This window comes from Rhodoferax saidenbachensis (assembly GCF_001955715.1).
Lineage (GTDB): Bacteria > Pseudomonadota > Gammaproteobacteria > Burkholderiales > Burkholderiaceae_C > Allorhodoferax > Allorhodoferax saidenbachensis.
Map to the genome: position 1 here is coordinate 1,982,303 of NZ_CP019239.1, position 113,766 is coordinate 2,096,068.

General features: G+C 60.9%; 105 protein-coding genes and 2 tRNA genes (2 of these 107 only partly in view). 68 read left to right on the plus strand and 39 right to left on the minus strand.

Annotated elements, in window-relative coordinates:
- The 3 genes in view from RS694_RS09480 to RS694_RS09490 are tightly spaced (at most 12 nt apart) and all read right to left on the minus strand, a layout consistent with a single transcriptional unit that may run on beyond the window.
- Window positions 1–1,071, minus strand: the 5' portion of a protein-coding gene (locus RS694_RS09480) for a TRAP transporter large permease subunit (protein WP_029707549.1). It extends 393 nt beyond the left edge of the window; only the first 1,071 of its 1,464 coding nucleotides appear in the window; its start codon is at window positions 1,069–1,071; the stop codon falls past the left edge of the window.
- Window positions 1,068–1,517 (minus strand): hypothetical protein, encoded by a 450-nt coding sequence (locus RS694_RS09485; RefSeq protein ID WP_051391865.1) that lies wholly within the window; start codon window positions 1,515–1,517, stop codon window positions 1,068–1,070. The genes RS694_RS09480 and RS694_RS09485 overlap by 4 nt, the downstream gene beginning before the upstream one ends.
- A 12-nt stretch (window positions 1,518–1,529) precedes the next feature.
- On the minus strand, window positions 1,530–2,021 hold the full coding sequence (locus RS694_RS09490) for a heme-degrading domain-containing protein (protein ID WP_029707547.1): 492 nt from the start codon (window positions 2,019–2,021) through the stop codon (window positions 1,530–1,532).
- Window positions 2,022–2,141: 120 nt separating this feature from the next.
- Between RS694_RS09490 and RS694_RS09495 the strand changes: the two genes are divergently transcribed.
- Complete coding sequence (locus RS694_RS09495; RefSeq protein WP_029707546.1) at window positions 2,142–3,032, plus strand: ketopantoate reductase family protein; 891 nt, start codon at window positions 2,142–2,144, stop codon at window positions 3,030–3,032.
- A gap of 241 nt (window positions 3,033–3,273) precedes the next feature.
- On the opposite strand, the gene RS694_RS09500 is transcribed toward RS694_RS09495, so the two are convergent.
- Window positions 3,274–3,723 carry a MarR family winged helix-turn-helix transcriptional regulator gene (locus tag RS694_RS09500; protein ID WP_276324430.1) on the minus strand — a complete coding sequence of 150 codons (450 nt, stop codon included), beginning with the start codon at window positions 3,721–3,723 and terminating at the stop codon, window positions 3,274–3,276.
- Window positions 3,724–3,906: 183 nt separating this feature from the next.
- Between RS694_RS09500 and RS694_RS09505 the strand changes: the two genes are divergently transcribed.
- Window positions 3,907–4,836, plus strand: coding sequence for a Bug family tripartite tricarboxylate transporter substrate binding protein (locus RS694_RS09505; protein ID WP_244898415.1), 930 nt, complete (start codon window positions 3,907–3,909; stop codon window positions 4,834–4,836).
- A gap of 10 nt (window positions 4,837–4,846) precedes the next feature.
- On the plus strand, window positions 4,847–6,184 hold the full coding sequence (locus tag RS694_RS09510; protein WP_029707543.1) for a sulfatase family protein: 1,338 nt from the start codon (window positions 4,847–4,849) through the stop codon (window positions 6,182–6,184).
- 79 nt (window positions 6,185–6,263) lie between these two features.
- Here RS694_RS09510 and RS694_RS09515 read toward each other — a convergent pair whose 3' ends face one another.
- Together RS694_RS09515 and RS694_RS09520 are read right to left on the minus strand one after the other, a co-directional pair.
- The gene (locus RS694_RS09515; protein ID WP_029707542.1) at window positions 6,264–6,737 is read right to left on the minus strand and encodes an EVE domain-containing protein; all 474 of its coding nucleotides are present in this window, start codon (window positions 6,735–6,737) and stop codon (window positions 6,264–6,266) included.
- A 15-nt stretch (window positions 6,738–6,752) separates the two neighbouring features.
- On the minus strand, window positions 6,753–7,376 hold the full coding sequence (locus RS694_RS09520) for a hypothetical protein (protein WP_029707541.1): 624 nt from the start codon (window positions 7,374–7,376) through the stop codon (window positions 6,753–6,755).
- A gap of 214 nt (window positions 7,377–7,590) precedes the next feature.
- On the opposite strand from RS694_RS09520, the gene RS694_RS09525 reads away from it, so the two are divergent.
- From RS694_RS09525 to RS694_RS09535, 3 genes are all read left to right on the plus strand, one after another.
- Window positions 7,591–8,556, plus strand: coding sequence for a dipeptidase (locus tag RS694_RS09525; RefSeq protein WP_276324429.1), 966 nt, complete (start codon window positions 7,591–7,593; stop codon window positions 8,554–8,556).
- A gap of 75 nt (window positions 8,557–8,631) precedes the next feature.
- Window positions 8,632–8,949, plus strand: a complete 318-nt coding sequence (locus RS694_RS09530; RefSeq protein WP_029707538.1) for a type II toxin-antitoxin system PrlF family antitoxin — start codon at window positions 8,632–8,634, stop codon at window positions 8,947–8,949.
- Window positions 8,946–9,413 (plus strand): type II toxin-antitoxin system YhaV family toxin, encoded by a 468-nt coding sequence (locus tag RS694_RS09535; RefSeq protein ID WP_029707537.1) that lies wholly within the window; start codon window positions 8,946–8,948, stop codon window positions 9,411–9,413. The genes RS694_RS09530 and RS694_RS09535 overlap by 4 nt, the downstream gene beginning before the upstream one ends.
- A gap of 115 nt (window positions 9,414–9,528) precedes the next feature.
- Here RS694_RS09535 and RS694_RS09540 read toward each other — a convergent pair whose 3' ends face one another.
- Complete coding sequence (locus tag RS694_RS09540) at window positions 9,529–10,347, minus strand: helix-turn-helix domain-containing protein (protein WP_051391863.1); 819 nt, start codon at window positions 10,345–10,347, stop codon at window positions 9,529–9,531.
- Window positions 10,348–10,545: 198 nt separating this feature from the next.
- Here RS694_RS09540 and RS694_RS09545 point away from each other — a divergent pair, with 198 nt between their 5' ends.
- Window positions 10,546–11,358 (plus strand): autotransporter outer membrane beta-barrel domain-containing protein, encoded by an 813-nt coding sequence (locus RS694_RS09545; protein WP_029707534.1) that lies wholly within the window; start codon window positions 10,546–10,548, stop codon window positions 11,356–11,358.
- Window positions 11,359–11,382: 24 nt separating this feature from the next.
- Window positions 11,383–12,123: a YgdI/YgdR family lipoprotein gene (locus tag RS694_RS20470; protein WP_152528815.1), complete on the plus strand. Its 741-nt coding sequence runs from the start codon at window positions 11,383–11,385 to the stop codon at window positions 12,121–12,123.
- 212 nt (window positions 12,124–12,335) lie between these two features.
- Here RS694_RS20470 and RS694_RS09550 read toward each other — a convergent pair whose 3' ends face one another.
- The 3 genes from RS694_RS09550 to RS694_RS09560 form a co-directional block, all read right to left on the minus strand.
- Window positions 12,336–13,622, minus strand: coding sequence for an amidohydrolase family protein (locus RS694_RS09550; RefSeq protein ID WP_029707532.1), 1,287 nt, complete (start codon window positions 13,620–13,622; stop codon window positions 12,336–12,338).
- A gap of 83 nt (window positions 13,623–13,705) precedes the next feature.
- On the minus strand, window positions 13,706–14,359 hold the full coding sequence (upp, locus tag RS694_RS09555; RefSeq protein ID WP_029707531.1) for a uracil phosphoribosyltransferase: 654 nt from the start codon (window positions 14,357–14,359) through the stop codon (window positions 13,706–13,708).
- Between the two features lie 109 nt (window positions 14,360–14,468).
- Window positions 14,469–16,061 (minus strand): helicase HerA-like domain-containing protein, encoded by a 1,593-nt coding sequence (locus RS694_RS09560; protein WP_029707530.1) that lies wholly within the window; start codon window positions 16,059–16,061, stop codon window positions 14,469–14,471.
- A gap of 58 nt (window positions 16,062–16,119) precedes the next feature.
- Here RS694_RS09560 and RS694_RS09565 point away from each other — a divergent pair, with 58 nt between their 5' ends.
- The 12 genes from RS694_RS09565 (at window position 16,120) to RS694_RS09620 (ending at window position 26,383) form a co-directional block, all read left to right on the plus strand.
- Entirely contained in the window at window positions 16,120–16,839 is a 720-nt protein-coding gene (locus RS694_RS09565) for a YebC/PmpR family DNA-binding transcriptional regulator (protein ID WP_029707529.1), read from the plus strand.
- Window positions 16,840–16,890: 51 nt separating this feature from the next.
- Window positions 16,891–18,183, plus strand: a complete 1,293-nt coding sequence (gene purD / locus RS694_RS09570; protein WP_029707528.1) for a phosphoribosylamine--glycine ligase — start codon at window positions 16,891–16,893, stop codon at window positions 18,181–18,183.
- A gap of 29 nt (window positions 18,184–18,212) precedes the next feature.
- A complete protein-coding gene (locus RS694_RS09575) occupies window positions 18,213–18,830 on the plus strand; it encodes a 1-acyl-sn-glycerol-3-phosphate acyltransferase (RefSeq protein ID WP_029707526.1) in 618 nt (205 codons plus the stop codon).
- Window positions 18,831–18,837: 7 nt separating this feature from the next.
- Complete coding sequence (hemF, locus tag RS694_RS09580; RefSeq protein ID WP_029707525.1) at window positions 18,838–19,764, plus strand: oxygen-dependent coproporphyrinogen oxidase; 927 nt, start codon at window positions 18,838–18,840, stop codon at window positions 19,762–19,764.
- The gene (nadD, locus tag RS694_RS09585; protein ID WP_029707524.1) at window positions 19,761–20,378 is read left to right on the plus strand and encodes a nicotinate (nicotinamide) nucleotide adenylyltransferase; all 618 of its coding nucleotides are present in this window, start codon (window positions 19,761–19,763) and stop codon (window positions 20,376–20,378) included. Before hemF ends, nadD begins: the two co-directional genes overlap by 4 nt.
- Window positions 20,378–21,067, plus strand: coding sequence for a ribosome silencing factor (gene rsfS, locus RS694_RS09590; RefSeq protein ID WP_029707523.1), 690 nt, complete (start codon window positions 20,378–20,380; stop codon window positions 21,065–21,067). Before nadD ends, rsfS begins: the two co-directional genes overlap by 1 nt.
- 6 nt (window positions 21,068–21,073) lie before the next feature.
- Window positions 21,074–21,541 (plus strand): 23S rRNA (pseudouridine(1915)-N(3))-methyltransferase RlmH, encoded by a 468-nt coding sequence (rlmH, locus tag RS694_RS09595; RefSeq protein ID WP_029707522.1) that lies wholly within the window; start codon window positions 21,074–21,076, stop codon window positions 21,539–21,541.
- Window positions 21,542–21,546: 5 nt separating this feature from the next.
- A complete protein-coding gene (locus tag RS694_RS09600) occupies window positions 21,547–22,149 on the plus strand; it encodes a Maf family protein (protein WP_029707520.1) in 603 nt (200 codons plus the stop codon).
- Between the two features lie 5 nt (window positions 22,150–22,154).
- Window positions 22,155–23,630 carry a ribonuclease G gene (rng, locus tag RS694_RS09605; protein ID WP_029707519.1) on the plus strand — a complete coding sequence of 492 codons (1,476 nt, stop codon included), beginning with the start codon at window positions 22,155–22,157 and terminating at the stop codon, window positions 23,628–23,630.
- Between the two features lie 9 nt (window positions 23,631–23,639).
- Entirely contained in the window at window positions 23,640–24,785 is a 1,146-nt protein-coding gene (locus RS694_RS09610; RefSeq protein ID WP_051391862.1) for a glycosyltransferase family 4 protein, read from the plus strand.
- 156 nt (window positions 24,786–24,941) lie between these two features.
- Window positions 24,942–25,547 (plus strand): polysaccharide deacetylase family protein, encoded by a 606-nt coding sequence (locus RS694_RS09615; protein ID WP_241463991.1) that lies wholly within the window; start codon window positions 24,942–24,944, stop codon window positions 25,545–25,547.
- On the plus strand, window positions 25,544–26,383 hold the full coding sequence (locus RS694_RS09620; protein WP_029707516.1) for a hypothetical protein: 840 nt from the start codon (window positions 25,544–25,546) through the stop codon (window positions 26,381–26,383). Before RS694_RS09615 ends, RS694_RS09620 begins: the two co-directional genes overlap by 4 nt.
- Before the next feature lie 63 nt (window positions 26,384–26,446).
- Here RS694_RS09620 and msbA read toward each other — a convergent pair whose 3' ends face one another.
- Genes msbA through RS694_RS09635 form a run of 3 tightly spaced genes read right to left on the minus strand, consistent with a single transcriptional unit; the run spans window position 26,447 to window position 30,172 of the window.
- Window positions 26,447–28,186, minus strand: a complete 1,740-nt coding sequence (gene msbA / locus RS694_RS09625) for a lipid A export permease/ATP-binding protein MsbA (protein WP_029707515.1) — start codon at window positions 28,184–28,186, stop codon at window positions 26,447–26,449.
- The gene (locus RS694_RS09630; RefSeq protein ID WP_076069540.1) at window positions 28,176–29,378 is read right to left on the minus strand and encodes an O-antigen ligase family protein; all 1,203 of its coding nucleotides are present in this window, start codon (window positions 29,376–29,378) and stop codon (window positions 28,176–28,178) included. The genes msbA and RS694_RS09630 overlap by 11 nt, the downstream gene beginning before the upstream one ends.
- The gene (locus tag RS694_RS09635; protein ID WP_029707513.1) at window positions 29,375–30,172 is read right to left on the minus strand and encodes a glycosyltransferase family 2 protein; all 798 of its coding nucleotides are present in this window, start codon (window positions 30,170–30,172) and stop codon (window positions 29,375–29,377) included. The genes RS694_RS09630 and RS694_RS09635 overlap by 4 nt, the downstream gene beginning before the upstream one ends.
- Before the next feature lie 112 nt (window positions 30,173–30,284).
- Here RS694_RS09635 and RS694_RS09640 point away from each other — a divergent pair, with 112 nt between their 5' ends.
- The 7 genes from RS694_RS09640 to RS694_RS09670 all read left to right on the plus strand — a co-directional run bounded on the left by RS694_RS09640 (window position 30,285) and on the right by RS694_RS09670 (window position 34,793).
- Window positions 30,285–31,139 (plus strand): glycosyltransferase family 2 protein, encoded by an 855-nt coding sequence (locus RS694_RS09640; protein WP_029707512.1) that lies wholly within the window; start codon window positions 30,285–30,287, stop codon window positions 31,137–31,139.
- A gap of 9 nt (window positions 31,140–31,148) precedes the next feature.
- On the plus strand, window positions 31,149–32,411 hold the full coding sequence (gene tolB, locus RS694_RS09645; protein WP_029707511.1) for a Tol-Pal system beta propeller repeat protein TolB: 1,263 nt from the start codon (window positions 31,149–31,151) through the stop codon (window positions 32,409–32,411).
- 29 nt (window positions 32,412–32,440) lie between these two features.
- The gene (gene pal / locus RS694_RS09650) at window positions 32,441–32,977 is read left to right on the plus strand and encodes a peptidoglycan-associated lipoprotein Pal (protein WP_029707510.1); all 537 of its coding nucleotides are present in this window, start codon (window positions 32,441–32,443) and stop codon (window positions 32,975–32,977) included.
- A gap of 5 nt (window positions 32,978–32,982) precedes the next feature.
- Complete coding sequence (gene ybgF, locus RS694_RS09655) at window positions 32,983–33,762, plus strand: tol-pal system protein YbgF (protein ID WP_029707509.1); 780 nt, start codon at window positions 32,983–32,985, stop codon at window positions 33,760–33,762.
- A gap of 23 nt (window positions 33,763–33,785) precedes the next feature.
- On the plus strand, window positions 33,786–34,577 hold the full coding sequence (locus tag RS694_RS09660; RefSeq protein WP_081708616.1) for a tRNA threonylcarbamoyladenosine dehydratase: 792 nt from the start codon (window positions 33,786–33,788) through the stop codon (window positions 34,575–34,577).
- Between the two features lie 52 nt (window positions 34,578–34,629).
- Window positions 34,630–34,705: transfer RNA gene (locus RS694_RS09665), tRNA-Lys, on the plus strand.
- Between the two features lie 12 nt (window positions 34,706–34,717).
- Window positions 34,718–34,793 (plus strand) — tRNA-Lys (locus tag RS694_RS09670).
- A gap of 62 nt (window positions 34,794–34,855) precedes the next feature.
- Here RS694_RS09670 and RS694_RS09675 read toward each other — a convergent pair.
- The 6 genes from RS694_RS09675 to dapC form a co-directional block, all read right to left on the minus strand.
- A complete protein-coding gene (locus RS694_RS09675) occupies window positions 34,856–36,799 on the minus strand; it encodes an ABC-F family ATP-binding cassette domain-containing protein (protein WP_029707505.1) in 1,944 nt (647 codons plus the stop codon).
- 355 nt (window positions 36,800–37,154) lie between these two features.
- Window positions 37,155–38,045 (minus strand): 50S ribosomal protein L3 N(5)-glutamine methyltransferase, encoded by an 891-nt coding sequence (prmB, locus tag RS694_RS09680; protein WP_029707503.1) that lies wholly within the window; start codon window positions 38,043–38,045, stop codon window positions 37,155–37,157.
- On the minus strand, window positions 38,042–39,256 hold the full coding sequence (dapE, locus tag RS694_RS09685) for a succinyl-diaminopimelate desuccinylase (RefSeq protein ID WP_029707502.1): 1,215 nt from the start codon (window positions 39,254–39,256) through the stop codon (window positions 38,042–38,044). Before dapE ends, prmB begins: the two co-directional genes overlap by 4 nt.
- Window positions 39,256–40,416: a PilT/PilU family type 4a pilus ATPase gene (locus RS694_RS09690; RefSeq protein ID WP_029707501.1), complete on the minus strand. Its 1,161-nt coding sequence runs from the start codon at window positions 40,414–40,416 to the stop codon at window positions 39,256–39,258. Before RS694_RS09690 ends, dapE begins: the two co-directional genes overlap by 1 nt.
- A 48-nt stretch (window positions 40,417–40,464) precedes the next feature.
- The gene (dapD, locus tag RS694_RS09695; RefSeq protein ID WP_029707500.1) at window positions 40,465–41,289 is read right to left on the minus strand and encodes a 2,3,4,5-tetrahydropyridine-2,6-dicarboxylate N-succinyltransferase; all 825 of its coding nucleotides are present in this window, start codon (window positions 41,287–41,289) and stop codon (window positions 40,465–40,467) included.
- A gap of 32 nt (window positions 41,290–41,321) precedes the next feature.
- Entirely contained in the window at window positions 41,322–42,521 is a 1,200-nt protein-coding gene (gene dapC, locus RS694_RS09700) for a succinyldiaminopimelate transaminase (RefSeq protein ID WP_029707499.1), read from the minus strand.
- A 157-nt stretch (window positions 42,522–42,678) separates the two neighbouring features.
- Between dapC and smc the strand changes: the two genes are divergently transcribed.
- From smc to ligA, 3 genes are read left to right on the plus strand one after another with little or no spacing between them, the layout of a single operon-like run.
- Window positions 42,679–46,194 carry a chromosome segregation protein SMC gene (gene smc / locus RS694_RS09705; RefSeq protein WP_029707498.1) on the plus strand — a complete coding sequence of 1,172 codons (3,516 nt, stop codon included), beginning with the start codon at window positions 42,679–42,681 and terminating at the stop codon, window positions 46,192–46,194.
- Window positions 46,195–46,196: 2 nt separating this feature from the next.
- Window positions 46,197–47,237 (plus strand): cell division protein ZipA C-terminal FtsZ-binding domain-containing protein, encoded by a 1,041-nt coding sequence (locus RS694_RS09710; protein ID WP_029707497.1) that lies wholly within the window; start codon window positions 46,197–46,199, stop codon window positions 47,235–47,237.
- A gap of 19 nt (window positions 47,238–47,256) precedes the next feature.
- Window positions 47,257–49,410 (plus strand): NAD-dependent DNA ligase LigA, encoded by a 2,154-nt coding sequence (ligA, locus tag RS694_RS09715; protein ID WP_029707496.1) that lies wholly within the window; start codon window positions 47,257–47,259, stop codon window positions 49,408–49,410.
- A 20-nt stretch (window positions 49,411–49,430) separates the two neighbouring features.
- On the opposite strand, the gene RS694_RS09720 is transcribed toward ligA, so the two are convergent.
- The gene (locus tag RS694_RS09720) at window positions 49,431–49,859 is read right to left on the minus strand and encodes a YbaN family protein (RefSeq protein WP_051391860.1); all 429 of its coding nucleotides are present in this window, start codon (window positions 49,857–49,859) and stop codon (window positions 49,431–49,433) included.
- Window positions 49,860–49,895: 36 nt separating this feature from the next.
- Here RS694_RS09720 and def point away from each other — a divergent pair, with 36 nt between their 5' ends.
- Window positions 49,896–50,435: a peptide deformylase gene (def, locus tag RS694_RS09725; protein ID WP_029707494.1), complete on the plus strand. Its 540-nt coding sequence runs from the start codon at window positions 49,896–49,898 to the stop codon at window positions 50,433–50,435.
- A gap of 82 nt (window positions 50,436–50,517) precedes the next feature.
- Window positions 50,518–51,069: a DUF1003 domain-containing protein gene (locus RS694_RS09730; RefSeq protein WP_029707493.1), complete on the plus strand. Its 552-nt coding sequence runs from the start codon at window positions 50,518–50,520 to the stop codon at window positions 51,067–51,069.
- A gap of 135 nt (window positions 51,070–51,204) precedes the next feature.
- Here RS694_RS09730 and RS694_RS09735 read toward each other — a convergent pair whose 3' ends face one another.
- Complete coding sequence (locus tag RS694_RS09735) at window positions 51,205–53,802, minus strand: [protein-PII] uridylyltransferase (RefSeq protein ID WP_029707492.1); 2,598 nt, start codon at window positions 53,800–53,802, stop codon at window positions 51,205–51,207.
- A gap of 5 nt (window positions 53,803–53,807) precedes the next feature.
- Window positions 53,808–54,632 carry a type I methionyl aminopeptidase gene (gene map, locus RS694_RS09740; RefSeq protein WP_029707491.1) on the minus strand — a complete coding sequence of 275 codons (825 nt, stop codon included), beginning with the start codon at window positions 54,630–54,632 and terminating at the stop codon, window positions 53,808–53,810.
- A 112-nt stretch (window positions 54,633–54,744) separates the two neighbouring features.
- Between map and RS694_RS09745 the strand changes: the two genes are divergently transcribed.
- The 5 genes from RS694_RS09745 (at window position 54,745) to RS694_RS09765 (ending at window position 62,842) form a co-directional block, all read left to right on the plus strand.
- Complete coding sequence (locus RS694_RS09745; protein ID WP_029707490.1) at window positions 54,745–56,151, plus strand: 3-oxoacyl-ACP reductase; 1,407 nt, start codon at window positions 54,745–54,747, stop codon at window positions 56,149–56,151.
- A 29-nt stretch (window positions 56,152–56,180) separates the two neighbouring features.
- Window positions 56,181–57,470 (plus strand): acetyl-CoA C-acetyltransferase, encoded by a 1,290-nt coding sequence (locus RS694_RS09750; protein ID WP_029707489.1) that lies wholly within the window; start codon window positions 56,181–56,183, stop codon window positions 57,468–57,470.
- 271 nt (window positions 57,471–57,741) lie between these two features.
- Window positions 57,742–61,848 carry a phosphoribosylformylglycinamidine synthase gene (purL, locus tag RS694_RS09755; protein WP_029707487.1) on the plus strand — a complete coding sequence of 1,369 codons (4,107 nt, stop codon included), beginning with the start codon at window positions 57,742–57,744 and terminating at the stop codon, window positions 61,846–61,848.
- Window positions 61,806–62,048 (plus strand): hypothetical protein, encoded by a 243-nt coding sequence (locus tag RS694_RS09760; RefSeq protein ID WP_241463989.1) that lies wholly within the window; start codon window positions 61,806–61,808, stop codon window positions 62,046–62,048. Before purL ends, RS694_RS09760 begins: the two co-directional genes overlap by 43 nt.
- A 155-nt stretch (window positions 62,049–62,203) precedes the next feature.
- Window positions 62,204–62,842 (plus strand): NAD(P)H-dependent oxidoreductase, encoded by a 639-nt coding sequence (locus tag RS694_RS09765; protein ID WP_029707484.1) that lies wholly within the window; start codon window positions 62,204–62,206, stop codon window positions 62,840–62,842.
- 10 nt (window positions 62,843–62,852) lie between these two features.
- Here the strand turns inward: RS694_RS09765 and RS694_RS09770 are convergent, their stop codons facing one another.
- A complete protein-coding gene (locus RS694_RS09770; protein WP_029707481.1) occupies window positions 62,853–63,344 on the minus strand; it encodes a Crp/Fnr family transcriptional regulator in 492 nt (163 codons plus the stop codon).
- A 143-nt stretch (window positions 63,345–63,487) separates the two neighbouring features.
- Between RS694_RS09770 and RS694_RS09775 the strand changes: the two genes are divergently transcribed.
- Window positions 63,488–64,696 carry an MFS transporter gene (locus RS694_RS09775; RefSeq protein ID WP_161631562.1) on the plus strand — a complete coding sequence of 403 codons (1,209 nt, stop codon included), beginning with the start codon at window positions 63,488–63,490 and terminating at the stop codon, window positions 64,694–64,696.
- Between the two features lie 45 nt (window positions 64,697–64,741).
- On the opposite strand, the gene RS694_RS09780 is transcribed toward RS694_RS09775, so the two are convergent.
- From RS694_RS09780 to RS694_RS09800, 5 genes are read right to left on the minus strand one after another with little or no spacing between them, the layout of a single operon-like run.
- Window positions 64,742–65,521, minus strand: coding sequence for a peptidylprolyl isomerase (locus RS694_RS09780; RefSeq protein ID WP_029707478.1), 780 nt, complete (start codon window positions 65,519–65,521; stop codon window positions 64,742–64,744).
- Window positions 65,518–65,835 (minus strand): BolA family protein, encoded by a 318-nt coding sequence (locus RS694_RS09785; RefSeq protein WP_051391857.1) that lies wholly within the window; start codon window positions 65,833–65,835, stop codon window positions 65,518–65,520. The genes RS694_RS09780 and RS694_RS09785 overlap by 4 nt, the downstream gene beginning before the upstream one ends.
- Window positions 65,832–66,386 carry a septation protein A gene (locus tag RS694_RS09790; protein WP_029707476.1) on the minus strand — a complete coding sequence of 185 codons (555 nt, stop codon included), beginning with the start codon at window positions 66,384–66,386 and terminating at the stop codon, window positions 65,832–65,834. The genes RS694_RS09785 and RS694_RS09790 overlap by 4 nt, the downstream gene beginning before the upstream one ends.
- Window positions 66,387–66,424: 38 nt before the next feature.
- A complete protein-coding gene (gene msrB / locus RS694_RS09795; protein ID WP_029707475.1) occupies window positions 66,425–66,832 on the minus strand; it encodes a peptide-methionine (R)-S-oxide reductase MsrB in 408 nt (135 codons plus the stop codon).
- A gap of 36 nt (window positions 66,833–66,868) precedes the next feature.
- Complete coding sequence (locus tag RS694_RS09800) at window positions 66,869–68,353, minus strand: protein adenylyltransferase SelO (protein WP_029707474.1); 1,485 nt, start codon at window positions 68,351–68,353, stop codon at window positions 66,869–66,871.
- Between the two features lie 103 nt (window positions 68,354–68,456).
- On the opposite strand from RS694_RS09800, the gene RS694_RS09805 reads away from it, so the two are divergent.
- The 11 genes from RS694_RS09805 (at window position 68,457) to RS694_RS09855 (ending at window position 83,578) form a co-directional block, all read left to right on the plus strand.
- A complete protein-coding gene (locus tag RS694_RS09805) occupies window positions 68,457–70,085 on the plus strand; it encodes a 3-(methylthio)propionyl-CoA ligase (RefSeq protein WP_029707473.1) in 1,629 nt (542 codons plus the stop codon).
- 140 nt (window positions 70,086–70,225) lie between these two features.
- Window positions 70,226–71,461, plus strand: coding sequence for a branched-chain amino acid ABC transporter substrate-binding protein (locus tag RS694_RS09810; RefSeq protein ID WP_029707472.1), 1,236 nt, complete (start codon window positions 70,226–70,228; stop codon window positions 71,459–71,461).
- Window positions 71,462–71,635: 174 nt separating this feature from the next.
- On the plus strand, window positions 71,636–72,670 hold the full coding sequence (locus tag RS694_RS09815) for a branched-chain amino acid ABC transporter permease (RefSeq protein ID WP_029707471.1): 1,035 nt from the start codon (window positions 71,636–71,638) through the stop codon (window positions 72,668–72,670).
- A 6-nt stretch (window positions 72,671–72,676) separates the two neighbouring features.
- On the plus strand, window positions 72,677–73,981 hold the full coding sequence (locus RS694_RS09820) for a branched-chain amino acid ABC transporter permease (RefSeq protein ID WP_029707469.1): 1,305 nt from the start codon (window positions 72,677–72,679) through the stop codon (window positions 73,979–73,981).
- Window positions 73,978–74,772 (plus strand): ABC transporter ATP-binding protein, encoded by a 795-nt coding sequence (locus tag RS694_RS09825; protein ID WP_029707467.1) that lies wholly within the window; start codon window positions 73,978–73,980, stop codon window positions 74,770–74,772. Before RS694_RS09820 ends, RS694_RS09825 begins: the two co-directional genes overlap by 4 nt.
- A complete protein-coding gene (locus RS694_RS09830; RefSeq protein ID WP_029707464.1) occupies window positions 74,772–75,467 on the plus strand; it encodes an ABC transporter ATP-binding protein in 696 nt (231 codons plus the stop codon). Before RS694_RS09825 ends, RS694_RS09830 begins: the two co-directional genes overlap by 1 nt.
- Before the next feature lie 403 nt (window positions 75,468–75,870).
- The gene (locus RS694_RS09835; protein WP_029707462.1) at window positions 75,871–77,970 is read left to right on the plus strand and encodes a 3-hydroxyacyl-CoA dehydrogenase NAD-binding domain-containing protein; all 2,100 of its coding nucleotides are present in this window, start codon (window positions 75,871–75,873) and stop codon (window positions 77,968–77,970) included.
- Between the two features lie 9 nt (window positions 77,971–77,979).
- Complete coding sequence (locus RS694_RS09840; RefSeq protein ID WP_029707461.1) at window positions 77,980–79,473, plus strand: M20 family peptidase; 1,494 nt, start codon at window positions 77,980–77,982, stop codon at window positions 79,471–79,473.
- A gap of 22 nt (window positions 79,474–79,495) precedes the next feature.
- Window positions 79,496–80,671, plus strand: a complete 1,176-nt coding sequence (locus RS694_RS09845; protein WP_029707459.1) for an acetyl-CoA C-acyltransferase — start codon at window positions 79,496–79,498, stop codon at window positions 80,669–80,671.
- 181 nt (window positions 80,672–80,852) lie between these two features.
- Window positions 80,853–82,154, plus strand: a complete 1,302-nt coding sequence (creD, locus tag RS694_RS09850; protein ID WP_161631561.1) for a cell envelope integrity protein CreD — start codon at window positions 80,853–80,855, stop codon at window positions 82,152–82,154.
- Window positions 82,155–82,342: 188 nt separating this feature from the next.
- Entirely contained in the window at window positions 82,343–83,578 is a 1,236-nt protein-coding gene (locus RS694_RS09855; RefSeq protein WP_029707456.1) for an MFS transporter, read from the plus strand.
- Between the two features lie 30 nt (window positions 83,579–83,608).
- Here the strand turns inward: RS694_RS09855 and RS694_RS09860 are convergent, their stop codons facing one another.
- Window positions 83,609–83,971 (minus strand): BON domain-containing protein, encoded by a 363-nt coding sequence (locus tag RS694_RS09860; protein ID WP_029707454.1) that lies wholly within the window; start codon window positions 83,969–83,971, stop codon window positions 83,609–83,611.
- Window positions 83,972–84,185: 214 nt separating this feature from the next.
- Between RS694_RS09860 and RS694_RS09865 the strand changes: the two genes are divergently transcribed.
- The 11 genes from RS694_RS09865 to RS694_RS09915 all read left to right on the plus strand — a co-directional run bounded on the left by RS694_RS09865 (window position 84,186) and on the right by RS694_RS09915 (window position 95,218).
- A complete protein-coding gene (locus RS694_RS09865) occupies window positions 84,186–86,018 on the plus strand; it encodes an acyl-CoA dehydrogenase (RefSeq protein WP_029707453.1) in 1,833 nt (610 codons plus the stop codon).
- Window positions 86,018–86,248: a hypothetical protein gene (locus tag RS694_RS09870; protein ID WP_029707452.1), complete on the plus strand. Its 231-nt coding sequence runs from the start codon at window positions 86,018–86,020 to the stop codon at window positions 86,246–86,248. The genes RS694_RS09865 and RS694_RS09870 overlap by 1 nt, the downstream gene beginning before the upstream one ends.
- Window positions 86,249–86,327: 79 nt before the next feature.
- Window positions 86,328–87,152, plus strand: coding sequence for an SDR family oxidoreductase (locus tag RS694_RS09875; RefSeq protein ID WP_029707451.1), 825 nt, complete (start codon window positions 86,328–86,330; stop codon window positions 87,150–87,152).
- The gene (locus RS694_RS09880) at window positions 87,145–87,621 is read left to right on the plus strand and encodes a PaaI family thioesterase (RefSeq protein WP_051391855.1); all 477 of its coding nucleotides are present in this window, start codon (window positions 87,145–87,147) and stop codon (window positions 87,619–87,621) included. The genes RS694_RS09875 and RS694_RS09880 overlap by 8 nt, the downstream gene beginning before the upstream one ends.
- Window positions 87,622–87,701: 80 nt before the next feature.
- The gene (locus tag RS694_RS09885) at window positions 87,702–88,718 is read left to right on the plus strand and encodes an NADP-dependent oxidoreductase (protein ID WP_029707449.1); all 1,017 of its coding nucleotides are present in this window, start codon (window positions 87,702–87,704) and stop codon (window positions 88,716–88,718) included.
- Between the two features lie 143 nt (window positions 88,719–88,861).
- Entirely contained in the window at window positions 88,862–90,601 is a 1,740-nt protein-coding gene (locus tag RS694_RS09890; protein ID WP_029707448.1) for an acyl-CoA dehydrogenase family protein, read from the plus strand.
- A 96-nt stretch (window positions 90,602–90,697) separates the two neighbouring features.
- Window positions 90,698–91,663: a glutathione S-transferase family protein gene (locus tag RS694_RS09895; protein WP_076069543.1), complete on the plus strand. Its 966-nt coding sequence runs from the start codon at window positions 90,698–90,700 to the stop codon at window positions 91,661–91,663.
- Window positions 91,660–92,157 carry a GNAT family N-acetyltransferase gene (locus tag RS694_RS09900; RefSeq protein WP_241464203.1) on the plus strand — a complete coding sequence of 166 codons (498 nt, stop codon included), beginning with the start codon at window positions 91,660–91,662 and terminating at the stop codon, window positions 92,155–92,157. Before RS694_RS09895 ends, RS694_RS09900 begins: the two co-directional genes overlap by 4 nt.
- Window positions 92,158–92,184: 27 nt before the next feature.
- Window positions 92,185–93,090, plus strand: a complete 906-nt coding sequence (locus RS694_RS09905; protein ID WP_029709586.1) for an SDR family oxidoreductase — start codon at window positions 92,185–92,187, stop codon at window positions 93,088–93,090.
- Window positions 93,091–93,214: 124 nt separating this feature from the next.
- Entirely contained in the window at window positions 93,215–93,385 is a 171-nt protein-coding gene (locus tag RS694_RS20600; protein ID WP_169731134.1) for a hypothetical protein, read from the plus strand.
- A 153-nt stretch (window positions 93,386–93,538) separates the two neighbouring features.
- Window positions 93,539–95,218: an AMP-binding protein gene (locus RS694_RS09915; RefSeq protein ID WP_029709585.1), complete on the plus strand. Its 1,680-nt coding sequence runs from the start codon at window positions 93,539–93,541 to the stop codon at window positions 95,216–95,218.
- 12 nt (window positions 95,219–95,230) lie between these two features.
- Here the strand turns inward: RS694_RS09915 and RS694_RS09920 are convergent, their stop codons facing one another.
- The 8 genes from RS694_RS09920 to RS694_RS09955 form a co-directional block, all read right to left on the minus strand.
- The gene (locus RS694_RS09920; RefSeq protein ID WP_029709584.1) at window positions 95,231–96,184 is read right to left on the minus strand and encodes a histone deacetylase family protein; all 954 of its coding nucleotides are present in this window, start codon (window positions 96,182–96,184) and stop codon (window positions 95,231–95,233) included.
- Window positions 96,185–96,228: 44 nt separating this feature from the next.
- Window positions 96,229–96,993 carry a substrate-binding periplasmic protein gene (locus tag RS694_RS09925; protein ID WP_081708726.1) on the minus strand — a complete coding sequence of 255 codons (765 nt, stop codon included), beginning with the start codon at window positions 96,991–96,993 and terminating at the stop codon, window positions 96,229–96,231.
- Between the two features lie 56 nt (window positions 96,994–97,049).
- Window positions 97,050–98,282: a methyltransferase gene (locus RS694_RS09930; protein ID WP_051392138.1), complete on the minus strand. Its 1,233-nt coding sequence runs from the start codon at window positions 98,280–98,282 to the stop codon at window positions 97,050–97,052.
- Window positions 98,283–98,311: 29 nt separating this feature from the next.
- Window positions 98,312–99,676: a glutathione-disulfide reductase gene (gene gorA, locus RS694_RS09935; protein ID WP_029709581.1), complete on the minus strand. Its 1,365-nt coding sequence runs from the start codon at window positions 99,674–99,676 to the stop codon at window positions 98,312–98,314.
- An 8-nt stretch (window positions 99,677–99,684) separates the two neighbouring features.
- Window positions 99,685–100,383 carry a dienelactone hydrolase family protein gene (locus RS694_RS09940; protein WP_029709580.1) on the minus strand — a complete coding sequence of 233 codons (699 nt, stop codon included), beginning with the start codon at window positions 100,381–100,383 and terminating at the stop codon, window positions 99,685–99,687.
- 259 nt (window positions 100,384–100,642) lie between these two features.
- Window positions 100,643–101,488 carry a 2OG-Fe(II) oxygenase family protein gene (locus tag RS694_RS09945; RefSeq protein WP_029709579.1) on the minus strand — a complete coding sequence of 282 codons (846 nt, stop codon included), beginning with the start codon at window positions 101,486–101,488 and terminating at the stop codon, window positions 100,643–100,645.
- A 29-nt stretch (window positions 101,489–101,517) separates the two neighbouring features.
- Complete coding sequence (locus RS694_RS09950; protein ID WP_029709578.1) at window positions 101,518–102,510, minus strand: nucleoside hydrolase; 993 nt, start codon at window positions 102,508–102,510, stop codon at window positions 101,518–101,520.
- A gap of 24 nt (window positions 102,511–102,534) precedes the next feature.
- Window positions 102,535–103,470, minus strand: a complete 936-nt coding sequence (locus tag RS694_RS09955; protein ID WP_037248507.1) for a ribokinase — start codon at window positions 103,468–103,470, stop codon at window positions 102,535–102,537.
- A 386-nt stretch (window positions 103,471–103,856) separates the two neighbouring features.
- Here RS694_RS09955 and RS694_RS09960 point away from each other — a divergent pair, with 386 nt between their 5' ends.
- The 7 genes from RS694_RS09960 (at window position 103,857) to RS694_RS09990 (ending at window position 111,375) form a co-directional block, all read left to right on the plus strand.
- Entirely contained in the window at window positions 103,857–104,801 is a 945-nt protein-coding gene (locus tag RS694_RS09960; protein WP_037248504.1) for a PfkB family carbohydrate kinase, read from the plus strand.
- Window positions 104,802–104,820: 19 nt separating this feature from the next.
- Window positions 104,821–105,747 (plus strand): pseudouridine-5'-phosphate glycosidase, encoded by a 927-nt coding sequence (locus RS694_RS09965; RefSeq protein ID WP_029709575.1) that lies wholly within the window; start codon window positions 104,821–104,823, stop codon window positions 105,745–105,747.
- 155 nt (window positions 105,748–105,902) lie between these two features.
- Window positions 105,903–106,883 (plus strand): BMP family lipoprotein, encoded by a 981-nt coding sequence (locus RS694_RS09970; RefSeq protein ID WP_051392133.1) that lies wholly within the window; start codon window positions 105,903–105,905, stop codon window positions 106,881–106,883.
- 111 nt (window positions 106,884–106,994) lie between these two features.
- Window positions 106,995–108,548: an ABC transporter ATP-binding protein gene (locus RS694_RS09975; RefSeq protein WP_338050616.1), complete on the plus strand. Its 1,554-nt coding sequence runs from the start codon at window positions 106,995–106,997 to the stop codon at window positions 108,546–108,548.
- The gene (locus tag RS694_RS09980) at window positions 108,545–109,675 is read left to right on the plus strand and encodes an ABC transporter permease (RefSeq protein ID WP_029709572.1); all 1,131 of its coding nucleotides are present in this window, start codon (window positions 108,545–108,547) and stop codon (window positions 109,673–109,675) included. The genes RS694_RS09975 and RS694_RS09980 overlap by 4 nt, the downstream gene beginning before the upstream one ends.
- Window positions 109,668–110,636: an ABC transporter permease gene (locus RS694_RS09985; RefSeq protein ID WP_029709571.1), complete on the plus strand. Its 969-nt coding sequence runs from the start codon at window positions 109,668–109,670 to the stop codon at window positions 110,634–110,636. Before RS694_RS09980 ends, RS694_RS09985 begins: the two co-directional genes overlap by 8 nt.
- Window position 110,637: 1 nt before the next feature.
- A complete protein-coding gene (locus tag RS694_RS09990) occupies window positions 110,638–111,375 on the plus strand; it encodes a DNA-binding transcriptional response regulator (protein ID WP_029709570.1) in 738 nt (245 codons plus the stop codon).
- Here the strand turns inward: RS694_RS09990 and mnmC1 are convergent.
- Together mnmC1 and RS694_RS10000 are read right to left on the minus strand one after the other, a co-directional pair.
- On the minus strand, window positions 111,335–113,110 hold the full coding sequence (mnmC1, locus tag RS694_RS09995) for an FAD-dependent 5-carboxymethylaminomethyl-2-thiouridine(34) oxidoreductase MnmC1 (protein WP_051392130.1): 1,776 nt from the start codon (window positions 113,108–113,110) through the stop codon (window positions 111,335–111,337). The two genes, RS694_RS09990 and mnmC1, sit on opposite strands and share 41 nt — an antisense overlap.
- Before the next feature lie 20 nt (window positions 113,111–113,130).
- A complete protein-coding gene (locus RS694_RS10000; RefSeq protein ID WP_029709568.1) occupies window positions 113,131–113,403 on the minus strand; it encodes an oxidative damage protection protein in 273 nt (90 codons plus the stop codon).
- Window positions 113,404–113,547: 144 nt separating this feature from the next.
- On the opposite strand from RS694_RS10000, the gene RS694_RS10005 reads away from it, so the two are divergent.
- Window positions 113,548–113,766: the start of a disulfide bond formation protein B gene (locus RS694_RS10005; protein WP_029709567.1), read on the plus strand. 309 nt of this gene lie beyond the right edge of the window; 219 of the gene's 528 nt are visible here — the first part of the coding sequence; the start codon lies at window positions 113,548–113,550; the stop codon falls past the right edge of the window.

A 113,766-nucleotide genomic window follows, 5' to 3' on the forward strand; every position in this document is an offset into this window, starting at 1 on the left:
GGCACACAGTGCCACCCCCAGCAGCACAGCCGCCGCAGTGGCCTGCAGTGGCCAGGGTGAGGCCAGAATGTGGGTTGCCAACCACTGATCGGTTCCCCAGAGCCGGAACACCAGGCTGAAGGTATTGGCCCCCAGCAACAGGGCAAACAGCGCGCCACTGAGCTCCATGGTTTCCTGCAAGGCGGTTTGCCATTGATCCACCGTCATGGCGCGCGCCAGTGCCGCCCACAGCAGCAACACCATGGCGCCGGTAGCGGCAGCTTCCACCGCGTAGAGCTTGCCAGTGAACACCGATGCCAGCAGCGCGATCACTCCGACGATGGCCAGCGCACCCGCCCATCCCTGCCGGGCCGTGAGTGTGGTGGTGGCTGGGGCGCTGACCGGTGTGCCGCTTGGCTTGCGCCCTTGCCACCAGGCCACGCCAAACCACAATACCAATACCGCCATGGCCGGCAGCAGTGCCGCCAGAAAAACGTCCTGCGTATTGATGATGCGCTGTACTACGTGGTAGCCGGGCAGGTTGCTGGCCTCGGTGTGGGCGCGCAGCATGGCGTCGCCCAGCAGGATCAGCACCAGCGAAGGCGGCACCACCACGCCAATCGTGGCCGAGGCACTGACCAGCGCCATGGCGCGCGCGGTAGCCAGCCCGCGCAACCGCGGTGCAACCAGCCGCGATAGCAGCGACGCGCTGGAGGCCACCGATCCATTCATGGGCGCAATCAGTGCGCCTACGCCCAGAGCCGCCAGGGCCCCGCTGGCCGGGGTACGCCGCAATAGGCGTTGTAGCAGCGCGTACACCGCATCGGCCACATGCAGGCGCTGCAGCAGCACCCCCATCAGCACGTACAGCGGCAGCGCCTGCAGCAGGTCATGTTCCAGCAAGCCCATGGTGCGCACGCCCACGGCCGCCAGCACATGGGCGTCCATGCCACCCAGCAAGCAGCCTGCGGCGGCAAACAGGCTCGCGCAGGCAATCAACAAGGCCCATACGGGAAGCCCGGTGGCCAGAATCAGGACGGCCAGCACCACGAGCATGGCCAGGCCCATGAAAGGGGCGAGCCCAGTGCTCATGCCGAAGGCGCGGCGCGGCGCATCAGCTGCACCACGCTTTGCCAGAGAGCCAATGCGGCTAGCAGCACCAAGGCCCAACGCAGCAGAAAGTAACCCGGGGTGAAGGTCTCGGGAAATTTCTCCATCTGGGTCAGCGAAGCCCACGCTTGCGGAACGCCCACCCACAACAGGAATACGGCCCAGGGTGCAACGCACAGCAGAGTCGCCCACGCTTTCCAGCGGGGCCCATGCGTGGTGTCCGTCGTACTGCCATGGGCTGCCAAATGGGTTCCCGCCACGGTGGCTGCAGACACTGCTACTGCAGCGTAGATTGCAAAGACGACCTGCCCCCAGTCATTGGCCAGACGTGCATGGGCCTGCACCAGGTCGCGCAGGGGCCATTGCACCCATAGCAGGAAAGCCAGGGGGAGTGCCAGGACACTGGTGCAAAGAACAATGCGGCGCATGGTGTTTGCAGCTCAGTCCAGCGCCACTTCGGCCAGCGGAACGCCGCACAACTCTGCCAGCGCCTGCACCACCATGCCGTGGTCTTCGCGCTGCGGAATTCCGGACACGGTCGCAACCCCGACCACGCCCACACCCCGTACACGGATCGGAAAACTGCCGCCGTGGCTCGCGTAGTCCCGCAGCGGCAGGCCCTGTTTGGCTTCCAGCGAGGTGTTCTCGGCTTCCAGCTTCAGGCCCACGGCGTAGGAGCTGGTGTGCAGCAGTTCCACCGTGTTGCGCTTGCGCCGTGCCCAGTCGGCATTGCCAGGGCCGGTGCCCGGCATGGCGTAAAAAAACACCGTCTCTTTCGCCAGCCGGATCTCGATGGTCAGTGCCACACGGCGTGCTTCACTCAGCTCCTTGATCAGCGTGCCCAGCGCCCAGGCGGTGCTCTGGTCAAAGGTGTGGAACTGCAGGCGTTCTTCCTGGTGGGCCAGGCGTTCGAGGTCGGTGGTGCTGGTCATGGCAGTGGGGGCTGGAAATGGTGTTTGCGAGTGTAGGGGAAGGTGCCCCTGCCTAGAATGGTACGTCCCTAACCCACCTTGCGAGTTCACATGACCCCTGCAGTGCCTGCCAAACCATCTTTGAAAGTCGCCGTTATGGGCGCAGGCGCCGTGGGTTGTTATTACGGCGGCATGCTGGCCCGCGCCGGCCACACCGTCACGCTGATCGCCCGGCCCACACATGTGCAGGCGATTGCGGCGAATGGCCTGCGCATGGAGACAAAAACCTTTGACGAACAAGTGCGCCTGGCGGCAAGCAGCGAGGCCAGCGCCGTGCGGGGCACCGACCTGGTGCTGTTCTGCGTCAAGTCCACCGACACCGAAGCTGCTGGCGCACAAATCCTGCCGCATCTGGCGCCCGACACGCTGGTGCTGTGCCTGCAAAACGGCGTGGACAACGCCGAGCGCCTGCAGGCCGTTCTGACTAACCATACCGTGGCGGCCGCCGTGGTCTATGTGGCGACCGAGATGGCCGGCCCCGGCCATGTGAAGCACCACGGGCGTGGCGACCTGGTGGTCGAACCGTCTGCCGCCGCCGTGGCCCCAGCGCTGGTGGCCGCTGCGGTGCCCACCGTGGTGTCGGATAACGTGCGCGGCGCGCTGTGGCTCAAGCTGATTCTTAACTGCGCCTACAACGCGGTGTCCGCCATCACCCAGTTGCCCTACGGCAAGACCGCGATAGGCGAGGGTGTGCAGGACCTGATGCGCGACGTGGTTAATGAATGCCTGGCGGTGGCAAAGGCCGAAGGTGTGCAGGTGGCAGGCGACGTAAACGCCGCCATTCGCATGATCTTTGACACCATGCCCGGACAGTTTTCCTCCACCGCGCAAGACCTGGCGCGTGGCAAGAAAAGCGAGATCGATTACCTCAACGGCCTGGTGGTACGCCGCGGCCAAGCGCGGGGCATTGCCACACCGGCGAATCGCGTCTTGTGGTCGCTGGTGAAGCTGCTGGAGAGCAAGCAGGGGTAGGCAACCTTGCGCAAAAATATGCCCCGTTCGGGCTGAGCTTGTCGAAGCCCTCTGCACTTTCTTGATTGGTAAGGGCTGCGTTTCGACAAGCTCAACACGAACGGAATGCACCGGCAGAGTCCACTGGGATCGCTGAATTTGCTATCTATTCAGTAGCTGCTTGCGCAATCCCCATGAGGGCTAGAGGCCTATTTTCCTTAAAAATGAGCCGCGCCGACGCATGGCACGGTGTGCACAGCCGCTAGTTGCGACCACCCAGACGCCGTTGGGACTTTGGCAGATCATCCAGCCAGGCGGGATCATCCGCCCTTTGTTGCAGCAGCGACAAAATAGTATCCAACTGCTCCAGTTGGGAGTCCGACAGCACAGTGAGCAGGGTGCGGTTGATATCAATCACCTTCGGGAACACTTGCTGGTACACCAGCGTACCTTTCTCCGTCAGTGCAATGAGAACCCTGCGCCGGTCATTCGGTTTTGGCGTGCGAGAGACCAAGCCTTTTGTTTGCAGGCGTCCCAGTGTTTTGGACACGAGCCCCCACTCCAGTTGGGCAGCCTGTGCCAGGTCGGATGAAGACATGGCTCCATATTGCGCAAGCACGAGCAAGAGACGCCATTCACGTCGCGTAACGCCATGGCCGCCTTCGCAGATACGTACAACGGGCGCTCCGGCAGTGGCATGCAAGCGGGCCACTCTGTAAAGGAACAGATCTTCAATGCCTACTGGGGACAAATAGTGGGATGTCGGCAAGGGTTTACCCGATCAGCAATTGATTAGAACAAGTAATTCGTGGCACACTAGCATGCGGCATCTGCAATCTGCAAAGGAATAGACATGACGACCTCTCTAGCAACATGGGCCAGGCAGTTTGTGGCTGTGGCATCCATTGTGAGTGCTTCGCTCGCTTCAGCCCAAAGCTGGCCCGACAAAGTCATCAAAATTATTGTTCCCCTGCCTCCAGGTGGACCTAGCGACATCGTATTGCGCTCGGCCATGGAGAAGATGCAGCCGATTTTGAAGCAGCCTTTGGTGCTTGAAAACAAGCCCGGCGCGAACGGCAATCTCGGTGCTGCTGAGGTAGCGCGTGCCACGCCCGATGGCTACACCTGGCTATGGACCACCGACACGACGATCACGGTGAACCCCCACGTGTACGAGAAGATGCAGTTCAAGGTGACCGATCTGGAGCCCGTCATCCGGGCCAGTTCATTCAGCCAGATACTGGTGTGCAACCCCAATGTGGGGGTAAAAACTTTGACCGATTTGGTCCGAAAAGCCAAAGAGAAGGAGTTAAGTTATGCCTCTGGTGGTCCGGGCTCTCCAGGGCATTTGACGACGGAGCTTCTCAAGGCAACGGCGGGCATCCAAATGCTGCATGTTCCTTACAAGGGCCCCGCGCCTGCCATGCAAGACATGCTGGGCGGACAGGTGGAGTGCGGCTTTCTTGCAGGGCCGACCGTGTTGCCGCACGTGCGCGCAGGCCGCTTGACCGCACTGGCCATTTCGGGTTCAAAGCGTTCCCTGTTGTTGCCCGAAGTGCCGACCGTGGCCGAGTCAGGTTACCCCGGATTTGATGCAACTTTTTCGCTGCTATTGTTTGCCCCGAAAGGGACACCTGCAGCGACGGTGCAAAGCATGCAGTCAGCCATGGTGGCAGCACTCAAAACACCCGACCTCATTGAGAAACTGCGGCTGAGTGACCAGGAAGTAATCGCCAGCAGCGGTGCTGAGGCTGCACAGCGCCTTGCAGCAGATTCCAAAAAATGGGGCGACGTTGCCCGCCGGATCAAGCTCGTACTTGAATAAAGAACGACGCATGACCATGGATATAAAACGCCCCAACATCATCTTCATCGTGGCCGATGACCTGGGGTTTGCAGACCTGGGTTGTTATGGCGGACGCGATGCGCAATTTGGTCCTGTGTCGCCCGTACTGGACGAATTGGCGGCGGCAGGATTGCGGTTTACGCAAGGCTATTCCAACTCGCCGGTGTGCTCACCGACACGCTTTGCGCTGATGACGGCACGTTATCAATACCGCTTGCGCGGGGCAGCAGAAGAACCCATCAATGGACGCAGCAAAGGCAGCACACTCCTGGGCCTGTCGCCGGACCATCCCACCCTTCCATCGCAACTGCGGGCTGCGGGTTATCACACGGCGCTTATCGGGAAATGGCATCTGGGCTATCCCCCACATTTCAGTCCCTTGCGGTCTGGCTACGAAGAATTTTTCGGCCCCATGTCCGGTGGTGTGGACTATTTCTCCCATGCGGGGACCAATGGGCAACACGACCTGTATTGCGGCGAAGAGGAAAAAATGGAGGTGGGTTACCTGACCGACCTGCTGTCCCAACGCGCAGTAGACTATGTGCAGCGCATGGCTCCAACAGCATCGCAAGACAAACCGTTCTTCCTGAGTCTGCACTACACAGCGCCGCATTGGCCATGGGAAACACGGGAAGACCACGCACTCGTAGCCGACATAAAAAGCAACCTGTTTCATTTGGATGGCGGCAATATCCATACCTACCAACGCATGATCCACCACATGGACGAAGGTATTGGCTGGATCGTCAACGCGCTGAAAGAGACCGGCCAGCTCGACAACACCTTGATCGTTTTCACCAGCGACAACGGTGGCGAACGGTTTAGCGACAGCTGGCCATTGGTGGGGGGCAAGATGGATTTAACCGAGGGCGGAATACGCGTCCCCTGGATTGCCCATTGGCCGGTGGCTGTTCCTGCAGGAACCGTGACGACGCAGCAGTGCATGACGATGGACTGGTCGGCGACCCTGCTGGAATTGGGCGGCGCCGTCATGCCATCAGGCTACGCGCCAGATGGCGTATCGCTGGCCCGCGTATTGCGAAACCCCGCGGCAAACTTCAGCACGGCCTTGTACTGGCGCATGAACCACCGCGGTCAACGTGCCCTGCGTGAGGGTGACTGGAAATATTTGCGGGTGGACGGCAATGACTACCTTTTCAACATTCCCGCCGATGAGCGGGAGCGCGCCAACCTTGCAAAAAAGCAGCCAGACCGCCTTGCGAACATGCGCAACCAATGGGAAGACTGGAATGCAACGATGCCACCCATCCCCGAAGACGCGACCGTGAGCCTAGGTTATTCGGCCAAGGATATGCCACAACGCTGAGTCCTGCACGTTGACAATAGGCGCTATCAGAAAAATAGCTGCCTGCGCATATTCCACGAGGGCTTGAGGCCTTTTCGGCTTACAAATCCGGGCAGTCCAGCCGCTGCAGGATGGTGCGCCAGTGCTCGGGTTCCACCGGGGTGATGGACAGGCGGTTGCCTTTTTTCAGCACGATCAGGTCTACCAGTGCCGCATCGGCGCGCAGCTCGGGCAGGGTGAGGTTGCGCGTCTTGCGCACCACTTGCACATCCACCAGGATCCAGCGCGGCGCCTCGGGTTTACTGGCCGCGTCGAAGTAGGGCGATTGGGCGTCGAACTGCGTGGGGTCGGTATAGGCGCCAGACGCCACGCGCGCAATGCCCACGATGCCCGGCTCCGCACAACTGGAGTGGTAAAACAACACGCCGTCACCCACCTGCATGCCATCGCGCATGAAGTTGCGGGCCTGGTAGTTGCGCACGCCGGTCCAGGGCACGGTGGCCTGCGGCATAGCGAGTACATCGTCGACAGACGCTTCGGCGGGTTCGGCTTTCATGAGCCAGTAGTTGCGCATACTGCTGCCCAATGCTCAGGTGGCCGCACGGCCGGTGACCCGGCCCCAAAGTTTTTTGACCAGCGAGGGCTCGGGCACTGCATCCACTGTGCTGCGGGCTTCGATGTCCAGGCGCTCTTGCGGCGTGGACGGCACCTTGATCATGCGGCCCAGCGCCAACTGGCGCCGCAGCCGGCGCAGCAGCAGTTCGGCGGCGGGGTCGGTCTTGCATTTTTCAATGAATGCGGGTGTGAGTTTGAAGTCCACACACTCCAGATGCACCGTGGTGCCCGCTGCCACGCGGGCGATGGCCACGCGCACGCCGTCCATGCCATAGACCTTGGGCCAGGCAATCATGTGCAGGTTCAGCGTGTTGGGCGTGTAACCGGTGTAGTCCACCTCCTGCTCACGCAATTGCACGTCGCCATGGAATTTGAACTTCAGTGTCACCTCGGGCTCGGCGGTGTAGTGCAGCTTCAGGTCGCGGTTGAGGCTGAAGTTGGCGCAGCCATCTGCATCGTTGCTCCAGATGTAGCCGGTGCGGGCGATATTGAGCGCGGCCTGTGCGCTGGTCAGGTGGTAGATGGTGCGTAGCCGCTCCTGGGCTTCTGCTTCCAACTGGGTGAAGCGGACTCTGCGTTTTTGTTCGAGGTCTAGCATGGTGTGTGTCCGGGGAAACTGGCTGTTGCGAGGGCTAGTAGGTGTAGCAGAAAGTGAGTGCCGTTGCCTCCATGGCTTGGCAACAAACTGTAAATTCCGGGGCCCCGCGTGGGGTGCGTCAAAATCCCGTGGCGCGGTTCGGGAAATATATACCGATTGCCTGTGCGCGCAATAGCCATCTCACAGCCCACCCGAAGACGACAAGGACGCCATTTTGTACTGGGAATCCCATATCTGCCTGCCCCTGCACCCGCAAGCCAGCTTTGCACCGCTGGACCGCATGCGTGCGCTGGGGCTCAACTATGTGTCCATCAACATCGGTATGGACATGAACCCGCTATCGCAGATCATGCCCATCATCGCCAGCTTCCGCGCGCGTTTAGGCGCAGAGCCCGACAAGTACCGCCTGGTCAGCAGCGTGCAGCAGATCGAAGACGCCAAAGTCGCCGGCGTGCTGGCCGTGGGTTTTGACCTGGAAGGCGCCATTCCGCTGATGGAACAGCCTGCCATGGTGGGCTTGCTCTCCACGCTGGGCGTGCGCCAGATCCACCTGGCCTACAACCGCAACAACAGCGTGGCCGACGGCTGCCATGACGAAAGCCGGGGCCTCACGCCGCTGGGCCACCGCATCGTGCGCGCCATCAACGAGGCCGGCGTCATCATGGACTGCTCGCACACCGGGCGCCGCTGCAGCCTGGACATCATGGCCGCGTCCACCAAGCCCGTGGTCTTTAGCCACGCCAACCCGCAAGGCATGGTGGACCACGGCCGCAACATCACCGACGAACAAATCCGCGCCTGTGCCGCCACCGGTGGCGTGGTCGGTATCTCGGGCGTATCGGCCTTCCTGGGTGTGGACACCCCACGCGCAGCGGACATCGCTCGCCACGCCGCCTACGTGGCCAACCTGGTGGGCGCGCAACACGTGGGCATAGGCATGGACAACAGCTTCCCCGAAGACCATCTGGACGAAACGCCCCCGGGCGGCATGGACATGGACTACTGGTGGCCCAAAAGTGCAGGCTACGACCGCGCCATCATGACCATGAACTACGTGCCCGTGGAAGACTGGGCCGAGTTGCCTGCGGCGTTGGCGGCCGAAGGGTTTGGTGCGGAGGAGGTGGCGGGGGTGATGGGTGGGAATATGGCGCGGGTGGCGCGGGAGACTTGGGGTGGTTAATGCATTTAAATTGCAATGGCAATGCAATTGCATTACCATTGCTGATGCAAATCTATTTTGAACCGGAGTGCTACCATGGAAGTCGAATCCACCCTGACTGAACGCTACCAAACCACGGTGCCCGAGACGGTGCGCCGTGCCTTGCGCTTGGGCAAACGCGACAAGATCCACTACAGCATTCGTCCCAGTGGGGAAGTGGTGCTCACAAGAGCCTCCAACTCCGATGCTGCCGATCCTGCTTTGGGCGCGTTCCTGGGTTTTCTGGCGCAAGACATTGCGCAGCACCCGGAACGTCTGCAGGCCGTGGATGCCAGCTTGGTCAAGCGGGTTCAAAAACTGACCGCAAGTGTTGAATTGGATTTGAACGCTGCGCTGTCGGCCGACGATGAATGAGTGGCAAGTCCACTGCGCCTTGGGTCGTTAACGGTTGGTCGGTATTCGCCCATCCGCTTTTCCTGGACCAGCTTGAAGCTCTGACGCGTCAGGTCGAGGCCCTCAAGGCCAAAGACCCCAAGGGCTATGTCAAGAAGAACGCTGCCAAGCGTCTGGCGGCGATTCACAAGCTGGCGTTTGAAGTCATTCCGCAAGACCCTACGCGGCCAGAGTACCGGCAGGGCGGTACCTTGGGCGACGAATACAAACACTGGTTTCGCGCCAAGTTTTTCCAGCAATACCGCCTGTTTTTTCGCTACCACCTGCAAGCCAGGATCATTGTGCTGGCCTGGGTGAATGACGAAGACACCAAGCGCGCCTATGAAAGCAGCGATGACGCTTACCGAGTGTTTCGCAAGATGCTGGAGAGTGGGCATCCGCCGGATGACTGGGATGTGTTGGTGAGGCAGGCAAGGGATGACTGATTTTTGCGATAGCAGTTGCTATACCTTTAGTAGCTGCTTGCGCAATATCCGCGAGGGCTAGCGCTTGAACTGCAGCGCCTCCACCGGATCACGCGTTTGCAGCAGGATGCCCCAGTCATTTTTGGGCGGGCATGCCAACACGCGTAATCTGCACACTTTCCGTCAGCGCGATGCCCTTGCCAAAAACCGATCGCAGCACCAACTCGCAGCCATGGCGTTTGAGCTTTTGTCGCAGGCGGCTGAGTGTTACATCGATACGCTCGTAGTCGTTTGATTCGACACCAGGAAACATCCGGGCAAAGAGAACATCCTTGCCTACGACGCCGCCTTCGGCTTCGGTCAGACTGGCTAGCAGGTGCAGTTCATTGGCGGTGAGTGCGATGGGTTTTGCGTGTGCTGACTTGAGCTGGGCGCTTGTTACATCCAGCGTCCAGCGGGCTGCCAGTTTGGGCGTGTTGTTCTGGGCCATGCGTTTCCACATGACATCAATGGCCTTGCGCTCGCGTTGCAGCGCGTCGCTCAGTTGCATCTCGATAGTGATGCGATGCGTGATGTTGCTGGCCACCCAGAGCACGGCGTCTTCGCCATCCATCAAAAAGTCCAGCGCCTGCACGCGCCCTTCGAACCAGATGACATGGGCGGGGCCTTTCTCGTCAAGCCCCAACACATCGTTGCCGGACAGGCCGTATTCAACGATGTGCAAGCCGCCCGCATCCAGCGTCTTGGCAATCTCGCCCAAAAACCAGGTGGCCTTTTCCGGCTTGAGGACGTCAAACAGGTTTTTGCCGACCAGGCCGCTGCCATCGTGGTAGTAGCGTGCATCGGTACCGCCATACACCGCCGCATAACGGCCGTTTCGGGTCAGGATGAAGACGGGATCTGGAAAAGCGGCAAGGATGGTTTCCAGGTGTTGGGTATGCAGATGCAGAGACATGGACGCGGTTTTTTTTCCGGAAAAATATTCTGCACATTTGCAATGAATGCAAGAATTGTAAGTGGATGTGTACCGCGTATTTCCCTAGAATTCGGACTGAATTTTTACAGCGCGCAGGCAAATTTCGACTTTTGCAGGCCCCATGCCCCGCGATGCAAGGGCATGGCCCCAACCAGGTCGCCCCTAGAGAGAAATTAAATGAACAAATACGCGCCCTGCGCGCTATTCATAGCGGTGGCCAGCCTGAGTGCCACGGCTGCCGAGAACGAGCCCAACCTGAAGATGACCATGAGCTTGGGCCTGCAGGCCCGGGAGGTGGAGGTGTCCAATCCGGTTTCGCCGTACAAGAACAGCGGCACCTCCGGCACCGCCTCGGTGTCCGCGCAATTGAACCCGGTCACCTCGCTGGCGCTGACCCTGTCGTACAGCCTGGACCAGGCCAAGTCGAATGACCAGCAGACCCAGGGCACCATCCGTGCGCAAACGGGTGCGGTGTCTGTCACCCGGTATATCGGCTCCGGCCGCTTCGTCAGTGGCTCGCTCAGTTATGGCACCAATGCGCTGGAAAGCCAAGCCTCCGGGGTCGGTTACAAGACCAGCGCGGATGCGCTGGCGGCCGGTGTCGGCATTACCCAAATGATCCCCCTGAGCCGGAGCCTGACCAGTTCGATCGGGCTGAGTTATGCGCGGGTGGTGAACAACATCGATAGTTACAGCAACAGCGCAGGCACGCGTGTGGATGGGCAGGTGCTGGCCTCAGACATGCTCTCTCTGGCGGGTGGCTTGCAATGGAGCCTGGGCCGTTGGTCGCCCAGCCTGAGCCTGAGCGTAAGTCGCCCATCGGCCAGCTTTTCTTTGGCCAATAGCGACCAGTCCCCAATGGGTTTTGGCGCTGGCCTCGGGTACACGTTGGCGAAGGACAGGAGGCTTAACTTCTCCTACGGTACCTCCGTTGGGCAGAGCGACGTCAGGGACAGCAACCTGGGCGTCAATCTCTCGTTCCCGTTCTGATCCGGATTACTTGGACATATCTTCATGAAACTGAAATTTAAACTCCCCTCCTGGTTGGGGTTGGCACTGATTGCTGTATTGGCCGCAGGGTTGACCGGATGCGCCACCAGTACGGAGTACACCTACAAATACACCGATGCCGAAGGGAAAGAAATTACAAAAACATACACAGAGAATCGTCAGGAATTCTTGAGCCAGGATGATTTTTATTCATTCTCCGAAGCGACCGGTACAGTTCTCGCACCCCTGCCCTTGGGTGCGACTGTGACGTTCAGCGGGGAGGTAAAGACGCGCAATCCTGTAGGGCAGTTCTCACTGATAGTTCTAGCAGGGCTTGGGGCGGAAGCGCTTTGCAGGGAAAACGGTACCCCCCTAAAATCTACGAAAGACCCGTCCTATAGCCTAGCTGACTGTCCGGCTTACTACAGCTATTATGCAACCGCCGTCGACGAACTGAACAAGCCTTCCTACTCCACAACATGCCCCTCTTCCTGTAATGACCCAAGGCAAAGCCCGGCTCTTGTGATGGGCAAATACCGGGTTTCATGCCAATGCGTGAGTCCGACACCGCCAAGTTGCGGCGATTCTGCAGCTCTCAGCGCGCGCAATGCGGATGGCACACCGGTTTGGGACACCTGCACGCCTGTGGAGCTTCCACCCACTACGGTGCAAGCCCCTGCGAACGATCCGCTGTTGAAGCTGATGATGGGCGACGGGTCATGCAAGCGGGTGTATTCATTGCTTCTGCACAGGTATGTGTGCTAGTAGCAGGGGCTTTGCATTCCCCGTGATGACCCTTGTGCATTGAGGCGTTGCGCCACAGCAGCAATACAAAAGCCGGCCGAGCCGGCTTTTGTCATTTTCCGGCCACCTCAGTGCCTCAGCGTGCAATGCACTGGCAGGGCCCTGCGCAGAGAGGTTTGTGTTTTGCTATTTTTTCAATAGCTGGTTGCGCAATACCTGAAAGGGCTGCAGGCCTATTTGGCATGTAAAAAAGAGGTTTGCCCCGGCCGCCCGGGCAAAGACAGCTGGGCCGTCCGCGCGGGCGTTTCCGCCAACAACTTCCCCCGCTTGAACACCTTCAACCGCGTCGCCTTCAGCCGCAGTGCCTCCACCGGATCACGCGCCTGCAGCAGCACAAAGTCGGCAAAACAACCCTTCTCGATGCCGTAGCCCTGCAGTTGCAGGATGCGCGCGGGGTTGGTGGTGATGGCGTCGAAGCACTGGCGCATGGCTTTTTGGCTGGTCATCTGGGCCACGTGCAGGCCCATGCTGGCGACGTCCAGCATGTCGGCACAGCCCAAGGAGTACCAGGGGTCCATCATGTCGTCCTGGCCGAAGGCGACGGTCAGGCCGGCGGCCATGAGTTCGGGCACGCGGGTCAGGCCGCGGCGCTTGGGGTAGGTGTCGTGGCGGCCCTGCAGCGTGATGTTGACGCACGGATTGCTTGCCACATGCACCTGCGCCTCGACCATCAGCCCCATGAGTTTGGTGACGTAGTAGTTGTCCATGCTGTGCATGGAGGTGAGGTGGGAGCCGGTCACGCGGCCATGCAGGCCCAGGCGCTGGGTTTCGTAGGCCAGAGACTCGATGTGGCGTGAGTGCGGGTCGTCGCTCTCGTCGCAGTGCATATCCACCAGCTTGCCGCGCTCGGCGGCAATTTCACAGAGCAGCTTCACGCTGGCCGCACCGTCCGCCATGGTGCGCTCAAAGTGGGGAATGCCGCCCACCACATCCACACCCAGGTCCAGCGCGCGTTTCAGGCTCTCGGCGCCGCCCTTGGTGCGCAGCACGCCGTCTTGTGGGAAGGCGACCAGTTGCAGGTCGATATAGGGCGCGACCTTTTTCTTGACCTCCAGCAGCGCTTCCACGGCCAGCAGGCGCGGGTCGCTGGTGTCCACATGGCTGCGGATGGCCAGCAGGCCCTGGGCCACGGCCCAGTCGCAATAAGTCAGCGCGCGTTCGATCACGGCGTCGGCGGTCAGGCTGGGCTTCAACTCACCCCACAGCGCAATGCCTTCCAGGAGCGTGCCGCTCTCGTTGACACGTGGCATGCCGTAGGTCAGCGTGCCATCCATATGGAAGTGCACATCCACAAACGGCGGGCTCAGCAGCAGGCCACCGGCGTCCACTGTCTCCGCCGCCGGAGCGGCGGCGGGCGTGAGACCCTGCGTCACCTCGGTGATGCGGCCGCCTTGCACGGCGACCGACATGTTGGTGCGGCCGTCGGGCAGGGTGGCGTTGTGAACGAGCAGGTCTAACATGGTTCAACTTCCTGAAAACGCTATGGTATTCATAGCTGCTTGCGCACTATCCACGGGGGCTAAAGGCCCATTTTGCTTGAAATTTACTGGGTGCCGAAGATACGGTCACCGGCGTCGCCCAGGCCCGGCATGATGTAGCCGTGGTCGTTCAGCCCGCGGTCGATGGCGGCGGTGAACACGCGCACATCGGGGTGTTCCTTGTACAGGGTGTTGATGCCTTCAGGGCAGGTCAGCAGGCACAGGAACTTGATCGATTTGGGCTTGCAGGCCTTCAGGCGGGTGACCGCAGCCGCGGCCGAGTTGCCGGTAGCCAGCATGGGGTCGACGATCACCACGTCGCGCTCTTCCATGTTGCTGGGCATCTTGAAGTAGTACTCCACGGCCTGCAGGGTCTTGGGGTCGCGGTACAGGCCCACGTGGCCCACGCGGGCGCCGGGCACCACGCTCAGCACGCCGTCCAGAATGCCGTTGCCGGCGCGCAGCACACTGGCAAACACCAGCTTTTTGCCGTCAATGACCTTGCCGGTGGTCTTTTCCAGCGGGGTCTCGATTTCCAGGTCCTGCAGCGGCATGTCGCGGCAGACTTCGTAAATCATCAGGCCAGCCAGCTCGTTGAGCAGGCGGCGGAAGCTGCTGGTGCTGGCTTCCTTCTTGCGCATCAGCGTGAGCTTGTGCTGCACCAGCGGGTGGTCGATCAGCGTGACGTTGGCACGGGCTGCGGGGTTGATAGTGACCATGTTGTTATTCCTTCTTTTGAATGGGCGTGAATGCTGATTATTGGATTGTCCGTTCGCCCTGAGCAGGTCGTTGTGGCTTCGACAGGCTCAGCCCGAACGGGGTATGGGGTTAGCGGCGTGATCCACCCAGGATGCTGCCCAGCACGCCGCGGATGATCTGGCGGCCTACTTCGCGGCCGATGGAGCTGGCGGCGCTCTTGATCATTTGCTCACCCACGCTGGCGCGCGAGCGGCGGGCGCCGCCGCCCAGCATGTCGCCAATGCTGTCCAGAATGCCGCCACCGCTGGGCGCAGGTGTTGCGGTCGGCGTGGGGGCCGATCCCCGCCGAGATGCGCGCGGCGCGGCAGTGTCTGCAGCGGGAAAGTCGTCTTCTACCGGTTGGGCGTGGCCCATATTGGTCTGGGTGCGGCCCTTGAGCTTCTCGAACGCAGACTCGCGGTCCACGGCTTTCTCATACACACCGGCAACGATGGATTCACTGAGCAGCGTCTTGCGTTGTTCCGGCTTGATGGGGCCAATCTGGCTGGCCGGGGGTAGCACAAACACACGTTCGGTCAGGCAGGGGCGGCCTTTTTCGTCCATCAGACTGACCAGCGCCTCGCCCACACCCAGCTCGGTGATGGCGGTGGCCACATCCAGGCCGGGGTTGGCGCGCATGGTGTCAGCGGCACTTTTGACCGCCTTTTGGTCGCGTGGCGTGAAGGCGCGCAATGCGTGCTGCACACGGTTGCCCAACTGGGCCAGCACGCTGTCGGGAATGTCCAGTGGGTTTTGCGTGACGAAGAACACGCCCACGCCTTTGGAGCGCACCAGGCGCACGACCAGCTCGATGCGTTCGATCAGCACCTTGGGCGCGTCGGCAAACAGCAAATGGGCTTCGTCAAAGAAGAACACCAGTTTGGGTTTGTCCAAGTCACCCACCTCGGGCAGGGCCTCGAACAGCTCGGACAGCATCCACAGCAGGAAGGTGGCATAGAGCCGGGGCGACTGCATGAGCTTGTCGGCCGCCAGGATGTTGACCACACCCTTGCCGCTGCCGTCGGTCTGCATGAAGTCGGCAATATTGAGCATGGGCTCGCCAAAGAACTGGTCGCCCCCTTGCTCTTCGATCTGCATGAGGCCGCGCTGGATGGCGCCAATGCTGGCGGCGCTGATGTTGCCGTACTCGGTGGTGTAGTGGCTGGCGTTCTCGCCCACGTCCTGGCACATGGCGCGCAGGTCTTTCATGTCCAAGAGGAGCAGGCCGTCGTCGTCGGCAATCTTGAACACCAGTTGCAGCACGCCGGCCTGGGTTTCGTTGAGGTTCAGCATGCGGGCCAGCAAGAGCGGGCCCAGGTCGCTCACGGTGGCACGCACCGGGTGGCCCTGCTGGCCAAACACATCCCACAGCGTGGTGGGGAAGGCGGAAAACGCGGGTTCTTCAATGCCGCGTTCCATGAGAATCTTGCCCAGCTTCTCGCCCAATGCACCTTTTTGGGAGATACCGGTCAGGTCGCCCTTCACGTCGGCCATGAACACGGGCACGCCGATGCTGGAAAAGCCTTCGGCCAGGGTTTGCAGGGTGATGGTTTTACCGGTGCCGGTGGCGCCGGTGATGAGTCCATGGCGGTTGGCCTTGTCGGGCCGCAAAAAGCAGCGGACGGTGGAGTTGCCGGTGCCGTGTTGGGCAATCAGGATGCCCTCGTCTTGGATGGAAGCCATGGATGTCCCAAAAAGTACAATCGAGAGAGTAGCGTAACGAATTTTTGAAGGATTTCGCGTGGCAGGACACAGCAAATGGGCCAATATTCAGCACCGCAAGGGGCGCCAGGACGAGAAGCGAGGCAAGATCTGGACCCGCATCGTCCGTGAAATCACGGTCGCTGCCCGCCAGGGTGGGGGCGACCCGGCCATGAATCCGCGCCTGCGCCTGGCCATCGACAAGGCCAAGGCCGCCAATATGCCGGCCGACCGCGTGAAATACAACGTGGACAAAGCCACCGGCTCGCTGGACGGCATCAGCTACGAAGAAATCCGTTACGAAGGCTACGGCTTCGGCGGTGCGGCCATCATCATCGACACCATGACGGACAACAAGGTCCGCACCGTGGCCGAAGTGCGCCATGCTTTCAGCAAGAATGGCGGCAATATGGGCACCGAAGGCTCGGTGGCGTTTCAGTTCAAACACTGCGGTCAGTTCATCTTTGCGCCCGGTACCAGCGAAGACAAGGTCATGGAAGTGGCCCTGGAGGCTGGCGCCGAAGACGTTGTGACGGACGACGATGGCGCCATTGAGGTGCTGACGGCCTACGCCGACTTTGAAGCCGTGAAGGCGGCGCTGGACGCGGCGGGCCTGATCGCCGAAGTAGCGGGCGTGACCATGCGCGCTGACAACACGATTGAGCTCAGCGGTGAAGACGCCGAGCGCATGCAAAAGCTGCTGGACGTCCTGGAAGACCTGGACGACGCACAAGAGATTTACCACAACGCCGCTCTTTGAGCACTTGGCGGGACAGATGTTTAACGCTGTCCCCAAATGATTAGGAACCTTATGAATATTCTCGTCGTTGGCGGCGGTGGCCGCGAACATGCCCTGGCCTGGAAGATTGCCCAGTCACCCAAGGTGCAAATGGTCTATGTGGCGCCGGGCAACGGTGGCACGGCGGTGGATGCGCGCCTGAAGAACATCCCCATCACCGACGTGGTGGCGCTGCGCGAATGGGCGCAGGAGAACAAGATCGGCCTGACCGTGGTCGGCCCCGAAGTGCCGCTGGCGGCCGGTGTGGTGGATGAGTTCCGCGCTCACGGCTTGCGCATCTTTGGCCCGACCAAGGCCGCGGCACAGCTGGAAAGCTCCAAGGCGTTCAGCAAAGCGTTTATGCGTCGCCATGGCATTCCCACGGCGGAGTACGCCACGTTCTCTGACCCCGTCGCGGCCCACGCTTATGTGAGCAAGATGGGCGCGCCCACGGTGGTCAAGGCCGATGGTCTGGCTGCGGGCAAGGGCGTGGTGGTGGCCATGACCGAGGCTGAGGCGCACGAAGCGATTGACTTCATGCTGGTCGACAACACGCTGGGCGTGGCACACAACGACGGCGGCGCACGTGTCGTCATCGAAGAGTTTCTGGAAGGCGAAGAAGCCAGCTTCATCGTCATGGTGGATGGCAAAAACGTGCTGCCACTGGCCACCAGCCAGGACCACAAGCGCCTGGAAACTGGCGACCTGGGCCCCAACACGGGCGGCATGGGCGCGTATTCGCCCGCGCCCGTGGTCACCCCGGACATCCACGCCAAGGCCATGCGCGAGATCATTCTGCCCACGGTCAAGGGCATGGAGGCCGACGGCATCCCGTTCAGTGGGTTTCTCTATGCGGGCCTGATGATTGGCAAAGACGGAAGCGTCAAGACGCTGGAGTTCAACTGCCGCATGGGCGACCCTGAGACGCAGCCCATCATGATGCGCCTCAAAACCGATCTGGTGGACGTGTTGATGGCCGCCACAGAACCCGGCCCGCATGGCAAGCTGGACGAGATCGAGCTGCAATGGGACCGCCGCACCGCGCTGGGCGTGGTGCTGGCCGCACCGGGCTACCCGCTCAATCCACGCAAGGGTGACGCCATCACCGGCATTCCGGCGGACAGCGAAGACGCCGCCGTATTCCACGCCGGGACAACCCTGGCCGATGGCACGCTGCGCACCTCCGGTGGCCGCGTGTTGTGTGTGACAGTGCTGGCGGACAGCGTGCGCCAGGCGCAGCAACGCGCCTACCAGGTGACACAAGGCATCCACTTTGATGGCATGCAGTACCGCACGGATATTGGTTACCGCGCCATCAAGGCTTGAGTTTTTTGCTTTCGGGGACGGGTGGAGAGATGACAGGCTCGGATTTTGAGAAGCCTTATGCGGTGCAGGTGCCGGGCAGCGCATTGGCGCGCTGGGTGCTTGCGCGCTTTGGCTGGCAGGTGCAGTTTGAGGGGCTGCCTGCGCTGCAGGGTGTGATGGCGGTGTACCCGCACACCAGCAACTGGGACTTTGTGGTGCTGATTCTGGCCAAGTGGTCGGCGGGCGTGCAATTGCGCTTTTGGGGCAAAGACACGCTGTTTCGCATTCCGCTGTTCGGGCGCTGGCTGCGCTTGGTGGGGGGTGTGCCGGTAATACGCAACGCGCCGCGTGGCGTGGTGGGGCAGGCGGTGGATACCCTGGCGCAGGCCAAGGCCAACCAGCAGTTCTTTTGGCTGGGCCTGGCGCCCGAAGGGACACGCAAACCGGGTGCCGGCTGGCGCAGCGGCTTCTACCAGTCAGCGCTGCAGGCGGGTGTGCCGCTGGGTCTGGTGAGCCTGGACTATGGCCGCAGGCTGGTCAACGCCACGCATTTTTTGAAGCTCTCGGGTGACCTGCAAGCCGATTTCGCCCGCATTGCAGCCATCATGGACGGTGTGTGCGGCCATACGCCGGCCAATGCAGCGCCTGTGCGTTTACTGGAAAAATAAGGAGCCTATGTCTGAAGCCTCTCCCGCCAGCACCCTGGGTGTGCGCAACTACCTGCTGGGTCTGCAAGAGCGCATTACCAGCGCCATCGCAGCCGTGGACGGCGGCAGCTTCCTGAGCGACGCCTGGGAAAAGGCGCCTGGCGAGCCGCTGCAGGGCAATGGCATCACCAAGATTCTGGAGGGTGGCGCCGTGTTTGAGCGCGCGGGGTGCGGCTTTTCGCATGTGCGCGGGCCCAAGCTGCCGCCCAGCGCCACGCAGCACCGCCCGGAGTTGGCCGGTGCACCGTTTGAGGCCATGGGTGTTTCTCTGGTGTTTCACCCGCGCAACCCCTATGTGCCTACGGTGCACATGAATGTGCGCATGCTCGCGTCACGCAACCCGCAGGGCGAGGAAGTGTGTTGGTTTGGCGGGGGCATGGATCTGACGCCTATCTACGGTTTTGAAGACGACGCGCGGCACTTCCACCAGACCTGCAAGGATGCGTTGGAGCCCTTTGGTGACGACAAATACCCGCGTTTCAAGACCTGGTGTGACGACTACTTTTTTTTGAAGCACCGCAACGAGCCGCGTGGCGTGGGCGGTATCTTTTTTGACGACTTTTCGGAATTGGGCTTTGAGCGCAGTCTGGCGATGCTGCAGTCAGTGGGCGATGCGTTCCTGGCGGCCTATCTGCCTATCGTGGAGCTGCGCAAGGAGATGGCTTACACCCAACGCGAGCGCGATTTTCAGCTCTACCGCCGGGGTCGTTATGTGGAATTCAACTTGGTCTGGGACCGGGGCACGCACTTCGGCCTGCAATCGGGCGGGCGTACCGAGTCCATCCTGTTGTCCATGCCGCCGCATGCCACCTGGGCCTACCAGTCGGTGCCGGAAGCTGGCTCTGCCGAGGCCGCGTTGTACAGCCAGTTTCTGGTGCGACGGGACTGGCAGTGAGCTCTTTGGCGAATCAGCCCAGAAACATTGGCGTGTTCGGCGGCTCGTTTGACCCGCCACACCGCGGTCACGTGGCGCTGGCCGAGGCGGCGATTGCACAGTTGCAATTGGATGCCCTGCACATCATTCCCACAGGCGAGGCGTGGCACAAAGCGCGCACGCTCACACCTGCAAACCACCGCCTGGCGATGGCCCAACTGGCCTTTGCCGATGTGGCACGTGTGGTGGTGGATGAGCGCGAAATCCGCCGCACCGGCCCCAGTTACACCGTGGACACTTTGCATGAGCTGCAGCAGGAAAACCCGGGTGCGCGCCTGTACCTGCTGATCGGCGAAGACCAGGCCCGGGCGCTCACGACCTGGATGCGCTGGGAGGAGATCGTCCAGCTTGCTATAATTTGTGTAGCTGCTCGCGCAGATTCTGCCGGTTCTGGAGGGTTATTTAATGCCCCATCCCAGCCCGGTTTCCCGGTTCAGCGGCTGGATATGCCGCCCGTTCCGGTCAGCGCGACGGATATTCGCCAGCGTATTGCTGCGCACCAGAGCGCAACACCTCTGGTTTTTGAATCCGTTGCGCGTTATATTGACCTCCATCACCTCTACCAGACCGCCTGATGACTACATCTACCGTTGCCAAAAAAGATACCCAGAAACTCCAACGTGCCATCGTCGACGGCCTGGAAGACGTCAAAGCCCAGGACATTGTGGTGTTCGACACCGAACACCTTTCCGCCCTGTTTGAACGCGTGATCATTGCCTCCGGCACCAGCAACCGCCAGACCAAGGCGCTGGCCGCCAGCGTGCGCGATGCCGTGCGCGACGCCGGTTTCCCCAAGCCCCGTGTCGAGGGTGAGGCCAATGGTGAGTGGATCATCGTGGACTGCGCGCAGGCCGTAGTGCACATATTCCAACCCAATTTCCGCCAGTACTACCACCTGGAAGAGCTGTGGGGCGAGAAGCCCGTGCGTCTGAAATTGGGCTCTGCCAAGCCCGAAATGCGCCAGGCTGAGAAGCCTGTTGTTGCCAAGACCCCTGCCAAGAAGGTGCCTGAACCCAGCATGCGCCGTTCCAGCGCGGCCAAGAAGGGTGTGGAAGAAGCATTCCCCTCCAAAGCCGCACTGCGGAAAGCCGCTGGCAAGGCTGCTCCAGCCAAGAAGGCTCCCGCAAAGCGCGCAGCCCCCAAGGCGCCAGCCGTTAAAACTGCAGCCAAGACCCTGGTGGTGAACGCGCCAGTGAAGACGGTTGCCAAAACTGCAGCGGCCAAGCGCGCGGCTACCAAGAAACCCGCTGCCCGCAGAGTCTGATAGCCCGTGAGGCTGCTGATTGTTGCGGTGGGCCAGAAAGTCCCGGACTGGGCCCAGACCGCGTGGGACGACTACGCCAAGCGCTTCCCGCATGAGCTCAAGGTCGAACTCAAGACGGTGAAAACCGAGCCACGCGGCTCCAAGACTGTGGACCAGCTCTATGCGGCGGAGCGCAAGCGCATAGAAGAGGCCATCCCGAAGGGCACCCGTATCGTCGCGCTGGATGAGCGCGGTACCAACCTGCGCACCACGGCGCTGGCCGAGCGGCTCACGGAATGGCAGCTGGGCGGTGGTGATGTGGCGTTGGTCATCGGCGGCCCGGACGGGCTGGATCCGGAGTTTCGCCAGGCTGCGCATGAGCGCATCCGTCTGTCCGACCTGACGCTGCCGCACGCCATGGTGCGCGTGTTATTGATCGAACAGCTTTACCGCGCCTGGTCCATCAACGCCAACCATCCCTACCATCGCGAGTGACTGTGATACCCGACTTCATTTATTTGGCATCGCAAAGCCCGCGTCGCCGTGAGCTGTTGACGCAAATGGGCATCTCGCACCAGTTGCTGCTGCCTACACCTGACGAAGATGCCGAAGCGCTGGAAGTGGTGTTGCCGCAGGAGGTGCCCAAGGACTATGTGCAGCGCGTTACTGCTCTTAAATTGATAGCTGCTCGAGCACGTCTGGAAAGGGCTGGAGGCCAAAAGGCACCGATATTGTGTGCGGATACCACCGTGGCGCTCGACCAGGCCATTCTGGGTAAGCCGGAAGATGCGAACGACGCCAAACGCATGTTGCGTGCGCTGTCGGGCCGCTCGCACCGCGTTTTCACCGCCATTGCGATTGGCTGGAGCGCACAGACCGTGCAGGCTTGCAGTGAGTCACAAGTCACATTTGCCGAACTGAGCGATGCAGCAATCGACACCTACGTGGCCAGCGGTGAGCCCATGGGCAAGGCCGGCGCGTACGCGGTGCAGGGCAGGGCGGCGGCGTTCATATCGCACATCAGCGGTTCGTACTCTGGCATCATGGGCCTGCCGCTCTTCGAGACGGCACAATTGCTCCAAGAGCTCCAGAATTCGCGCTAGACACGATGCAACAAGACATTCTGATCAACTGGTCCCCGCAGGAAACCCGCGTCGCCATCGTCGAGCATGGCGCCGTGCAGGAGCTGCATGTGGAGCGCACGCTGGAACGCGGGCTGGTGGGCAATGTTTACCTGGGCAAGGTGGCGCGTGTGTTGCCCGGCATGCAGTCGGCGTTTATTGACATTGGTCTGGAGCGCGCCGCTTTTCTCCACGTGGCCGATGTGTGGCATCCGCCGCTGGAAGGCGAGTCGCTGACCGCATCACGCAATGCGCAGGTGCAGATCCCCATCGAGAAGCAAATTTTTGAAGGCCAGGCCCTGATGGTGCAGGTCATCAAGGACCCGATTGGCACCAAGGGCGCGCGCCTGTCCACGCAGATCAGCATTGCCGGGCGCCTGCTGGTGTTTCTGCCGCAAGACGACCACATTGGTGTCTCGCAAAAGATTCCACCGGCACAGCGCGACGAGCTGCGCAACCGCCTGCAAGCATTGTCTGGCCCGCATGGTGGTGGTTTCATTTTGCGCACCAATGGCGAAGACGCGTCGGATACCGAATTGGGCGATGACATTGGCTACTTGCGCAAGGCCTGGGCACGCATCAAGGACGCGTCCGTGCGTCTGCCTCCACAAAGCCTGTTGCACCAGGACTTGAGCCTGTTGCAGCGTGTGCTGCGCGATCTGGTGGGCGAGGGCACCCAAACCATCCGCGTAGATTCGCGTGAGCAGTTTGACGCGTTGAAGGCCTTTGGCGCCGAGTTCATGCCGATGGCGGCCGAGAAGCTGCAGCACTACAAGGGTGAGCGGCCGATTTTTGACCTGTACTCCATCGACGAAGAAATTGCCAAGGCATTGGCGCGCCGGGTGGAGCTCAAGTCCGGTGGTTACCTGATCGTCGACCAGACGGAGGCACTGACCACGGTGGACGTGAATACGGGTGGTTTTGTGGGTGCGCGTAATTTTGACGACACCATTTTCAAGACCAACCTGGAAGCCGCGCAGGCGATTGCGCGCCAACTGCGCCTGCGCAACCTGGGCGGCATCATCATCGTGGACTTCATCGACATGGCGCGTGAAGACCACCGCGACGCCGTGTTGGGCGAATTCAAGAAACAACTCGCACGCGACCGCGTAAAAACCATGGCCGGTACCTTCTCGCAACTGGGCCTGGTCGAGATGACGCGCAAGCGCACGCGCGAATCGCTGGCGCACATGCTGTGCGAGCCGTGCGCCGCCTGCGAAGGCAAAGGCATCGTCAAGACCGCGCGCAGCGTGACCTACGACATCTTCCGCGAGATCCTGCGCGAAGCGCGCCAGTTCAACCCGCGCGAGTTCCGCGTAGTGGCATCGCCCAAAGTGATCGAACTATTCCTCGACGAAGAAAGCCAACACCTGGCAGGCCTGTCCGAATTCATCGGCAAACCGGTTTCGCTGCAAAGTGAAGCGGCGATGGGGCAGGAACAGTACGACATTGTGTTGTTGTGATGGTGGCGCGTGACTGAACGTTTGCGGATCGCCGTATTGAGCCGGAACTTTGCCACCACGGGAGGTGGCGCAGAGCGCTATTCGATTGCTCTGGTGGAAGAACTGGCGGCGCGCCATGAGGTGCATGTGTTTGCGCAGACGATTGCGCACGACTTTCCGGGCATAAGCTACCACCGCATTCCCATGCCGCTGCAGCGGCCGCGCTGGATCAACCAGATCTACTTTGCCTGGAAAACTTGGCGTGCCACGCGCACGGGTTTTGACATCGTGCATTCGCATGAAAACACCTGGCATGGCAACGTGCAGACCGTGCATGTATTGCCGATCAAGCACAACCTGCTTGTCGGGCGCGCCGGTTGGCGACGCATGCTGCGGTGGATGAAGGTGATGACCAGCCCACGTTTGTTAACTTATCTGGGGCTGGAAGCAGCACGGTATCGTCCCCGTACCGGGTTGCGCGTGGTGTTGACTTCTCGAACACTCATGGATGTGATGCGGGTGACTTACCCCGAAGCCAGCCCCATGATGCACATTATTGCGCCTGGTGTGAACGAGATAGAAGGGCGCGTATCCCCTAAAGTCCAGGTTAGTGCTCGTCAGGGTCTAGGGTTGCCGTTAGAAGGCCCCTTGTTTCTTTTTGTGGGGAACGATTTTTACAAAAAAGGGCTGCCTACACTGCTCAAAGCAATGGCGCGGCTGCCCACGCAGGTGCACCTAGCGGTAGTAGGGAATTCGGCCCATATGCAAGCGATGCAAGCTTTGTCCACTCCGTTGGATGGGCGCGTGTATTTTTTAGGATCACTGTCTGAAATGGGTGAGGTCTACCGTGCCGCGGATGTGTTGGTGCATCCGACGCAGGAAGACACGTATGCCATGGTAGTGTTGGAGGCCATGGCACATGGCTTGCCGGTGGTGGTCAGCAGCCAAAAGTATTGCGGCATTGCAGCGGAATTGTGTGATGGTTCCGAAGCAATGCTGCTGCAAGATCCGAAGGATTCTGAGGAGCTTGCGAATACCTTGCGCCTGATTCTGAACAACCCTGCGCTCAATCAATCCCTGTCGGAGAATGGATGGGCGTTTGCCCAACGGCAAACATGGGCTTCGGTGGCTAAAGCGTATGAGCGCATTTTTAAAGAGACAATTCCTAGCGGATAAAGGCTTATGGGGCAATCGCACATACCAATATTGATGTACCACCAAACAGAGGAAGCGCCGCCGAAAGGGGCCCCCATGCGTGGTTTGGTGGTTGCACCTGAGACATTGAGGCGTCATATGGGTGCTTTGGCCCGGTTGGGTTATCGGGGCCTATCCATGAGCGGTCTGGAGCCCTATTTGCGTGGTGAAAAGCGGGGGAAAGTGTTTGGCATTACCTTTGACGATGGATATGAAAATAACCTTATCCACGCGCTGCCTGTCTTGACGCACTTTGGGTTTTCGTCCACTTGTTATGTGGTCGCAGGGATGGTGGGACAAACAAATCGCTGGGATGCTGAAAAGGGTATTGCGCAGATTCCTCTGATGGATGCCGAACAACTGCAGTCCTGGGTAAATGCGGGGCAAGAGGTAGGCTCTCACACAGTTTCACATGCCATGCTGGCAACGCTAAACGCGGAACAGCAAGCTGCAGAAATCCAGCAGTCCAAGGTAATGCTGGAGTCCATGGTGCAACAACCTGGAGGGGTACGACATTTTTGCTATCCCTATGGTTCTTTGAACGAAGCTTCTGTCACTGCAGTGCGTACAGCGGGTTATGCAACGGCGACCACAACCGAACGTGGACGTGTAGTGTTGAATGGCGCGCTGGATGTTCTGCGCTTGCCCCGTGTTCTGGTAAGTCGTACAACAGCATGGCCGCAACTGGTATGGAAATGTATGACAGCATATGAGGACGAGCGCAGTTCGAGATACGCAAAATGACGTCTACCCAGCTGCAACACAGAAACATTGCCATTGCGTTTTATGGAATCACACGCTCTCTGAAATACACCGTTGAAAGCATCCGGAAGCAGATTCTTGAACCAGCTCGTCAGGTTGGTAGCGTGCAGGTTTACTGCCACTTTTTCAAGCAATACTCCATCAACAATCCCCGTACCGGTGAGATCGGGGAACTGGACGTCGATGAATGGCAACTTCTTCAACCAGACGTTGCGCAAATTGAGGAGGTGGACACCGAAACGGAAAACCGCTATTTGGTAGATTTGCTACCGTACGGAAATGCTTGGGAAGATGATGGGCAGTCACTGCGCAATATTTTGCGGCAGTTGATTTCCTTGGAGCGCGTGACGCAAATGATCCATCAGGCGGGTGCTGCGGACATCGTCGTCTTTTTACGTGCCGACATGCTTTACCACGACAAATTTCCGTTTGCGGACTGGGTGTCTATGGTCCAACACAATACGGTAATGGTGCCTTACTGGCAATGGAGTGGAGGGTTGAACGACCGGTTCGCAGTCTGCGGGGCATCGGCATTTGTTCGCTACGGTTCACGTATTAAAAATGCTGAGCGCTATTGCGCAAGCATGAACAAGCCTCTGCACAGTGAACGGTTGCTCATGTTCACCATGATGCGCAGCCCTCTTCAACTTGCAACCATGTCCATGGGGGCCACGCGGGTAAGGAGCGATGGGGGACATGCCAAAGAAAGTTTTTCTCGGGTGAAGTTTGCAAAACGTGTGGATGGTTTTTTGCGTTGCAATTTGTACACCCGCTGCATTGCCTTGAGGAACTACATTGCAACCGTTTTTTCGGGATAGATACCCTTCATAGCGAGAAGCCTAGTTAGTTCGCAGCTATGCCGTACTCGTGCCTCAGGCCTTCTATTGAAGACCTAATGCATACAACCGCGCATATTGCCCCTCTTTGGCCAAAAGTTCCTGGTGTGTTCCCACCTCTACAACGTTCCCCGCGTTGAGAACCGCAATTCGATGGGCATGTTGCACGGTTGACAGGCGGTGGGCTATGACAATCGTAGTACGGTCACGCATCAAACGCTCCAGCGCCTCTTGCACAGATTTTTCAGATTCAGTATCCAAAGCTGAAGTCGCCTCATCCAAAATCAGGATAGGGGCATCTTTGTAGAGTGCCCTAGCGATAGCCAGCCGCTGACGTTGCCCTCCGGACAATTGCATTGCGTTGTGTCCGACCAGAGTCTCTGCCTTGAGAGGGAGGGCCTCTACATAGTCCATCAAGTTGGCAGCAGCAAGGCAAGCTTGCACCTTAGCTAAGTCAAACTCTTGGCCCAGTGCTACATTGGCTGCGATGGTGTCGTTGAGAAGCGCTACGTGCTGGCTGACCAGCGAGAAATGACTACGCAGATTGTGCAGGCTCCATTCACAAAGGGCCACTCCGTCCAGCAGGATATCGCCGGATGATGGTTCAATAAAGCGTGGAAGCAAGTTGGCCAAAGTGGTTTTGCCTGAACCAGAGGATCCCACCAAGGCTACCGTCTCCCCTGGCTGTATGTCCAGAGTGATGGCGTTCAATGCCTTTGCGTCCGAGTCGGTATAGGTGACGCTTACGTTTTTCAATTGGATAAGACCAGCGACTGAGTTTTGTTGGTGCTCGCCTCCGGATTCGTCTGGCGTGTGCTCAATCAAATGAATGCCGCGTTCAATTGCCGCCATGCCGCGTGTTATCTGATTAGCAACTTCAGACAGATGTTTGACGGGGGCTATCAGCATCAACATGGCAGTCACAAAAGCTGCAAAGCTGCCCACCGTCGTGGCATTCGAAGTACTTTGAGTCAGCGCTACCGTAATGACTGCCGCAAGTGCAATAGAAGATAACAACTGGGTTAACGGTGTCATGGCCGCTGACGCCGCCGTGGATTTCATAAAAATTCGGTTTAACGTATTGCCCAACCCTTCAAATCGCTTGAATTGGGAGTCCTGCGCAGCATAGAGGCGGATATCTCGGTGAGCGAGAACATTTTCTTCAATGACATAGGCCATCTGGTCGGTGGCCGTTTGCCCTTGCTTGACGATGCGATAGAGGCGGGCTGTCAGTATTTTCATGACCAGGGTGACGGTCGGAAACAAGCAAGCAATGATAAGAGTGAGTTTCCAATTGAGGTAGAAAAGGTATCCCACCAGTGCCAGTACCGTCATGGAGTCCCTCGCGACAGTCAATGTTGCATGCACCAACAACATCGACCCGTTCTGCACCTCGTATACAAGGGTGTTAGAAAGCGAACTTGCGGATTCATTTCTGAACAAGGACAAATCAGCTTGCAAAACCTTGGTAAACATCTGCTTGCGAATACGCAGAACACCAAGGTTGGCAATTTTGGCTAAGGACATCAGCGCAATGAAGTTGGAAATGCCCCGAACACCGAAAAGTGCGACGATGGTTAGTGGAACGATCCATAACGCAATACTGTTTTGTTGAAATCCATTGTCCAGAAGAGGTTGTAGCAGGGCCGGTATCAAAGGCTCTGTCAGCGAGAGCAGGATAGTAAAGGTTACGGCTGACAACCAGTATTTTCGGGGGGTGCTGAAATAGGGCCACAGTCGAAGCATTCGGGCCATTTGCGAGGGTTGAGTGGCTTCAGTGCTCATGATGATTCTTTGTGTTGCCGTATGCCAGCAGGAGCCCTAATGAAATGCAAAGAAAATCTCCAATCAGATCATCGTAGAGAACTGAGTTAAAAAGGCCGGTGATTACTATGCAGACCACGACCGACTGCATTGCACGTGTCGAAGGCTCTAGAAATCTCCGGGCATCCCACACCAGTGCACCCAATAGTCCAAGCAAGCATGCAAGCCCGGGCATGCCGAGTTCAACCGCCCAAAGCAAATACTCTTGGTGCGGGTTGCTGGAATTGCCTGATCCAAAAACCTGATTTGCATTGGAACCTTCAAAGCTTTTGACTGTCAGCGTCCAACTGCCAGTTCCATGTCCCTGTATTGGTGACGCTGCAATACCTTGCAGCGAACGGTGCCAAGCATTAAGTCTCCAACCAGAGGAAGAGGCAATGTCATGTTTTGCGCCATAGTTCAGGGTTTCAGCTAGGGCACGGTCTACTCCGTTCTGAACTTTCCCAGAAGTGCCGTACAAAAATACACCTAAGACCACAGGCAAGACAATCGCTGTGAAAAGTCTAATTTTGCGTGGTAAAGCCCAGTAGGCTGCCATTGCGATCATGGCAAATACCAGTAGGTAGCCCGTTCGACCAGGCAACAGCACCACGGCATCGCCCAAGAAAAGCACGGCAAGTAAAACGCCTACCCATCGGGGCCAAAGACGCTCATCCTTCAAATGCCATGCCAACGCTCCGGCGACGGCAAACATCAGAGACTGATCTATATAACTCTCGGCAAAGACGACATATTCCGAATGACCAAGTTGTACCCAGGGTGGGGTCAGTCCAAGTGCCATGGATAAAGAGCACAGCAGCACAAACGTTTGGCCTGCCATCCACACCTTGATCAGCGTGCCCGCCATGGACGCATTGCTCACCATGTAGCAGATGAGGACAATCATCAACAGTTTTGCGTGTTTGACAAATGCGGTAAGTGCAAAATCCATGGGCGCAGAAGTCCACAGGAGCCCCAGAGCGAATAGGAGCACCGACAGAATGACGAATCTGGCAGACCACAAGTGACCGAGGTGGTGGGGAATGGAATGGCCCCGCACCAGGGAAAGGGTCAGGCGTCCCCCTCCCGCTAAAAAAAGAGCAACTTTCGCCAGACTCATCCAAGCCATGGGAAGACTTGCAGCCAATGCAACAAATCCGAGAAACCCTGTCATGAGCGATCGCTTGTTTTATTCTCGAATTGAGGGGCTTGCCACGCCTGTCCATTTTGACTTTCGATGGCCTTTACATAGCGATAGAACGTGCCCTCGAAATTTCCCAGCGCAATGACAAAACCCGCCCATCCATCCAGAAAACCCAGCTTGAATAAATAGTGCTTCCAGAAAGCCCACTTGGCGTGCAGCAGTGCAGTCCACATGGAGATTTTTTTGTGTTTGATCTTTTCCGCTCCCAGTGAGGAATAGCGGTTGGCCTTGTGCATGACTTCGGCCATGTTCTTGAATGGGAACTGCCAGATCGCGTTTTGCATGTGCCCCAACGGTTTGTCCGTGAGCAACTCATAGCCCTCATGCACAGGTTTCAGGTCATAACGCATGGCATTTTTGCGAAACAACTGGGGCTGCCGGTAGTTGGGGTACCAGCCGGAATGCTTGATCCAGCGCCCCATGAAGTAGTTACGTCTCGGTGTCCAGTAGACATCCAGCGCATTGCTGTTGCCAACGATGGATTGAATCTCTGCAGCTACTTCAGGCGTGCAGCGCTCATCTGCATCCAGACTAAAGATCCATTCATGTGAGCATGCGGCAATCGCTTGGTTGCGCAATTCACCAAATCCAGTAAAAGCAACTTGCACAACTTTCGCACCGAGCCCGGTCGCGATGTCTGCCGTGCCATCTGTGCTCCATGAGTCCACCACAATCACTTCGTCAGCCCAGCGCACGCTCTCAATGGTGGCGCGTACTTTCTCGGCTTCGTTGTAGGCAATGATGTAGACGGAAATGGGGGTCATCGGTGGTGATACCATCAAAAGGGACACAACACACAGGCTGTGAAGCAAGACTACAGACCGTTGAACTTCTTGTAACAAATCACGTCATGCAGGCCTTGTAGTCTAGTTCAAAATGAAGCATTCCGATCTGATTTCCCTGGTGGTTACCACCTACAACCGCAGTGATGCCCTGCTCGCCGTATTGGGTGGGCTGGCTCAGCAGTCTGATACCGGATTTGAGGTGATCATTGCAGACGACGGATCCACTGTGCTACACCAGCAAGCTGTGTTGAACTCCGAAGTTGCGAAGCGATTGAAAATTGCCCATGTCTGGCATCCCGATGTCGGTTTCACGGCATCCCGTGTGCGCAACCGTGGTGTATCGGTTTCCGGTGGTTCTTACATCGTTTTTCTGGATGGCGATTGTGTTCCGGAGACGGACTTCGTGAGCGAACACCGGCGCCTGAGGCAAGAACGTTGTTTCGTGAATGGCAGCCGTGTCATGCTGTCCTCCGGTTGGACGCAAGAAATTCTGGCCAATGACATCGGTGTACCGGGGCAATCCATCGGTTTTTGGTTGAAACACAGGTTGCAAGGTCACGCCAGCAAATTGACAGGGCTTGTGCGATTGCCTGATTTTGCTGCACGCTGCAACGCGAACTTCTCCTGGAAGGGCATTCGCAGTTGCAATATGGGTGTTTGGCGTTCGGACTTTGTGCGTGTGAATGGCTTTGACGAGTCTTTCGTCGGCTGGGGGCATGAGGATGCCGACTTTGTTTTGCGCCTGCACAACGCAGGAGTGATTCGAAAGAACGGGTTCTGTTCTACAGAGGTTTACCACCTATGGCACCGTGAATCCAGCAGGGCGCAAGAGTCCAGAAATGCAGATCGGGTCCGCGAGCGGCAACACACATTGCAGGTATTGCCTGCAGAAGGTTATAGCGAGAGCGTGGGTGGCAAAGATATGGTTATTACGAGACTGGGATAATCGGAAACAATGAACAAGTTACTTATTGGCTTTTTGATAGGACTCTTCAATTTGAGCGCCTCGGCGCAATTCAGGGTGGAGGTTTCTGGTGTGGGGCTCACCCAGATTCCTATTGCTGTTGCGGCGTTTCGCGGAGATGCGTCTTCACCCCAAAAAATGGGGGGTATTGTCTTGGCCGATCTGGAGCGCAGTGGCCAGTTTCGCGGGATAGATGTCGCTGGTGCCGTACTGGATGAAACAGCACGCCCGGACATCGGCGTCTGGCGGCAAAAAAGCGCAGATGCGCTGGTAACCGGTAGTGTCACCCGCCTGGCGGACGGTCGTTATGACGTGCGTGTGCGCTTGTGGGATGTGGTGCGCAATGTGGACCTGGGCGGAGAGAGCCATGCGGTCGTTGCCGGTGATCTGCGTCTGGCTGCTCACCGTGTGGCCGATTTTGTCTATGAAAAGCTCACAGGTGACAAGGGCATTTTTTCTACGCGTATTGCCTACGTCACGAAGAACGGGTCCAGTTTCAACTTGTGGGTGGCTGATGCCGACGGAGAGAATGCACAAAGTGCCCTCAACAGTCCCGAACCCATCATTTCACCGTCGTGGGCACCCAATGGGACGCAACTGGCTTATGTGTCTTTCGAGTCGCGCAAACCCGTGGTGTATGTCCATGATGTGGCTTCCGGAAAACGCCGTTTGGTGGCCAATTTCAGGGGGTCCAACAGTGCGCCCGCTTGGTCTCCTGATGGCAGAACACTGGCCTTGACACTGACCCGCGATGGGGGTTCGCAGTTGTACCTGATGGATGCGAACGGTGGCGAGCCCAGGCGCCTGGCCCAGTCCAGCTCCATTGATACGGAGCCCACCTTCACGGCCGACGGAAAAACAATCTACTTCGTGAGTGACCGGGGTGGTTCGCCACAGATTTATCGTGTGCCCGTTTCTGGTGGAAATCCGGAACGGGTCACTTTTAATGGAACTTACAATATTTCACCATCTCTAAGCCCGGATGGGCGGTGGTTAGCCTACATTTCGCGCGTAAGCGGTGCTTTCCGGTTGCATGTCCAGGATCTTTCCTCGGGCGCCAGCAATGCCTTGACAGACACCAGCGCAGATGAAAACCCCAGCTTCTCGCCCAACAGTCGGCTCATTATTTACGCGACCCAGCAGCAGGGGCGTGAGGCATTGATGACCAGTACGCTGGACGGAAAAATCAAGGCGCGTTTGGCTGGGCAGAATGGTGATATCCGGGAGCCCGATTGGGGCCCGGTACAAAAATAGTTTTTTAATTCATTAGCAAGGAGTTTGAGATGAATCGATTGGTATGGGCAACTGCTGTCACTGTTCTGTTGAGTGCTTGCGGGTCGTCCGTCAAGTTGGACAATGTTCCCGTGGAAGACAAATCGGGAGCCGCCGTGTCGGGGCAGGGTGCCAATTCGGCAGGCAGCGCAGGTGTGGGGAATAGCAATGTTGCGACGGTGGACCTTGGTAAGTCAGACCAGGATGCGGCCATGCGCGCTTCTACACGACTGGTTTACTTTGATTACGACAGCTTCACCATTCGCCCTGAGTTCCAGTCGGTGATTGAGGCCCACGCCCGTTTTATCCGCGCTGACAAGGCACGCAAAGTTGTGATTGAAGGCCATACGGACGAACGTGGTGGCCGCGAATACAACCTGGCATTGGGTCAAAAGCGCTCGGAAGCCGTGCGCAAGGCGCTGAACCTTCTGGGTGTAGCAGACGGTCAGGTCGAAGCCGTGAGTTTCGGCAAAGAGAAGCCCGCTGTCATTGGCAACTCTGAAGCGGCAATGGAAAAGAACCGCCGCGCTGAAATCGTTTATCGGTGATACGCATGAAGAGCTTCTCTGTGGCGCAAGTGTTACGTTGCATTCCGCTGGCCTTGGCGCTGGCGGGAGCTGTGCAGGCCCACGCCGGATTGTTCGACGATGAAGAGGCACGCCGCGCCATTCTGGAACTGCGGCAGAAAGACCTGGATGGCGAACAAAAGTTGACCGAAGAAATACGCCGGTCCACCGAAGAAGCCGCGCAGTTACGCCGCAGCCTGATTGACCTGCAAAACCAGTTGGAGACCTTGCGGGCTGAGCTGGCCAAGCTGCGTGGTCAGGACGAGCAACTGGGCCGTGATGTGGCGGAGATGCAGCGACGCCAAAAAGATGGATCCCAAAGCCTGGAAGATCGCTTGCGCAAGCTGGAGCCATCACGCGAAACGCTGGACGGGCGAGAGTTCCTGGCCGAACCGGGTGAGAAGCGTGATTTCGAATCGGCGTTTGCCATCTTTCGCAAGGGAGAATTTGCCACTGCACAAACGGCCTTTGTGGATTTTCTGAACCGTTATCCACAGACCGGTTATCGCCCCTCTGCTTTGTTCTGGCTGGGCAATGCCCAGTATGCGACCAAAGACTACAAGGACGCGCTGGCCAATTTCCGCGCATTGGTTGCGTCTTCGGCGGGGCATGTCAGGGTGCCTGAGGCTGTGTTGGCGATTGCCAATTGCCAGTTGGAACTCAAAGACAACCGTGGTGCACGCAAAACGCTGGAAGACCTGGTAGCGAATTACCCAGGGTCTGAAGCAGCGGCGGCTGGCAAAGAGCGCCTGGCCCGCCTTAAATAAAGTACGCAGCGGTGTTGTCTCCGGTGCCAGACCTTTCGCTCGCTGCGGACGATGCAGACTTGGCGCGCAGGTTCTCCGGGCTGGATCGCCTCTATGGATTAACCCCGGCGCACGCAGTGCGCTTGGCGCATGTCGCGGTGGTGGGCATCGGCGGCGTAGGTTCCTGGGCTGCAGAGGCCTTGGCCCGTAGCGGGGTAGGGCACCTCACACTGATCGATATGGACCATGTGGCCGAGTCCAACATCAATCGGCAGGTTCACGCACTGACGCCTACCGTTGGCATGGCCAAGATTGACGCCATGCGGGAGCGTATTGCACTGATCAACCCGCAATGCAAAGTGCACTGCATAGACGCCTTTGTAGAGCCCGATAACTGGCCCGCCATCCTGCCTGCAGGTGTGGATGCGGTCATCGATGCCTGCGATCAGGTCAAGGTGAAGACGGCCATGGCCGATTGGGCCCGCCGCAACAAGGCCGTGTTTATTTCAGTGGGGGCTGCAGGCGGTAAGCGGCATGCCCATAAGGTCGACATTGCCGACCTGAGCGAGACCACGCATGACCCGCTGTTGGCGCAAGTACGCTACCGGCTGCGCAAGGAATATGGAGCCCCAAAGGATGGAAAGAAGATGGGGGTGGCCTGTGTTTTCAGCCGGGAAGCGGTACAGCCTGCGGATGCATCTTGTGCCGTTCAGGGTGACAACTCACTCAATTGCCACGGTTATGGATCACTGGTTACGGTGACCGCCACCTTTGGTTTGTGTGCTGCTGGGTGGGTGATGGACAGAATTTCCCAAAGCAAGCCCGAAGAGAGATAAAAAAACGATATAATTTGAGGCTTCGCGGTAAGCAACGCAAGTGCTTCCCGTTGGGACCATAGCTCAGTTGGTAGAGCAGCGGACTTTTAATCCGTTTGTCGTGGGTTCGACCCCCGCTGGTCCCACCAAGAGATTAACCAGGGATCTTAGCTCAGCTGGTAGAGCAGCGGACTCTTAATCCGTAGGTCGAGAGTTCGAATCTCTCAGATCCCACCAATCAGAAAAGGGCCTAGTCATTTGACTAGGCCCTTTTTCTTTGGGCCATGGCAAGAAGGGCCTTAGCCCTCAATCGCGCTGGTCAGTTCTAGCCAGCGCTCTTCCAGTGTCTTCAGCTCATCGCCCACTTTTTTCAGGCTCTTGCCAAGCTCGGCAATTTCCTGCGGGTGGGTGTTGGTGCCCAGCTTGCCTTCGAGTGCCGCGCCTTCGCCGTTGAGCACTTCCATGCGGGCCTCGACCTGCTGCAGTTCCTTCTTGGCCTTCTTCACTGCGTCGGACACGACAACAGGAGCGGCTGCTTTGGCGGCAGCGGCCTTGGCTTCTTGCTTGGCAGCCTTGCTTTGTTCTTCCTTGGCCAGTTCGCGCTGGCGCTTGGCTTCGTCTAGCAGGTATTTCTGGTAATCGTCCAGATCGCCGTCAAACGGCTCCACGCCGCCGCGTGACACCATCCAGAATTCGTCACACACGGCGCGCAACAGCGCGCGGTCGTGGCTGACCAGCATCACCGTGCCTTCAAACTCATTCAACGCCATGGACAGCGCTTCGCGGGTTGCCAAATCCAGGTGGTTGGTAGGCTCATCGAGCAGCAACAGGTTAGGCCGCTGCCAGACGATCATGCACAACACCAGACGGGCCTTTTCGCCGCCGCTCATGCTGCCCACGGCCTGCTTGACCATGTCGCCGCTGAAGTTGAAAGTGCCCAGGAAACTGCGCAAGTCCTGCTCACGCGTGGCCTGGTTGCTGAGCTTGCCCTGCACGGTCAATTCCTTGACCAGGCGGATCATGTGTTCCAGCGGCGTGTCGGCTGGGCGCAGCACGTCCAGCTCCTGCTGGGCAAAGTAGCCAATGTTCAGGCCCTTGCCTTCAGTCACATCTCCGCCCAGCGGCGCCAGATCGCGTGCCACGGTTTTCACCAGTGTCGATTTTCCCTGGCCGTTGGCGCCCAGAATGCCGATGCGCTGCCCAGCCAGCACCGACTTGTTGACGTTGCGCACAATGGTGGTGGGCGGTGTGCCTTCGGGTGCATCTGCTGGTGGCGGGTAACCAAAGCTGACCCCGCTCATAGAGAGCATCGGATTGGGCAGGTTGGCCGGTTCCTTGAATTCGAAGGTGAAATCGGCTTCAGACAGTAGCGGTGCGATCTTCTCCATCCGGTCCAGCGCCTTGACGCGGCTTTGGGCCTGCTTGGCCTTGCTGGCCTTGGCCTTGAAGCGGGCGATGAACTTTTGCAGGTGGGCAATCTTGTCTTGCTGCTTGCTGAAGGCTGTTTGCTGCAGCGCCATCTGCTCGGCACGCATGTCTTCGAATTTGCTGTAGTTGCCGCCGTAGCGCACCAACTTGCCCGCATCGATATGCAGTGTGACGTTGGTCACGGCGTCCAGAAATTCACGGTCATGGCTGATAACGACCATGGTGCCTTCGTACTTCTTGAGCCAGGCTTCCAGCCAAACCAGGGCGTCCAAATCCAAGTGGTTGGTGGGTTCGTCCAGCAGCAGTAGGTCGCTGGGGCACATCAGCGCGCGCGCCAATTGCAGGCGCATGCGCCAGCCGCCGGAGAAGCTGTTTACGGGGTTGTCCAACTCGGATGTCTTGAAGCCCAAACCGAGAATCAGGGCCTGCGCCCGCGACGCCGCGTCGTATTCGCCTGCATCGTGCAAGCCGGTGTAGGCGTGGGCCATACGGTCATAGTCATCGGTGGCCTCGGCAGCGGTCACTTCCTCGCGGGCGGTCAGCAGCACGGTGTCGCCTTCGACCACAAACTCCGTGGCGCTTTGGTCCGTCTCCGGCATGTCCTGGGCGACCTGGCCCATGCGCCACTGGGTCGGGATGTAGTACTCGCCTGCGTCTTCGTGCAGATTGCCGTTGAGCAGCGCAAACAGCGAAGACTTGCCCGCGCCATTGCGGCCTACCAGGCCGACTTTTTCGCCGGGGTTGAGGGTGACGGAAGCGCCCTCCAGAAGCACCTTGGCGCTGCGGCGCAGGGTGACGTTTTTCAAAGTAATCATTTTTTCAGCTCAGTTATTGATTCATTCAGGCGTTTCAGGCCTGGGGGTTGGCAAGGGCTGGTAGATGGGGTATCCGTTCTACGGCACATCTCGCGGGCGAACGCTTTAGGTTCGCCGTGTTTACTTCGTCCACGCCTTGGTGGGCATTCCGCTTCGGTCGAACTCGCCAGCAACTGCTAGGCACTCAACCTTTGAGTGCTAGGTTCTGATTTGCAAGAGAAGAACCTGTTCGCAGCAGCAGTGTTGGGGTGCGGACCAAAGTGAGGTAAAGGAGGAGCCCGTAGGGCGGGGGACACGAACGGCGGCCAGTACCCCAATGCTGCTGCGAGCCCAGCACAAAAGCCCAAACCAGGCGCTAAAGCAGCAGGGCTTCCTTGGCCACCAACAACACCTGATCTTCGCCAGCACTTGTATCCAGCCAGATCACTTCCAATTCGGGAAACGCAGCCTCAAAGAACGCGCGTTCGTTCCCAATTTCCAGCACCAACACCGCGCCGGGCGCCATGTGCCGCGGTGCTTGTTGCAACAGCACGCGAATAAAGTCCATGCCATCGCTGCCGCCGGACTGGTTGCCGCTCAGAGCAATCGCGGGTTCGGCCTTGTATTCAGCAGGCAATTCGGCCATGCTTTTCGCATTGACATAGGGCGGGTTGCACAGGATCAGGTCGTACGGGCCGGGCAGGGCAGAAAGCCCGTCGGATTCGACCAGTCGAATGCGCTCACCCAGAGCATGTTTGTCCACATTGATGCGCGCCACAGCCAGCGCATCGGCGGAAATGTCGGCCGCATCCACCGTCACATCGGGGAAGACCATGGCCGCAATGACGGCCAGGCTGCCATTGCCGGTGCACAGGTCCAGTACCTTGTGGGTCGATTCACGCAGAAAGTAGTCGATGCCGCCGTCCACCAGAAGTTCGGCAATCAGCGAACGCGGCACGATCACGCGTTCGTCCACATAAAAGGCCACGCCCTGCAGCCAGGCCTCTTGCGTAAGGTAAGCGGCGGGCTTGCGGGTGCTGATGCGTGCTTCCAAAAGTGTAGCTGCTCGCGCACTTTCCACGGGGGCTACGGGCCTTTTTGACTCTGAATCCGGGCCGTCGTCCAGTGGCGTATCGAGCGGCAGACCCATGCTCCACAGTACCAGCCAAGCGGCCTCGTCAAAAGCATTGGTGGTGCCGTGGCCAAAGGACACGCCGGCCTGCGTGAGGCGGGCCGCGCTGGATTCAATCAATTCCCGTAGTGTCATGCGCGGGCCTGACGTTCCTGCAGGTCCAGGTTTTCCAGCACACGGCGGTAGATGTTCTTCAGTGGTTCGATGTCGGCCACGGCCACGTGCTCGTCGATCTTGTGGATGGTGGCGTTGGGCGGGCCCAGCTCGATCACCTGCGGGCAAATTTGTGCGATGAAACGGCCGTCGCTGGTGCCGCCTGTGGTGGACAACTGGGTCTCCATGCCGGTCTCGGCGCGGATGGCGTCGCGCACGGCGTCCACCAGCGGGCCGGGCGTGGTCAGGAAGGGCAGGCCGCTGATGGTCCACGTCAAGTCGTACTGCAGCTCGTGTTTTTCGAGCACGGCCGCTACGCGCTGTTGCAGGGACTCGGGCGTGGACTCGGTCGAGAAGCGGAAGTTGAAGTCGATCACCACCGCACCGGGGATCACATTGCTGGCCCCTGTGCCGCCATGGATGTTGCTGACCTGCCAAGTGGTAGGCGGGAAGAAGGCATTGCCCTTGTCCCATTCCATGCCCACCAGATCCGCCAGTGCCGGGGCCATCTTATGGATCGGGTTGGTTGCCAGGTGCGGGTAGGCGATATGGCCTTGCACGCCCTTGACGGTGAGTTTGCCATTCATGGACCCGCGGCGGCCGTTCTTGACCATGTCGCCGGTGCGTTCCACCGAGGTGGGCTCGCCGACGATGCAGAAGTCCAGCGTCTCGCCACGCGCCTGCAGTGTCTTGCAGACCACCGCGGTGCCGTCCACGGCCGGGCCTTCTTCGTCGCTGGTCAGCAGCAAGGCGATGTTGAGCGCCGGGTTGGGGTTAGCGGCGAGGAATTCTTCGATGGACACCACAAACGCGGCCAGCGAAGTCTTCATGTCGCTGGCGCCGCGGCCATAGAGTTTGCCGTCGCGGTGGCTTGGCGAAAACGGCGCGCTGCCCCATTCGTTCAAGGGGCCGGTGGGCACCACATCGGTATGGCCGGCAAACACCAGGGTCTTTAGCGGCGCTGCATGTGCTATGAATTTGCTAGCTGCTTGCGCACTGTCCACGGGGGCTGCAGCCCGTTTTGCCCATAAATTTTGGACGCGGAAGTCCTCGGGGCCACTGGTGATGGTCTCGCAGACAAAGCCCAGCGGAGCCAGCCGGGCGGCGATGATGTCCTGGCAACCGGCGTCCAGGGGCGTGACGGATGCGCGTGTGATCAGTTCTTCGGCAAGGCGTAGGGTGGCACCGGTCATCAATGCTTTACATCCAGGGTAATTTCGGTGAACGAGGCTTCTTCGTCTTCCTCCGCAGCGGCCGTGGGGGCGGCGGCCTTGGTGAAGTCGTTTTGCATGCGCCACATCAGGTTGGTGGGCGAATCGGCGTGGGCCAGGCCTTCCTTGCGGTCGACGATGCCGTCCACGATCAGGCGCGCGATGTCGCCTTCAAAGGACTGCGAACCTTCGGCCATGGATTTTTCCATGGCTTCCTTGACGGCGGAGAAGTCGCCTTTTTCGATCAGCTCGGATATCAGTTTGGTGTTGAGCATGACCTCGACGGCTGGCGTGCGCGAGCCGTTGACAGTGCGCAGCAGGCGTTGCGACACGATGGCTTTGGTGGCGGCGGCCAGGTCACCCAGCATGGTCTGGCGTACTTCCACGGGGTAGAAGCTCAGGATACGGTTGAGCGCCTGGTAGCTGTTGTTGGCGTGCATGGTGGCCAGGCACAGGTGGCCCGACTGCGCGTAGGCAAGGGCTGCCGACATGGTTTCGCGGTCGCGGATTTCGCCGATCAGGATCACGTCGGGCGCCTGGCGCAGTGCGTTTTTGAGTGCCACCTGCAACGAGGCGGTGTCGGTGCCGATCTCGCGCTGGTTGACCACCGACTTCTTGTTCTTGAACAGGAATTCAATCGGGTCTTCGATGGTCAGGATGTGGCCCGAGACGTTTTCGTTGCGGTAGTCCATCATCGACGCCAGCGTGGTGCTCTTGCCGGCACCGGTGGCGCCCACCATCAGGAGCAGGCCGCGCTTTTCCATGATCAGGTCGCCCAGCATCATGGGCACCGACAGCTCGGACAGTTTGGGCACATCCACCGCAATGAAGCGGATCACTGCGGCAATACTGCCGCGCTGGCGCATGGCGCTAACCCGGAAACGCCCCACACCGGCCAGCGGGAAGCCCATGTTGAGCTCGCCCTCACGTTCCATCTCTGCAATTTTCTCGGGCGGCAACACTTCGGCCAGCAGGTTCTTGGGCGCGTCGGCGGGTAAGAGCTGCGTGTTGATGGGCACACACTGGCCGTTGATCTTGATCAGCGCGGGTGAATGCGCCGACAGGTAAACGTCGGACGCCTTCTTTTCACTCATCAAGCGCAGGATGCGCTCCATCGTGCCGGAAGTAGTGGTTGCAGCCATGGCTCAGCCCCTCGTTGAAGTGTTGGTCGCGTGAATCAGTCGCGTGGATTAATCACGCAACAGGTCGTTCAAGCTGGTGGTCGAACGGGTCTTGGCATCCACCTTCTTGACGATGATCGCGGCATACATGCTGTACTTGCCATCGCCCTTGGGAAGGCTGCCGCTCACTACCACCGAGCCAGCCGGCACGCGGCCATAGCTCACGGTGTCGGTTGCACGGTCGTAAATGGGGGTGCTTTGGCCGATGTACACGCCCATGGAGATCACCGAGTTTTCTTCCACGATCACGCCTTCGACCACTTCGGAGCGCGCGCCGATGAAGCAGTTGTCTTCAATGATGGTCGGGCCGGCCTGCATGGGTTCCAGCACCCCGCCAATGCCCACGCCGCCGGACAGGTGCACATGCTTGCCGATTTGCGCGCAGGAGCCCACGGTGGCCCAGGTGTCTACCATGGTGCCTTCGTCCACGTAGGAGCCGATATTGCAGTAAGACGGCATCAGGATCACGCCCTTGCCCTGGAAGCTGCCGCGGCGCGCCACAGCAGGGGGAACCACACGCACACCCGTGGCCTTGAGCGCTTCAGCGCTCATGCCGGCGAACTTGGTGGGCACCTTGTCATAAAAGCCCAGGTCGCCGGACTGGATGATTTCGTTGTCTTTCAAGCGGAAGGAGAGCAGCACGGCTTTCTTGATCCACTGGTGGGTGGTCCATTGGCCCATGGCCTCACGGGTGGCCACGCGCAGGCTGCCGGTATCGAGTTCGTTCAGCACATGCTCCACCGATTCGCGCACTTCCTTGCTGGCCGAGGCGACGGAGATGTTGGCGCGGTCTTCCCACGCGGCTTCAATGGTTTGCTGGAGTTGTTGGCTCATGGAGTCGTTCTTCTTAAAACAGAGGTAGGAAATCAGCGGGATTGGACAAACTGGACGATGCGCTGGGCGGCTTCCACACATTCGGCGGTTTCGGCCACCAGCGCCATGCGGATGCGCCCGGCGCCAGGGTTGCTGCCCTGGGCTTCACGCGCCAGGTAACTGCCCGGCAGTACCGTCACATTGTAGTGAGCCAGCAGGTCGCGGGCGAAATCGGTGTCACTGCCGGGCACCTTGGCCCACAGGTAAAAACCGGCGTCGGGCAGGGCCACGTCCAGCACGGCGGACAACATGGGTGTGACCTGGGCAAATTTGGCGCGGTACTTCGCACGGTTGTCCACCACGTGGGCTTCGTCATTCCAGGCGGCAACACTGGCGGTCTGCACCACCATGCTCATGGCGCTGCCGTGGTAGGTGCGGTACAGCAGGAACTGCTTGATGAGTTTTGCATCGCCGGCGCAAAAACCACTACGCATGCCCGGCACATTGCTGCGTTTGGACAGGCTGGTGAAGGCCACCAGGTTCTTGAAGTCACTGCGGCCCAGCTTGGCCGCTGCCTCCAGGCCTCCCAAGGGCGGTTCATCGCGGAAGTAGATCTCGCTGTAACACTCGTCCGACGCAATCACAAAGCCGTACTTATCGCTGAGCGCAAACAACTTGGCCCATTCGTCCAGCGGCATCACCGCGCCGGCGGGGTTGCCGGGCGAACAGACAAACAGCAGTTGCGTATTCGCCCAGACGTCCGCCGGCACGCTGTCCCAGTCTTGCGCGAAGTTGCGTGCCGGGTCAGACGGCACAAAGTACGGCTGCGCACCCGACAGCAGCGCCGCGCCTTCGTAGATTTGGTAGAACGGGTTGGGGCACACCACCTGCACGCCGCCCTTGCTGGGGTCAATCACCGTCTGCGCAAATGCAAACAGTGCTTCGCGTGACCCATTGATCGGCAATACCTGGGTTGCCACATCCAGCGCCAGACCGTAGCGGCGTTGCAGCCACTGGGTGATGGAGGTGCGCAGGGTGATGTCACCCGCCGTGGCCGGATAGACCGACAGGCCGCCGTCTGCGGACTGAATGGCGTTGCAATAGGCATCCTTGATCAGTTGCGGTGTAGGGTGGCGCGGCTCGCCAATGCCCAGGCTGATGGGGCGGTAGGCGGGGTTGGGGGTGACAGAGGCAAACAACTGCCGCAGGCGCTCAAAGGGATAGGCCTGCAATAGAGACAAATGGGGATTCATGGCAGCGATTATCCCTGAGCGACTGCCGGACTTGGGGCAGGCGGAGCGACTGCGGGGGGCGACAGGTCGGCACGGTATCATTGCAGCCTATGCATGCCTTGTGGTGATGCACAAAACCCAATGAAATCAACCGCTTAAGCGATAGCATCTTCCTTCCGTGCGTCTCAATTCCATCAAGTTATCCGGGTTCAAGTCCTTCGCCGAACCGACCAATTTCCTGCTGCCTGGCCAGTTGGTCGGCGTGGTGGGGCCAAACGGTTGCGGAAAATCCAACATCATGGATGCGGTGCGCTGGGTGCTGGGCGAGAGCAAGGCCAGCGAGTTGCGTGGCGAGTCCATGCAGGACGTGATCTTCAACGGCACCACTACCCGCAAGCCGGCCAGCCGCTCCAGCGTGGAGCTGGTGTTCGACAACGCCGACCACCGCGCCGGTGGCCAGTGGGGTCAGTTTGGTGAAATCGCCGTCAAACGCGTGTTGACCCGTGACGGCACCAGCAGCTACTTCATCAACAACCAGCCCGTGCGCCGCCGCGATGTGCAGGACGTGTTCCTGGGCACCGGCCTGGGCCCCCGCGCCTACGCCATCATTGGCCAGGGCACCATCAGCCGCATCATCGAGTCCAAGCCCGAAGAGTTGCGCCTGTTCCTCGAAGAAGCTGCCGGTGTTTCCAAATACAAGGAACGCCGCCGCGAGACCGAAAACCGCCTCTCCGATACGCGCGAAAACCTGACCCGGGTGGACGACATCCTGCGCGAACTCAACGCGAATCTGGAAAAGCTGGAAAAGCAGGCGGAGGTGGCCGCCAAGTACAACGCCCTGCAATCCGACGTCACGCTCAAACAGCACCAGCAGTGGTTCCTCAAGCGCGCCGAAGCGCAAGCAGATCAGACCAAGGTACAGACCGAAGGGCTGGCCGCCGTCAACGCGCTGGAAAGCCGCATGGCCGATCTGCGCCATATCGAAGCCGACCTCGAAACCGTGCGCCAGGCGCATTACGCCGCAGGCGACCAGGTCAACCAGGCCCAGGGCCTGTTGTACGAGGCCAGCACCGATGTGGGCCGCCTGGAAGCCGAGATCCGTTTTGTCGTGGAAGGCCGCCAGCGTGTCGAACAGCGGCTTGTCACGTTGAAAGAACAGGTCAGCCAGTGGGCCACACGCAGCGATGATGCGCAGGCCGAAATCGAACGCCTGGCCGAACTGGCCGCCTTGGGCGAAGAACAAACCGAATTGCTGGCTGCGCAGGTTGAAGAACAGGCCCTGCAACTGCCGGACCTCGAAGAAGCCGTGGGCAAGGCCCAAACCGCCGCCAACGACCAGCGCGGTGCCGTCATGCAGGTGCAGCAGCAGATCCAGGTGCTGGCCGCTGATCAACGCAATATTGAAGAACAGTCGCGCCAGTTGACCACCCGCCGCGAGCGCCTGGACACCGACCGCAACGCTCTGGCTTCTCCCGATCTGGCCCGTTTGCAAAACCTGCAGGAGCAGTTGGAAGCGGCGCAGGAGGCCGCCCAGGTGGCCGAAGCCCGCCTGCACGAGCTGCAGGAGTCCGTGCCGCAACTCGACGAAGCCCGCCGCGAACAACAACAGACAGTCAACACCGAATCCGCCAAGCAGGCCGACTTGTCGGCCCGCATGGAAGCCCTGAAGGCGCTGCAGGAAAAGGTCAAGACCGATGGCAAGCTGCAGCCTTGGTTGGCCAAGCACGGGCTGGACAACCTGCAAGGCCTGTGGAGCCGGATCCACATTGAACAGGGTTGGGAAAACGCGCTGGAAGGCGCGCTACGCGAGCGCCTGGGTGCGCTGGAAGTGTCCCGCCTGGAGATGGTGCGCGCCTTTGCCAATGACGCACCGCCCGCCAAGCTGGCCTTTTTCTCACCGCCTTCGGCCTCAGCGCCTGAGCGCAGTGCCACCTTGCCGCGCCTGGCCGATCTGCTGCGCATCAACGATGCAGGCCAAAAGGCGGTATTGACCGACTGGCTGCAAGGCTGCTTTACCGCCAACAGTTTTGAAGACGCGCTCAGCGCACGCGACAAGCTGCAGGCCGGTGAAAGCATTTATGTGAAGTCCGGTCACGTGGTCACGGCGCACAGCGTGAGTTTTTACGCGCAGGATTCCGAGCAGGCTGGCCTGCTGGCTCGCGCACAGGAAATTGAAAACTTGGAAAAGCAGCTGCGCGCCCAGGTGCTGATTGCCGACGAATCCCGCATTGGCTTGGCCCGTGCCGAATCCGCCTATGCCGACAGCGCGCAGCGTCTGGTGACGGCGAGGCGCGAAGCGGCCGAAACACAAAGCCGCAGCCATGAGTTGCAGGTTGAAACCCTGCGCCTGTCGCAACTGGCAGAACAAACCCGTGCCCGCAGCGCACAGATCGAATCCGACATTGCCGAGATCGAAGCCCAGCTCGAAGAGTTGCAAGAGCGCCGTGCCACCGCTGAAGGCCAGTTTGAATCGCTGGACATGCAACTGGCCGACAGCCAGGAGCGCCACGCCCAGCTCGACGAACGTGTGATCGATGCCCAGCGCAAATTGGTGCAGTGCCGTGAGCAGCAGCGCACGCTGGAACGCCAGGCGCAAGAAGCCACCTTTGCCCAGCGCAGCCTGCAGGCGCGCAATGCCGAGCTGTCTCGCGCCATTGAAACCGCTAGCCAGCAAACCGCGACCATCCACGCCGAAGAACAGCGCGCCCAGGAAGAACTGGCGCGCCTGACCGATGCCGCGGCCCAGGCTGGCCTGCAAAACGCGCTGGCGCTAAAGCTGGAGCGTGAACAGGCGCTGGGTGCCAAACGCAGCGAATACGACGACCTGACCGCCAAGCTGCGCGCCAGCGACGAACGCCGCATGCAACTGGAGCGCGAGCTGGACCCGCTGCGTTCGCGCATCACCGAATTCCAGCTCAAGGAACAGGCCGCGCGCCTGGGCTTTGAGCAGTACGAGCAGCAGTTGCAGGACGCGCAGGCAGACCTGGCCGCCATTGAGCAAAGCATCAAGGACGGCAACGTGCGCCTCACCGGCATGCAAAGCGAAATCGACCGCCTGCACCGCGAAATTGCCGCGCTGGGTGCCGTCAATCTTGCCGCCCTGGACGAGTTGACCGCCGCACGCGAGCGCAAGCAGTTCCTCGACCTGCAAAACGCCGACCTGACCGCCGCCATGAATACGCTGGAAGACGCTATCCGCAAGATCGACGCCGAAACGCGCGAGCTGCTGTCGGGCACCTTCAAGCAGGTCAACGACCATTTCGGCCGCATGTTCCCCGAGCTGTTTGGCGGTGGCAATGCGCGCCTGGTCATCACCGGTGACGAAATTCTGGACTCCGGCGTGCAGGTGATTGCCCAGCCGCCCGGCAAGAAAAACCAGACCATTCACCTGCTGTCCGGTGGCGAAAAAGCACTCACCGCGATTGCGTTGGTGTTTGCCATCTTCCAGTTGAACCCTGCGCCGTTCTGTTTGCTGGACGAGGTGGACGCGCCGCTGGACGACGCCAACACCGAGCGCTACGCCAAGCTGGTCTCCAGCATGAGCAAGAGCACGCAGTTCCTGTTCATCAGCCACAACAAGATCGCCATGGAAATGGCAGAGCAGTTGATCGGCGTGACCATGCAGGAGCAAGGCGTTTCGCGCATCGTGGCCGTGGACATGGAGTCTGCTGTCACCCTGGCGGAGCTTGCCTGACCATGAGTAATCTACAGATCGGATTGGCGGTAGCCGGTGGCCTGGTGCTGGCGGCGGTGGTCGCCCATGGCGCCTGGACCTCGCGAAAAAACGCGCCACGCCAGGCGTTGCCCGACTCGTCACCTGCGGACCTGCAGGCCGAAGGCCAGGAACCGGCGCTGACCGATTTCAACTTTGACGCCAAACCGTTCAACTTGCCGCCCGCGCCACGCCGCCCGGTGATGGACTCGTTGATCGACGTGATCGCCACCGTGGCGTTGGACAGCACGGTGACGGCCGTGTCCGGCGAAGCGGCGCTGGCAGCCATGCCGGCCACGCGCCGTGCAGGCAGCAAGCCCTTCGCGGTGGAAGGCTATAACCTGGGCACCCTGGTGTGGGAGAGCCCCGCGGCAGGCCAGCGTTACGGTGGTTTCCAGGCCGGTGTGCAGCTTGCCAACCGCACCGGTGCACTCAACGAAATCGAGTATTCCGAATTTGTCGTCAAGACCCAGGCGTTTGCTGACGCCATCAGCGCCACGCCCGAGTTTCCGGAAATGCTGGACGAAGTGGCCCGTGCTCGTGAGCTGGACCAGTTTGCCAGTGCACACGATGCGCAACTGGGCTTTTGCATCCGTGCCCGCAACGCGTCGTGGAGCCCCGGTTATGTGCAGCAGAACGCGGCGCGCCTGGGCTTTGTGGCAGGTGCCATTCCCGGGCGTATGGTGTTGCCCTCCAGCATGGACGGCCTGCCGCCCCTGCTGGTGCTGAGTTTTGATTCCCAGGCTGCTTTGGCCGAAGACCCCGCGCAGAGCGCCATCCGCGAGCTGGCCCTGCATCTGGATGTGGCGCAGGTGGACCGGGCCGAGCGGCCCTTTGAGCGCATGCGCGAAGCGGCTGGCGCCCTGGCCAGTGCCATGGAAGGTGTTGTCACCGATGACAACGGCCAGCCCCTGGCGTCGCAGACCATGGACGTCATCGGCACGGAGCTGCAAGGCCTGTACGACACGCTGGAACAGCGTGACCTGGCCGCCGGTTCTCCGCTGGCGCGCCGCCTGTTTTCCTGATTTCTTTTAAGCCCCGGCCATGGCCACAATGGATTTGTTTGCCGAGCCGCCCTCGGACGAGGAGCGCTTGGCCGCTTTGCGCGCACAACTGCACCATCATGCCCACCAGTACTACGTGCTGGACGCGCCAGTGCTGCCGGACGCCGAATATGACAAGCTGTTCCAGGAGCTGCAGGCGCTGGAGGCGGCCCACCCCGAATGGGTGACACCCGATTCGCCGACCCAGCGCGTGGGTGGCAAACCGCTGGATGCTTTTGCCACGGTGCGCCATGTGGTGCCCATGCTCAGCATCCGCACCGAGACAGACACCGAATCCACCGGCGCAGAAGCCTTTGATGCCCGGGTGCGCAAGGAACTGGAACTGACAGAAACGGCTCCGCCCGTGGAATACGTGGCCGAACTCAAGTTCGACGGTCTGGCCATGAGCCTGCGCTACGAACAGGGTGTGTTGGTGCAGGCCGCCACACGTGGCGATGGTGAATATGGCGAAGACGTCACGCAAAACATCCGCACCATTGGCCAGATTCCTTTGCGTTTACCGTATGTGGCCCCCACGCTCGGCACTGACGTGTCCTCGCTGCCCCTCGAGGGGGCTCTCGCGCCTTGGGGCGGCCCGGCGGCGCTCGGCGTTCCCGCCGTGCTGGAAGTGCGCGGCGAGGTCTACATGCGCCGCGATGACTTCGAGGCCATGAACGAGAAGCAGCGCGAGAAGGGCGAAAAGACCTTCGTCAACCCGCGCAATGCTGCCGCCGGTGCCGTGCGCCAGCTCGACCCCGGTATTGCCGCCCAACGTCCGCTGAGCTTTTTTGCTTACGGGCTGGGTGAGGTCACGCCAGTGGAGCAGGGCGGCCCCGCCTTTGCCACGCATTACGCCATGCTGCAGACCCTGAAATCATGGGGCTTTCCGGTCGCAACCCAGGTGGGTATTGCGCAAGGTGCTCCTGAATTGATAGCGTATCACCAGCGCATGGGGCGCGAGCGCGACCAGTTGCCCTACGACATTGACGGTGTGGTCTACAAGGTCAACAGCCTGGCATTGCAGCGCCAGCTCGGGTTTGTGACCCGCGAGCCGCGCTGGGCCGTGGCGCACAAATACCCGGCGCAGGAACAGATCACCAAGGTCTTGGGCATTGACGTGCAGGTGGGACGCACCGGCAAACTCACGCCGGTGGCACGGCTCGACCCGGTGTTTGTGGGCGGTACGACCGTGTCAAACGCCACGCTGCACAACCTGTTTGAATTGCGTCGCAAGAAGGTGCGCGTGGGCGACAGCGCCATCGTGCGCCGTGCCGGTGACGTGATCCCCGAAGTGGTCGGTGTGGTGAGTAGCGGGCCACGCGCCACCTATGTACCCAACTTCCGCATGCCGCGCACCTGCCCCATCTGCGGCAGCGAGGTGGTGCGCGAAAAGACCGAGATGAACCACCGCTGCAGCGGTGGCCTGTTCTGTCCCGCCCAGCGCAAGCAGGCTATCCTGCACTACGCGCAGCGCCGCGCGGTGGAGGTGGAAGGGCTGGGCGAGAAGCTGGTGGACCAACTGGTGGAAACCAACGTCATCCGCACACTGCCAGACCTCTACAAACTGGGTCTGACCGCGCTGGCCGCGCTGGACCGCATGGCCGAGAAGTCGGCCCAGAACATTGTCGATGCGCTGGAGAAGTCCAAACAAACCACGCTGCCGCGTTTCCTCTTCGGCCTGGGCATCCGCCATATCGGCGAAGCCACGGCCAAAGACCTGGCACGCCATTTCGGCACGCTGGACGGCATCATGGATGCGACCGAAGAGCAACTCCTGGCGGTGAACGACGTCGGCCCCATCGTGGCAAAAAGCCTGCACACCTTCTTTGCCCAGCCGCACAACCGCGAGGTGGTGGAGCAACTGCGCGCCTGTGGCGTGACCTGGGAAGAGGGCGCATCGACCGCGCTGGCACCCAAACCGCTCGCGGGCAAGACCTTTGTGCTGACCGGCACCTTCCCCAAGCTCAGCCGCGACCAGGCCAAAGACCTGCTGGAAGCCGCGGGCGCCAAGGTGGCCGGTTCGGTCAGCAAGAAAACCAGCTACGTGGTGGCAGGCACCGAGGCCGGCAGCAAGCTGGACAAGGCGAACGAGCTGGGTGTCACGGTGCTGGACGAAGCGGGCATGTTGGCCCTGTTGCAATCACCTGCGCTGTGAGCGCAGCGTCCACAGGCTTTCTAGTGGGGTGGCGTGAAGGTCTCAGGCCTGCGCCACAACCAGACCAGCACGGTAGCCATGCAGGCGATCGCCCCGGCAGTCGCCCATACCTTGGGGACCGTGAACAGCATGAACACCGCGCTGGCGGACATCATCCAGGTGGCGCCCCATTTGGCTTTGCGGCTGACCACGCCGCCCTGGCGCCAGTCGCGCAGCATGTTGCCAAACAGCCGGTGTTGTTCCAGCCAGGCCAGCAGCCTGGGCGAGCTGCGTGCCGCGGCCCAGGCGGCCAGCAAGATGAAAGGTGTGGTGGGCAGTACCGGTAAAAATAGGCCCAGAAAACCCAGCGCTAGACTCACGACTGCCAACAGGCGCAACAGCCATTGCATCCACAGCGGAAGCGGTGGTGGCGTGGTGGTCAAAGAAGGTTCAGGAATTGGCGCAGACATGCCTCCTGATTGTGCCGCTTCAAAAGAGAAAAAATCATGACCGTACGTGACATCCTCAAAATGGGCGACCCGCGTTTGCTGCGCGTGGCCCAACCCGTGACCGCATTCGACAGCGACGCGTTGCACCTGCTGATCACCGACATGCTGGACACCATGCGTTCGGTGAGCGGTGCCGGTCTGGCTGCGCCACAGATTGGTGTGGACCTGCAACTGGTGATCTTTGGCAGCCATGAGCGCAACCCGCGTTACCCGGACCGGCCCATCGTGCCGCCCACGGTGCTGATCAACCCGGTGATCACGCCGATCGGCGCGGAGGAAGAGAGCGATTGGGAAGGCTGCCTGTCGGTGCCCGGCCTGCGTGGCGTGGTCCCCCGTTGGGCACATATCCGTTACACCGGGTTTGACCAGTATGGCGACCCCATTGACCGCACAGTGGACGGTTTCCATGCGCGTGTGGTGCAGCATGAATGTGACCACCTGATTGGCATGCTGTACCCGATGCGGGTGCGTGACTTCACGCAGTTTGGGTACACCGAGGTGTTGTTCCCCGATATCTCGGCCGCCGAAGACGACTGAAGCGGACCTGTTGCGCCAGCGCACTGTCTATGCCCCATGATCGCTGTATCGCACGGATGTGCTGCCACCCAAAAAGGTTCTTATGAACGCAAGCCACGCGAGGCCTGACAAGGCGCAAATTTCCAAGGAAGATCTGCAGCAGCTCAACCAGTTGCGGCAGCACCGCCGGGTGCACAGAAAGCGCCTGCCACTTCAGGCGCCATCGGTAGCCGAGCATTTTGAGGCCCCGGCACCCACCCGCGGGCAGCGGCTGGCCGATGGTGTGGCGGCGACGATTGGTTCCTGGCGTTTCATCGCCATCCAGAGCACAGCCATCGTCATCTGGATGGTGGGCAATGTGATGTCCGGGGGCGGCGCCTGGGACCCGTATCCCTTTATCTTGCTGAATTTGCTGCTGTCATTTCAGGCGGCTTACACGGCGCCCGCCATCATGATGAGCCAAAACCGCCAGTCAGAGCTGGACCGGCGGCATGCCGAAACGGACTATGAAATCAACGTGAAGGCCGAGCTGGAGATTGAGCTGCTGCACGAGAAAATTGACATCCTGAAAGAACGGGAGTTGCTGGCCCTGACCGAGGCGGTGCAGGCGCTGTCGGCCCAGCTGGAGACGCTGACGAAGCGCTTGGACAAGTAACAACAGGCTGCCCCGGAGTGCCAGACTGCCAGCGTCAGGGCTTGGGGCGTACGCATTTTGCTATACAAAATATAGCTGCTTGCGCATATTCCATAAGGGCTGCAGCCCTTTTTTGCATAAATTCTGGCCGTGGACTCAGGCCGTCATCGCATCCAGCAGCTCGGTCTCGATGTCGATCTGCGCGCGGCTGTGCTGCAGTTCGGGGCCGTGGATCAGGAAAGTATCTTCCACCCGTTCGCCCAGCGTCGCCACCTTGGCCAGCTGCACCACGATGCGGTGTTTGGCCAGCACACGTGCCACGCAGTAGAGCAGACCAATGCGGTCGCTGGCCGAGATATTGAGCAGCCAGAGCTGGCCTTTTTCATCAGGGCGCAGCGTGATGCGCGGCGCAATCGGGAAACTCTTGACGCGGCGCGAGACCCGGCCGCGGCTGGGGGCGGGCAGGGGACCCGCGTTGGCAATCGCCAGGCTCAGGCCGTTTTCCAGCAGGTTGGTGAGTTCGCGGTATTGCTCGTCCATGTCGGCCGTGGTGACCACCTGGAAGGTGTCCAGCGCGTAGCCCGTTTTGCTGGTGTGCACCCGTGCATCCAGAATGCTGAAGCCACCCTGGTCAAAGTAGCCGCAGATGCGGGCAAACAGGTCCGGCTGGTCCTGGGTGTAGACCAGCACCTGCAGGCCCTCTCCCACGGGGGAGCGGCGGGTGCGCACGATGGGCACGGCAGTGGCCACATGGCGCGACAGCTGCTTGGTGTGCCAGGCAATATCGGCCGCGTCGTGGCGCATGAAGTAGCTCACGTCCAGCGTGTCCCACAGCGGTTTGTGCGCCTCAAACGGCATGGCGTACAGGGCCACCATGACCAGCGCCTCGCGTTTGCGGGCTTCCACATCGGCATCCGGGTCGGGCGCGCGGCCACCCAGCACACGGGAGGTGTACTTGTACAGGTCTTCCAGCAGCTTGCCTTTCCAGGCATTCCAGACCTTGGGACTGGTGCCGCGGATGTCCGCCACCGTCAGCAGATACAGCGCGGTCAGGTTGCGCTCGTTGCCCACCCGTTTGGCAAAGTCGGCAATCACCTTGGGGTCGCTCAGGTCCGACTTTTGCGCAATGCGGCTCATGGTCAGGTGTTCCCCGACCAGAAAGGCGATCAGCTGTGTGTCTTCGGCATCAATGCGGTGCTGTTTGCAAAAGCGCCGCACTTCGTCCATGCCCAGCTCGGAGTGGTCGCCGCCCCGGCCCTTGGCAATGTCGTGGAACAGGGCAGCCACATACAGCACCCAGGGCTTGTCCCAGCCCGAGGCCAGTTGGGCGCAGAACGGGTATTCGTGGGCATGCTCGACGATGAAAAACCGCCGCACATTGCGCAGCACCATCAGGATGTGCTGGTCCACTGTGTAGACGTGGAACAGGTCGTGCTGCATCTGCCCGACGATGCGGCGAAACACCCACAGGTAGCGCCCCAGCACCGAGGTCTGGTTCATCAGCCGCATCGCATGGGTGATGCCCTCGTGCTCCATGATGATCTTGCGGAAGGTTTCGCGGTTCACCGGGTCGGCGCGAAACTTCGCGTCCATCAGGTCACGCGCGTTGTACAGCGCACGCAGCGTGCGCGCCGAAAGGCCTTTCACACCAATGGTGGTCTGGTAGATCAGGAAGGTTTCCAGAATCGCATGCGGCTCGCGGCGGTACAGGTCGTCGCTGACCACGTCGATGGTATTGGCCTTGTTGTTGAAACGCGCGTTGATCGGACGCGGCGCATGGGTGGAGGGGCTGAGCCGCTCCTCGATGTTCATCAGCAAAATCTGGTTGAGCTGGGTCACGGCCTTGGCGGCCCAGTAATAACGCTTCATCAGCGCTTCACTGGCGCGCGCGAACGTGCGTGAGGGCGGTACTGGCGCGGTGGACACATAACCGAACGATTCGGCCACGGCGTTCTGCATGTCAAAAATCAGGCGGTCTTCGCGGCGTCCGGCAATCAGGTGCAGGCGCGCGCGGATCTGGAACAGCAGCGATTCATTGCGCTGGATTTGTTTGACTTCAAACGGTGTGGCCAGGCCATTCTTGGCCAGCGCGTCCCAGTCGTCGCCATAACCCGCCGCTTTGGCCACCCACAGAATCACTTGCAGGTCGCGCAGGCCACCCGGAGATTCCTTGCAATTGGGTTCCAGCGAGTAGGGGGTATTTTCAAACTTGTTGTGGCGCTGGTACATTTCCAGCGTCTTGGCCACATAAAAAGCCTGTGGGTCCATGGCCGCAAAAAAGGCGGTGCGGAATTCATCCACCAGCGCGGCGTTGCCGGTGATCAGGCGGCACTCCAGCAGTGCCGTTTGGACCGTGACATCCTTCTCGGCCTCGGCCAGGCAATCGCCCAGCGTGCGCACGCTGGAGCCAATTTCCAGCCCCAGGTCCCAGCAACTGCCAATAAACGCCTCGATCTGCGTCTTCAGCGCGGAGTCAGGCTCGGGTGAATACCCGTTGGGCATGAGCACCAGCACGTCCACATCCGAATGGGGAAACAGCTCGCCGCGGCCAAAACCACCGACCGCCAGCAGGGCCATGGGGTGCTGCAGACCGGCCAGGTTCCACAGCTTGACCAGCATGCCGTCGGTGAGCTGGGCCAGGCGGTGCAGCGCCTTGCGCACGTTGCGGGCCGAATTGCCCTGCGTGCCTATGGTTTGCAACAGCTGTGCTTTTTGCGCGCGGTAGTCGGCGCGCAGGGCCTGCAGATCGGACATGGCGCTCAGGTGGCCTGAGCCTGCGTGGGCACAAAGGCCGGCGTGGGCGGGCTACCGGCGGACAGGGTTAGTACTTCATAACCGGTGGGCGTCACCAGCACGGTGTGTTCCCACTGCGCCGAGAGCGAATGGTCCTTGGTGACAATGGTCCAGCCGTCTTTTTCGGGGCCGTCCTTGATGTCTTTCTTGCCCGCGTTGATCATCGGTTCGATGGTGAAGGTCATGCCTTCGACCAGCTTTTCCAGCGTGCCAGGGCGGCCGTAGTGCAGCACCTGGGGCTCTTCGTGGAAGACCTGGCCAATGCCGTGGCCGCAGAACTCGCGCACCACGCTGAAACCCTGGCCTTCGGCAAATTTCTGGATGGCAAAACCGATATCGCCCAGGTGGATGCCGGGCTTGACCATCATGATGCCTTTCCACATGGCGTCGTAGGTGATCTGGGCCAGGCGTTTGGCAGCGATGGAGCATTCACCGACCATGAACATGCGGCTGGTATCCCCGTGCCAGCTGTCTTTGATGACGGTGACGTCGATGTTGAGCACGTCGCCCTTCTTGAGCGCCTTGTCGTTGGGGATGCCGTGGCAGACCTGGTGGTTGACCGAGGTGCAGATCGACTTGGGATAGGGGATGCTGCCGCCACCGGTGTAGTTCAGCGGCGCGGGGATCGCACCCTGCACCTGGGTGATGTAGTCGTGCGCCAGCTTGTCCAGCGCGTTGGTGGTAACGCCGGGTTTGACGAAGGGGGTCAGGTAGTCCAGTACTTCGGAGGCCAGTTTGCCCGCCACGCGCATGCCTGCGATGCCCTGGGCGTCTTTGTAGGTGATAGTCATGGCCCCAATTATCCCAGAGGCTGCGCCGTTTGCGCTTGAGGCTGTGGTTAGGGCGCGGCGCCTAGGGCAAATAGGCAACAGGTCGTTACCATCGCGGCCACAGGAGATTCCCATGTCAGACGCATACCTCGGCTTTGCCAATTCCCCCATCGGTTCCCGCATTGCCGCCGCACTGGGCCTGCCCCAGCCCCAGCCACTGGAGCGTTTTGCGCCCGGTCAGCCCGTCATTCGCGGCACGGTACTTCTGGGCGGTACCGCAACGTCTGAACTGCTGACTGCGCTGGCCGGCATTTTCCATTCCATAGGCGCGCAGACGCTGGCGCACCGCGGTTTGCCGCAGTGGACAGCTACGGCCAACGCAGCAGGTCTGATGACGGGCCGCTGGGGCGTGGAAGACCAACCCGGTGAAAAGCTCAAGGCCCTGGTGTTTGATGCCAGCGGTTTGGATGACAGCAGCCAGTCCGACGCGCTGTACCAGTTCTTCCACGATACGGCGCGCTCCGTTCTGTCTTGCGGCCGCGTGGTGGTGTTGGGCCGCCCGCCCGAGGCCTGCGCCAACCCGCGCAAGGCCACAGCCCAGCGCGCACTGGAAGGCCTGACGCGTGCCCTGGCCAAGGAACTCAAACGCGCCATTGCGGTGCAACTGGTCTACGTGGCTGAGGGCGCCGAAGGCCACCTGGAAAGCACGCTGCGTTTCCTGCTGTCGCCGCGCAGCGCCTATGTTTCGGGCCAGGTGGTGCGCGTGGGTGGTGCGAGCCAGCCGGCTGCGGCGCTGGACTGGAACCAGCCGCTGGCAGGCAAGAAGATATTGGTAACTGGCGCATCACGCGGCATTGGTACCGCGATTGCCGAAGTCATGGCGCGCGACGGTGCCCAGGTGATCTGCCTGGACGTGCCACAGGCGCAAGACGCCTTGCTGGAAGTCGCTACCCGTCTTGGCGGCAAGGCGCTGGCGCTGGACATTGGCGCTGCCGAAGCTCCACAGGCGCTGGTGGACGCCGCATTGGCCGACGGTGGCTGGGACGTGGTGGTGCACAACGCCGGCATCACACGTGACAAGACCATCGCGAACATGAAGCCGCACCTCTGGCAGGCCGTGGTGAACGTGAATCTGTCCACGCAAGAGCGTATCAACGAAGCGCTGGTGGCCTCGGGCGCACTGAAGCCCGGCGCACGCATCGTCTGTGTGTCGTCCATCTCGGGCATTGCCGGCAACATGGGCCAGACCAATTACGCACTGTCCAAGGCCGGTGTGATCGGCATGGTGCAAAGCACTGCGCCGCATCTGGCGGCGCGTGGCATCACCATCAACGCCGTGGCGCCCGGCTTTATCGAAACCCAGATGACTGCCGCCGTGCCCTTCGCCATCCGCGAAGCGGGCCGCCGCATGAATTCCATGGGGCAGGGCGGCCAGCCTGTGGACGTGGCCGAGACCATCGCCTGGTTCGCCAGTCCCGCCTCTGGTGGACTGAACGGCAATGTGGTGCGCGTCTGCGGCCAAAGCCTTCTGGGCGCTTAAATTTTTTCTGATTACCCGAGGACCACACCATGACCACCATCCGTCGCGTCGCCATTCTGGGCGGCAACCGCATTCCCTTCGCGCGTTCCAACACCGTCTACTCCCAGGCCTCCAACCAGGAAATGCTCACCGCCACGCTGCAAGGCCTGGTGGACCGATTCAACCTGCACGGCCTGCGCATGGGCGATGTGGTGGCCGGCGCGGTGATGAAACATTCGCGCGACTTCAACCTGGTGCGCGAGAGCGTGTTGTCCACCACCCTAGCGCCTGAAACCCCGGCTTTCGATATCCAGCAGGCCTGCGGCACCGGCCTGGAAGCGGCCATGCTGGTGGCCAACAAGATTGCACTGGGCCACATTGAGTGCGGCATTGCCGGTGGCGTGGACACCACGTCGGACGCGCCGATTGCCGTGAACGAGCAGATGCGCAAGATCCTGCTGGACGCATCGCGCGCCAAGACCACGGGCCAACGTCTGGCGGCCCTGGCCCGTTTTCGCCCGGGCATGCTGTTCAGCCCCGCGCTGCCGCGCAATGGCGAGCCGCGCACTGGCCTGTCCATGGGCGAACACGCCGAACTGATGGCACAGGAGTGGCACATCAGCCGCGAAGCGCAGGACGCGCTGGCGTTGCAAAGCCACGAACACCTGGCGCGTGCCTATGCCGATGGCTTTTTCACCGACCTGATGACACCGTTCAAAGGCGCCACACAGGACAACAACCTGCGCACCGGCCTCACGCTGGAGAAGCTGGCCGCGCTGAAGCCTGTGTTCGACAAAAAAGTGGCGCCCGGCAAGGGCACGCTGACCGCCGGCAACTCCACACCGCTGACCGACGGCGCCTCCGCCGTGCTGTTGGCCAGCGAGGAATGGGCCGCTGCGCGCAATCTGCCGGTGCTGGCCTACTTGAGCTTCAGCGAAGTGGCGGCGGTGGACTTCTTTGACAAGAAGGAAGGTCTGCTGATGGCCCCGGCCTACGCCGTGCCGCGCATGCTGGCCCGCGCCAACCTGACGCTGCAGGACTTCGATTTTTATGAAATCCACGAGGCCTTCGCCGCCCAGGTGTTGTGCACGCTGGACGCCTGGAAAAACCCCACCTTCTGCAAGGAACGCCTGGGCCTGGACAAGCCGCTGGGAGAGATCGATCGGACCAAACTCAACGTCAACGGCAGCTCGCTGGCGGCTGGCCATCCGTTTGCCGCCACCGGCGGGCGCATCGTCGCTACGCTGGCCAAACTGCTGGCGCAAAAGGGCAGTGGCCGAGGCCTGATTTCCATCTGCGCGGCAGGCGGGCAGGGCGTGGTGGCGATTCTGGAGCGATAAGGCTGCGCAGAAAAAGTACATCCGTTCGGGCTGAGCCTGGCCAGTCCTGAGCTTGTCGAAGGGCGAAGCCTTCTGCAAGTCCTTGATTTGCAAGGGCTGCGTTTCGACAAGCTCAACGCGAACGGACTTGTTCAGCATTGCGTTAAAGCCCCTCTGATGGCCTGGAGGGTATGGCGGCCCGGTTAAAATCCGGGGCTTTGGTGTCGGGCCCATTCAGCGCCCGGCGTCTGCGTTGAATTTTCCCCTTCAGCCCCCTACCTAGGCCACCACTGTGACCCTGCACATCTCCTCTTTCGAGGGCAGCAACGCCCTGAGCCCCTTCCGCGTTCAACAATTGCTGCCTGCCTTGCAGGCCATCAGCGACAAGATTTCAGGGGTTTCTGCACGGTTTGTGCACCTGGTGGCCACCGAAACGCCCATGGAGCAGCCCCTGGCGCACCAGTTGGCAGCCCTGCTCAAGTACGGCGATCCGTATGTTGGCCCCACGCACGGCCCCAGCATCGTCGTCAGCCCGCGTTTTGGCACCGTGAGCCCCTGGGCGTCCAAGGCGACCGACATTGCGCACAACTGCGGCTTTGCCGTCAAACGTATTGAGCGGCTGGTCGAATACCGCGCCACGCTGAAAAGCGGCCTCTTGGTCAAGGCGACACTGAGCGTGGAGCAGTTGCGGCAGGTTGCCGATTTGCTGCACGACCGCATGACCGAAAGCGCGATGCTGGACCGCAGCCAGGCCCTGGAGCTGTTCAACGCCCTGCAACCCGCGCCCATGGACCATGTGGACGTGCTGGGCGGTGGCAAAAACGCGCTGGTCAAGGCCAACACCCAATTCGGCCTGGCCCTGGCTGCCGACGAAATCGACTACCTTGTCAACGCCTTCACCACGCTGGGTCGTAACCCCACCGATGTGGAACTGATGATGTTCGCCCAGGCCAACAGCGAACACTGCCGCCACAAGATTTTCAACGCCCAGTTCACCATCGACGGCGTGGCGCAAGAGAAAAGCATGTTCGGCATGATCCGCAACACGCACCAACTGGCGCCGCAGTACATGCTGGTCGCGTACTCGGACAACGCCTCGGTCATGGAAGGTGTGCAGGTAGAGCGTTTCATTGCCAAATCTGCCTCTGGCCCAGATGGGGTGAGCGCAGCCAGCTATCAAAAGAGTAGCGAAATCAACCATATCCTGATGAAGGTGGAGACCCACAACCACCCCACAGCCATCTCGCCGTTCCCCGGCGCATCGACTGGTGCGGGCGGTGAAATCCGCGACGAAGGCGCCACCGGCCGCGGCTCCAAGCCCAAGGCGGGCCTGACCGGCTTCACCGTCTCCAAGCTCTGGGGCAGCACCATGGGCAAGCCCGAACACATTGCCAGCCCGCTGCAGATCATGGTCGAAGGACCGCTGGGCGGCGCAGCGTTCAACAATGAATTCGGCCGGCCCAACCTGTTGGGCTACTTCCGCGAGTACGAGCAGACCGTCGCCAGCGATGTAGACACAGTGCAGCGCGGCTACCACAAGCCCATCATGATCGCGGGCGGCCTTGGCATCATCGACGCGGGCCAGACCCACAAGATTGAATTTCCGGCCGGCAGCCTGCTGATCCAGCTGGGCGGCCCTGGCATGCGTATCGGCATGGGCGGCAGCGCCGCCAGCTCGATGGCGACGGGCGCGAACGCCGCCGAGCTGGACTTTGACTCCGTGCAGCGCGGCAACCCCGAGATCGAGCGCCGGGCGCAAGAGGTGATCAACCAGTGCTGGATGCAGGGCGATCAGAACCCGATCCTGGCAATCCACGACGTGGGCGCTGGCGGTTTGTCCAATGCCTTCCCCGAGTTGACCAACGACGCGGGCCGCGGTGCGCGGTTCGATTTGCGTGCTGTGAAGCTGGAAGAGTCCGGCATGGCACCCAAGGAAATCTGGTGCAACGAGAGCCAGGAGCGGTATGTGATGGCGATTGCGCCCGAGTCGCTGGCGCAGTTCACGGCTTTGTGCGAGCGCGAGCGTTGCCCGTTTGCGGTGATTGGCGTCGCGACCGAAGAGCGCCAGTTGCAACTTGTTGACACATCCGTTCGCCCTGAGCCTGTCGAAGGGCTCGTGGGGGCTTCGACAAGCTCAGCCCGAACGGATGGCATGCCCGTCGACATGCCCATGAACGTGCTGCTCGGCAAGCCGCCCAAGATGCATCGCGATGTGAAGACCGTTGCGCGCACGTTCAAGCCGCTGAACCTGACCGGCGTAGATATCCAGAAGGCCGTCATCGACGTGCTGGCGCACCCCACAGTCGCCTCCAAACGTTTCCTGATCACCATTGGCGACCGCACCGTCGGTGGCCTCACGCACCGCGACCAGATGGTTGGCCCCTGGCAAGTGCCGGTGGCGGATTGCGCCGTCACGCTGGCCGACTTCAAGGGCTTTGCCGGTGAAGCCATGTCCATGGGCGAACGCACGCCGTTGGCTGCACTCAACGCGCCTGCGTCCGGCCGTATGGCCGTGGCCGAGGCGATCACCAATTTGCTGGCGGCGCCCATCGAACTGCCGCGCGTGAAGCTGTCCGCGAACTGGATGGCCGCCTGTGGTGAAGCCGGTGAAGACGCCGCGCTGTACGCCACCGTCAGGGCCGTGGGCATGGAGCTGTGCCCGGCCCTGGGTATCTCCATCCCCGTGGGCAAGGACAGCCTGTCCATGCGCACGCAGTGGAAACAAACCGAGGAGGGCCCCTCCGGTAGCCGAGTCACCGACAAGAAAGTCACTTCCCCTGTCTCCCTGATCGTCACTGGTTTTGCCACGCTGCAAGATGTGCGCGGCACGCTGACGCCGCAACTCAACGCTTCTGAAGACACGACCCTGGTCCTGATCGATCTGGGCAAGGGCCAGCACCGCATGGCCGCCAGCATCCTGGCGCAGACGCTGGACCAGGTGGGTGACGCCGTGCCGGACCTGGACGATGCCCAAGACCTGGTCAACTTGGTGAACGCCGTGAACGCGCTGCGTGCCAAGGGCCAGGTGCTGGCCTACCACGACCGCGGCGACGGAGGCTTGCTGGCGACGGTTGCCGAGATGGCCTTTGCCGGCCGAGTGGGCGTGGCGCTCAACGTGGACATGCTGGTCACCGAAGGCGACGGCATTTCCGACAGCCGCATGGACGTGGGCGACAGCAAAAACTGGGCAGGGCAGGTGGGTGCGCGCCGTGAGGAACGCACGCTGCAGGCCTTGTTTACCGAAGAGCTGGGGGTGGTGCTGCAAGTGCGTACGTCCGAGCGTTCGGATGTGATGGCCACACTGCGCGAACATGGCCTGTCCAAGTTCAGCCACTTCATTGGCAAGACGCGTCCTGCTACTGACGGTATAGAGGCGGGCAAGGGTGAGCTGCAAATCTGGCGCGACGCCAAGAACATCTTCAGCGCCAAACTCGCCGATCTGCACCAGGTCTGGGACGCCGTGAGCTGGAAGATTGCCCAGCAGCGCGACAACCCCGTGTGTGCCGATGCAGAACATGCCGCTGCGGGTGCCGAGAACGACCCCGGCCTGCACGTTTATGTGCCAAATAGTGCTCTAGCCCTTATGGAGTCTGCGCAAGCAGCTACTAAAAATGTAGCGCCCGCGGTGCTAACAAGTCGCCCCAAGGTGGCCGTGCTGCGTGAGCAGGGCGTCAATTCGCATGTGGAAATGGCCTACGCCTTCACCGAAGCGGGCTTTGAAGCCTATGACGTGCACATGACCGACCTGCAGACTGGCCGCGCGAAGTTGCAGGACTTCAAGGGTGTGGTCGCTTGCGGTGGCTTCAGCTACGGCGACACGCTGGGCGCCGGTATTGGCTGGGCGCGCAGCATCACCTTCAACCCGCTGCTGTCCGAGCAATTCCAGGCTTTCTTTGCCCGCCAGGACACCTTCGGTCTGGGCGTCTGCAATGGTTGCCAGATGTTTGCCGAACTGGCCGACATCATCCCCGGCGCGCAGGACTGGCCGCGTTTCACCACCAACCAGAGCGAGCGTTTTGAAGCCCGCCTGTCACTGGTAGAAGTGCTGGAGTCACCTAGCCTGTTCTTCAAGGATCTGGCCGGCATGCGCCTGCCGATTGCCGTGGCGCATGGCGAAGGTTTTGCCAACTTCAAATACCGCGGCGATGCAGCCAAGGCCATTGCGGCCATGCGCTACGTCGACAACAGCGGCGCAGCCACCGAGGCCTACCCGTTCAACCCCAACGGCAGCCCGGGCGGTTTGACCGCGGTGACCACGGCCGACGGTCGTTTCACGGCCATGATGCCGCACGCCGAACGTGTGTTCCGCAACGTGCAGATGAGCTGGACCAACCTGGACCAGAACGCCCACAGCCCGTGGATGCAACTCTGGCGCAACGCGCGCAAATGGGTGGGGTGAAGCTCTCCCGCCTGTTGCAGCCGCGCAAGCCGGCGTTTTGGCTGATGGTGGCCCTGAACCTGCTCTCGGCGGTGCTGGGCTGGGTGGTCAACACCTACCAGCTCAATGTGCTGGGAAGTTTGCTGGTGGCGGGGTTTGCCATTGGCAATGCCCTTTTGGGCATGTGGCTGGCCTGGCTGCTGGTGAACGCGCGCATTTGACGTCGCCTTGGTTGCGCGAATAGCACATTTGCAGCGCTTTGGTTTTTCGGGCGCGAATGCAAGCAGTGGTGGTGCGTGAATTGATGGGGCCGCACTTGCAATCTGCCAAAGAGGCTCAAAATTCATTGCCTAAGCAACTTATTTTGAGCCTCACTATGTCCGATCTGATCCAGAAATTGCAATGGCGCTACGCCACCAAGAAGTTCAACCCCACCAAAGTGGTGCCTCAGGAGAAGGTCGACCGCATTCTGGAAGCGGTACGCCTGACCGCCACCTCCAGTGGTCTGCAGCCCTACGAAGTGTTTGTCGTCACCAGCAAGGAAGTGCGCGAGCGCATCAAGCCCATCGCCTGGAACCAAGGGCAAATCACCGACAGCTCGCACCTGCTGGTGTTCGCCGCCTGGGACAACTACACGGCTGACCGCATCAATGCCATGTTTGACCTGGTGAATGCCGAGCGCGGTGTCAAAAACGAAGGCTGGGAAAACTACCGTCAGATGCTGCTGGGCATGTACCCCCAACGTGATGCCGAAGTGAACTACCAGCACGCTGCCCGTCAGGCCTACATCGGCCTGGGCACCGCGCTGATTGCTGCTGCCGAAGAACAAGTGGATGCCACGCCCATGGAAGGTTTCGACCCCAAGGCACTGGACGAAATTCTGGGCTTGCAAGCACGTGGCCTGCGCAGCGTGGCGATTCTGCCCATCGGCTACCGCGCTGAAGAAGGCGACTGGCTGGTGAACCTGAAAAAGGTGCGCCGCCCACGCGACCAGTTCATCACCGAAGTTGCCTGATTTTTAACAGTTAGGTCACTACCAGCCGCTTGCTGACATCCAGCATGCGGCTGGCCAGCACCGCACCCAGCGACTGGGTCAGTGCCAGGGCTACGCCCGGATGTTCGCGCGACAACGCCGCGAACTGCGGCATGCTCATTTCCCACACCTTGCAGTCGCTGTAGACCGCCACCGACGCGTTGCGTGGCAGGTTGGAGAAAAAGCTGCCTTCACCGACCACCGTGCCCGGCCCCAGAATGGCCAGGTGCACCAGGCCAGCCGGGGTTTTGACATCGACCTTGAGGTCGCCAGACTCCAGAAAATACAGGGTGCGATTGTGTTCACCCTGGGCAATCAACAGATGCCCGCGCTGCATTTCCAGGGGTTTGACGTAATGGTCCAGCACGCTCCAGCGGAAGCTTTCGAGAAACTTCCCCAGGCCTCCGTCTTCCGTATTGCGGGCGATGGCCGCAACCAGTCCACTCACGTCGCGTGCGTTCTGACCACTGGTCGAAGTCGTCATGCTGGTTGCTCCAAACTGGCAGCGAAGGGGGAATGCCGGCCGCCTGCTACGTAGGTTACCTACATCTGGCCCGTGGTGTCCAGCACTTTTGGACCATTGGGTGAATGGGGTGGGGCCCCGGTCTGTACACTGCGGCGCTCATCATGCCGTCTTCTTCTCCAGCCACCTCTCCCGATCTCTCCACCACCCATTGGCCGCGCGTCCTGTTGCTGTGGTTTTGCGGTCTGGTGGCGGCCATGCAATTCGCCAAGATTTCGCTGGCTTTTGTGCCGCTGCAGTTGCACTACGCCGTGTCGGCGGCCAGCATGGGCTGGGTGTTGTCCACCGCAGGCGTGGTCGGGTTGCTGTTTGGCGTGACCATGGGCCTGCTGGCACCCGGCATTGGCTACCGCCGCCTGTTGCTGGGCGGCCTCTGGCTGGGGGCTGCGCTGGCACTGGCCCAGGCGGCGCTGCTGCCATTGCCCCTGTTCTGGGCCAGCCGAGTGCTGGAAGGGGCCTCGCACCTGGCCCTGGTCGTGGCTGCCCCCACGCTGATGGCAGCCAGCACCGGGCCGGGGCACCGCTCGGTGGCCATGGGCTTGTGGAGCACTTTTGTGGGCGCAGCCTTTGCCATCAGCGGTTTGTTGTTGCCCTGGGTGTTGGCGGGAGCAGGGTTGGTGGCGGTGTTTTACGGCCATGCTGCGTTATTGGCATTAGCTGCCCTGGCCGTGCACCGCATGGTGCCCACCGATGCCCTGCCGTTGGCGCCCCTGCCCGGCGTGTCGACCCTGCTGGCACGGCATGTGGCTATCTACACCCACTGGGAGACCGCGCTGCCGGGCTTGTGTTTCTTTTGCTACACCTTCCTGGGGCTGGCTTTGCTCACCTTTGTGCCGTCTCTGACCGGTACCGACCGGTACTGGATGGTGGCCGTGTTGCCGCTGACGGGGGTCGCGGGCACGTTTTGCGCGGGCTGGATGGCGCAGTACTGGATGCCACCGCTGCGCCTAGTGCGTTGGGCCTACAGCGCCTTGGCTGTGATGGCGTTGGGTCTGGGCGGCTGCCTGTTGGCGGGCTGGGCCCTGGCCATCCCGGCCTTGATGCTGATGTTCACGGCGGGCGTTTGCTGCGGCAGCTCTTACGCCCTGATTCCTTACCTGAATGCCACCAGTGCTCCGCAGGCCTTGGCCAATGGTGCGGTGGCGCAGATGGGCAATCTGGGCTCGACGCTGGGCCCACCGGCGTTTGCGTTGGCCTTGTCGCTGTGGGGCGGGGCAGGCTTGGTGGCACTGGTGCTGTGCAGCGCCGGACTGGGTTTGTGTCTGGCCTTGTGGGGCAAACGGCAACATACACGCAGATCGCAAGGGGCATAAAAAAACGCGGCCGAAGCCGCGTTTTCTGGATAGCGCTGGATAGCGTTATTCGATTTTTGCCTTGGCGCGCAGGTCTTCCTGGAATTTGGCCATTTTTTGCTGTTGCAGTTGTTGTGCAATCTGGGGCTTCACGTCTTCAAACTTGGGCAACTGGGCCTGGCGTACATCGTCCAGGCGGATGATGTGGTAACCAAACTGGGTCTTGACGGGAGTTTCCGTCGTCTTGCCTTTTTCCAGAGCGACCAGCGCATCGGAGAACTCTTTCACGTAGCTGCTGGCGTTGGCCCAATCGAGGTCACCACCGTTGGCACCGGAACCTGGGTCTTTGGAAGACTTCTTGGCAATGACGTCAAACTTGCCACCCTTTTTGAGCTGGGCAATGATGGCCTTGGCCTGGTCTTCCTTTTCCACCAGGATGTGGCGGGCACGGTATTCCTTGCCGCTGTTGGCCGCAGCAAACTTGTCGTATTCGGCCTGGATTTCAGCGTCGGTGACGGGACTCTTCTTCTGGTAGTCGGTAAACAGTTCACGGATCAGGATGGACTGGCGGGCCAGGTCGAGCTGGCTTTTGAAGTCATCGGTGGCGTCCAGACCGCGGGCTTGCGCTTCCTGGATGAAGATTTCGCGGGCGATGACTTCTTCCTTGATCTGGCCTTCCATTTCAGGCGTCACCGGGCGACCGGAACGGATCACCTGTTGTGTCAGGGCGTCCATGCGGGACTTGGGCACAGCCTTGCCGTTGACGATGGCCAGGTTCTGTGCCTGTGCGGCGAACGAACCCAACAGGGCCAACGCGGCCAGGGAGACGATAACTTGCTTCTTCATGCTAATCCTTCAGGGGTACTTGGACGGGTTGACGGGGTGGTTTCCCCGGTCTCAATAGCCAGGGCGTGCAGGCCCTGGTCGATGAAATCTTGCAGCGCATCATACACAAGGCGATGGCGTGCGACGCGGCTCTTTCCGGTAAACAAATGTGAATGGATGCGCACCCGGAAATGGGTGCCTACGCCGCTGTCGTTGGCACCGACGTGGCCAGCGTGCTGCCAGCTTTCGTCCAGCACTTCGAGCTGCTCGGGCGCCAGGCGTTCACGCAGGCGCTGCTCCAGCGCTGCAGCGGTGGGGGCTACAGCCGCATTCATGGGGTCGGGCCCGCGCCAGGCGCGTCTTCCGCCTTGAGGTGGGGCGCGATGTACAGGCCCTGGCCGATGATGAAGGTCAACGGGAACACATAGCCCCAGAGCTTGAAACTGACCCAGGCCTCGGTGCTGTAGTTCAGCACCACATAGGCATTGAGGATGGCCATGAAGGCGGTGTAGATCACCCAGGCGATATTGAGCCGGTGCCAGGTGGCGTCGGGCAGTTCGATCTGGCTGCCCAGCAGCAGCTTGAGAAAGTTCTTGTGCATGACCCAGACCGCAACCGCCAGCGCGATCGACATGGCGGCGTACAGCACGGTGGGTTTCCACTTGATGAAGCGATCGTCCTGCAGCACCAGGGTCAGCGTGCCAAACACCAGGATCAGCAGCAGCGTGATCTTGTGCATGGCCTGCAGGCGGCGTTCCATCCCGTAGATGACGGCCATTTGCAGCACCGTGGCGCCCATCAGCACGGCGGTTCCGACGTAGATGTCGTAAAACTTGTAGGCGCCGAAAAACAGCAGGATGGGGAAGAAGTCGAGAAGGATTTTCATGCAGGCAAAGGTGAGATTCACGCAAGCGTGAAGGGAATTCACGCAGGCGTGAAGTGTAGCGATGCCGAGTTCATGCAATACCGCAGGCCGGTGTCGGTGGGGCCATCGTCAAACACATGGCCCAGGTGGGCGCCGCACTGGGCGCACACGGTTTCCACACGCCGCATGCCGTGGCTGGTGTCGGTGATTTCGGTGATGGCGCCGGGAACGGCCAGCGAGAAGCTGGGCCAGCCGCAGTGCGCGTCGAACTTGGTGTCTGCATCGAACAGCTTGTTGCCACAGCAGATGCAGTGGTAGCTGCCGTCTGCCCATTGGCGTTCGTATTTGCCGCTGAAAGGGCGCTCGGTGGCGGCGTGGCGGGTGACCTGGAATGCGCCCGGTTCGGCACCTTTCTCGATCAGCAAGGCTTTCCATTCGGCTTCGGTCTTGGTCACGGGGTAAGACATCGTGGTTTCCTCGGGTTAAGCGGTTGGCAAGGGATTTCAGGAACTGCAACTGATGGCGATGCTGCCAGCCCAATCCGGTGGAAAACCGGCCAGGGCGTCGTGTTCGGGGTGTTCGTCGTAGGGGCGTTCCAGCACTTTCAACAATTCGGCCACCTTGGAAAAATCCTTGGCCTTGGCGGATTGGATGGCCAATTCGCCCAAATGGTTCCGCAGCACGTATTTGGGGTTGGATTTGAGCATCAAATCGGCATCCAGCCCCTGTGGATACTGCGCAAGCAGCTCTGAAAATTGTAGCAATGCAGCGTCGATACCGGTCCGGTCCAGGAACAGGTCACGCACCGAGGCATCGTCTGCACGCTGTTCACGTGCCCAATGGCTCAAGCGCCGCCAGAAGATGCTGTAGTCCACGCGGTCTGCAGCCATCAGGCGCAGAAAGGTGTCGGCCACCGGGCCCAGTTCAGCATGCACTTCGGCAAAGCCCAACTTGGCCGCCATACGGCTGGCAAAGGCCAGCGGGTAGGAGACTTTGTAGGTCTCCAGTGCGGCAATCGCCTGTTCCTGTTCACCAATCAGCGGCAGCAAGGCCTGGCCCAGGCAATACAGGTTCCAGTAAGCAACGTTGGGCTGTTTGTAGAAAGCGTAGCGGCCCTGGTGGTCTGAATGGTTGCAGATGTGGCCGGGGTCGTAGGCGTCGAGAAACTGGAACGGACCGTAGTCAATCGTCAGCCCCAGGATGTTCATGTTGTCGGTGTTCATCACGCCATGGCAAAAGCCCACGGCCTGCCACTGCGCCACCATCTCGGCGGTGCGTTGTGTCACGGCCTCCAGGAAGTTGGCGTAGGGGTTGCCGTTGTAGCGTCCATCCGTGCGGCACTGCGGGTAATACCGGTCGATCACGTAGTCCGCCAGCGTGCGCAACGGGTCGTGCTGGTTGGTGTGGGAAAAGTGTTCGAAATGGCCAAAGCGGATAAAGCTGGGCGCGGTGCGGGTCACCACGGCGGCGGTTTCGATGTCTTCGCGGCGCACGGGCGCGTCAGACCCGGTCACGCAAAGCGCGCGTGAAGTCGGAACGCCCAGACCGTGCATGGCCTCGGAGCCCAGAAATTCGCGGATGCTGCTGCGCAGGACAGCGCGCCCGTCGCCCATGCGGGAAAACGGCGTCAGGCCCGCGCCTTTGAGCTGTACTTCCAAGCCGTTGGTTTCGCCCAGCAAGATGGCGCGGCCATCACCCAGTTGACCAGCCCAATGGCCAAATTGGTGGCCGCTGTAGACGCTGGCCAGCGGTTGTGTGCCTGCGAGTTGCAAGTTGCCCGTTAGTGCCTGCAGCAGATCGGGCGACTCCAGTGCATCGGTTGGCAGACCCAGTGTGGCAGCCACTTGGGTGCTGCGGCCCACCCAATATGGAGCGGGCAAGGGGGTGGGGGAGAGGGCTTCGAAAAAGTCTTCGCCCAGAGCGGCGAAGCGGTTGTTCCACACCAGACCGGAGTCCAGTGTCGGCGGGTCTTGCGGGGCAGTCGTCATGCGGGAATTGTCCCGCAAAGCCACAAGTCGGGGTTTGGGAAGGGTTACTATCTTCCACGCACAAAAGTGCGTCGTTATTCAGAAAATTAGGAGACCCCCCGCCATGTTAGGTTTGATGCAAAGCCAGCAATTGCTGATTTCTTCACTGATCGATTTCGCCGAAAGGCACCATGGAGAGGGGGAAATTGTTTCCCGCCGGGTGGAGGGGGACATCCACCGTTACACCTACAAAGATGTTGCCGTCCGTGCGCGCAAGGCCGCGAATGCGCTGGACCAGATGAAACTGGCCTTTAGCGACCGCGTGGCCACCCTGGCCTGGAACGGCTACCGCCACCTGGAGCTGTACTTTGGTGTGAGCGGGTCGGGCCGTGTCTTGCACACGCTGAACCCGCGCCTGCACCCCGACCAGATCGTCTGGATTGCCAACCACGCCGAAGACCAGGTGCTGTGTTTTGACATGACTTTCCTGCCCATCGTCAAGGCCGTGCACAGCCGTTGCACAACCATCAAACACTACATCGCCATGTGTGATGCCGACAAGCTGCCCACCGACACCGGCATTCCCGGATTGCAGAGTTACGAAGCCTGGATTGGCGCACAGCCCGATACCTACACCTGGCCGCAGTTTGACGAAAACTCCGCGTCCAGCATGTGTTACACCAGCGGCACCACGGGCAATCCCAAGGCCGCGCTGTACAGCCATCGCTCCACCATGCTGCACGCTTATGCCGTGGCCATGCCCGATGTAATGGCGGTCAGTGCGCGCGACTCCATCTTGCCCGTGGTGCCCATGTTCCACGTCAATGCCTGGGGCCTGCCGTACACGGCGGCCATGACCGGTGCCAAGCTGGTTTTCCCCGGCCCGGCGATGGATGGCAAGTCGATTTTTGAACTGATCGAAGGCGAAAAGGTGACTTTCGCTGCGGGCGTGCCCACCGTGTGGCAAATGATGCTGGGCCACATCCAGTCCAACGACTTGAAGTTCTCGACCTTGAAGCGCACAGTGATTGGCGGCTCGGCCTGTCCACCGGCCATGATCACGGCCTTCAATGATGTCTATGGCGTGGAAGTGCTGCACGCCTGGGGTATGACAGAAATGTCGCCGCTGGGTACGGTATGCACGCTGAAGAACAAACACCTGACGATAAACTCCGACGACAAGATGAAGATCCGCCTCAAACAGGGGCGGGGCATCTTTGGTGTGGACATGAAGATCGTGGACGAAGCGGGCAAGGAATTGCCCTGGGATGGCAAGGCCTATGGCGACTTGCTGGTCAAAGGCCCCTGGGTTATCAACGAATACTTCAAAGGCGAGGGCGGCTCGCCGCTGGTCGATGGATGGTTCCCCACGGGTGACGTGGCCACGATCAACCCCGAGGGTTACATGCAGATCACCGACCGCAGCAAGGACGTGATCAAGTCCGGCGGCGAGTGGATCAGTTCCATCGATGTGGAGAACATTGCGATGGCGCATCCGGCAGTGGCCATGGCCGCGTGTATCGGCATGAAACATCCCAAGTGGGATGAGCGTCCCATCATCGCGGTGGTGAAGAAGCCGGGGTCGGAAGTGACGCGTGATGAACTCATCAATTTCTACGAAGGCAAGACTGCCAAATGGCAGATTCCGGACGATGTAATTTTCGTGGATGCGATTCCTTTGGGGGGGACCGGAAAGATGCAGAAAACTAAGTTGCGCGACATGCTGGCGGACTACAAATTGCCAGGCGTTTGACCCCAGTGTTTCCCCGGTTAATCACCGAGTCACCTTGGTGATAGACCTAGGGGAAACCCCTTGTGTTGCGATGCACAAAACCAGTACGCTCAGGCCATGTGAAAGAGACCGTGGAAATGAGTTTTACAGGAGACAAAAACATGAAGTTCGCATTCAAGATCGCCGCTGTTGCAACCATGGTGGTTTGCGCCAGCGCCGCGTTGGCCCAAAAGGGTGAAACCGTCAAGTTGGTCCGCATTGACCCCTTGACTGGTTTGCTGGGCCCAGTGGGTATCAACCAGGACAAGAGCTACAAGTTTTTTGCCGAGAAGTTCAGTGGTGCGGGCAACCCCGCTGGTGTCAAGTTCGAGTTCTCCACCATTGACAACAAACTCAGCCCCACAGAAAGTTTGAATGCGCTGAAGGCGGCCATCGACCAGGGCGTGCGCTACATCATCCAGGGTAACGGTTCCTCCGTGGCGCTGGCCCTGAGCGACGCCATCACCAAGCACAACGAACGCAATCCCGGCAAGGAAGTCATTTTCCTGAACGACTCTGCGGTCGACCCAGACCTGACCAATAGCAAGTGCAGCTACTGGCACTTCCGTTTTGATGCCGACACCTCCATGAAGATGGAAGCCATGTCCAGCTTCATGAAGGACCAAAAGGACATCCAGAAGGTTTACATCCTGGGTCAGAACTACTCGCACGGTGTGCAGGTGGCCAACTACACCAAGGAAACACTGGCCCGCAAGCGCCCCGACATCAAGATCGTCGGTGAAGACCTGCACCCACTGGCCCAGGTGCGTGACTTCGCTCCTTACATTGCCAAGATCAAGGCCTCTGGTGCGGATACCGTAGTGACCGGCAACTGGGGTTCTGACCTGGCACTGCTGGTCAAGGCAGCCAACGAAGGTGGCTACACCGGCAAGTTCTTCACCTACTACGCTGGCGTCACGGGTACGCCCACTGCGCTGGGTACCAACGGTGCAGGCCGCGTGTACCAGATCGCTTACAACCACTACAACATGGGTGGGCAAGCGCAAAAATGGCAAGACGAGTTCAAGGCCAAGTACAACGACGACTTCTTCACTGGCTCCGTCATCCGTGTCTACCAGATGCTGGGCGCTGCCATGGCCAAAGCCAAGTCGACAGACCCCGTCAAGGTGGCAGCCGCTCTGGAAGGCCTGAAAGTGGACAGCTTCAACGGTGAAGTGGAAATGCGCAAGGCAGACCACCAGTTGCAACAGCCGCTGTACATGACGGTCTGGCAAAAGGCGGACAAGAAATACCCCTACAGCCCTGAAAACACCGGCATGACGCTGGCGCCCGTGAAGGAGTACCCGAACTATGTGTCCAGTACGCCTACCAGCTGCCAGATGAAGCGTCCAAGCTGATGAAAATAGCGCCCCCACGCTCCACCACTGCGTGGGTTGCTGCCCCCCGAGGGGGCTAATTCCCTTTGGGACGGCCCGGCGGGAAATTGCCCTCTAGCCTGAGCCCCTGCGGGTCACCGTTGCGGGCTCTTTTAATTTCTGCAAGATTTGCCGCGATAGGGAAGGTTGGTTGGAATGGAGTTTTTCATCATCTCGATGCTCAACGGCTTGAGCTACGGCCTGCTGTTGTTCATGCTGAGTTCCGGACTCACGCTGATTTTCAGCATGATGGGCGTTTTGAACTTTGCCCACGCCTCTTTTTACATGCTGGGTGCCTATGTGGGCTACACCATTTCACAGGTGATCGGTTTCTGGCCTGCACTGGTACTGGCGCCGCTGGTCGTCGGTGCGATGGGCGCCCTGTTTGAGCGGCTGTGCCTGCGCAAGGTACACAAGTACGGCCACGTGGCTGAACTGCTGATCACGTTTGGCCTGTCCTATGTGATCCTGGAGCTGGTGCAACTGGTCTGGGGGCGTATTGCCCTGGAGTTCCGCCCACCGGAAGTGCTGCGAGGCCCGGCCTTTACCCTGATCAACCATTCTGTAGATGGTCTCAAAATCCTGTGGGGTGCTGCACCCGTTGACATGTGCAGTGCCGCAGACGTCGCCATTCGCGTCGTGTGTTCTCCCTTCCCGGCCACCCGTGGTTTCATGATGCTGGTGGCGTTGATCATGCTGGGATCCGTCTGGCTGCTGCTCACACGCACCCGTGTCGGTCTGGTGATCCAAGCGTCCTTGACGCATCCCGATGCGGTCGAAGCTCTGGGCCACAACGTCCCCCGCGTGTTCATGATGGTTTTTGGTTTTGGTGCCGCACTGGCCGGGCTGGCCGGTGTGATTGGCGGCAGTACCTACCTGACCGAGCCGGCCATGGCCGCTACGGTGGGCTCCATCATTTTTGTGGTGGTGGTGGTGGGTGGCCTGGGTTCTTTGTCCGGTGCTTTCCTGGCATCTCTGCTCATTGGGGTGGTGCAGACCTTTGCCGTGGCATTCGACTATTCGGTGCTGAGCCTGCTGGACCAGTTTGGTGTGCAGGTCAGTGCAGCACTGCGTGGCAACTCGTTGACCAAACTCACGCTCTCGCAGATCGCGCCCATTCTTCCGTACCTGTTCCTGGTGCTGATTCTGATCTTCCGGCCCAAGGGTCTTTTGGGTAACCGGGAAGGCTAATTTTTCATGTCTGCTGCAAACTCTGCGCGTTTTTACGCCTTCAAACCCCTGAACGTGGGCCGGGCGGTTATCTGGAGCCTGTTCGCATTGCTGATGGTCGTCGCTCCGCTGGTGTTTACCAGCGGCCTGTCCATCACCATGCTGTCCCAAATGGGCATTGGCATCATTGCCTGCCTGTCTTTCAACATGCTGCTGGGGCAGGGCGGCATGCTCAGTTTCGGGCATGCCGTGTACACAGGTCTGGGTGCTTTTGTCTCCATCCATGCGCTCAACGCCATCTCGGGTGGTTCGCTGCCCTTGCCGGTGTCGCTGGTTCCTCTGGTGGGTGGCCTCGCGGGCATGGGCTTTGCCGCGTTGTTTGGTTACGTCACCACACGCAAGGCCGGTAACACCTTTGCCATGATCACGTTGGGCCTGGCGGAACTGGTGTTTGCCATGTCGCTCATGATCCCCGAGTTTTTCGGCGGCGAGGGCGGGATCTCGGGCAACCGGGTGGTGGGCAAGGCCTTCTTCGGCATCACCTACGGCCCGGCCATCCAGGTCTATTACCTGATTGCGATCTACACCTTCATCGCCGTGGTGCTGATGTTTGCCTTCACCCAGACGCCGCTGGGGCGCATGCTCAATGCCGTGCGTGACAACCCGGAACGCGTGGAGTTTGTGGGCTACAACACGCAGCGTGTGCGTTACCTAGCTTTCATCATTGCAGGCTTTTTTGCTGGCATTTCCGGTGGACTGGGTGCGCTGAACTTTGAAATTGTGAATGCCGAAGTGGTGGGCGCTGCACGTTCGGGCGCCTACCTGCTGTTCACCTTCCTCGGTGGTGCAACCTTCTTCTTCGGCCCCATCCTGGGGGCCATTCTGATGGTGCTGGCGTTTGTGCTGCTCAGCGAGTTCACCAAGGCTTGGCTGCTGTACCTAGGTCTGATCTTCCTGTTCATGGTGATGTATGCCCCGGGCGGCATTGCCAGCCTGATCATGATGAACCTGCGCATAGCGGCTTATGGCAAATTGCGCCAGCTCTGGGTTTGTTATGTGGCGCTGGCAGGCACGGCCCTGGTCACGCTGGCCGGTGCCGCCGGTCTGGTGGAAATGATTTATCACCTGCAACTCAACGCCTCCATGGGCTCCGAGCTGCAGTTCATGGGTGTGCACCTGGACACCAGCAGCGTCAACAGCTGGTTTGGTGCGGGCTTCCTGATGCTCACGGGCCTGGGACTGTTTGAGCTGTGCCGCCGTCAATTCCTGCGTGACTGGAGTCGTATTCAGGAAGAAATTCAAAAAGAAATTCAGCGAAAGGAAGCCCTGTGAGCACAGCACCTTCCTCCTACACCGCCTGCGCGCTGGAGCTGCGCGATCTGCGCAAGAGTTTTGGCAAGACCGAAATCATCCGTGGTGTGAACCTGGCCGTGAATGCCGGTGAGCGTGTGGCCATCATTGGTCCCAACGGTGCCGGCAAGTCCACGTTGTTCAATTTGATCAGTGGCCGTTTTGCGCCCAGCAGCGGTGACGTGCTGCTGCATGGCAAACGCATCAATGAGCTCAAACCCTTTGAGATCAACCGGTTGGGCCTGTCGCGCAGCTTCCAGATCACTAACATCTTTCCGAACCTCAGCGTGTTCGAGAATCTGCGTTGCAGTGTGTTGTGGAGCCTGGGCTACAAATACACCTTCCTGAAGTTTCTTTCTGGCCTGAAAGACGCTAACGACAAGGCGCAGGAACTGATGGAAATGATCCATCTGGACAAGAAACGCGACGTGCTGGCCGTGAACCTGACCTATGCCGAGCAACGCGCTTTGGAAATCGGCATCACCATTGGCGGCGGTGCCAGCGTGGTCTTGCTGGACGAGCCGACCGCGGGCATGAGCAAGAGCGAAACTTCGCGGTTTATTCAACTGATCAAGGAAGTGACCGAGGGCAAGACCCTTTTGACAGTGGAGCATGACATGGGCGTGGTATTCGGCCTGGCCGACAAAATTGCTGTGGTGGTTTACGGTGAAGTCATCGCCTTTGACACACCTGACGCTGTGCGGGCCAATGCAGCGGTGCAGGAGGCCTATCTGGGCTCATCCGTGGCCGACGCGCAGGCGGGAGGACACTGATGCTCCAAGTCTCCAATCTGCATGCCTATTACGGCAAAAGCCACGTCCTGCATGGCGTGGACATGCAAGTCAACGCCGGTGAAATCGTTGCGCTGCTAGGGCGCAACGGCTCGGGCCGTTCCACCACCGCAAAAGCCATCATGGGGCTGGTGGACTGCCAGGGCTCCGTGCTCTGGAAAGGCAAGGAATCGCTGGGCCGCAAGGCCTACGAAATCGCCCATCTTGGGATTGGTTATGTGCCCGAAAACCGCGATATCTTCCCCAAACTCACCGTGCACCAGAACCTGCTGCTCGGTCAAAAGGGCAATGGCAAGGGCGCGCGCTGGACCTTTGACGACATGTACAAGATGTTTCCGCGTCTGAAAGAACGCGAACACAACGAGGCGGGTGTGCTGTCGGGCGGCGAGCAACAAATGCTGACCCTGTGCCGCACCCTGATGGGCGACCCGGACCTGATCATCATCGACGAACCTACCGAAGGCTTGGCGCCCAAGATTGTGGAGCTGGTGGCGGAATACCTGATGGAGCTGCGTAAGCGCGGTATTTCGGTGCTGCTGATTGAGCAGAAACTCACCATTGCCATGAAGATTTCGGATCGCTGCCTTGTCATGGGGCACGGCAGTATTGTGTTTGAAGGAACGCCTGACGCATTGCGGGCCAATTCGGATATTCGCAAGGAGTGGTTGGAGGTTTAGGTTTTTTCGTTCGCTCGTCAGTTGGTTTCTTTCGCCCGCGGCTGTCGCGGGGTATGCGTTTTGCTCCGTGTCCCCCGCCCGCTTTGCGAGCTCCTCCTTGACCTACGCAAAACCCACACCCCACACCAGCCGCTCGAAGGGTAGTTGCCTGCGGCGTACAAGCCATGCCACTTTGGGGGCGGGTGGGCTATGCGTTTTGCGCAGTAAAGGAGGAGGGCCGAAAGCCCGGGGGGCACGGAGCAAAACGTATAGCCCGCCTGCACCTGAGACAACCTTACGCTGGCGATAGGGGAGTGAAAAGAATGAGTCCCACCTGTGACAACCGACATTTTTGATTCACCATTAGCCAATACAATGTACAAAAAAGAACGATCGTTCTATTTTCAATTTTGAGGAACTCCGCATGACCGCTCACTACCAAGTCCATGGCGATGTCGCCGTTATCACGCTGGACAACCCGCCCGTCAACGGCCTGGGTCTGTCTACCCGGCAGGCAATAGCCGACGGCATGGCCAAGGCCAATGCTGACGCGGCTGTGAAGGCCATTGTTATCACCGGTGCCGGCAAGGCGTTTTCGGGTGGTGCGGACATCAAGGAATTCGGTTCTCCCAAAGCCCTGCAAGAGCCCAACCTGATCAGCGTGATCGGCGTGCTGGACAACTCCACCAAGCCCGTCATTGGCGCTATCCACACGGTCGCCATGGGCGGTGGTCTGGAACTGGCCCTGGGTTGTCACTACCGTATTGCGGCCCCCGGCACCAGCGTGGCCCTGCCTGAGGTCAAGCTCGGCCTGCTGCCCGGCGCAGGTGGTACACAACGTCTGCCTCGCGTGCTGGGCGTGGAAGCGGCACTGAACATGATCGTTAGCGGCGAAGCGATCCAAAGCGAAATGCTGGCCATGCTGCCCGGCCAGAAGCTGTTCGACAAGCTGGCCAAGTCTGCGGAATCACTGGCCGAAGAAGCGCTGGCCTTTGCCCGCTCCGTGGCCGACGTGCGCCCCTTGCCACGTGTGCGCGACCTCAAGTGCAAACATCCTCAGGGCGACGCCTACTTTGCCTTTGTGCGCAACATGGTTGGCGCCATGTCCAAGAACTACCCCGCGCCACTGAAGTGCATTGACGCGGTGGAAGCTGCTACCAAGAAGAAGTTTGACGACGGCATGGCGGTCGAGCGCGAGATCTTCATCAACCTGATGTGGACTCCCGAATGCAAGTCGCTGCGTCACCTGTTCCTCGCCGAGCGTGCAGCATCAAAAATCCCGGATGTGCCCGCAGACACGGCGCAACGTGCTATCAACTCCATAGCAGTTATCGGCGCTGGCACCATGGGCGGTGGCATTGCGATGAACTTCCTGAACGCAGGTATCCCCGTCAAGATGCTGGAAATGAAGCAGGAAGCGCTGGACCGTGGCATTGCCACCATCCGCAAGAACTACGAAGCCCAGGTGGCCAAGAAGAAGCTCAAGCAGGACAAATACGAGCAGCGCATGAGCCTGCTGACCACTACGCTGAGCTATGACGACCTGACCGGTGCCGACATGGTGATTGAAGCCGTGTTCGAGGAAATCGGCGTCAAGGAAGCCGTGTTCAAGGAACTGGACCGCGTGATGAAGCCCGGTGCCATCCTGGCCTCCAACACCTCCACCCTGGACGTGGACAAAATTGCCTCCTTCACCAAGCGCCCCGAAGATGTCGTGGGCCTGCACTTCTTCAGCCCCGCCAACGTGATGAAGCTGCTGGAAGTGGTGCGTGGCGCCAAGACCGCCAAAGACGTGATGGCCACCGTGATGACGGTTGCCAAGAAGATCAGGAAGACAGCCGTGGTCTCCGGCGTGTGCGACGGCTTTATCGGCAACCGCATGATCGAACAGTACGGCCGCCAGGGTGGATTCCTGCTGGACGAAGGCGCGACACCCGAGCAGGTCGACAAGGCCATGGAAAAGTTCGGTATGGCCATGGGCCCGTTCCGCATGGGCGATTTGGCTGGCAACGACATTGGTTGGGCGATCCGCAAGCGCCGCTACACCGAGAAGCCTGACATGAAGTACAGCAAGACCGCGGACTTGTTGTGTGAGAAGGGCCGCTTTGGCCAAAAGACTGGCGCAGGCTGGTACGACTACCTGCCCGGCAAGCGCGACGCAATTCCGAACGCCGAAGTGGTCAAGATGATTGAAGACTACCGCGCGTCCAAGGGCATCGTGCCGCGCAAGATTTCTGACGAAGAAATCGTGCAGCGCCTGGTGTTCGCGCTGGTCAACGAAGCCGCGCACATCCTCGAAGAAGGCATTGCCAACAAGGCCAGCGATATCGACATCGTTTATATCTTCGGCTACGGCTTCCCTCCCTACCGCGGTGGCCCGATGAACTACGCCGATCAGGTTGGTCTGTTCAACGTGGTGCAAGCTATGAACCGCTTTGCGCAAAATCCGCTGGACGACGCCAATTTCTGGAAGCCCGCACCGCTGTTGGCCAAGCTGGCTGCTGAAGGCAAGAGCTTCAACTAAGCGCGCCCCATGATCAAGAAACTCTTTCTGGGTTTGCTGGCCATTGTGGTGCTGCTGGTGGCCGCGGTGGCGGTCAATACGCTGCGCAAGGGTTCCCGCCAAATCGACGTCCCCCCGATTGCCCCATTGGCGGTGGACGAAGCTGGCGTGGCCGCCCGTCTGGGGGAGGCGGTGCGCTTGCGCACCATCTCGTCGCGCGACGACGCCAATCTGAGCGCAGACCAGTTCAAGGCCTTGCATGCCATGCTGCAAGCGCGCTTTCCCAAGCTGCACGCGGCCCTCAAGCGCGAGACGGTGGGCGACCTGAGTCTGCTCTACACCTGGGAGGGTAGCAACCCCAAAGCCCAACCCATCATGCTGATGGCCCACATGGACGTGGTGCCAGTTGCTCCGGGTACCGAAAAAGACTGGGCGGTCGAGCCATTCTCTGGTGCGGTCAAAGACGGTTTTGTCTGGGGCCGTGGTGCCTGGGATGACAAGGGCAATGTGATTGCCCAGCTGGAGGCGGTCGAGATGCTGGTCGCCAGCGGTTACAAACCCGAGCGCACGGTTTATCTGGCCTATGGTGCGGACGAAGAGGTCAGCGGTTTGCGGGGCGCGGCCAAGATCGCGGCCTTGCTCAAGAATCGCAAGGTCAAGCTGGACTTTGTGATTGACGAGGGCATGTTGATCACCGAAGGCATGTTGCCCGGACTGAGCAAGCCCGCGGCCATCATTGGTGTGGCTGAGAAGGGGTATTTGTCTGTGGTGCTGAAGATGGCCGCCACGCCCGGCCACTCGTCCATGCCACCGCCCAAGGGCACCAGTGCCATCGCCATGATGAGTGCGGCCCTCAAGCGCGTAGACGACGAGCAACTGCCCGGCGGCATCCGTGGTGTGGCGGGCGAAATGTTTGACACGCTGGCGCCTGAAATGAATGGCTTCTCGCGCGTGGCCCTGTCCAACCTGTGGCTGTTCGGCCCTGTGGTGCAAAAGCAGTTGGAGGCCGGTGCCAGCACCAATGCCATGCTGCGTACCACCACCTCGCTGACCATCGTCAACGCGGGCAACAAGGAAAACGTACTGCCAGGCGTCGCCGAAGCCACGGTCAACTTCCGCCTGTTGCCCGGTGACACCAAGGAGCAGGTGATGGAGCGCACCCGCGCTTTGGTGGCCGATGCCACCAAGAGCGACAAGTTCGAGCTGTTTGCCCTGCCGGGTGCGGTGGATGCCTCCAAGGTGGCGCCGACGGACTCCGCGCAATACCAGTTGCTCAACCGCACGGTGCGCGAAGTGTTTCCCGGCACGGTGGTGACGCCCGGCCTGATGTTGGCGGCCACCGACTCCATCCACTACGGCGAGATCAGCGACCACATCTTCAAGTTCTCTCCCGTGCGCGCCAAGCCGGAAGATCTGACCCGTTTCCACGGCACCAACGAACGCATTGCTTCGAGCAATCTGGTCGAACTGGTTCGCTTCTACCACCGCCTTGTGACCGAGGGCGCCAAGGCGCCTCAACCTTGAACTTATTTTGGAGAGATAAACCATGACCGCAGCCGTAATCGTTTCTACCGCCCGTACCCCCCTGACCAAAGCCTGGAAGGGCGCTTTCAACATGACCCACGGCGCCACCATGGGCGGCCATGTGGTGGAACACGCCATCAAGCGCGCTGGCATTGAAGCCGGGGAGGTGGACGACGTCCTCATGGGTTGCGCCACACCCGAAGGTGCCACCGGCGCCAACATCGCGCGCCAGATCGCACTGCGCGCTGGCTGCCCGGTCACCGTGTCCGGCATGACCATCAACCGCTTTTGCTCGTCGGGTCTGCAAACCATTGCCACCGCCGCGCAACGCATCATTTCCAACGAAGGCGACATCTATGTAGCCGGTGGTGTGGAAGCCGTTTCCTGCACTGCGCAGGAAATGAACAAACACATGCTGAGCGACCCGTGGCTCGAAAAGAACAAGCCCGAAATCTACTGGGCCATGCTGCAAACCGCTGAACAAGTGGCCAAGCGCTACAACATCAGCCGTGATGCCATGGACGAGTACGGTGCGGCCAGCCAGCAGCGCGCCGCAGCCGGTCTGGAAAAAGGCCTGTTCAAGGACGAAATCGCCCCCATTACCGTGACCATGGGCGTGGCCGACAAGGTCATGGGCATGTCCACCAAACAAGTCACCGTCAGCGACGACGAAGGCATCCGCGCGGGAACGACCAAAGACGGCATCAGCGGTCTGCGCTCGGCCTTGCCAGGTGGCCTGGTGTCGGCCGGTAACGCCAGCCAGTTGTCCGATGGCAGCGGTGCCGTGGTCGTGATGCACGAGAAGATTGCCGAACAAAAGGGTCTCAAACCCCTGGGCCGTTTCCTGGGCTTTGCGGTCGCCGGTTGCGAACCTGACGAAATGGGCATTGGCCCGGTGTTTGCCATCCCCAAGGTGCTCAAGCGCCTGGGCCTGAAGATGAGCGACATCGACCTGTGGGAACTGAACGAAGCCTTTGCCGTGCAGGTGATCTACTGCCGCGACAAGCTGGGCATCCCCGCGGACAAGCTCAACGTCAACGGTGGCGCCATCGCTGTGGGCCACCCCTTCGGCATGAGCGGCCAGCGCCTGACCGGCCACGCCCTGATCGAAGGCAAACGCCGCGGCGCCAAGAAGGTATGCGTGACCATGTGTATCGGTGGTGGCATGGGTGCTGCCGGCGTGTTTGAAGTGCTGTAAAGCGGCTTCGGCATTTGCTAGGCAAAAGGCCACCGGAGACGGTGGCCTTTTTTTATGGTGCGCGCAATGCGGCGCCAGTCCCACGCATTCACACAGGCTTCACGGCCAGCGCACGGTGCCATCACATTCACTTCGCTCATGCTGCAGACACTGCGGGTTCATGCAAACAACAGGAGCCCTAGTGAAAAATTCATTGTTTTTGAAATGCCTCGCGGTGGTGATGTTGGGCTTGGTGCTCTGGGTGCCGCTACTGATGATTGAAAACACCATCCAGGAACGCACTGGCTACCGCCAGGAAGCCATACACACCATAGCCGCCAGTTCCGCCGGCGAACAGCGGCTCTGGGGGCCGGTGCTGACCATTGCCGTGCAGGAAGAATATGACGAACCCACCGCCGGTTGGTCCAAGGCTGGTAGCGTGCCAGGCACCGCGCGCAAAACCCGCACACACACCCTGCAAGTGCAAGCCACAGCGCTGGACCTCAAGGGCCGCATGGTGGTGGAGCAGCGCAAGCTGGGCCTGTTCAGCACACCGGTGTTTGAACTCAACGCCACACTCAGTGGCCACTACGTGACCCCAACCGCCCGGGACCTGCCCGCCCCAGGGCCCAACGCCCGGCTCACATGGATGGCGCCGGTTCTGAATGTGGGAGTAGGGGACACGCGGGGCATTGCCAGCGTGCCGCTGGTGACCGTGGCCGGTACCGCGCTGGCAGTGGAGGCGGGCAGCGGAGACAAGGACGCAGGCTCCGGCTTTCACAGCGTGGCCCATGCGCTGCGGCTGGATGGCAGCGCCAAGACGGTGCCATTCACGGTGGTGGTGCGCCTAGTGGGCACCAGTGAGTTCGGCTTTGTTCCCATGGGCGAAACCGTCACCGCTGATATCAGCAGCAACTGGCCGCACCCCAGCTTCAGCGGCGACTTTCTGCCACGCAGCCGCGTTGTGCAGGACTCGGGCTTCAACGCGCAATGGGCCACCACGGCACTGGCTTCCAATGGCCGCGCGGCAGAGCAGGGTTTTCAGGTGCGCCTGATCGAGCCGGTGGACGTGTACCAGCAAGCCACGCGCTCGGTGAAGTACGGCTTCCTCTTCATTGTGCTGAGTTTTGCCGCGTTCTTTGTATTCGAGCAGCTCAAAAATCTGCGCATCCACCCCATTCAATACCTGCTGGTCGGTCTGGCGCAGGCGGTGTTCTTTTTGCTGCTGACCAGCTTGTCGGAGCACATGGCTTTTGCCGTGGCCTACGGCGTGTCGGCTACCGCATCGGTGGTCCTAGTGGGTATGTATCTGGCGTCTGTGCTGCGTGGTGCTGCGCGTGCAGTCGGCTTCAGCGCGGCCATGGGCACGCTCTACGCGGCGTTGTTCGGCATCTTGCAGTCAGAGCAAAACGCGCTTCTGCTGGGCTCGGTGCTGATGTTCCTGCTGTTGGCTGCGGTCATGTTGGGCACACGCAAAGTGGACTGGTACGCACAAGCCACCTAGTGGGGCACACATTGCTGGTAGCGCCCGGCTCGAAGGCAAACACTGTGGCACCGGGAACGCCATGCTGAGCCTGTATATTGGGCGCTGCCAGCGTGTTTGAAGTGCCTTAGATCTTCGCAAAACGCTACAAAATTAGTAGCTGGTCGCGCATATCCTGAAAGGGCTGCGCGGCCTTTTTACCTATAAAAATGACAAACACACCTGCCGACCCTTCGCTTATTGATTCCCGCCACGCGGCCTGGCGCCTGCTGGTCACGCTGGGCCTGGTGGTGCTGGGCAACAGCAGCATGTACGTGGTGTCGGTGGTACTGCCCACGGTGCAGGCCGAGTTTGGCGTGGGCCGGGCCGACGCGGCGCTGCCGTACACGCTGATGATGGTGTGTCTGGGCATTGGCGGCTTGTGGACCGGGCGCCTGGCGGACCGCCATGGTTTGACACCCGTGTTGTGGATCGGTGCGCTGGCCGTCTGCGGTGGTTTTGTCTGGGCCGGTCTTTCGGGCAGCATCTGGAGTTTTGGCCTGGCGCATGGCTTGCTGGGCCTGATCGGCAGTTCGTCCACCTTCGCGCCGCTGATTGCCGACACCGCCCTGTGGTGGAACCGTCGCCGTGGGATTGCGGTGGCCATCTGCGCCAGTGGCAACTACATCGCCGGCGCCCTGTGGCCGCCCATCGTGCAGCATGGCGTGGAAACGATTGGCTGGCGCCACACCTATGTGCTGCTGGGTCTGGTGTGTGGGCTGGGCATGCTGATTCTGTCCATGTGGATGCGCCAGCGCCCGCCGCTGGTGTCTGTCGTCCCAGCGAATGCAGGCGTGGCCGTGGTGGACCGCAACCGTCCTTTTGGCTTGAGCCCGGCGCGCGCGCAAATGCTGCTGTGTGTGGCCGGCGTGGCGTGTTGTGTGGCCATGTCCATGCCGCAGGTGCACATCGTGGCGTATTGCACTGACCTGGGTTTTGGAGCCGCACGTGGCGCCGAAATGCTGTCTTTGATGCTGGCCTGCGGCATTGTGAGTCGACTGGTTTCCGGTTTTATTTGCGACCGTATCGGTGGCATACGCACCTTGCTGCTGGGCTCGGTGCTGCAAGGGCTGGCCCTGTTGCTGTTTTTGCCCTTCGACGGCTTGGTGCCGCTGTATGTGGTGTCGGCCATGTTTGGCCTGTTCCAGGGCGGTATCGTGCCGTCCTACGCGATCATCATCCGTGAACACTTTGCGCCGCAGGAAGCGGGTGCGAGGGTAGGTGCCGTCATCATGGCCACGCTGGTGGGCATGGCACTTGGCGGCTGGTTATCGGGTTGGGTGTTTGACGTGACAGGCAGCTACCACGCGGCGTTTCTCAACGGCATTGCGTGGAACCTGCTGAACCTGTGCATTGCGTTCTGGCTGCTGTGGCGCGTACGCAAAGCGGCAGGCCGACCCGATTAGTCGGCCTGCCGCGCTGGCCTGTGCCCGGAGTTAACCGGCGATCACCAGACCGGAGGTGTCAACGCTCTGAACGCCCTTGACCTTCTCGGCGATCATCTTCACCAGGTCCACGGCGTCTTGCGTGGGCAGCTTGCCCTTCAGGGCGACCACGCCGCTCTTGGTGGTGACGCTGACCTTGAACGCTTTGGACGCGCTATTGGCCAGGATCTCGGACTTGACCTTGGTGGTGATCCAGCTGTCTGACACAGCTTTTTCCACTTTGGCTTCGGCCTTTTCCACTTTGGTTGTCATGGGTTCATTGGTTGCCGCTTGGGCGACTGCGCCAAACGCCATGAGTGCGGAGATGGCCAATGCGGAGCGCAGGAATTTGCTGGAGGTTTTGGTAGTAGACATAAATGCTTTCTCGGTAAGGTTGAAATCACATGCCAGACCTGAATGGTTGGACTTGGCATGCACCAGAACCCCAAGGATGCCGCTGCGCCATGAAGGCGTCCGTGTGCCGGCGCACAGATGGGCCCAAAAAAATGTTCGGTAGCCCGTTTTCTCCAGCGTCGCCGACCGGACAACCCCCATTCCGGATCGCGTCAAGCTGCGTAACAATGGTGCTATGACCCTGCGCACCACTATCGATTTTTTGCTCAACGACTGGCTGGACACCACCGCGCTGACGGAGCGCGCGCGCTTTGCGGACCACAGCCGTGAAACCTTTGATGCGGTGCTGGAAACCTGCGAGCGCATTGCGCGTGAGAAATACGCGCCGTTCAACCGTCTGGCGGACACCCAGGAGCCACACTTTGATGGCGAGAAGGTGATCCTGCCGCAGGCCACACACGACGCACAAAAGGCCTATGCCGAATCCGGCATGTTGAGCGCAGCGCAAGATTACGAGATGGGCGGCATGCAGTTGCCCTATAGCGTGGAGGCCGCGGCCAACGCATTCTTCGCCTGTGCCTCGGTGAGCATTGGCACCGGCATGCTGACCACGGGCAACGCCAACCTGCTGATGGTGCACGGCACCGACATGCAAAAAGAGGTGTTTGCAAAGAATGAGTTTTCCGGCCGCTGGTCGGGCACCATGTGCCTGTCGGAGCCGCAAGCGGGTTCCAGCCTGTCGGATGTGGCGACCAAAGCGGTGCCGGACGGCGCTGACTTTGCCAATGACCCGCTGGGACCGCGCTACCGCCTCAAGGGCAACAAGATGTGGATCTCGTCGGGTGAGCATGAGATCAACGAAAACATCATTCACTTGGTGCTGGCCAAGATTCCCGATGCGGATGGCAAGCTGGTGCCCGGTACTCGTGGTATCTCATTGTTCATCGTGCCCAAGAAAATGGTCAACACCCAGGGCGCTCTGACCGGCGTGCGCAACGACGTGGCGCTGGCGGGCCTGAACCACAAGCTGGGCTGGCGCGGCACCACCAACACGCTGCTGAACTTTGGCGAAGGCAAATTTCCTGTTGAAGGACAGGCGGGCGCCGTGGGCTATCTGGTCGGCAAACCCGGCAAGGGCTTGGCCTGCATGTTCCACATGATGAACGAGGCGCGCATTGGCGTAGGCATTGCGGCAACGATGTTGGGCATGGCGGGCTACTACGCGTCGTTGGAATACGCGAAAAACCGCCCGCAGGGCCGCCCGATCACGGGTTCCGGCAAAGACGCTGCCGCCCCGCAAAGCCGCATCATCGAACACGCGGATGTGAAACGCATGCTGCTGGCACAGAAGTCGTATTCAGAAGGTGCACTGGCGCTGGAGCTGTATTGCGCGCGCCTGGTGGATGAACACCACACGGCGGGCGGTGCGGAGGCCGAAGAAGCGCGCCTGTTGCTGGAAGTGCTAACACCGATTGCCAAGAGCTGGCCCAGCGAGTGGTGCCTGGAGGCCAATTCGCTGGCGATCCAGGTCCACGGCGGCTACGGCTACACGCGCGATTTTCCGGTGGAGCAGTACTGGCGCGACAACCGCCTGAACATGATCCACGAAGGCACACACGGCATCCAGGCGATGGACCTGCTGGGCCGCAAGGTGCTGATGGAAGACGGAAAGGGCATGGCTTTGCTGGCCAACCGCATGACCGCCACCATCCACCGCACCAGCGGCATCCCGGCGCTGGCGGCCCACGCCAAGTCACTGGGGCGTGCGTTGCAGGACGTGGGCGCTGCCACGCAGCAAGCCTGGTCCACCGGCCAGCCCACCGAAGCACTGGCCAATGCCGTGCCGTACCTGCAGGCCTTTGGCCACACGGTGCTGGCCTGGATCTGGCTGGATGTAGCGGCCTGCGCCTTGGACAATGATCCGAAGCAGGAGCAACTCTCGACCCAGGGCCATGTGGGCTGTGCGCGTTTCTTCTTCCATTACGAGCTGCCGAAAATCGGCGCCTGGCTGTCTGTGGTGCAATCGCGGGACCTGACCTGTGCGTCATTTCCCGAAGGAGCCTTCTGATGAGTTTTTTTAAAAAATACAGCGGTACCACCAATCTGCGCCTCGTGCGCCTGGAGCGCATGGTGTGGGTGCTGATTTACGGTGGCCTGTTGTCCATCGTGCTGGGCCTCTTTATTGACCAGCAACAAGCCCAGGACGCCAGCCTGTTCTACCAAATCGGTGGCCTCGCCGTGGCCGCTGGCGTGGTCCTGATCTACATCCGCTCGCGCTTGCGCGAAGAAGACCACTGACTCGACCAAGGCCGCTACGGGCCGGTCCTTCCATTCCTTTTCCCAAAAATCCAATATCCATACGCAGGAGACGTTCCCCATGACCGCACGCACCATCCAACAACTGTTTGACCTCAAGGGCAAGACCGCGCTGGTCACTGGCGGCTCGCGCGGCCTGGGTTTGCAAATGGCCCATGCACTGGGCGAAGCTGGCGCCAGGATCATGCTGAGCTCGCGCAAGGCCGAAGACCTGGAACAGGCCTGTGCCGAGCTGCAGGCCGCTGGCATTGACGCGCGCTGGATTGCCGCCGATTGCGCCAAAGACGCCGAAATCACCCGTCTGGCCGACGAGACCCTGCAGCGTATGGGCGACGTGGACATTCTGGTCAACAACGCGGGTGCCTCCTGGGGTGCCCCGGCCGAAGACCACCCCGTCGAGGCCTGGGACAAGGTGATGAACCTCAACGTGCGCGGCTACTTTTTGCTGAGCCAGATCATTGCCAAGAAAAGCATGATTCCGCGCTTCCAGAGCGCGCAAGCGATGGGCCAAAAGTACGGTGGCCGCATCATCAACGTGGCCTCGATTGCCGGTTTGAACGGCAATCCCGAAGGCATGATGACCATCGCCTACAACACCTCCAAGGGCGCCGTGGTCAACTTCACGCGCACGCTGGGCGCCGAATGGGGCAAGTACAACATCACCGTCAACGCCATCTGCCCGGGCTTTTTCCCCAGCAAGATGACCTACGGTCTGCTCAAGGCCATGGGCGAAGACAAGCTGGCTGCGGCTGCACCGCTCAAGCGCCTGGGCGATGACGAAGACCTGAAGGGCATCTGCCTGCTGTACGCGTCGGACGCGGGCAAACACATCACCGGTCAATGGCTCGCCGTCGATGGTGGTGTTTCTGTCGTAACCGGTGGCTGATTCCAAAGAATCCAATTGGGAGCGCGCCGTAGGGTTCGGCGTCGAGATCCCTTTTGTCAGCTTGCTCGGCTTCGAACTGCTGAAGTTCGAAGGCGGGCAGTCCGAGATCCAGTTTGCGCCCAAGCCGGAACATCTGAACTCCTTCAGCGTGACGCATGGCGGCGCGCTGATGACGCTGCTGGATGTGTCCATGGCGACGGCGGCACGCAGCCAGGCACCCGAGACCGGAGTGGTCACCATCGAGATGAAGACCAGTTTCATGCAGCCCGCCGTGGGCGTTCTCGTGGCCAAGGGCCAGTTGATGCACCGCACGGCCACCATGGCGTTTACCCAGTCCACCGTGTATGACGCGCAGGGCAGGGCGTGTGCCCACGCCACCGGCACCTTCAAATTCGTCAAACGCCTGCCCACCGGCGCGCGCACGGCGAACGACCTGAATCCGCCGCCTGCGGCCATTTCCACCGACTGATTTCAAGCCAAATCGGCCCCCAGCCCTCATACAGATTGCGCAAGCAGCTAGCAAAACAATAGCATTTTCAGGAGACTTCCATGCCTACCAATCAGCAAATCCACCTCGACAACCGCCCTGTGGGCGAAGCCGTTGCCAGCAACTTCAAGCTGGTCAGCAGCGAGACGCCCGCGTTGCAGGACGGCCAGGTTCTGGTGCGCCACCACTACCTGAGCCTGGACCCGTACATGCGCGGCCGCATGAACGACGCCAAGAGTTACGCACAACCGCAAGCCCTGGGCCAGACCATGGGTGGCGGTACGGTGGGTGAAGTCGTTGAATCAAAAAATCCAAAATTCGAAGTGGGCAACACTGTCGTCGGCATGGGCGGCTGGCAGGAGTACAGCGTGGTCGACGCGAACCAGCCCGGCGCGCTGCGCAAGGTGGACACCACCCACATACCGCTGAGCCACTACCTCGGCGCGGTGGGCATGCCGGGCGTGACCGCCTGGTATGGCCTTGTGAAGATCATCGCGCCGCAAGTGGGCCAGACCATGGTCATCAGCGCCGCCACCGGCGCGGTCGGGAGTGCGTTCGCAGCACTCAGCAAGGCACGCGGCTGCCGCACGGTGGGCATTGCCGGTGGCCCGGACAAATGCAAATACGCGGTAGACGAGCTGGGCTTTGACGCCTGCATCGACTACAAACTGCATAAAGATGCGGCCTCGCTGTCCAAGGCACTCAAGGAAGCCTGCCCCAACGGCGTGGATGGCTATTTCGAGAACGTGGGGGGCATGGTGCTGGACGCCGTGTTGACCCGCATGAACGCGTTTGGCCGCATCGCGGTCTGCGGCATGATCGCCGGCTACGACGGCCTGCCATTGCCCCTGGCGTACCCCGCGCTGATCCTGACGCAGCGTCTGAAGGTCGAAGGTTTTATCGTCAGCGAACACATGGAAATCTGGCCCGAGGCGCTCAAGGAGTTAGGCGGTCTAGTTGCTACCGGCAAGCTCAAACCGCGCGAGAGCATTGCGCAAGGTATTGCCGCTGCGCCAGAAGCCTTCCTGGGCCTGCTCAAGGGCAAGAACTTTGGCAAGCAATTGGTCAAGCTGATCTAAGGAATACCCATCTCCGTTCACACAACCACCTCCGTTCGGGCTGAGCTTGTCGAAGCCTCGCGAACCCTTCGACAAGCTCAGGGCGAACGGAAGATGACTCAGTCCGAACGAAGTCTTGGCAACTGAAAGTAAGGGAAAGCGCCATGAGCACTGAACTTTTGTACCCCCCCACCCACGCCGTCACCAATCAGGTGGAGCCGCTGGAGAACTACAACGTCTTCACCGGCAACCAGGCGCTGCGCGACGCGCTGAAGTTCAACGCGCCGGATCTGGACACGGCTTCGCTGGCGGCTCTCGGTGAGAAGCTGGGCACGGCGGAGTACCAGACCCATGCACGCCTGGCCAACGTCTACACGCCGGTGTTACACGCGCACGACCGCTTTGGCCGCCGCATTGACCAGGTGGAATTTCACCCCAGCTACCACGCGCTGATGAACCTGGCCGCCGAATCCGGCTTGCATGGTTCACCTTGGATGGATGCGGAGCACGGCCATATGAGCGCCGCTGGGCCGTCCCAAGGCGCGAAGGCCCCCTCGGGGGGCAGCGAACCACGCGCAGCGGGGAGCGTGGGGGCGCACATTCGGCGCGCCGCAGGCTTCGCGATGTTCACCGAGATGGAGCCTTCCATCCTGTGCCCCATCTCGATGACCTACGCGGTAATGCCCGCGCTGCACGGCAACGAAGCGATCTTCAAGGACTGGGCACCAGGCCTCTCGGCACGCGCCTACGACCCGGAACTGAAACTGTTCTCCAAGAAGCGCGGCCTGACGATGGGCATGGGTATGACGGAGAAGCAAGGCGGCTCCGATCTGCGTGCCAACACCACGCAGGCCACTGCTGACGGCACAGACGCCTGGGGCCAACGCTTCAAGCTGGTAGGCCACAAATGGTTTTTTTCGGCGCCGATGTGTGATGCCTTTCTAGTGTTGGCGCAAAGCGCGGCGGGTTTGTCGTGCTTCTTCATCCCGCGCGTCTTGCCCGATGGATCTTTGAACACGATCCGCGTGCAGCGTCTGAAGGACAAGCTGGGCAACAAGGCCAACGCCAGCTCCGAAGTCGAATTCCAGGGCGCAACCGCATGGCTGGTCGGCGTCGAAGGCCGCGGCGTGCCGCAGATACTGGAGATGGGCACGATGACGCGGCTGGACTGCGCCTTGGGCACCAGCGGCCTGATGCGCCAGGCGCTGTCCATCGCCATGAACCACGCGGCGCAGCGCGAAGCCTTTGGCAAGCGCCTGATCGACCAGCCGTTGATGCGCAATGTGCTGGCCGACCTTGCTCTGGAAAGTGAAGCGGCCACCGCACTGTCCATGCGGCTTGCACGCTCTTTTGACCGCAAGGATGACGCGCACGAACAGCTCATGGGCCGTTTGCTGACGCCCATCGCCAAGTTCTGGATCTGCAAGCGCGGCAGCGCATTTGCCCAAGAGGCGATGGAATGCCTGGGCGGCAACGGCTATGTGGAAGCGGGCGGCGAGGGCATCATGGCCCGCATTTACCGCGAGATGCCGCTCAACTCCATCTGGGAAGGGGCAGGCAACATCATGGCGCTGGACCTGCTGCGTGCCCTGCGCAAGGGCGATGCAGCCGCTGCGCTGGCCAAAGAGCTGGCGCCCGCGAAAGGCGCACACGCTGCGCTGGACCGGCTGGCTGCCGCCTTGCCCGCACGTGTGGAACTGATGGCGACCGAAATGGAAGCACGCCGCCTGGCGCAGGACGTGGCGCTGGCCGTGCAGGCCGCCATCCTGTACCAGAGCGCGCCCACGGCGGTGTTCGGTGCGTTCTGCGATTCGCGCCTGGGCGGCAACTGGGGTTACACCTTTGGCACGCTGGGTGCCGCGGTGGACTTTGATGCCATCCTCACCCGCGCGATGCCACGATAAATACTTACTCCGTTCGCCCTGAGCCTGTCGAAGCCTTGCGAACCCTTCGACAAGCTCAGGGCGAACGGTGTGTACTTTTAAAAACAGGAGACCCCCATGGCCGACATCATTCTTCACCACTACCCCACCTCGCCGTTTTCCGAAAAAATCCGGCTGGTGCTGGGCTACAAAAAGCTGGCCTGGAAGTCGGTCATCATCCCGGCCATCATGCCCAAGCCCGACGTGCTGGCGCTGACCGGCGGTTACCGCAAGACCCCGTTTATGCAGATCGGCAACGACGTGTACTGCGACAGCGCGTTGATCTGCGATGTGCTGGAGCACATCCAGCCCGCACCCACGCTGTACCCCGAGTCCAACAAAGGTCTGGCCCGCGTGCTGGCGCAGTGGGCCGACACCACGCTGTTCTGGGCCGCCATGGGTTACAACCTGCAGCCCAAGGGCGCAGCCTCCATGTTTGAAGGTGCGCCCCCTGAGGCTGCCAAGGCCTTTGGCGCCGACCGCGGCGCCATGTCCACCGGCATGACACGCCTGCGCCCGGGTGACGCCACCGCCGCCTACAAGAGCTACCTGCGCCGCATAGCCACCATGCTGGATGGTCAGGATTTCCTGATGGGCAATACGCCCTGCGTGGCTGACTTTGCCGCCTACCACCCGCTGTGGTTCAGCCGCGTGCGCGTGCCGCTGATGGCTGGTATTCTGGACGCCACACCCGCCGTACTGGGCTGGATGGACCGCATGGCGGCGCTGGGCCACGGCCAGTCGACGAAGCTGTCCGCTACAGAAGCAATAGCTGCTTGCGCAGCATCCACGGGGTCCAAATCGGAATTGGAGGCCCCATTTGGCCATGATTCTGACGGTACCTTCCAGGACGAACACGGTATCCCGCTGGGCAGCAGCGTGACCATTGCCGCTGAAACCTTTGGCCAGGAGCCCACCGAGGGCGAGCTGGTTGCGGCCACGCGTACGCGCTACACCCTGAAGCGCGTGGACGAGCGCGCAGGCACGGTGCATGTGCATTTCCCGCGTATTGGCTACGTGTTGAAAGCGGCCCAACCTGCATGAGCATGACCACCGTTCGGGCTGAGCCTGTCGAAGCCATCCGCTGGCAATGGCTGCCGTTTGACGCGCTGAGCCGTGACCAGTTGTATGAACTGCTGCGCTTGCGCAGCGAAGTGTTTGTGGTGGAGCAGAACTGCGTGTTCCAGGACATGGATGGGCTGGACGGCCAGGCCATGCATTTGCTGGGTACGCGCGTGGTGAACGGGGTGCCGCAGTTGGTGGCCTATGTGCGCTGCTTCCCGCCGGGCATTGCGTTTGACGAAGCCAGCATTGGCCGTGTGGTCACGCGCCAGAGCGCGCGCGGCGGTGGCCTGGGCCACGTGCTGATGGCCGAGGCCATTCGCACACTGCAGCAGCAGTGGGGCGCGCAGCCCATCCGCATTGGGGCGCAGGCCCACCTCAAAGACTTTTACCAGCGCCACGGCTTTGCCGATGTCGACAAGCCCTATGTGGAAGACGGCATAGACCACATCGAAATGCTGCGCGCGCCCAGCTGACTGACAGAATTTTTATAGGAGACACCCGTGATTACTGATTTCAAAAACAAGACTGCCGTGTTGACCGGCGGCGGTTCCGGCTTTGGCCTGGAGTGCGCCCGCATTGGCGCCAAGCTGGGCATGAACCTGGTGCTGGCCGACGTGCAGCAGGACGCGCTGGACAAGGCCGTGGCCGAGTTGGAGGCCGCTGGTGCGCAGGTACTGGGCATGCGTGTGGATGTGTCCAAGGCAGACCAGGTAGAAGTGCTGGGTGCCGCCACGCTCAAGCGTTTTGGCGCACCGCATTTTGTCTTTAACAACGCCGGCGTGGGGGCAGGGGGCCTGATCTGGGAAAACAGCGCAGCCGACTGGGAGTGGGTGATTGGCGTAAACCTGATGGGCGTGGCCCACGGTATTCGTGTGTTCACCCCCATGATGCTGGAGGCCGCCGCCAAAGACCCATCCTGGCAGGGCCACATCGTCAACACCGCCAGCATGGCCGGTTTGCTCAACGCGCCCAATATGGGCATCTACGGCGCGAGCAAACATGCCGTGGTCAGCATGAGCGAGACCCTGTACCAGGATTTGGCGCTGGTGACCGATCAGATTTCGGCCAGCGTGTTGTGCCCGTTCTTTGTGCCCACCGGCATCAGCCAGAGCCACCGCAACCGCCCGCAAGAGTTCAAGGCCGAGAAGCCCACCAAGAGCCAGCTGATCGGCCAGGCCATGAGCGACAAGGCCGTGGGCAGCGGCAAGATCACCGCCGCCGAAGTGGCGCAAAAGGTATTTGACAGCATTGCCGCCAACCAGTTCTACATCTACAGCCATCCCAAGGCGATTGGCTCGGTGCAGACGCGTATGGAAGATGTGCTGATGGCACGCAACCCGACCGATCCGTTTGCAGGAAAGCCGGAATTGGGTGTGGAACTGAAGAAAGCCCTGCGCGCGCAGTAGCCCTGCGGCAGGGCGTCAGCACTGCTGAAAACAGGCCTTGGCGACGCTCCCGATGATGCTTCCGGCAAGCGGGGCGCGCTGTAGCCTAAAATACAAGTTGTTTTTTTACTTTCTGGAAAATCTCATGGGCAACAAAATCGTTACCGAAGCTGATCGCAAAGCTACTCCCCGTCCTGCTCCCCAGCCTGGTTTCACCCTGCCCACCGGCGGCCGTGGCCAACGCGTGAGCCTGGAACGTGGTGTTTCCACCCGCAGCAAGAAGAACCCTGGCAAGCGTCCTTCCAAAGGCGGTTGATGGCTGCGGCCCCGGCCGCACACCCTGCGCAAAGCCCTCTACGGAGGGCTTTTCTTTTGGGCGCTTGGCGCAAAGTCCCCGAAACGACAAAGCTTAATACGGGACACGGGTGCTTATCTCTTAGTATGTACGCATAAATCAAAAGGAGACAGCATGACAGCCCCCAAGAACGCCCTGGACTTTGTCTATGAGCACGCCATCAACCACCGCGACACCATCTACCTGACCCAGCCTCTGGGCGGTGGGCAAGTTGCCGATTACACCTGGGGCCAGACAGTCGACCAGGCCCGGCGTATGGCGGCGCACCTGAAGGCGCAAAACTTTGAGCAGGGCGCGCGGGTTGCCATCCTGTCCAAGAACTGCGCCCATTTCATCATGGCCGAGCTGGCCATCTGGATGGCCGGCGGCACCACGGTCGCCATCTTCCCCACCGAAACCGCAGACACCATCCGTTACGTGCTGGAGCACAGCGGCGCCAGCCTGCTGTTTGTCGGCAAGTTGGACACTTGGGAGCAGCAAGTCAGCGGCGTGCCCACCGGCCTGCCATGTATTGCTTTCCCGCTTGCACCCAAGACCACGTACACCACCTGGGACGCCATTACCGCCAAGACGGCGCCTCTGGCCGAGCAGACCCGCCGTGGTGCGACCGAAATTGCCATCCTGATGTACACCTCGGGCTCCACCGGTCAGCCCAAGGGCGTGATGCACAGCTTTGAGCGCATGACCGCTGCCAGCCAGGGCATGGTGGATTACCTCAAGCTGTATCTCGGGAAGGATACGGCGGTGCGGGTGCTGTCTTATCTGCCGCTGGCCCACATCTATGAGCGCGCCTGGGTGGAATGCGCCTCGCTGGTCGATGGCCGGGCCCACATCTTCTTTGCCGAGTCGCTGGACACCTTCCTGGCCGACCTGAACCGTGCACGGCCCAACACCTTTATCTCGGTACCACGCCTGTGGCTCAAGTTCCAGCAGGGCGTGTTTGCCAAGATGCCGCCGCAAAAACTGGCGCGCCTGCTGCGCATCCCGATTTTGGGGCGCATCGTGGGGCGCAAGGTACTCAAGGGCCTGGGCCTGGACCAGGCCATCCTGGCGTCCAGCGGCTCTGCGCCGATTCCGCCCGCACTGATCGAGTGGTACCGCAGCATCGGCCTGAACCTGCTGGAAGGCTACGGCATGACCGAGGACTTTGCCTACTCACACGCCTCCACGCCCGCGGCCAACGCGCCTGGTTGCGTGGGGGTGCCGCTGCCCAACGTGCAGGTGCGCATCAGCGAAGAGGGTGAAATCCAGATCAAGTCGCCCGGCACCATGGTGGGCTACTACAAGCGCCCTGACCTGGACGCCGAAGTATTCACCGCCGACGGCTTCTTCCGCACCGGTGACCGTGGCGAGCGCTCGCCCAGCGGTCTGATGAAAATCACCGGCCGCGTGAAAGAGCTGTTCAAGACCGCCAAGGGCAAGTACGTGGCCCCGGCACCGATCGAGAACAAGATCAATGCCAACCCGTTGATCGAGCTGAGCATGGTTTCCGGCGTGGGCCAGCCCTCGGCGTACGCCATGGTGGTGCTGGCCGAATCGATCCGCCCCAAGCTCTCTGATCCGGCGGTGCGTGCCGATGTGCAGGCCCAGCTTACCGAGCTGCTGCACAGCGTGAACGCCACACTGTCCGACTACGAGCAGTTGCGCATGATTGTGGTGGCGTCCGAGCCCTGGAGCATCGAAAACGGCTGCCTGACCCCCACCATGAAGATCAAACGCAGCCGCGTCGAAGCCGTGGTCGAGGCCAGTCTGCCCGGCTGGTACGAGGCCAAAGGCCCCGTACTCTGGGCCTGATCCGAACCTGCATCAGGAGAGGCGGCGCGGGCCTTGCCAGCGCCGCCAGTATTCCAGCGCCACCCGGTAGGTCGTCAACTGCACCTGCACCGTGTCTTCCACGCGGGTGCCGTAGCCGCCCGCCATGGCAAACACGAGCGGAATGCGGCGCGTAAAACACCAGTCCATGACGCGCCGGTCACGTGCCTCCAATCCGTCGGCTGTGAGCTTGAGGCGGCCCAGGCGGTCGCCTTCGTGCGGGTCGGCACCGGCGAGGTAGATCACCAGGCCTGGCGTAAACCGCTGCTCCAGCGTCTGCAAGGCCTGCTCCAGCGCCGCCAGATAATCCGCGTCCCCACAGCCATCGGGCAGTGCCACGTCCAAGTCACCGGCTTCCTTGCGAAACGGGAAATTCTTGTCACCGTGCAGCGACAGCGTGAACACGCTGTCATCGTTCTGGAACAGGTGCGCCGTGCCATTGCCCTGGTGCACATCCAGATCCACCACGGCCACCTGCAGCGGCGGGCGGCGCAGCCCTTGGGCGCTGGTCTGACGGCCCCATTCGGCCTGCATCAGCCGTGCGGTCACGGCCACATCGTTGAACACACAAAAGCCGCCACCGCGGTCGGCATAGGCGTGGTGTGTGCCACCGGCCAGATTGGCGGCGATGCCTTCATGCATTGCTACGCGGGCGGCGGCAATGGTGGCACCCACGGAGCGGCGGGCCCGTTCGGCCATGGCTTCGCTCCACGGGAAACCGATCTCGCGCATCACCTTGGCATCAACCGTGCCGTCTGCAATCGCCTGGATATAGGCCGGGCTGTGGGCAAAGGCCAGTTCACCGTCTGTTGCCGCGGGTGCCTGCGCCAGTTGGATAGCGGGCAGGTGCTGGGCCAACTGGTCGCGCAACATGCGGTACTTGGCCATGGGAAAACGGTGCCCAGGAGGCAGGGGCAGTACAAAGTGGTCGCTGTAGAAAGCCTGCATGCGGAAATAGAAATTGAAACGCGTGTGCTGTCCGGCTGCCGGATTCAGAGCTTGGAGATACCGGCGTATTTTTTCAGGATGGCGTCGTAAACACCGTTAGCCTGGATGGACCTGAGTCCGGCGTTGAAACGGTCACGCAGTTCAGCATCACGAAACACGACTTTGCGCGGGTTGGGTGGAAAAATGGTGTGGATGGTGACAGGCTGGTTGCCATCAATTTTCGGAATGAGCTGGGTGCTGAAGTAGCGAAATATCAGGCGGTCCCCTATGACCACGTCCACATGGCTGGTGAATAACAGGTTGTTCTGGATGATCTGCTGCGGGTATTCCTTGTAGTCGGCATGGCGTTCGGCCATGGCCTTGAAGCTTGCCCCCAGCACCACACTGGCATTCTGGAACGCGGCAACGGAATAGTTGGACAAGTCCTCAATGGTTCTCAGCCGGATGTTGCGGCTGCTCAGCGTGACGGCCACGTTGTAGTACGTGATGTAGGGAGCGGAGAAGAAGTTGTTGCCGCCTATGCCTTCGTCCACCCCCAGAAGGGCATCGAGCTGGCCGGCGCGTTGCATAGCCAGGGCCCGCGCGGGGGGAAACTGCAGGCCATTCATTTGGTAACCGGCTGCGGCAAAAGCCTGTTCGGCAATTTCCACCTCCAGCCCGGCTTTGCCGGATTCGAGGATGTACGGTGGTTTGGAGAGGCCCATACCTACACGCACTGGTGTGCCGGGTTGTGCAAATACCAGCGGCGCCGCGCTGGCCAGGAGCATGCCAATGCGTATAAACCGTGGGAGCAGGCGTGTCCACAACATAGGCGCAGTGTATGCCCAAGAACAGCGAAATACCTATCGCAAAATGCCGGTACGACCTATGTGCGGATACCCAGCCTCCACAGCGAGGTGACCTCTGCAGCACGCGCGGCGTGCAATGGATCGGAGGCATCCATGGCTTTGGGGTGTTGTGGCTTGGCGTCCAGCCGGCCGAGCACGGTGAGGCCTGCTGCTTCAATGGCTGCGAGCAGCTCGGTGCGGGTACGCAGACCCAGATGTTCCGCAAAGTCCGACAGGATCAGCCAGCCTTCGCCACCCGGCACCAGGTGCGCAGCCAGCCCGTTGAGGAAACCCAGCAGCATGCGGCTGCCTTCGTCGTACACCGCGTGTTCAATCGGCGCGCTGGGCCGCGCGGGCAACCAGGGCGGGTTACAGACGATAACGGAGGCTCTTCCAAACGCCTCGGGTGGAAAGAGGTCAGCTTGCAATACTTTCACCCTGGCCGCAACGCCAAGTTGTTGCAAATTGGCGTTCGCGCAGGCCAGCGCGCGCGGGTCCTGGTCAGTCGCTATGACGTGCGCGATGCCACGGCGTGCCAGCATCGCCGACAGCACGCCGGAGCCCACGCCAATATCAAAGGCTACGAGAGGTAGCTGTCCGGTTTTCGGCAATGGCACCTTGGCCACCAAGTCCACGTATTCACCCCGCACCGGTGAGAACACGCCGTAACTGGGGTAAATGCGGTTGTTGGGTGCGTTGCCCAGCACCGATATCTCCACGCCCTTTTTGTGCCACTCGTGCGCGCTGACCATGCCCAGCAGATCGCGCAACGAAGCAACGCTGTTCCCATCGGTCTCCACCACCGGGCCCCACGCCTCGGCACAGGCTTCGCGCGCGTCCGGCGCGCGGCGCAGGGGGATGCTGTAGTCCGCGTTAAACGGCAGCAACACGGTTGCCAGAATGCGTGCGCGTTGCGATTGGGCCTGGCGATGCTGGTTGAACGCATCAACGGGCGAGACTTCGGGCGCCGGGGCGCCAGCCGCCTTGCGTTTCTTGCGCTCTGGTGTCTTGTCGATGCGACGCGCCAATGCCTGCAGCAACTGGCGCGCATTGTGAAAGTCGCCGCGCCACAGCAGCGCCGTGCCCGCGCAGGCGAGGCGGTAGGCATCGTCCGCGGTCATCGTGTCGTCTGCCAGCACCACTTTTTTGGGTGGTGCAGCGCCGCGTTCGGAGCGCCAAAGCGCAGCGCACTCCTGGCCAGACTCTGTCCAGTGGATCGTTGGGGTGTTTGTGACGGGAAGGGTGCCGACGCTAGGGAGAGTGGTGGACATCGGCAGATCAGCTTCTGGTTTTCAGGTTTCTAAAGGTTGTGGCGCACGGCAGGCGTGCGCATGGTGACCAGCTCTTCGGCAGCGGTGGGGTGTACGGCCAGTGTGGCGTCCAACGCGGTTTTGGTGGCTTGCAGTTGCAGCGCCACGCCTACCAGTTGCGCCATTTCACCGGTGTCGGGGCCTACGGCATGAAAACCCAGCACACGGTCGGTGTCACGGTCGACCAGCAGTTTGAGCAACATCTTGCCGGTATGCCCGGAGAGAGTGGCCTTCAGCGGGCGAAAGGTGGATCGGTACACGTCCAGACGGGGATATTGCGCCAGCGCCTGTTGTTCGGTGAGGCCCACCACACCGGCTTCGGGCGTGGTGAATACTGCCGTGGGCACCAGCGCATGGTCCACAGAGCGTGGTGTCTTGCCAAATACGGTGTCGGCAAACGCATGGCCTTCGCGGATGGCCATGGGGGTGAGGTTGACGCGGTTGGTCACGTCGCCCACCGCGTAAATGCCAGGCACCGTGGTCTGGCTGAATGCATCGACCGGAATGGCGCCGTGTTTGTCCAGTGCAATCCCCAATGCTTCCAGGCCAAGGCCTTTTGTGTTTGGCCCACGGCCCAGCGCGCGCAGCACGCAGTCGGCAGGCAGGGTGTCGCCGTTGTCCAGTTGCACCTGCAGTGCGCCATCCTTGCGGCTGATGGCCTGCACTTCGCGGCCAAAGCGGAACTCCAGGCCACTGTGCGCCATTTCAGCGGCCAGGTGCTGGCGCATCTCATCGTCAAAGCCACGCAGAATCTGCTCACCACGCACCACCACCGTGACCTGCGCGCCCAACAGTTGCAGTACACAGGCCAGTTCCAGCGCGATGTAGCCCGCGCCTTGCACCACCACACGTTCTGGCAGGGCTTGTAAATCGAAGAAACCGTTGGAGTCGATCGCCAGTTCATTCCCGGAAATGGCTGGGCCCGGCGCCGGCTTTGCGCCAGTAGCTATCAAAATATGAGTAGCCTGATGCTGCTCGCCGTTCGACAGTTGCACCGTTTTGGCATCCATCAGCACGGCACGCCCCTCAAAAATCTGCACACCGGAGGCCAGCAGGTTGCTGCGGTAGATGCCCTCCAGGCGGGCCACTTCGGCGTCGCGCCGGGTCTTCAGCGTGGCCCAGTCGAAGCGCGGGGCATCCACCGTCCAGCCAAAACCGGCCGCTTCTTCAAACTCCTGTGCGAAGCGCGAGGCATAGACCATCAGCTTCTTGGGCACGCAACCGCGGATCACGCAGGTGCCGCCCAGCCGGTATTCCTCAACCAGCGCTACGCGCGCGCCGTGGTTGGCCGCAATGCGGGCGGCGCGCACGCCACCCGAGCCACCGCCGATAACGATCAAATCAAATTGGGCCATGGGCGGGATTAACTGATGTGGTTGGAGAGCCATTCCAGCGTGCGCCCGCGCGCCAGGGCTGCTGCGCGCTGGTTGTACATGGGGCGCCCCCAGCAGTTAAAGCCGTGGTCTGCACCTTCGTACACGTGGAACTGTGCGTTGGAGTGGCCGGCGAATGCGCCCTTGACCGCGTCCACCGCGGTGGCGGGAATGTGGGCATCGAGCGCGCCGTAGTGGAACAGGATGGGCACCTGGATCTTGGGTGCCACATCCAGCGCGTTTTGAATGCCACCGCCGTAGTAGCAAACCGCAGTGTCTACCGCGCCGGTTGCCGCCAGTTGGTACGACAGCCGCCCGCCCATGCAGAAGCCCGCCACGCCGACCTTGCCGGTCACTTCCGGACGCTGGCGCAGGGCCTGGGCCGTGGCCATCAGGTCCTTCACCGCGTTCGGGCCATCCAGGCCGTTCATCAACTGGTAGGCCTTTTGGGTGCCCGCTTCGTCGTAGATCAGATCAGTTTTGGGCTCCTGGCGCCAGAACACATCGGGCGCCAGCACCACGTAGCCGTCCATGGCGTACTGGTCCGCGACGGCGCGGATATGCGCATTCACGCCCCAGATTTCCTGGATCAGCACCAGGCCGGGGCCTTTACCGGTGGGGGGCAGGGACAGATAAGCGTCAAACGCCTTGCCGTCGTGGCTAGGGATGGAAATGGTGGTGCCGGGCATGCTGTGTCCTCAGTGAAATGGTCGGCGCAGTTTACGGCAATGACCTTTTCAACGAGCGGATTGGGGGCACTTGTCCCCGGGAATACCGGCCGATTCTTGGGATCGCGGCATAACCGGTCCAAGTTTTGCACCGCCCCCTATGGGTCAAATTTCGGCGGTAATCAGCAGTTTATGCATCAAATGTGCCTGTAGCCCTTATGGAATTTGCGCAAGCAGCTATTTTATTGATAGCAATTTGCGGGTGTTCAGCGCAAGCGAGCTACTTCTTTCCGCCCTTCAACTCTTCCATGCGCTCATTGAAATACGCGCCCACGGTGTAACGCTCAGAGAGCACCACCTCGCGGCGCGGGTGCAGGAACAGGGGTAGCGAAATGCGTGACTTGGTGGCTGCCTCTCCCGTGGGGTTGAGCACGCGGTGCGAGGTGCTGGGGTAGTAGTGGCCCGAGGCTTCCTGCAACATGTCGCCAATATTCACGATCAGTAGGCCGAAGTCGCGCGGCACGTCAAACCAGAACTTGTCTTTGCCCAGCACCTGCAGGCCGGGCTCGGTGGCAGCGGGCAGGATGGTCAGCAGGTTGATGTCTTCATGCGCAGCGGCGCGCACGGCGCCAGCTTCCTCGTCACCGTGCAGCGGCGGGTAGTGCAGCACGCGCAGAAGCGTCTGGTCACAGCCCTCGATCATCTTGGGCAGGGGCTCGGTGTAGCGGGCTTTCACCTCGGGCGGCGAGTTGTCCTCCACCCAATTCAAGAGTGTGGCGGCAAGCTGGCTGCCCTGCACGTAGTAGCGGCGCGCGGCGTCAGACACCTCCGTGGGGTAACGGCCCCAGGGGTAGATGTGGAAGAACTCCTTGAGGTCTTTCTTGGTGTTGTTCTTGGCGGTTTCCGACACATTGGGCGGAAAGTAGCCGTCAAATTTGACCGGGTCTTGCAGGTACTGGTGTTTGGCTTCGGTCTTGAAGAAGGCCAGCCATTCGTCATAAATACCTTCCACCAGGTCACGCTGCAGAGGATGGTTTTTCAGCACGCCAAAGCCGGTTTCGTGCAGGCTTTTGCAAAACTCCTGTGGGGCGGTGGGGCTCTGGAAATCAACGACGGGTAAATGCATAGCGGCTGCTCCTCAGTGGCATGCAGTGATTAGGCGCCAATCCAGGGGCGCAGCAGGGTTTGTTCCAGCACGGTGGAGCAGGCGTCTGCGTCGACCTGCATGCAGGCCTGGGTGTCGGGCACGGTGGTGTCCCAGCCGTGCTGTGGGTAGTTGACCTCTCGGCGGCGCAACATGGTCTGGCCCTGGGCCAGGCCTTCGGTGGCGACGCGGACGCGGCCATGCTCCAGTGTGAACAGTTCAGGGTTCGTGAGGTAGATGAAGGCCAGCACGTCATGGCCAAAGCAGCCATGGATCTTGGCCACATGCGGGTACAGGCCGCTGTAGAAATCGGCGTAGAAGTTGACCGCGTGCAGCAGCGTGTCGGTAGCCACGTGTTTATGGTGTTGCGCAATGCGGCGGAACATTTCCACGGGAACGATCACGCGGTGTGTTACGTCCAGGCCCACCATGGTGAGCTTCCAGCCCGCGGTGAACACCTTGTCGGCCGCGTGCGGGTCGTTCCAGATGTTGGCCTCGGCCACGGGGCTCACGTTGCCAGGTTCCAGCACCGTGCCACCCATGAGGATGACTTCGCGCAGCAGCTTGGGCAGTTCGGGCTCCAGCATCAGCGCAGCGGCGAGGTTGCCCAGCGGGCCTACGGCTACCAGCGTGATTTCGCCGGGCTGGGCGCGTGCCATGTCGACAATGAACTGGGCCGCGCTGCGTCCGTCGGCCTTGCCGCCCACCGGCTGGCGCGCGGGCAGGTTGCCCAAGCCGTCTGCACCGTGAATGAAGGCGGGTGGCGCTTCGCCGGGTTTGACCCACGGAGTCGCCACGCCCTCGGCGACCGGAATCTTGCGGTTGACCAGTGCAGTCAGGTACAGCGCGTTGGTGGTGGCCTGTTGCACCGAGACATTGCCGAAGGTGGTGGTGATACCCACCATGTCGATGTTGGCGTGGGCCAGGGCGAAGTACAGCGCCATGGCGTCGTCCACGCCGGGGTCGGTGTCGTAAATAACTTTGCGGGGAGCGTTGGTGGTCATAGGGTGTCCAGAAAAGGCGGGGCGTCAGGCCAGTCCGCAAAATTGTCGCAGGGCGGCCAGTGCTGCCACGTTGGGTGTGGATTGCTCGCGCACCAGTTTGGCCACTTCGGTGGCCTCGGGAATGCTGGACTGCGCACCGGCACGGGTGCAGGCCAGGGCTGCTGCGGCACTGGCAGTTTGCAGCGCTTTGGCCATGTCTGCGCCCTGACTGAGCGCGGCGACAAGGCTGCCGCAAAAAGTGTCACCGGCACCGGTGGTGTCCACGGGCGTGATGTCAAAAGCCTGTTGCAAAAAAAACTGCCCCTGATGGCGCGTGCAGCAGCCGTGGTGGCCCAGGGTCACGACCACGGTGGGCACGTGTTGCAGGCGCTCCAGGCACTGGGCAATGCTGCCGCTGTGGCCAGACACGGTGGCCAGCTCACCTTCGTTGACCACGAGCACATCCACCAAAGCCAGCAGTTCAGCCGGCAGGGCTTGCGCGGGCGCCGCGTTGAGCACCACGGTGACACCTTGCGCGCGGGCCGCCTGGGCATAGGCGGTTACGCTGGGCAACGGGGTTTCCAGTTGCAGCAGCAGGTGGGTGAAACCGGTCAACGGTGGAAGGTGCTGCGGCTCGAGGCAGGCGTTGGCACCGGGGGCCACGGTGATGGCGTTTTCGGCATCGTCAGAGACGCAGATGAAGGCGGTGCCCGTGGGCTGGTCCAGCGGGCGTACCGTGTGCAGCACGACCCCGGCGTCGGCCAGCGATTTTTCCAACGGCGCGGCAAACGCGTCAGAGCCCAGCGCCAGCAACATATGGGTGGGCGCGCCACCTGCGCGTGCGCTGGCCACGGCCTGGTTGGCGCCCTTGCCGCCAGGGTAGGTTTTGAATTCGCGGCCCAGCACGGTTTCGCCGGGGCCGGGGATGTGGGTGGCCCGGACCACAAAGTCCAGGTTGGCGGAGCCGGCCACAAGTATCATTGGTGTGTCTTTCCATGCGCCATCAGGCGTTCAGGAGGCACATTGTGCCGCGTAAAAGGCAGGCCGAAATAGGCCGCAACGTAAGAGCTTGTTTACTATCTATACGGGGCCACGTTGATGCGCAATCGGGATGAGTTGTCCACCAAGATCACGCCGCATGGGCTGATGCCCATGCAAGGGGCTTGGTGGGTAAATCGCCCGATTTCGCTTCAACCCGAAGGGCAAGTACCTTTTTGGGCGGTCTGCGGCGTTGCAAAGCCTTGCCGGGCACCAGCCCGGCAGCGTTTTGCGCCTAGCAGTCCACTCCGAAAAGGCACTTGCGTGGCCTCGTATAGATAGTAAACAAGCTCTGATAACACCATCTCCCGTTTTCATGTCCTGTTCCCATGCCTGATTCTTCTTCCATTGTTGTTGTGGGGGGCTGCAATATGGACATTGCCGTCAGTACCCCGGTGCCGCCCACGCCTGCAGACTCCAACCCCGGCCAGATCGCATGTGCCCCCGGCGGGGTAGCCCGCAATGTGGCGGAAAACCTGGCGCGCCTGGGCAACCCCACCAGCCTGGTCAGTGCGGTGGGCGACGATGTATTTGGGCAAAGCCTGCGCCAGTCGACGACCGCGGCGGGTGTGAACATGCAAACCATGGTGGTATTGCCGACGCAGCGCACGGCCAGCTACGTGTCGTTGCACGGCGCCAATGGCGACATGGATGTGGCCGTTAATGACATGGGCATTCTGGAGGCGCTGACGCCCGCCGTTTTGAGCGCACACCGTCACCACCTAGAGCAGGCAGACTGCATGGTGGTGGACTGCAATCTGACGGCGCCAAGCCTGGCTTATTTGCTCGAAGATATTGCCGTGCGTTGCGACATACCCGTATTTGTAGACGGCGTGTCGGTAGCCAAGTGCCAGAGGATCAAAACCCTGCTGCCGCACATTCACACCCTCAAGCTCAATCGGCTGGAGGTGCAGATGCTCAGCGGCACCACGGTTGACACGGTGGACCAGGCGCGCGATGCGGCCCAGCTGCTGCACCACCAGGGTGTGCGCGAGGTGGTGGTGAGTCTGGGCGAGCTGGGTGTGTGCTGGTGTGACGCTACGGGCACCACGGGCTACCTGCCAGCCAACCGCGTGCCCGTGGTGAATACCTCCGGAGCGGGAGACGCCTTGCTGGCCGGTTTGGTGCACGGATTCCTGAACCGCTGGCCTTTGGTGCAGGCAGTGGACTTTGCCATGGCCTGCGCCGAAATCACGCTGTCCAGCCCACGCGCCAACCACCCTGATTTATCCCTGGCCGCGGTGCAAGCGCAACGTAGTCACAAAACCCATTAACACCAACCATTCAACCGCTATGACGCAATCCCCATTTCTCGATATTTCTGCCGAAGTCCAGCAGGCGCTGCAGTCCGGCAAGCCCGTGGTGGCGCTGGAGTCCACCATCATTTCGCACGGCATGCCGTATCCACAGAACGTGGCGACCGCCAAGCAGGTGGAAGCCGAGGTGCGTGCGCATGGCGCGGTGCCGGCCACCATTGCCATCATCAATGGGCGGCTCAAGGCTGGCTTGAGCGACGCCGATATTGAGCTGCTGGGCCGTGGCGGGCGCGACATCGTCAAGGTGAGCCGGCGCGATATTCCCTTTATCGCGGCAGCGGGGCAGTCCGGTGCCACCACCGTGGCGTCCACCATGATCATTGCCGCCATGGCCGGTATTCGCGTGTTTGCCACGGGCGGTATTGGCGGCGTGCACCGCAATGCGCAGGAAAGTTTTGACGTATCGGCCGATTTGCAGGAACTGGCGCAGACCCCCGTGGCTGTGGTCTGCGCGGGCGCCAAATCCATCCTCGATCTGCGCTTGACTCTGGAGTACCTGGAGACCCATGGGGTACCCGTGGTGGGCTACCAGACGAAGTCTTTGCCAGCCTTCTTCACCCGCGACAGCGCGTTTTCAGTAGATTACCGATTGGACAGCGCGGCCGAGATTGCGCATGTGCTGCACACCAAGTGGGCCCTGGCCCTGCGCGGTGGCATGGTCGTTGCTAACCCGATTCCTGAGGAATATGCGATGCCGCGCGCACTGATTGACGGTGCGATTGAGCAGGCCTTGCAGGAGGCGCAGGCCCAGGGCATCAGTGGCAAGGAGTCGACGCCTTTCCTGCTGGCCCGCGTGTACGACATCACTGGTGGTGACAGCCTGGCGGCCAATATTCAACTGGTGTTGAACAATGCGCGCCTGGCCAGTGCCATTGGCACTGCGCTTTGTGCGCTGGACGCCTGAGCGTGGCCGCGATAGGGAAAGCCCTTGCTTGCGGGGTAAAGAGGGGGCCATTACGCTCTGACCACCTCTGATCTTTGCTATGCTGGACGGTATGCCGTAGGGCAGGGTTGGATAAACCTGATTCGTTTTAACTTTTTATTGAATTGAGATCCACGATGACATCCAAAACCAATTTGCAATGGGCTGTTTTGACCGCGGCCTTGGTAGCCAGCTTCCAGGTAGCTGCAGAACCCGCCATCGTGTACGACATGGGCGGAAAATTTGACAAGTCCTTCAACGAAGCGGCTTACAACGGCATGGAACGCTGGAAAAAAGAAACCGGCAAGCAGTACCTTGAGTTTGAAGTGTCCAACGAATCTCAGCGCGAACAAGCCATTCGCCGCATGGCCGAAAAAGGCGCCAGCCCCATCATCGCCATGAGCTTCAGCCAGGCCTCCGCCATCGAAAAAATCGCCAAAGAATTCCCCAAGCTGCAATTCGCCATCATCGATGACGTGGTCAAGCTGCCCAACGTGCAGTCCGTGGTGTTCAAGGAGCAGGAAGGCAGCTTCCTGGTGGGCGCGCTGGCTGCCATGGCCAGCAAGACCGGCAAAGTGGGCTTTGTGGGTGGCATGGATATTCCCCTGATCCGCAAATTCCAATGCGGCTACGAACAAGGCGCCAAGTACGCCAACCCCAAGGCGGAAGTGTTTGGCAACATGACCGGCACCACCGGCGCCGCATGGAACGACCCCGCCCGTGGTGGTGAGCTGGCCAAGTCGCAATTCTCCAAGGGCGCTGACGTGGTGTTTGCCGCAGCTGGCGGTACCGGCATGGGCGTGTACCAGGCCGCCAAGGACAACGGCAAGCTGGCCATTGGTGTGGACAGCAACCAGAACCACCTGCAACCCGGCACCATGCTGACTTCCATGCTCAAGCGCGTGGACGTGGCGGTGTATGAAGTGTCCAAGAAATTCACACCCGGCATGTCTTCGCTGGGCCTGAAGGAAGATGGCGTGGGTTACGCCGTGGACAAGAACAACGAAAAACTGATCACCGCCGACATGAAGAAGAAGGTTGAAGCCGCCAAGGCCGACATCATCAGCGGCAAGATCAAGGTGGCAGACTACATGGCGGCCAACGCCTGCAAGTACTGATAGCTGGCTGGTGCACCTGTGCACCAGAACAGGCTCCAAGCCCGCGGCACGTTATGGTGTCGTGGGCTTTTGTTTGGTGGGCCTGGCTTGGAAAAGTGATAGGAGTGCGATGTGAGGTCTGACAGCCATCCGACATCCACCACGGCACAGTTCGCCGTGGAGATGACGGGTATATGCAAACAGTTTGGCGCCGTGGCGGCCAACGCCGATGTGGACCTGCGCGTGGCGCAGGGCACGGTGCACGGCATCGTGGGCGAGAACGGCGCGGGCAAGAGCACGCTGATGTCGGTGTTGTATGGCTTTTACCAGGCGGACAGCGGCTCCATCGCGGTGTTTGGGCGCCCGGCCAGTATCCACAATGCGGACGACGCCATTGCCTTGGGCATTGGCATGGTGCACCAGCACTTTATGTTGGTGGACACGCTGACCGCGCTGGAAAACGTGATGCTGGGCGCGGAGCCGCATTGGCTGCTGCAGCGCGCGGATGCACAGGTGCGTGTGAAGCTGGACGCACTCATGCAGTCCACGGGGCTGGCGGTCCAACTGGATGCGCTGGTTGCCGATTTGACGGTGGGTGACCGCCAACGCCTGGAAATTCTCAAGGCGCTGTACCGGGGCGCCAAGGTGTTGATCCTCGACGAACCGACCGCAGTGCTCACGCCGCAAGAGACCGAACAATTGTTTGGCGTGCTGCGCCTGCTGCGTTCGCAGGGCACCACGATTTTGCTGATCACCCACAAACTCAAGGAAGTCATGGGCCTGTGTGACCAGGTGACTGTGATGCGCGCGGGCAGGGTGGTGCAGGAGATACCGATTGCGCAAGCCTCCATCGAGGGCTTGGCGCAGGCCATGGTGGGGCGCAAGGTGCAGATGGGGCGTGTGGACGCAGACGCCAAACCTGCGGGTGAGGTGCTGCTGCAGGCCACAGGTGTCGTGGTCCGTGATGCCATGAACGTGGTACGCCTGCATGGCTTGGATCTGACCTTGCGTGCGGGCGAAATCGTCGGCGTGGCGGGAGTGTCCGGCAACGGCCAGAGCGAATTGCTCGATGTGCTGTCCGGGCTGTTGCACCCGTCTGCAGGGCAATTGCAATTGGGCGCTGCGACCTTTGAGGTCGCGCGTTGGCTGGACCCGGTGACCGCCCGTGCACAGGGCCTGGCCCATGTGCCGGAAGACCGCCATGCGCGTGCGCTGGTGATGGATTTTGTGGCCTGGGAATCCGCCGCGCTGGGCTACGACCAACTGCCGGAATACGCGCATTGGGGATGGATGGACCACGGCAGCATGCGTGAGGCCACGGGCCGCATGATGGAGCGCTTCGATGTGCGCCCGCGTGACCCGGAATTGCGTTGCAGCAAGTTCTCCGGCGGCAACCAGCAAAAGCTGGTGCTGGCGCGCGAGCTGGGCCAGTCGCCCAAGGTGCTGCTGGTGGGCCAGCCCACACGTGGCGTGGACATAGGTGCCATCGAGTTTATTTACGCACAGCTGCGGGCCCTGCGTGATGCGGGTTGTGCGGTATTGGTGGTGTCCAGCGAACTGGATGAAATTTTGGCCTTGTCGGATCGGGTGATCGTCATGAATCAGGGGCGTGTGACCGGGGAACTGGCCATTGGCGATTGCACTGAAGAGGGCCTGGGCCTGCTGATGACCGGAGGCACGCAATGAGCGCACCCGCACCCATGCCCCGCTGGGCCGATCTGATTTTGCTGCCGGCGGTTTGTCTGGCTGTGGCCCTGCTGGCCGCGTCTGCGGTCATTGCGCTCGTGGGGCAAAACCCGATGGAAGTGATCAAGGTACTGCTGCACGGGGCGCTGGGCTCGGCGCGCGGCATCAGCTACACGCTCTACTACACCACCACGTTTATCTTCACCGGTCTTGCGGTGGCGGTGGCCTTCCACGCCGGGCTGTTCAATATCGGTGGAGAGGGACAGGCTGTTCTGGGGGGCCTGGGTACCGGTCTGGTGGCACTGTGGTGGTCCTCATTTTTGCCGGCCTGGGTGATGTTGCCGTTGATGCTGGTGTCCGGCGCATTGTTTGGTATGGCCTGGGCGGCAGTGCCCGCGTACCTGCAGGCCTACCGTGGCAGCCACGTGGTGATCACCACCATCATGTTCAATTTCATTGCCAGCAGCTTGCTGGTGTATTTGCTGGTCAACCACCTGCGCCCCGTGGGCACCATGTCGGTAGAAAGTGCCACATTTGCAGATTCTGCCAAGTTGCCCGGCATGCAGGCATTGCTGGCGGGTCTGGGCGTGGAGTGGCCTTCAACGCCACTCAACGTGAGCCTGTTTCTGGCGCTGCTCGCGGCGCTGGGCGTGTATTTGTTCCTGTGGCGCACCCGTGCGGGCTACCACCTGCGCGCTGTGGGTTCCAGCCCGAGTGCAGCCGAGTACGCGGGCATTGATTCACGGCGCCAGATCATGGTGGCCATGAGCATTTCGGGTGCGTTGGCCGGTTTGGTGGGCATGAATGAAATTGCCGGGGTCAACAACAAGCTATTGCTCGAATACGTGAGTGGCGCTGGTTTTACCGGTATTGCGGTCTCATTGATGGGGCGCAGTCACCCGGTGGGCATTATTTTCTCCAGCCTGCTGTTTGGCGCGCTGTTCCAGGGTGGGGCCGAGGTGGCGTTTGATGTGCCCGGCTTCAGCCGTGACATGGTGGTGATGGTGCAGGGTTTTATCGTCTTGTTCTCGGGGGCCATGGCCTATGTGATCGCTCCCTGGGTGGCGCGTGCGGTCGCATTGGGCGCGCGGGCAACCGGCTCCCGCAAGGAGGCCCGCCATGGATGAAGCTTTCTTTGGCGCCATGCTGGCCTCCACGTTGCGGGTGTCCACGCCGCTGATCCTGTGCGCTTTGGCCGGCCTGTTTTCAGAACGCTCGGGCGTGGTGGACATCGGGCTGGAAGGCAAGATGCTATTTGGCGCGTTTGCCGCCGGTGCAGCCGGTGCAGCCTACGGGTCGACCACGATTGCCATAGCCTGCGCGATGCTGGTGGCCACCAGCCTGTCGTGGATGCACGGCCTAGCCTGTGTGAGTCACAAGGGTGACCAGGTGGTCTCGGGTGTGGCGATCAACATCATTGCTTCGGGTATGACCGTGGTGTTGGGCATTGCCTGGTTTGCGCAAGGCGGCCAAACGCCACCGGTTACCGGCGAGGTGCGTATCCAGGCATTGTTCCCGCAGGCCGTGGCGGCCCTGCATGGCATTCCGTGGATAGGTGCCGTGGTGGGTGAGGGGCTGCTGGGCCACAACGCCATGGTGTATTTCACATTGCTGCTGGTGCCCGCCACGTGGTGGCTGCTGTTTCGCACGCGCTTCGGGCTGCGCCTGCGCGCCGTGGGCGAGAACCCGCAGATGGTGGACGCTGCGGGGGTGTCGGTGGCCGGCTTGCGCTACACCGCGCTCACGCTCAATGGCATGTTGTGTGGTTTGGCCGGCAGCTACCTGGTGCTGGCGCAGAGCGCCAATTTTTCGCACAATATGACGGCAGGACGCGGCTTCATGGCCTTGGCTGCCCTGATCTTTGGGCGTTGGCATCCGGTAGGTGCTTTCTGGGCCTGTCTGCTGTTTGGCTTCCTCGACGCCGCGGCCATTCGTTTGCAAGGTGTGCAACTCCCCGGCCTGGGTGAAGTGCCGGTGCAGGCGATCCAGGCGCTGCCGTATGTGCTGACCGTGGTGCTGCTGGCAGGATTTATTGGCAAGGCCGTGGCGCCGCAGGCGCTGGGCAAGCCGTACTCGAAAGAACGCTGACGTGGCATCCAACACCTGGGTCAAAGTGGTGGGCTTCAGTGACCAGGAGAGACACTCGCTCAACACACTTTTCCGGCTGTCCGAGCGGCACACGCCTTCGTATGTGCTGTGGAAACCGGATGCCCCATCGCCACCCCAAGTGGCGCTGATCGATGTGGACAGCTATGAGGCGGGCCTGGAAATGGCATCGCCCAACCTCAATCCCAACCTCAAACTGATCTGTGTAGGTGCCGAGCCGCCGCCACAGGCTTGGCGTAGCTTCCAGCGTCCGGTGGATTGGAACGCGCTGGTGCAGGAGCTGGACCGCCTGTTTGCGCCGCCGCCCGATCTGGACATTGATCTTGGCTTTGGCGACAGCCAGGACAAAACCGTGCCGCCCGGGGTGAAGGTTTGCATGTTGGTGGGCATGACACGTGAACAGCGCCTGTACTTACGCGCACGCCTAGCACTGGCCGGTTTGACCGAGGTGGATGACGCCGAGACTGCGGGCCAGGCCAGCGCACTGATGTCGCAGCGCCAGTACGAACTGGTGGTGGTGGGACTGGAACTCAGCGACGCAGACCCTTGGTCCCTGGTGCAGGCACTCAAGGACCAGCAGGCGCCCACACGCTCGGTGATCGTGGCAACCGAATCACCCACCTGGGCCGCCATGGAGCGGGCCGAACAACTGGCCTGCACCGGCCTGCTTGAAATCCCGTTCAACCCCAAACAGGTTTTGAAGCTGCTGCAGCAGGTTTGATTGATGCACTTGCCCGCGTGCGGCGGTTGCGGTGCAAGTCCAGACTGCGTGCCAGACTGGCTTCGACCGGCAGTGGTTCACCGCCCAGCCGCGCCACCAATAGCTCCGCGCACAAGGCTGCAAAACTCAGGCCCCGTGATCCCATGCCAATGCTGATCCACAAAGGCGGATGTGGTGCCGAGGTTAGAGGGCCGACCAGCGGCAGACGGTCGTAAGTGACACAGCGTGTGCCGCTCCAGTGCGTGACCTGCTGTTGTTCAAATGCGGGCGCCAGCGCCTCGGCAACACGCGGCAGTAATTGCTGCAACTTGGCGTAATTGGCCTGGTGTTGTGCAGGAAAGTCTGCTGCCCGCAATGGGCTGGTTTCAAAGGTGGCACCGGCCATCCATTGCATGCCTGCGTCATTAGGTATGTGGGGGAGGAATCCACCACGGCCATTGACGGGAAATGGCGCGAGGGTGGCTTGCTCAATGCTGCTGTTCACTGGCCCCAAGGTCATGGTGCCGTGGAGGGCCTGCAGGTCTTGCAATTTTCCCTGTATCTCTGTATCGACGGCAACGGGAAGTTGTTGCACCAGCTCGGTACAGGCCATGGCGTTGGCTAGCACCACCAGGTCTGCGCGGGCCAATTCGGAGCCCTCTGCGTCGAGCAGTCGCCATTGACCATCATGTTGCTGCAGTTGATGCACCCGTACATCGCCCTGAAATTGGACGCCCGGTTGGGCCAGCCAGGCGCGCACCAGTTGTGCGGGCTTGATCCACGCGGCAAACGGGTGCCACAGGTTGGCCATACCAGCGCTCCAGGCATCGTTATTCCGGCTTGGGGTATGTGCTGCACCGGATGTCACCCATGTGCCCCAGTGCGGCAACGATTCGAGCTTGGAAGCTGCGTCAGTGGTTTCCCGGCATTCCAGTACACCGGTCTGCGCCCAGTCTTGGCCTGCCTGTAGCAGCGTGCGTGCGTGTTGCAGCATCAGACGCAAACCACTACGCGACAGGCGTGCGCGCGGATTGTCGTCGGCAGACACATGGGGTACGACCAGCCCGGCGGGCAGGCCGGAGGCCGCACTGGCCGGGTTTGCATGCGCGTCCAGCACCGTGACCTGCCAGCCACGCAATGCCAACGCGTGCGCCACGCTGGCACCGGACAAGCCGGCTCCGATGACAACACAGCGCCCAAGCTTTGGGGCTTGTGGCGTATCCCCCTGGCGGCTGGTAGAGAGATTCCAGTGCGGATCGAATGCACCGCTAAAGCCTGTCTCGGTGGTTTGAGGAAGGAGCCTGAAACCGGCTTGTGCAAAGGGCTCTGCCCATGTCTGTGGCAAGTCTGCGTGCAGCAGCGTGCCGCGTTTGCAACGCCGTGTGAGCAGCTTCACGGCCCATTTGTCCCACGCTGCAGACGCCTCGCCCACAAGCAGCGCGTCGGCCGCAAAACTTTGCTCGGCCAGCATGGCCTGCAGCTCGCCCACACACAGGGTCAGCGATACACGGCCCCCTTCAAAACTGATGCGTTGAAACCCCGGCAGCAGCCCGAAGCAGGCTTGTTGCAGCGCTTGCGCCAGGGGATGGTCAACGGGGAACGTGGGCACTACCGGGGCAATGCCCACGTAATGCAACATGCCGGGGCGCTGGGCGTCGTCGCGCCAGGCCTGCCAGGTGTCCAGAAAATGCCGGCTATCGCCCCATGCCGTGTCCAGCAGGGTCCAGGACGGTTTGCCGGCCCAGGGCTGGCGCATTGAGCAGATGCCTAACGGTGTCAGGCGCTAGGAGGCACGTAGCCTTGGGCGGCGTCGGCGCCGTCACCAAAGAAATGGTTTTCCATCTGGCGCGCCAGGTACTGGCGGGCGCGGGCGTCGGCCAGGTTCAGGCGGTTTTCATTGACCAGCATGGTCTGGTGCTTGAGCCAGGCAGCCCAGGCTTCCTTGCTCACACCTTCCCAGATGCGTTTGCCCAGCTCGCCAGGGTAGGGGGGGAAGTCCAGGCCTTCGGCCTCTTTGCCCAGCTTGATACATTGAACGGTGCGTGCCATGGCTAACCTTTGCAGAATAAATGCGGTGTGCGTCAAAAAACAGAATGGCGAATCTTATTCGGTTTGGATTTGCCCTTGGCGGAGTGGGAACTTAGTCGGCACAATGCACACCAAGCACGGGCACCGCGCCGACATGGCGTATCAATGGAGAAGAAGATTTTGAACTTTGTGTTGAACTGGATCGACCAAGCGCCCCGGCGCACCATGGCATTGGTGTGCCTGACCTGTGTGGCCCTGCTGGCCTATGGCCTGTATTTGCAGCATGTGGTGGGCCTGGAGCCTTGCCCGATGTGTATTGTGCAGCGATATGCTCTTGTTTTGATAGCTGTTTGCGCAGCGTTGACGGGGGCTACAGCCCGAAAA

What these genes read in the sequence shown, in the direction of transcription:
- RS694_RS09965 (WP_029709575.1), top strand. Translation starts at nt 104,821, where the DNA reads ATGACGCAATCCCCATTTCTCGATATTTCTGCCGAAGTCCAGCAGGCG.
- RS694_RS09890 (WP_029707448.1), top strand. Translation starts at nt 88,862, where the DNA reads ATGAGCACTGAACTTTTGTACCCCCCCACCCACGCCGTCACCAATCAG.
- RS694_RS09790 (WP_029707476.1), bottom strand. Translation starts at nt 66,386, where the DNA reads ATGAAAATCCTTCTCGACTTCTTCCCCATCCTGCTGTTTTTCGGCGCC.
- RS694_RS09920 (WP_029709584.1), bottom strand. Translation starts at nt 96,184, where the DNA reads ATGCAGGCTTTCTACAGCGACCACTTTGTACTGCCCCTGCCTCCTGGG.
- RS694_RS09930 (WP_051392138.1), bottom strand. Translation starts at nt 98,282, where the DNA reads ATGTCCACCACTCTCCCTAGCGTCGGCACCCTTCCCGTCACAAACACC.
- RS694_RS09900 (WP_241464203.1), top strand. Translation starts at nt 91,660, where the DNA reads ATGAGCATGACCACCGTTCGGGCTGAGCCTGTCGAAGCCATCCGCTGG.
- rsfS (WP_029707523.1), top strand. Translation starts at nt 20,378, where the DNA reads ATGACTACATCTACCGTTGCCAAAAAAGATACCCAGAAACTCCAACGT.
- RS694_RS09720 (WP_051391860.1), bottom strand. Translation starts at nt 49,859, where the DNA reads ATGTCTGCGCCAATTCCTGAACCTTCTTTGACCACCACGCCACCACCG.
- RS694_RS09640 (WP_029707512.1), top strand. Translation starts at nt 30,285, where the DNA reads ATGAAGCATTCCGATCTGATTTCCCTGGTGGTTACCACCTACAACCGC.
- gorA (WP_029709581.1), bottom strand. Translation starts at nt 99,676, where the DNA reads ATGGCCCAATTTGATTTGATCGTTATCGGCGGTGGCTCGGGTGGCGTG.
- RS694_RS09615 (WP_241463991.1), top strand. Translation starts at nt 24,942, where the DNA reads ATGAGCGGTCTGGAGCCCTATTTGCGTGGTGAAAAGCGGGGGAAAGTG.
- RS694_RS09750 (WP_029707489.1), top strand. Translation starts at nt 56,181, where the DNA reads ATGACCACCATCCGTCGCGTCGCCATTCTGGGCGGCAACCGCATTCCC.
- ligA (WP_029707496.1), top strand. Translation starts at nt 47,257, where the DNA reads ATGGCCACAATGGATTTGTTTGCCGAGCCGCCCTCGGACGAGGAGCGC.
- upp (WP_029707531.1), bottom strand. Translation starts at nt 14,359, where the DNA reads ATGGTCACTATCAACCCCGCAGCCCGTGCCAACGTCACGCTGATCGAC.
- RS694_RS09985 (WP_029709571.1), top strand. Translation starts at nt 109,668, where the DNA reads ATGGATGAAGCTTTCTTTGGCGCCATGCTGGCCTCCACGTTGCGGGTG.
- RS694_RS09855 (WP_029707456.1), top strand. Translation starts at nt 82,343, where the DNA reads ATGACAAACACACCTGCCGACCCTTCGCTTATTGATTCCCGCCACGCG.
- RS694_RS09730 (WP_029707493.1), top strand. Translation starts at nt 50,518, where the DNA reads ATGAACGCAAGCCACGCGAGGCCTGACAAGGCGCAAATTTCCAAGGAA.
- RS694_RS09860 (WP_029707454.1), bottom strand. Translation starts at nt 83,971, where the DNA reads ATGTCTACTACCAAAACCTCCAGCAAATTCCTGCGCTCCGCATTGGCC.
- RS694_RS09710 (WP_029707497.1), top strand. Translation starts at nt 46,197, where the DNA reads ATGAGTAATCTACAGATCGGATTGGCGGTAGCCGGTGGCCTGGTGCTG.
- RS694_RS09925 (WP_081708726.1), bottom strand. Translation starts at nt 96,993, where the DNA reads ATGTTGTGGACACGCCTGCTCCCACGGTTTATACGCATTGGCATGCTC.
- dapC (WP_029707499.1), bottom strand. Translation starts at nt 42,521, where the DNA reads ATGAATCCCCATTTGTCTCTATTGCAGGCCTATCCCTTTGAGCGCCTG.
- RS694_RS09810 (WP_029707472.1), top strand. Translation starts at nt 70,226, where the DNA reads ATGAAGTTCGCATTCAAGATCGCCGCTGTTGCAACCATGGTGGTTTGC.
- RS694_RS09545 (WP_029707534.1), top strand. Translation starts at nt 10,546, where the DNA reads ATGAACAAATACGCGCCCTGCGCGCTATTCATAGCGGTGGCCAGCCTG.
- RS694_RS09745 (WP_029707490.1), top strand. Translation starts at nt 54,745, where the DNA reads ATGTCAGACGCATACCTCGGCTTTGCCAATTCCCCCATCGGTTCCCGC.
- RS694_RS09535 (WP_029707537.1), top strand. Translation starts at nt 8,946, where the DNA reads ATGAGTGGCAAGTCCACTGCGCCTTGGGTCGTTAACGGTTGGTCGGTA.
- RS694_RS09520 (WP_029707541.1), bottom strand. Translation starts at nt 7,376, where the DNA reads ATGCTAGACCTCGAACAAAAACGCAGAGTCCGCTTCACCCAGTTGGAA.
- RS694_RS09765 (WP_029707484.1), top strand. Translation starts at nt 62,204, where the DNA reads ATGTCCGATCTGATCCAGAAATTGCAATGGCGCTACGCCACCAAGAAG.
- RS694_RS09515 (WP_029707542.1), bottom strand. Translation starts at nt 6,737, where the DNA reads ATGCGCAACTACTGGCTCATGAAAGCCGAACCCGCCGAAGCGTCTGTC.
- RS694_RS09835 (WP_029707462.1), top strand. Translation starts at nt 75,871, where the DNA reads ATGACCGCTCACTACCAAGTCCATGGCGATGTCGCCGTTATCACGCTG.
- map (WP_029707491.1), bottom strand. Translation starts at nt 54,632, where the DNA reads ATGACTATCACCTACAAAGACGCCCAGGGCATCGCAGGCATGCGCGTG.
- RS694_RS09915 (WP_029709585.1), top strand. Translation starts at nt 93,539, where the DNA reads ATGACAGCCCCCAAGAACGCCCTGGACTTTGTCTATGAGCACGCCATC.
- RS694_RS09550 (WP_029707532.1), bottom strand. Translation starts at nt 13,622, where the DNA reads ATGTTAGACCTGCTCGTTCACAACGCCACCCTGCCCGACGGCCGCACC.
- RS694_RS09775 (WP_161631562.1), top strand. Translation starts at nt 63,488, where the DNA reads ATGCCGTCTTCTTCTCCAGCCACCTCTCCCGATCTCTCCACCACCCAT.
- prmB (WP_029707503.1), bottom strand. Translation starts at nt 38,045, where the DNA reads ATGACACTACGGGAATTGATTGAATCCAGCGCGGCCCGCCTCACGCAG.
- def (WP_029707494.1), top strand. Translation starts at nt 49,896, where the DNA reads ATGACCGTACGTGACATCCTCAAAATGGGCGACCCGCGTTTGCTGCGC.
- RS694_RS09875 (WP_029707451.1), top strand. Translation starts at nt 86,328, where the DNA reads ATGACCGCACGCACCATCCAACAACTGTTTGACCTCAAGGGCAAGACC.
- RS694_RS09540 (WP_051391863.1), bottom strand. Translation starts at nt 10,347, where the DNA reads ATGTCTCTGCATCTGCATACCCAACACCTGGAAACCATCCTTGCCGCT.
- RS694_RS09815 (WP_029707471.1), top strand. Translation starts at nt 71,636, where the DNA reads ATGGAGTTTTTCATCATCTCGATGCTCAACGGCTTGAGCTACGGCCTG.
- RS694_RS09630 (WP_076069540.1), bottom strand. Translation starts at nt 29,378, where the DNA reads ATGACAGGGTTTCTCGGATTTGTTGCATTGGCTGCAAGTCTTCCCATG.
- RS694_RS09950 (WP_029709578.1), bottom strand. Translation starts at nt 102,510, where the DNA reads ATGACCACCAACGCTCCCCGCAAAGTTATTTACGACACCGACCCCGGC.
- RS694_RS10000 (WP_029709568.1), bottom strand. Translation starts at nt 113,403, where the DNA reads ATGGCACGCACCGTTCAATGTATCAAGCTGGGCAAAGAGGCCGAAGGC.
- RS694_RS09620 (WP_029707516.1), top strand. Translation starts at nt 25,544, where the DNA reads ATGACGTCTACCCAGCTGCAACACAGAAACATTGCCATTGCGTTTTAT.
- RS694_RS09865 (WP_029707453.1), top strand. Translation starts at nt 84,186, where the DNA reads ATGACCCTGCGCACCACTATCGATTTTTTGCTCAACGACTGGCTGGAC.
- RS694_RS09940 (WP_029709580.1), bottom strand. Translation starts at nt 100,383, where the DNA reads ATGCCCGGCACCACCATTTCCATCCCTAGCCACGACGGCAAGGCGTTT.
- ybgF (WP_029707509.1), top strand. Translation starts at nt 32,983, where the DNA reads ATGAAGAGCTTCTCTGTGGCGCAAGTGTTACGTTGCATTCCGCTGGCC.
- RS694_RS20600 (WP_169731134.1), top strand. Translation starts at nt 93,215, where the DNA reads ATGGGCAACAAAATCGTTACCGAAGCTGATCGCAAAGCTACTCCCCGT.
- RS694_RS09830 (WP_029707464.1), top strand. Translation starts at nt 74,772, where the DNA reads ATGCTCCAAGTCTCCAATCTGCATGCCTATTACGGCAAAAGCCACGTC.
- RS694_RS09780 (WP_029707478.1), bottom strand. Translation starts at nt 65,521, where the DNA reads ATGAAGAAGCAAGTTATCGTCTCCCTGGCCGCGTTGGCCCTGTTGGGT.
- rng (WP_029707519.1), top strand. Translation starts at nt 22,155, where the DNA reads ATGCAACAAGACATTCTGATCAACTGGTCCCCGCAGGAAACCCGCGTC.
- msbA (WP_029707515.1), bottom strand. Translation starts at nt 28,186, where the DNA reads ATGAGCACTGAAGCCACTCAACCCTCGCAAATGGCCCGAATGCTTCGA.
- RS694_RS09635 (WP_029707513.1), bottom strand. Translation starts at nt 30,172, where the DNA reads ATGACCCCCATTTCCGTCTACATCATTGCCTACAACGAAGCCGAGAAA.
- RS694_RS09510 (WP_029707543.1), top strand. Translation starts at nt 4,847, where the DNA reads ATGACCATGGATATAAAACGCCCCAACATCATCTTCATCGTGGCCGAT.
- purD (WP_029707528.1), top strand. Translation starts at nt 16,891, where the DNA reads ATGAATATTCTCGTCGTTGGCGGCGGTGGCCGCGAACATGCCCTGGCC.
- RS694_RS09845 (WP_029707459.1), top strand. Translation starts at nt 79,496, where the DNA reads ATGACCGCAGCCGTAATCGTTTCTACCGCCCGTACCCCCCTGACCAAA.
- hemF (WP_029707525.1), top strand. Translation starts at nt 18,838, where the DNA reads ATGTCTGAAGCCTCTCCCGCCAGCACCCTGGGTGTGCGCAACTACCTG.
- RS694_RS20470 (WP_152528815.1), top strand. Translation starts at nt 11,383, where the DNA reads ATGAAACTGAAATTTAAACTCCCCTCCTGGTTGGGGTTGGCACTGATT.
- RS694_RS09960 (WP_037248504.1), top strand. Translation starts at nt 103,857, where the DNA reads ATGCCTGATTCTTCTTCCATTGTTGTTGTGGGGGGCTGCAATATGGAC.
- RS694_RS09885 (WP_029707449.1), top strand. Translation starts at nt 87,702, where the DNA reads ATGCCTACCAATCAGCAAATCCACCTCGACAACCGCCCTGTGGGCGAA.
- RS694_RS09895 (WP_076069543.1), top strand. Translation starts at nt 90,698, where the DNA reads ATGGCCGACATCATTCTTCACCACTACCCCACCTCGCCGTTTTCCGAA.
- dapD (WP_029707500.1), bottom strand. Translation starts at nt 41,289, where the DNA reads ATGAGCCAACAACTCCAGCAAACCATTGAAGCCGCGTGGGAAGACCGC.
- RS694_RS09675 (WP_029707505.1), bottom strand. Translation starts at nt 36,799, where the DNA reads ATGATTACTTTGAAAAACGTCACCCTGCGCCGCAGCGCCAAGGTGCTT.
- RS694_RS09575 (WP_029707526.1), top strand. Translation starts at nt 18,213, where the DNA reads ATGACAGGCTCGGATTTTGAGAAGCCTTATGCGGTGCAGGTGCCGGGC.
- RS694_RS09800 (WP_029707474.1), bottom strand. Translation starts at nt 68,353, where the DNA reads ATGACGACTGCCCCGCAAGACCCGCCGACACTGGACTCCGGTCTGGTG.
- pal (WP_029707510.1), top strand. Translation starts at nt 32,441, where the DNA reads ATGAATCGATTGGTATGGGCAACTGCTGTCACTGTTCTGTTGAGTGCT.
- RS694_RS09840 (WP_029707461.1), top strand. Translation starts at nt 77,980, where the DNA reads ATGATCAAGAAACTCTTTCTGGGTTTGCTGGCCATTGTGGTGCTGCTG.
- RS694_RS09770 (WP_029707481.1), bottom strand. Translation starts at nt 63,344, where the DNA reads ATGACGACTTCGACCAGTGGTCAGAACGCACGCGACGTGAGTGGACTG.
- RS694_RS09530 (WP_029707538.1), top strand. Translation starts at nt 8,632, where the DNA reads ATGGAAGTCGAATCCACCCTGACTGAACGCTACCAAACCACGGTGCCC.
- mnmC1 (WP_051392130.1), bottom strand. Translation starts at nt 113,110, where the DNA reads ATGCGCCAGCCCTGGGCCGGCAAACCGTCCTGGACCCTGCTGGACACG.
- dapE (WP_029707502.1), bottom strand. Translation starts at nt 39,256, where the DNA reads ATGACCGGTGCCACCCTACGCCTTGCCGAAGAACTGATCACACGCGCA.
- RS694_RS09735 (WP_029707492.1), bottom strand. Translation starts at nt 53,802, where the DNA reads ATGTCCGATCTGCAGGCCCTGCGCGCCGACTACCGCGCGCAAAAAGCA.
- RS694_RS09805 (WP_029707473.1), top strand. Translation starts at nt 68,457, where the DNA reads ATGTTAGGTTTGATGCAAAGCCAGCAATTGCTGATTTCTTCACTGATC.
- RS694_RS09785 (WP_051391857.1), bottom strand. Translation starts at nt 65,835, where the DNA reads ATGAATGCGGCTGTAGCCCCCACCGCTGCAGCGCTGGAGCAGCGCCTG.
- RS694_RS09560 (WP_029707530.1), bottom strand. Translation starts at nt 16,061, where the DNA reads ATGGCTTCCATCCAAGACGAGGGCATCCTGATTGCCCAACACGGCACC.
- RS694_RS09490 (WP_029707547.1), bottom strand. Translation starts at nt 2,021, where the DNA reads ATGACCAGCACCACCGACCTCGAACGCCTGGCCCACCAGGAAGAACGC.
- RS694_RS09945 (WP_029709579.1), bottom strand. Translation starts at nt 101,488, where the DNA reads ATGCATTTACCCGTCGTTGATTTCCAGAGCCCCACCGCCCCACAGGAG.
- msrB (WP_029707475.1), bottom strand. Translation starts at nt 66,832, where the DNA reads ATGTCTTACCCCGTGACCAAGACCGAAGCCGAATGGAAAGCCTTGCTG.
- RS694_RS09690 (WP_029707501.1), bottom strand. Translation starts at nt 40,416, where the DNA reads ATGGCTGCAACCACTACTTCCGGCACGATGGAGCGCATCCTGCGCTTG.
- RS694_RS09485 (WP_051391865.1), bottom strand. Translation starts at nt 1,517, where the DNA reads ATGCGCCGCATTGTTCTTTGCACCAGTGTCCTGGCACTCCCCCTGGCT.
- RS694_RS09970 (WP_051392133.1), top strand. Translation starts at nt 105,903, where the DNA reads ATGACATCCAAAACCAATTTGCAATGGGCTGTTTTGACCGCGGCCTTG.
- RS694_RS09980 (WP_029709572.1), top strand. Translation starts at nt 108,545, where the DNA reads ATGAGCGCACCCGCACCCATGCCCCGCTGGGCCGATCTGATTTTGCTG.
- RS694_RS09820 (WP_029707469.1), top strand. Translation starts at nt 72,677, where the DNA reads ATGTCTGCTGCAAACTCTGCGCGTTTTTACGCCTTCAAACCCCTGAAC.
- RS694_RS09955 (WP_037248507.1), bottom strand. Translation starts at nt 103,470, where the DNA reads ATGATACTTGTGGCCGGCTCCGCCAACCTGGACTTTGTGGTCCGGGCC.
- tolB (WP_029707511.1), top strand. Translation starts at nt 31,149, where the DNA reads ATGAACAAGTTACTTATTGGCTTTTTGATAGGACTCTTCAATTTGAGC.
- RS694_RS09870 (WP_029707452.1), top strand. Translation starts at nt 86,018, where the DNA reads ATGAGTTTTTTTAAAAAATACAGCGGTACCACCAATCTGCGCCTCGTG.